Source organism: Actinoplanes sp. CA-051413, from assembly GCF_050955795.1.
Lineage (GTDB): Bacteria > Actinomycetota > Actinomycetes > Mycobacteriales > Micromonosporaceae > Actinoplanes.
Map to the genome: position 1 here is coordinate 7,966,573 of NZ_CP192100.1, position 113,161 is coordinate 8,079,733.

Genomic DNA, 113,161 nt, shown 5'->3' on the forward strand with positions numbered 1-113,161 from the left:
GTCGTCCGGCCTCGCCCCATTCGATCCGAGCCGTTCCGGACAGCTGCAGGGTGGCGCCGGTGGTGAAGTCGGCGAACAGCAGCGCGGTCTCCGGGCTGACGGCCAGGTTGCCGAGGCTGTTGAACATGTTGTTGCCGGGATAGTCCGGCCACCACAGGCCGCGCTCGTCGACGCGGACGAATCCGGGCGGTCCGCCACGGTGGGACGCGTCGGCACCTCGCCGCGGGTGCGCTGTGCCGAGGAAGAAGGTGTCGGCCGAGCGGATCACCTCAACGTCGGCCGGCTCGAACGCGGCACCGCGGCGCACATCTTCCGGCGTCTCCTGGCTGGAGGCGGGCGGGGTGAGCAGCCGCTGCTGGATGTACTGCGGGCAGTTGCCGTACGCCTGCTCGACGTCGACGATCAGCAGGTCGTCGGTGGCGGCCGTGAGGGTGCCGTTGAGCCGTACCCGGCGCCGCAGGGCGAAATCCATGCTGGTCGTGCCGAGGCGCTGCCCGGCGGTGATGCCGTGCAGCGGGTCACCGGCCGGGACCCCGGCGTGGACGGCCAGCTCGGTGTCGGAGCGTACCTCGAGGTACCCGGCCGGGCCGGCCAGCGGGGAGGTCCAGAGCCGGCCGGTCGCGTCCCGGCCGGTGATGACCAGCAGGGTGCGTGCGGCGAGGAAGCCGGCGATGCCGCCGGACAGGTCCGCCGGTTCCAGCATGCGTGAGAGGCGGGCGGCGTCCTGCCGTACGCCGGCCTGACGCTGCACGGCGAGCTCGCCGCCGTGAAAGCCAGTCATCATGAGCCCCTTCCACCAGGTGGCCAGTTGTACTCCGTTGTTCTAACGGATGCAAGCCGTTTCATCCGTGATAGATTCCTGGAGTGCGCACCTGGTTGCTTCCCGACGAGCCGGTTCCGGTCCGCCTGATGGCGACGATCTGGGCCGACACCGACGGCGTGCACGACGACCTCGCCGGGCCACCGGATCTCGATGAGTGGCTGGACGCGATCGGGGTGGCCCGTCATGGCGCGACGGCGACGCGGGACGAGTTCCTGCGCGCGCGGGCGCTGCGCGATTCCGTCCGCCGGCTGGCCGCCTTCGTCACCGGCGACGACCGTCCCGCGGCGGCCTCGGCCGTGCCGGACGTCCGGCAGGCGCTCGAGTCCGTGAACGCCGTCGTCCGGGAGCTTCCGGTCCCCCAGTTGGTGATGCACGAGGCGAGCCTCGAACTGGCCGCCGGATCCGCGGCCTCGCCGGTGACCGCCGCCCTTGCCGAGGTGGCCGCCGAGGCCCAACAGCTGCTGAGCCGCGGTTCGCTGCTGCGGGCCTGCCACGCGCCCGGATGCGTGCTGTACTTCGCCAGGACGCACCCACGCCGCGAGTGGTGCTCGGTCGCCTGCGGCAATCGCGTCCGCGCGGCCCGCCACTACCGGACGGTCAGATCCGCGCGTCCGACCCGAGATCCACTGTGACCGGTCTGGTATATGTCGTTGCATCCGGTGAGGAAGGCGTGGCCATGATCGAAGTGGGCGAGCTCGCGGGCACCGTCGTGCCGCTGCTCTCGGCGGCGGCCGGGGCGTACGGCAGCGCGGTGGTCAGCAAGGCCACCGAGCAGGGCACCGACGCCGCGGCGAACGCGACCGTGGGTGCCGGGCGGCGGCTGCTGGGCCGGCTGCTGAAGTCACCGCGCGCGGCGCAGGTCGGTGCCGCGGTGACCGACCTGGGCGAGAATCCGGCCGACGAGGCGTTCGCCGCGGCGGTGTACGCCCAGGTCAAACGCGCGCTGTCGGAGGATGCCGAGCTGGCTGAGGAGATCGCGGCGATCGTCGCGGCCTCCCCCGTACGCGGGGACACCTTCACCGTCACCGTGACGAACTCGACCGGGGTGCAGGTCGGCGACCACAACGTCCTGTCCGTCCACCAGCCGCCGCCGGCGCGGTGACCGGCCCGGCCGGGCAGCCGCCCGCCGGCGGCGTCACGGTCACCGGCTCGGCCAACGTGCAGGTCGGCACCGGCAACGTGCACAACGTCATCTCGCTGGGCGGTACGGCGGCACCCACGCCGGACACCGTGGACGCTCCACCGGGGCTGGACAATCTGCCGCCGGCGTCGGCGGTGTTCGAGGGGCGTGATGTCGCCGCGCTGGACGACGTGCTGGTCCGCGGTTCGGGTCAGGCCGCGGTGCTCGGCCTGGGTGGCGTCGGGAAGTCCGAGCTGGCAGCGCACTACGCGCGGGCGTTCCGGGCTCGCCACTCACTGGTGTGGTGGATCACCGCGGACACCGCGGCGAACGTGCAGCTCGGTCTGGCCGCGTTGACGAGCCGGCTGCATCCGGTGGCGACGCTGGCGGACGCGCGTTCCTGGGCGCTGGGCTGGCTGCAGACCCATCGCGACTGGTTGCTGGTGCTGGACAACGTGGAGGACGTCGCTGACATCGAGGCGCTGCTGGCCCAGGTGGCCGGGCGGGGCCGGGTGGTGGTGACCACCCGCCGCGATCTCGGTACGGCCCGGTGGGCCCGGCTCGGGTTGACGCCGTTACGGCTGGGCGTGCTGGACCGGTCGGCGAGTGTGCAGCTGTTGCAGCGGCTGACCGGGCTGGACGACCGCGACGGCGCCGGCCGGCTGGCGGCGGCCCTGGGTGATCTGCCGCTGGCGTTGGAGCAGGCCGCGGGGTACGTCAGCCAGCACGAGGGTCTCGGTTTCGACGACTACGTCCGGTTGCTGACCGACCGGTTCGCGCTGGTCGCGGCCGACCCGGGCGAGGGGGACTCGGCGCGGCGGACGGTGGCCACGATCTGGCGGGCCGGCATGGACGCGGTGGCCGGGCGGTCGTCGCTCGCTGTGCGGGTGCTGCGAGTGCTGGCCTGGCTGGGCCCTGACGCCGTACCCGTGGAGGTGATGTCCCCGCCGCATGCTGATCCGGTCGCGACCAGCGACGCGCTCGCGGTGCTGGTGTCCTTCAGTCTGATCAACCGCCGGGCGGGCGAGGTGAGTGTGCACCGGCTGGTGCAGGCCGTCGTCCGGCAGGACCAGGACGCGGCCGCCGCTGTCTCGATCGTGCGGGCCGCGATACCGGAGGCTCCGCTGACGAATGTCGCGGGCTGGCCCCGCTGGAACCAGCTGCTGCCGCACATCGACGCGCTGACCCGGCACGCCGGGCCGGCCCACAGCAACACCCAGCTGATGTACGTCAACGACCAGGCAGCGGTCTACCGGCAGTTCCAGGGCCAGGTCTCCGCCGCGGTCGAGCTGTTCGAGCAGGTCCTCGCCGGCCGGCAACGCGTGCTCGGCGACAACCACCCGGACACTCTGACCAGCCGCCACAACCTCGCGGGCGCCTACCAGGCGGCGGGCCGGGTGGCCGCGGCGATCGAGCTGTTCGAGCAGGCCCGCACCGACCGGCAACGGGTCCTCGGCGACGACCACCCCGACACCCTGGCCAGCCTGAACGACCTTGCCTTCGCGTACCGGGCGGCCGGGCGCCTGGCCGAGGCGATCGTCCTGTTCGAGCAGGCCCGCGCGAGCCGGCGCCGGGTGCTCGGCGACGACCATCCGGACACCATGGTCAGCCGCAACAACCTGGCCAGCGCCTACCAGGCGGCGGGGCGGGTGGCGGAGGCCGTCGACCTGTTCGAGCAGATCGTCACCGACTCGCGGCGCGTGCTCGGCGACGACCACCCCGACACGCTCGCCAACCGCTACGACCTCGCCTACGCGTACCACGTGGCCGGGCGGGTGACCGAGGCGATCGACCTGTTCGAGCAGGTCCTAGCCGACCGGCAGCGGGTGCTCGGCGACGACCATCCGGACACCCTGTCCAGCCGCAGCGACCTCGCGTACGCCTACCGCACGGCCGGCCGCCTGACCGAGGCGACCGAGCTGTGGGAACAGGTCCTCCGCGACCGCCGACGCGTACTGGGCGACGACCATCCGCGGACCACGGAGATCGCGTCACTGCTGCGGGGTCAGGAAGCTTGATCGGTCAGCGGCGGCCCGCGGCCAGGGCGACCAGGAACTGGCCGCCGCCCGGGTCGACGCTGGCGGTCACCGGCAGCCCGGGCACCAGCCGGGAGAACCGGTCGACCAGCCAGTCCGCCGCCTCCTGGGCGTCCTTGCGGCTCGGGCACCGGGCGACCAGCTCCCGGCCGCCCTTGCGCTCGAGGCGGTCCGCGACCGCGACCAGCGGCGCGGGCTCGACCACGTGCAGCCGGTCCGGCCAGGCGATGACCACCTTGACCGCGCCCTTGCGGGTGTTGCAGGCGCGGTGGGCGAGCCGCTCGGTGACCTTGGCCTTGCGATCGGCGGTACGGCTGTCGACGCTCGGACCCCGCGGGTCGTTCACCGACATGCCGGCGTCGACCGGCTCATCGCACACCCAGCACCGCCAGCCGTCACGCTCGCCCACGTCATCAAGGAGACTCATCCCAGCAAACTAGCCCCTTCCCGACGGGGCTGCTCATTCAGCGTCGGTCCGGTATCGTCCCCTCCTCATCGAAGATCGACGGGGGAAAATAGGGATGGCAGTCCGGCATCGCCGTGTACCGATCGCGCTCGCCGCCGTACTGGTGCTCACCGGGGCCGGGGTCGCGATCGCCCGCGAGGTCCCCGCCGATCCCCCGCCGAGCTGGAACGAGGCCGCCGCGCCCCGGCCGTCTGCCACCGAGCTGCCCGCCGCCGATAAGCCGGCGGCGACCGCGAAGCCGAAGACCTCCGCCACCTCGGCGACCGAGCCGGCGGTCACCCGCGCCCGGGCGGTCCGGGACGCGCGTACGGCGATCCGCCGCAACGGCACGGCCATCCGGTCCGCTCCCGGCGAGCAGTACCGGGTGGTGGACACCATGGTGGACGCGGCCGGCACTCGGCACGTCCGGTTCCAGCGCACGCATCAGGGCCTCGCCGTGCTCGGCGGCGATTTCGTCGTCCACTCGGCCGCGACCGGCCGGTTCACGGACGCCACCGTGGCCCAGCGGCAGGCGATCGACGTTCCGGCGACCGCCAAGGTCGACCGCAAGCAGGCCGTCGCGGCTGCCGAACGGTTCGCCGGGCAGCAGGGCGCCGGCAACGCGCGACAGGTGATCGACGCCTTCGCCGGCGAGCCGGTGCGCGCCTGGGAGGTGACCGTCGGCACTCGGCTGGTGATCGTCGACGCGACCACCGGGACGGTCCGCCGCGCGTACGACAAAGTGCTCACCGCCGAGGCGGGCACCGGGCACGGGATGCTGGTGGGTGACGTCCCGCTGAGCACCACCCGGCTGGCCGACGGCGCGTACACGCTGGTGGACCCCGACCGGGGCGGCAACACCGTCCGCGACGGCCTGAACGAGGACTTCGTGTTCGAGCCGAAGAAGTTCGCCGAGTTCACCGACGCGGACAACGTGTGGGGCGACGGCACCCGCGCCGACCGCGCCACCCTCGCTGTCGACGTGCACTACGGCATGGCGAAGACCTGGGACTACCTGCGGGAGTCGTTCGGCCGCTCGGGTCTGCGCAACGACGGCAAGGGCCTGACCGCGTACGTCCACCACGACGTCGACGAGGCCAACGCGGCGTGGAGCAGCTCCTGCCAGTGCGTGTACTTCGGCGACGGCGCGCCCACCGGCAAGCCGTTCACGGCCCTCGACGTGGTCGGGCACGAGGTGGCGCACGGCCTCAGCTACCGTACGGCCGGCCTGGTGAGTTCCGGCGAGTCGGGCGGGCTGAACGAGTCCAGCAGCGACATCTTCGGCACGCTGGTCGAGTTCGCGGCGGACAACCCCGTCGATCCGCCCGACTATCTGATCGGCGAACTGACCGGGACCCGCGCCCCGGCGCTGCGCCAGATGGACGAGCCGAGCCGCGACGGCAAGTCGCTGTCCTGCTGGGTCCCGACGGCCAAGAGTCTCGACCCGCACTACTCGTCGGGCATCGGCAACAAGTTTTTCTACACGCTGGCCGCGGGCAGCGGCGCGACGCGATGGGGAGACAGCCCACCGTGTGGCGGCGCCGCGCCGGTCACCGGCATCGGCAACGACCGCGCCGCGCAGATCTGGTACCGCGCCCTCACCGTCTACATGGTCTCGAACACCAACTTCTCCGGCGCGCGGGATGCGACCATCCGCGCGGCCGCGGACGTGTACGGCCCGGACAGCGTCGAGCGGCGCACCGTTGACGGCGCCTGGCTGGCCGCGGGGGTGGACGGCTCCGACCCGGCGTACGGCGCCCCGCAACTGGCGTACTTCGAGGACAGCACGCCCTCCCCGCACGTCGGGGACTCCGTACGCATCCAGGTCAGCGCCCGCGATCCGCAGGGACAGCCGGTGACCTTCAGCGCCGCCAATCTGCCGCCCGGAGTGTCGATCGACGCCGACGGGCTGATCACGGGCACGCCCACGGTCAAGGGCGACTACCCCGGCGACATCATCGCGACCGACCCCGACGGCAACTCCGGGCGCGAGCTGATGTGGTGGGTGGTCAAGGGCCCGCCGGTCGCCCAGTCGGTGCCGCCGACCCAGACGATGCAGCTGGGTTACGGCGCCTTTGGCAACTTCAGCGTGACCTTCACCGACGCACCGGACCACCTGGTCGATTCCACCGACTCGTTCCAGGTGACCGCCACGGGCCTGCCCGCGGGCCTCACCCTCGGGTTGCGCCGGCCGGCTTCGGGCACGCTGGTCGCCGCCATCGGCGGGATACCCACCACCGCCGGCTCCGGCACCACCGTGCTGACCGCCACCGACGCCGACGGTGATCAGGCGACGGCTTCGGTGCCCTGGCAGGTTCTGCCGGCGCAGCCGCCGGGCGCTCCGGTCAGCGTGTCGGTCGCCGCCGGCAACGGCACCGCGCTGCTGGAGTGGGTCAGGCCCAGTTACGGCACCGGCGTGATGGTCCCCACCGGCTACATCGTGCGGCTCTCCCCCGGCCAGGAGACGACGCTTCCGGCCGCCGCCCGGTCGTTGAACCTGACCGGGCTGGACACCCGCCGCGCGTACACGATCGGGGTGCGGGCCACCAGCACGATCGGCGACGGCGCGGAGAAGACGGTCACGCTGAGCCCGACCGCCCTCCCGCTGACGGTGACGCCCAGCGCGTTCGCCTACGGCAAGTCGGCCACGCTCACCGGCAAGGTCCTCCGCGGCAGCACGGCGATCGCCGGCACGTCGGCGACGCTGGAACAACGGCCGGCCGGCAAGACGGCCTGGGCCCGGATCACCACGGTGAAGACCGACGCGAAGGGCGCCTGGCGGGCGACCATCAAGCCGTCGATCACCACGACCTACCGCATCCGGTACGCGGGATCGCCGGGCGCCTGGCCGGCAACATCGGCAACACCGGCGGCGACGGTCCGCTACACCGCCACGATCAAGGCGAGCACCACCAAACCCAAGGCCAACAAGAACATCAAGCTCACAGGTACGGCAAAACCAGGCCGCGCGGGCGTGAAGGTGACCCTGCAACGCAAGTCGGGCTCCAAGTGGGTGACCGTCACGACGGCAAAGACGACGTCAAGCGGGTCGTACTCATTCACCCGGTCCTTCAAGCGTGGCACCTGGACCCTCCGGGTCTCGGTGGCGGGCGGCGCCTACAACGCGGGCGCAACCAGCAGCGGAGTAACCCTCAAGGTCAAGTAGTCATCCACCTGTTTGCCGCTAACACTTTTTTGGGGTCAGGCGGCGGATTCTGTCCTGTTGGACAGTCATTCTTTGTTCCGGCTTAAGGGCCTGTCAGGTGCGCTTCCCACCGGCCTACCATTCCGGCGGTCGCTCGGTTCGGCCGACTTGTCGTGTTCGCTTGTTGGGAGTGACCTGTGCCGCGTTTCCCTTTCCCCGTGCCTGAGTCCGGTCGCCATGTCCGGCGCGGGCGGGGGCTGGCTGTGGCCGGCGCCGGCGTGACCGTCGCCCTCATCACCGCGGTGGTCGTGTCGGTGAGTCTCACCCAGGCGTCCGCCCGCCAGCAGCCGCAGGCCGTGGATCAGAGCCGCGCGCAGACATCAGCACCTGGCACAACACCGCCGCCGACAACCGCGACGTCGTCCCCGAAGAAGCCGTCGGTCACCGCCACCGCCACCCAGCAAACGCCGAGAGCCGGCTGGCTCCCGGTCGACCGGGCAGCCTGGAACGCGCAGGTCGCCAAGTACAAGGCCACCAAGGCCGACCCGCCGGGCAACGCCGGCAACCTGCCGGAGTTCCGGGCCGACTGCCGCTACAGCCACCGCAAGCCCGACGACCCGATCGTCTTCCCGGGGCTGCCGGGCGCCTCGCACATGCATTCCTTCGTCGGAAACAAGGCCGTGGACGCGAACACCGTGGCCGGCGATCTGATGAAATTCACGGCCACCACGTGCAAGCCGGTCGTGGACCATTCTGCCTACTGGGTGCCGACGCTGTACGAGGCCGCGACCCGCAAGCCGGTCGAGACCACTGGATTCCGGGTCTACTACCGCTCGCTCCGGAAGAACTCGGACGGGATCATGCCGATGCCGAACGGGCTGAGGATGGTCGCCGGGGACGCCAAGAAGAAGCAGCCGACGCCGCGCGGCGCGCAGGGTCAGTTCTACTGCGCCTTCTACGGACCGGGTGACATCAATGGCGTCGCCCGCAGCGACAACGGCAACTGGCCGATCTGCGGTGAGCCGGCGAGCCTGCATTTCATGTTGCAGTTCCCGGACTGCTGGGACGGCAAGAACCTGGACAGCCCGCACCACAAGGAGCATGTGGCGTTCGGGACGGACGCTGGGTGCCCGGCCGGCCATCCGGTCCGGATTCCGGCCTTGACCTTCGATATCGCGTACGGGGCCAAGGGCTCGAAGGCCGGCTACTACCTCTCCTCCGATCCGCAGGGCCGCAGTGCCTCGTCGATGCACGGCGACGCGTTCGTCATGTGGAACGTCAAGGAAATGAACCAGCGGGTCCGGAACTGCATCGCCCAGCGCCGGACCTGCGACAACGATGGCTACGACCCGTTCTCCTACTGACTCAGGGATATTGACCTTCGTCGAAGTCGCGTAAGGTGGTTCCCCGACTACACATTGTGGAGGTTCGGGGATGTCTCTACCTGCGTTGCCGCTGCCGGACGAGGACCAGCTGCCGTTCGACCCGCCGCCCGAGTACGCCCGGCTGCGCGCCGACCCGCAGGTCGTCCGCGTGACCTGCCCGACCGGCCTGGACGCCTGGCTGGTCTCGGACTACGCGGGAGTCCGGGAGGTGCTCGGCGACGGCCACCGCTTCTCGACCCGGCCCGGTCAGGCCGCTCACGTGCTGGACGCGTTCGGCGGGCCGGAGTCGCCGGTCACCGGCTTCAGCCAGCTGGACGGCCCGGAACACATCCGGATCCGGCGCAACTTCGCCCCGCAGGTGTCCCATCCCCGCCGGCTGGCCGAGCTGCGGCCGCTGGTCGAGCAGATCACCGACGAGGCGATCACCGGCATGCTGGCGTCCCCGCAGCCCTATCCGTTGCACAGCCAGTTCTCCACCGCGATCACCACCGCGGTGATCGCCGAGCTGATCGGGGTGCCACCCGAGCAGCGTCACCTGCTGCACGACGCGGCCGCGGCCCTGTTCAGGACGTCCACCACGCCGGACGAGCTGCGGCGGGCGATCGAGCCGCTGTGGGCGTACCTGTATGAGCTGGTCGCCACCCGCCGGGGCCGGCCCGGCGACGACGTGCTCAGCCGGATGATCGAGCACAGCGCCGACAGCGAGCGCCCGCTCACCGACGAGGAACTGACGCAGATGAACGGCGCGCTGCTCGTCGCCGGCTTCGACACGACCGCGTCCATGATCACGTACGGTCTGGTCTGCCTGCTGAACACCCCGGGACAGTGGGCGAAACTCTGCGCCGAGCCCGAGCTGGCCGCCTCGGCGGCCGAGGAGCTCGTGCGCTACCTGGGCGTCAGCATCGGGCTGCTACGGCAGGCCACCGAGGACACCGTGGTGAACGGACAGCCGATCAAGGCGGGCGACTACGTGGTGGTGGCGGTGCAGTCGGGCAACCGGGACACCGCGCTGCACCCGGACGCCGACACGTTCGACGTGGCCCGCAGACCCGGCGCGCACCTCGGCTTCGGGCACGGCGCGCACGCCTGCGTGGGTCAGCAGATCGCCCGGATAGAGCTGACCACGGTGCTCGGGGCGCTGGCCCGCCGGGTGCCGGCGTTGCGGATCGCGGTGCCACCCGAGGAGATCGTGTGGAAGAAGGACTCCGTGGTCCGCGGCCCCGTCGAGCTGCCGGTGACCTGGTCGTGAGAGTCACCGTCGACCGCGATCTGTGCATCGGCGCGGGCATGTGCGTGCTCACCGCGCCGGCCGTCTTCGACCAGGATCCGGAGGAGGCGGTCGTGGTGCTGCTCGACGAGCAGCCGCCGGAGTCGGAACGGCAGGCGGTGGAGCAGGCGGTCGGCCGCTGCCCCGCCGCGGTCATCCGGCTGCTGCCCTGATCCGTTGCCACAGCCGGTCCCGGGATCGCGGACGGGGTGGCGGAGAGTCGCGGCACCGTCGATGATCGTCCGATGACCGATGACGAGGTTGTCGCCGCCATCAGCGCCCGGGTCGACGCCGGCCGGGGCGCCGACCTGCCGGAGCCGTACCCACAGGAGCCGGCCTCGGCGGAAGCCCTGGCCGAGGCCGAGCAGACCATCGGCTTTCCGCTGCCGCCGCTGCTGCGCCGCCTCTACCAGGAGGTGGCCAACGGCGGCTTCGGCCCGTTCGGCGGAGTGGAAGGCGTCGAGGACGGTTACGCCAGCGAGGACGGCATGCTGGCGGACTACGTCCAGTGGCGGGACGACGAGATCCCCGACGACTTCCCGGCCTGGACACCCGGCGTGGTCTCGTTCTGCAACTTCGGGGGCGCGATGTGGGCGCTGCTCGACTGCCGCACCCCCGAGGGGCGGATCCTCTTCCTGGACCAGAGCACCCTGCACCCGCTCGACCTCACCCTGAGCCAGTGGTTCGAGCGGTGGCTCAGCGACGACCTCGACATGCACAAGCTCGTCACTGCGGGTCAGCCGTGAGCAGCGTCGCCGAGCTGCGCGCCCGCTACCAGGCGTATCTCGACTGCCTCAACGCGCGGAGCTGGTCCGAGCTGGGCGATTTCGTCGACGACGAGGTGCGCTACAACGGGCGGCCGGTCGGGCTGGCCACGTACCGCGAGCAGCGGGAAGCGGAGGCCCGGGACATCCCGGACCTGCGCTACGACGTCGAGCTGCTGGTGTGCGAGCCACCGCACATCGCGGCCCGGCTGCGGTTCGACTGCACCCCGAGCGGGGACTTCCTCGGGCTCCCGGTCCGCGGGCGGCGGATCCGGTTCACCGAGAACGTCATCTACCGATGCACCGGCACGAAGATCACCGACGTCTGGTCGGTGATCGACAAGACGGCCGTCGAGGCTCAGCTCAGAGATAGCTGACGCCCGTCAGTTCCTCGGCTGCCGCCCAGAGACGCCCGCCCGCCGCCGGGTCGGTGGCCTCCCGGCTGAATCGGGCCTCGGTGACCCGGCCCCGCGTCTCCCAGAGCCCGGCCGGGCCGAAGAACTGCCCGCCCTGCACCCCCGGGTCGGTGGCGGCGCGCAGCTGCGGCAGCGCCCCCTGCTCCACCGGCTGGGTGGCCACCAGGCCCACGCGCGCGATGACCCGGCCCAGCCGGCCGCGGTGTTCCCAGGCCCGCGGGGTCAGGTTGGTGCGGGTGAGACCCGGATGGGCCAGCACGCTGACGACCGGCGAGCCGGCGGCGCGCAGGCGGCGGTCCAGCTCGACGCCGAAGATCGTGGTGGCGAGCTTGGACCGGCCGTAGACGGCGGAAGCCCGGTAGCCCCGCTCGGCCATCAGGTCGTCGAAGTCGAGGCGCGCGGTCCGGTGCGTGATCGAGCTGAGGCTGACCACCCGCGCCGCCCGGGCCGCGGCCAGGTTGCCGAGCAGGAGGCCGGTCAGCGCGAAATGGCCCAGCATGTTGGTGGCGAGCTGCAGTTCGAAGCCGTCGGCCGAGGTGCGGCGGGGACCGAGCAGCACCACGCCGGCGTTGTTGACCAGCAGATCGATCACCGGGTGGTCGGCGGCCAGCTTCGTGGCGAACCCCCGTACCGAATCCAGCGAGGCCAGGTCCAGCTCGCGCACCTCGACGTCGCCGCCGATCCGGCGGGCGGCCGCCGCGCCGGCGGCGGTGTTGCGGACGGCGAGCACGACGTGCGCGCCGTGGCGGGCCAGCTCGGTGGCGGTGACCAGGCCCAGGCCCGAGTTCGCGCCGGTCACGACCGCGGTCCGGCCGTGCTGGTCGGGGATGCGGTCGGCGGTCCATCCGGTCATCTGCTGCTCCTGACGGTTTCGGTGCGTGGACCGCTGACGCTAGGAGCGATCCCGGCCGGTTCCGTCGTTCCCGCCTGCCTAGGTCTGCCGGACCTACCCACGGTGGTCCGGGCCGCGGCACACTTGCGGCATGAGCAGGCCCCATCCGTACGCTCGTGAGCTCGGCGACTTCCTGCGCGCCCGGCGCAGCAGGTTGCGCCCGCACGACGTCGGCCTGGAGCCGGGTGGCCGGCGCAAGGTCACCGGGCTGCGCCGCGAGGAGTTGGCCCTGCTGGCCGGGCTGAGCACCGACTACTACCAGCGGATGGAACAGGGCCGGGAGGTACGCCCGTCCGACGAGGTCCTGGAGGCCCTGGCCGGCGCACTGGCGCTCGACGACGAGGAACGCCGCCACCTGTTCACCCTGGCCTACGCGGCTCGCCGACCGATGCCGGCACGGCCGGAGCACGGCCCGGAACGGGTGCCGGACAGCACCCGGCGGCTGCTGCGCGTGATGGACACCCCGGCGGTCGTGCTCGGCCACCACCTCGACCTGCTCGCCTGGAACACGATGGCGGAGGCGCTGCTCGGCGACCCGCACGGCTACCCGGCCGACCGGCTCAACATGCTGCTGCAGATGTTCGACGACACCCGGACCGGCGAGCGGAGCTGCCCGGACTGGGAGCGCCAGGCCCTGGACTACATCGGCATGATGCGCGCCGCCGTGGCCACCGACCCCACCCATCCCCGCGCCACCGCGATCGTCGGGGAGCTGAGCATCCGCAGCGCCGAGTTCCGGCGGCTGTGGGCCCGGCACGACGTCCGCGAGTCGGTCAGCGGCACCAAGACCTTCCCGGTCCCCGAGGTCGGCGACATCGTCCTGGACTGGGACACCTATCCGCTGCCCGGCAACCCCGGCCCGGTCATGCTCATCTGGACCGCGGAACCGGGCAGCGCCGACGCGGACCGGCTGCAGCTCCTGGCGTCCTTACACGCGACCCGCTCCGCACACTCCCGGTGAAAAGACCGGCGAGTATGTCGAGAACGGCGTGGCGGCCGCGTCCCCGGTGCGGAGACGGTCATCCTGGCCGTCCGGGACCGAGGAGATCAGCATGACGATCCAGCGGATGGACAACGTCCTCATTGTGGTCGAGGACCTCGACGCGGTCATCGCGTTCTTCGTCGAACTCGGCCTGGAGCTGCAGGGCCGGGGGCCGGTTGAGGGGCCCTGGGTGGAGCAGGTCATCGGGATCGCCGACGTCAAGCAGGACATCGCGATGCTGCGGACCCCGGACGGCCGCTCCGGCGTCGAGCTGGCCAGGTTCCACACCCCGGAGGCGATCAGCGCCGAGCCGCGCATCGCCCCGGTGAACACGCTGGGCATCCGCCGCATCATGTTCGCCGTCGACGACATCGACGAGGTGGTCGCCCGCCTGCTCGCCCACGGCGCCGAGCTCGTCGGCGAGGTGGTGCGGTACGAGGACGCGTACCGGCTCTGCTACGTCCGCGGCCCGGAGGGCATCATCGTCGGGCTGGCCGAAGAGCTCGGCTAGCGTCCGCCGAGGGCCGCGCTCAGCACGTCCCGGGTCTGCTCGCGGAGCCAGGCGTGGCCGGTGTCGGTGTCGTAGCGCTGATGCCAGTTGCCCACGATCGGCACCGGCGGCAGCCGCAGCGGCTCCGGCAGCGGTGCGACGGCCAGCCCGAAGGCCGCGATCAGCGGGCGGCACATCACCTCCGGCACGGTCACGACGGCGTCGCTGTGGCCGGCCACGTGCAGGGCGGTCGCGGTGGTGCCGACCGCGGCCAGCACCCGGCGGTGCAGGCCGTGCGCTTCGAGCAGCTCGTCCACCGGGTCACTCAGCCGGCCGCGGCGGGAGACGAGCAGGTGCGGCTGAGCCGCGTACGCCTCGAGATCCAGACCCCCGGCGTACGGGTGATCACCGCGCAGCACCACGACGAGCCGGTCGTGGCCGACGGTCTCGGTCCGGATCTCCGGCAGGTCCGGGGTCGTCGCGCCGATCTCCAGGTCCACCCGGCCGTGCCGCAGGTCGTCGGTGTCCACGGCCGTCTCGGTCAGGAACCGCACCCGGACGCCCGGCGCCCGCTCGGCGATCACGGCCAGCAGCGGCGCAGCCAGTGCCGTGGTCAGGGCGTCGTGGCACTGCAGCGTGAACGTGCGTTCCAACGTCGCCAGGTCCAGGTCGCGGCTCGGTGCCAGCACCGCGCCGGCCTGCCGGACCAGCCCGCTGACCTGCTCGCGGACCGCCAGGGCGTACGGGGTGGGCGTCATGGTCCGGCCGGTCCGCACCAGGATGTCGTCGCCGGTCAGCTTCCGGATCCGGCCGAGTGAGCGGCTGACCGCGGGCGATGACAGGTGCAGCCGCTCGGCCGCTCCGCGCACGCTGCCCTCGACGAGCAGGGCGTCCAGCGTCGTCAGCAGGTTCAGATCCAGTTGCATGGCGGTAAACGTTATCTTAAAGAGAGTGCACTGTACTTAACTGAGCGCGGGGCCAAGACTCAGGTCATGACCGATGACCTGATCTCCACCACCACCGATCTGGTCCGGGAGGCCGGCGCTCGCCTGCGGAGCTTCTACGCACCCGGCAACCGCGTCGCCACCGAGGACCAGCTGTTCGCGGGCCTGCGGCGGCACGACGACGCCGTGGCCGACCTGCTGCGGCCCGCCCTGCTCGCCGCTCTGCCCGGCTCCGGCTGGGAGGAGGACGAGCACGCCACCGGCCCGATGGCCGGCGGCGACCGGTGGGTCGTCGACCCGGTCGGCGGCAACCTCAACCTGGTCCACGGCATGACCGACTGGAACATCGGCGTCACGCTGGTCCGCAACGGCCGCCCGGACTTCGTGGTGCTCTACGCGCCCTGGTCCGACGAGCTGTTCACCGCGGTCGGCGGCGGCGGGGCGTACCTCAACGGCACCCGGATGACGGTCTCCACGAAGACCGACCTGGCTCTCGCCCTGACCGGCACCGGCCAGGCCCGGCCCAGCCACTCGGCCGCGGTGGCCCGGAGCGTCGGCACCTCGATGACCGCGATGCTGCAGCACGCCCTGTACGTCCGCTCGTCGGTGCCGGTCGGGCGCGAGCTCACCCAGGTGGCGGCCGGACGCCTGGACGTGCACTGGCAGTTCGAGAACGTGCGCTCGCACATCGGCCCGCTGCTGCTGGTCCGGGAGGCCGGCGGCGTCGTCACCGACTTCGACGGCAAGCCGTGGGAGGTCACCAGCACCGGTTACGTGGCCGCCGCGCCCGGTGTGCACGCCGCCGCCCTCGACGTTCTGCAACGCACGCTCTGACCCTCCACAGTGATCGAGGAACTGTCATGCGCATTGCCGTACTCGGCGCCACCGGCGCCACCGGGACTCTGCTGGTCACCGCCGCGCTCGAACAGGGGTTGCCGGTGACGGCCATCGCCCGGCAGCCCGGACGCGTACCAGCGCGACCCGGGCTGACCACGGTCGCCGCCGACGTGCACGACCCCGAGTCCATCGCCCGGGCCGTCGCCGGATCCGACGTACTGCTGTCCGGGCTCGGCGTCGTCAAAGGCAATCCGCCCGGCGTTCTCACCGCCGGGGCCAAGGCCGTCGTCGCCTCCGGCGTCCCCCGGGTCGTCTGGCTCGGGGCGGTGGGCACGGGCCCGTCGGTCGATGTCGCCGGCCCGCTCACCCGTGCCCTGCTCAGCGTCTTCCTGCGGGACGAGGTCGCTGACAAGGTGGCGGCCGACGCCACGATCATCGCCGCGGGCGGGACCGTGTTCCACGCCGGCATGCTGACCGACGGCCCGGTCGCCCCCGGCCGGCGCACCCTGAGCCTGGACCGGACCCCGAGACGGTTCTTCCCCGGCCGGGTGAGCCGGGCGACGGTCGCGGCGGCCATGGTCGAGGAGGCGGTACAGGGACAGTTCCCCGGACAGACCGTCACGATCAGCAGCACCTGAGAGCAGGCTCATAGGTATGCCTAGGCGGCCCGCGTACCCCGTCTGAACCAGGGCGACCGCCAAGATAGGTGATCGCGTCCGATGTGACAGCTCCCCCGTCAGCCGAGGATTGATCCATCACCGGTTGACAAGGAGAGAAGCCATGATGATGCACCCGGACATCCTGTTGGACCTGGCCCACGACCGGCACCGTGAGCTGGTCGCCGAGGCGGAGCAGGGGCGCCTGCTGAGCAGCGCCCGGCGGGCCCGCCGGGCCCGCAAAGCCGCCGTCGCCCGCGGCCGTCCCACCGGTACCCTGGCGTCGTGCGAACCATCCGCGGCGGTGCCAGCCCGGTGATGATCGGGCGGGAGAGCGAGCTGCGCCGCCTGGCGCGGCTCGCTTCGGCGCATGAGCCGGCGGTCGCGCTCATCGCCGGCGAGCCCGGCATCGGCAAGACCCGGCTGGTGCACGAGTTGCTGGCCGGGGTGCCGGCGGAGACCGTGGTGCTGGTCGGCCAGGCGGAGCCCGGCTCGCTGTCCCGGCCGTACGAGGTGCTGCTCGACGCCATCGACGGCCACCCGGACATCGACGAGGAACAACTGGCCACCCTCGCGGACCCGCGGCGCAGCCCGGTCGAGCGCCTGCACATCGGGCTGGCCATCCTGGCCGACCTGATCGGCGACTCCCCCGCCGTCCTCGTCTTCGAGGACCTGCACTGGGCCGACTCGGAGAGCGCGGCGCTGTTCGAGCGGATCGCCGACCAGCGCGGGCCGCGGCTGCTCATCGGGACGTACCGGCCGGACGAGGTGACCCGCCGCCAGCCGGTGGCGGGACTGCTGGCCCGCACCGAACGCCGGCACGCCGTCACCCACGTACGGCTGGATCGCCTCACCCCCGCGCAGACCGCGGCGATGCTGGCCGCGGCCACCGGCTCGCCGGCGCCGCTGCGCGCCGCGACGGCGCTGCACCATCGCACCGGCGGCAATCCCTTCTTCCTGGAGGAGCTGCTGCGCGCGCTGCCCGGGTACGACGTGGAGGCGCTGGTCGAGCAGCCGTTGCCGTGGAGCCTGGCCGACGTGCTCCGCCGCCAGGTCGACGACCTCGACCCGCTCAGCCACCGCATCGTCGAGGCGGCCACCGTGCTGGGCCACCGCATCTCGTTCGATCTGCTGGCCGACGTGACCGGCACCGGCGAGGACGAGCTCATCGCCGCGCTGCGCGACCTGGTCACCAGCGGTGTCCTGGTCGAGTCCGGCGAGGACGAGTTCGCGTTCCGGCACGCGCTGGTGCGCGAGGCGATCGCCGATCAGATGCTCGGCCGGCAGCGCCGCCGGCTGCACGAGGCGGCGCTCGACGTGCTGCTGCGCAAGGGCGACGCCGGCCTGATCGCGAACGACGGCGGAGCCGACCCGGCCATGGTGGCCCACCACGCCCGCGGCGCCGGCCGGTACGACGACATGATCGCCGCGGCCCGCCGCGGTGCCGCCCTCTACCTCTCGATCGGCTCGGCCTACCAGGCCCTGCAGCTGGCCGAGATGGGCCTCGACGAGGTGCCCGACGACACCGAGCTGCTCGCCGCCGCGGCCCGGGCCGCGTGGCTGGCCGGGCTGCTGGACGACGCGCTGCGCTACGGCCGACGCTGGCGGGACCTCGCCGGCACCTCGACCGACCGGGCCGAGTCGCTGTATCTGCTGGTCCGCATCGCCTGGGAGTCGCGCGCGACCGACGAGATGCGCACCCTGACGCAGGACATCGAGACGCTGATCGCGCAGCTGCCGCCCGGCGCCGACCAGGCCCGGGCGATGACCGCGATCGCGCAGTCGGCGTACCTGCGGGACGACGCCGACGCCGCGCTGCACTGGTCGGACAGCGCCCTGGCCCTGGCCGACGAGTTCGACCTGCCGGCCGTGCGCCTGGCCGCGCTGCTGGAGAAGGGCTCGACCCTCACCGAACGCCCGCAGACCGCCGCCGAGGGCCGGGAGATCCTGTCCGGTCTCGTCGACGAGGCCGAGAAGGCGGGCGAGTGGGTGCTGGCCGCGCGCGCCCTCAACAACCTGGTGCACGGCGAGCCGCCCACCTCACCGGCCGAGCACGCCGAGACCCTGGAACGGATGCGGGTCGACGCCGAGCGGGCCGGCTTCGAGTCGCTCGCGGTGGCCACGTACTTCCAGGGCCGGGCCCGGCTGGCGATCCGGGCCGGCGACCTGGGCGCCGCCATCGCGGCGCTGGAGAGCGGACGCGAGCAGGACCGCGGCTACCGGCGCCGGGGCCGCTGGGCCGACTACCACGGAGTCTTCCTGGCCGGGCTCTACCTGGAGGCCGGCGAGCTGGACCGGGTCGAGCAGCTCATCACCGACCTGGCCGCCCTGACCGACAACCCGCCGACGACCATCCCCGGCCTCGCGTTCAACGTCGCCTGCCGCCGCGCCGACCTGCCCCGCGCCGAGGCAGCCCTGGACGAGCTGATCACGGCCCTCGCCGACGAGAACTGGCGCAGCGGCGAGCAGGCCCACGACCTGATCTCCGCCGCCCTGGAGATCGGCCTGCCGCCGCACCAGCTCGACCGGATGGCCGCCGCGCTGCTCGACGAGGACGTGTGGGACGCCTACCGGACCCTCGTCGACGCCCAGCTCGCCGAGGCGCGCGGCCGGCACGCCGAGGCACTCACCGGCTACCTGTCCATCACCGAGGCGCACATCCTGGGCCCGGCCAACCGCGGCACCGTCCGCGTCGGCGCCGCCCGCTGCCTGCTCGCGGAGGACCGGCGCGAGGAGGCCACCGCGCAGGCCGAGGCGGCCGCGTCCCTGCTGGCCGGGTGGCGCGGCTGGCGCGTGGACCAGCTCGCCCGGGTACGCGCCCGGCTCGGCATGGCCCCGGTCGACGCCCCACCGGCAGTGACCGGCCCGGCCGCGCTGACGCCCCGCGAACGGGAGGTGGCCGTGCTGATCAGTGACGGGCTGACCAACCCGGAGCTGGCCCGGCGCCTCTACATCTCACCGAAGACCGCCGCCGTGCACGTGTCGAACATCCTGCGCAAGCTGGGCGTCTCGTCGCGTACGGAGGTGGGCGACCTCGTCGGGCGGCACTGACCTCGGTGGTCAGTGCGGATACACGCGCGGGATGCGGGGCGAGATCTCGGCCCGGAACTTCTCGATCCGGCCGGTCACCTGACGCCGGCCCCAGGTGTTCTCGAGGCGGTCGAGGTACAGGCACCGGGCGGCGAGCTTGTCGAGGTCGACGGTGAAGTACATGGCCATCAGCGGATTGACGAACAGGGTGCTGCCGCTGGTGCGCCGGGTGAACTGGACGTCGCCGAAGTCGCCCCTGGTGGCCGCGGCGATCTGGCCGTGGACGATCGTCGGCCGCTCGGGCGTGGCGGCCTGGGCATGGGCGACGGCGTCGCGGTACAGCTCCGCCTCGCGGCTGGCGCCGGGGATGGACAGGGCCCCGAGATAACCGCCGTCCCGGTCGAGGGCGGCGAGGTTCTCCAGCACCTCGACATGGTTGACGCCGTCATGGGCGTCGATCCCGAAGCCGAGACAGGTCACCAGTTTCACCGCCACGTCCAGCCCGGCCACGGCGGCGAGGCTGGTGATGTCCTCCACCGGTGTGCCGAGGTTGCTCTCGTCGCCCCGCAACAGGATGTCGGTGCCGCCGTCTACCAGCACCACCGCGTCGATCTCCAGCTGGTCGATCAAGTGCCGGTAGCCGGCCCGCAGGCGTTCGACCCCGAGCGGCGGGAAGGCGTACACCGTCGAGGGCAGGTCCTGATCCGCCAGCCACCGGGCCAGTGTCCGCTCGGGGAAGTACCAGTCCGTGCTGGCCGAGTCGGGCGTCACCACCGCGACGTTCTCCGCCGCCCAGCTGTCCCGGTCGAGCAGGACGAGCTCGGAGAAGGACAGGTTGGCCAGGTGCACCTGGACGCCGCTGCGCCACAGGGCCAGGGCCAGGGGCAGGCCGGCGTACACATCGAACCCGCCGCCGGCCCCGGCGATCAGGACATTGCGAGCCGGAGCCAGCGCGGCGAACAACGGCGGGGTGGTCAACGAGAAGGTGCCGGATCCGATCACGGCCCCATGATCCAGCGACTACCGGGGAATCCCAAACCGCTCGCGTGGGCGGGGCAGCCGCAGCCACCCCGCCCACGAGCGGTCACTTCGCCGGCGTCAGCGGCGACTCCGGGATCAGCGTGACGACCGGCGGGCGCTGCTTACCGGTCGGCGAGGACAGCGTGGTGGCCTCCCCCGGCGGCGGCAGCGGCTCGGTGAACGGCTGCACCGAGTCCGTGCAGACCGTGCCCTTGGCGGGCGGCGTTCCGGTCAGCAGATAGTTGTCGATCGCGGTGGTGGCGCACACGCCCGATCCGTACGCGGTGTGCCCCCAGTTGTTGCTCGACAGCAGCCGCGAGTTCGGCAGCAGCCGGCTCGACGAGACGGCTCCCTGGTAGTTCGTCGCCGGGTCCCAGAAGTTGCCGACGACCAGCACCGGGGCGGCGGTCCGCTTGGTGAACGGCCCGCGGTAGGCGTCCTCGTCCTGGACCGTCCACGTCTTGTGGGCGCACTGGCTGTCGATCCAGCCCCATGCCCGGCCGAAGTACGGCGCCTGCTGGTCGCGACGGGCAGTGGCGGCCGGCCAGAGCTCGGCGTTCGCCGGGTGCCGCCCGTCGGTGCAGATGACAGCACTGCTCGCCTCGAAGCCGTTCTGGTACGGGAAGTCGTACCCCCGCTTGGTCGCCTTCGCCGCCCGGGCCCGTTCGGTCAGCGCGGCGGTTGAGCCCGCGTTCAGCGCCGCCCAGACCTCGGCGGCGATCTCCGTGACCACCTGGCCGGCGTCGGTCCCGTAGAGCGAGCCCAGGATGGCGCTGACGAAGACCGCGTACGTGACGGTGATCGTGCCGCCGGCGCCGTCCGGCAGTTCCAGCGGCTTCGCCCGCAGTTGCCGGGTGATGGTCTCGAAGTTCTTGACCGGGTCGCCGTCGGCGAAGACGCAGAACTTCTCACCGGCCCGGTCGCAGCGCTTCAGGATCTCGATCAGCGCCCGGTACGCGCCCTCGGACGAGCGCAGCCGCTCGTCGAGGATCTGCCGGGTGTTACCGACCCAGGCGGTCGGGTCGAGCACGCCGTCCACGGCCAGCGCGCGGAACCGGTCCGGGAACATGTTCGCGTAGTACTGACCGAGCGCGCTGCCGTAGCTGAAGCCCAGGTAGTTGAGCTTGCGGTCACCCACGGCGCGGCGCATGACGTCCATGTCGCGGGCCACCTCGGCGGTGGACATCGCGCCGGACAGCGGTCGGCCGGTGGTGGAGCAGGCCTTACCCAGCCGCTTCGACCCCTGCACGTACCGCTGCTCCTCGGTCTTCGTGACCGGGAACGGCACATTGAGCAGATCGAGGACCGCGGTCTGGTCCTTGACCGACTTGAAGCAGCGGATGTTCGCGCTGGCCCCGATGCCGCGGGGGTCGACGCCCACGATGTCGAAGCGCTGGAGCAGCGAGTCGCTGAGGAAGTACGGCGCGAACTGCACGAAGTCGGTCGCCGATCCGCCCGGACCGCCGGGGTTGAGGAACAGGCTGCCGATCTTGCGCTTCTGGTCCTTGGCCTTGATCCGCAGCACGGCGATCTCGGTGGTGGCGCCCTTCGGCTGGTCGTAGTCGAGCGGCAGCTGAGCGGTCGCACACTCGGCGATGTCGTAACACTTGTACCAGCCGAGCTTGGGCGTGGGCACGGCGTCGACCCGCCGGCTCTCCGCCTTGCTGGTGCGCTCGGCGGCGGCCGGGGCGGCCGACCCCGGCGCGGCGGCGACGCCGGCCAGCACGATGCCGGCCAGCGCTGCGGTCAGTAGTCGGTGCGTCTTCAATGACATACGGACGACCCTTCTGACGGTGGCCCGCGGCGGCGGTGCCGCGCCCCCCGGCATAGTAGAGCGTCGATGCCACGCTGAGTGATCATCCGGCGCTTCACAGCATTCGGGCCGGCGGTGTTCCCCACGCGGGGGCCTGCGCGCGATACCCTGAGCGCATATGGCTACCTTTCGCAGTTCCTCAACGCTTGTCTCGGCCGACGGCACCAGGACGCCCGGCACCGCCGCGCTCTTCGCGGAGCCCAGTCGCCGAGGCGGCATCCCGCCGTGGGCGGGCGACTTCCGGCCCGCGAACGACGCCGGCTACGGCCCCAAGAACGCCATCGGCAAGACCTTCACGCTGGAGCTGCCGGACGGCCGCACCGGCAAGGTCGTGGTGCAGAGTCTCAAGACCGGTAAAGGCGGCGTCACGCTGGCCCTGATGGGCGAGGACGCGCCCCCCTTCTGATCGGCGGGTGGGGAGCCGGGCATGCAATCCACGTTCCGTACGCCCGGCGGCGTCACGCTCGGTATTGAGCATTTCGGTGACGGGGCGGCACCCCTGGTGCTGCTCGCCGGTGGTACGACCATGCTTTCCTGGCCCGACTCGCTGTGCACGGCCCTCGCTCGCGGCGGACGTCACGTGGTGCGCTACGACCTGCGTGACTCCGGTGCGTCGTCGACCGTTGATCCGGACGCGCCGGCGTACACGTTGCGCGATCTTGCCGCCGATGCCGCCGCGCTCGCCCGCGGGCTGGACGACCAGCCGGCGCAGCTGGCCGGCATCGGCGTCGGCGGGATGGTCGCCCAGGTCGCCGCGCTGGACCACCCGGACGCCTTCTCGGCGCTCACCCTGGCCGGCACGCGGCCGGTGGCACCGGGCCCGGTCGACGACGACCTGCCCGACCACGACGCGGCGACCATGAGCCGGGCCTTCGCGCTCCCGCTGCCCGACTGGTCCGACCGCGCCGCGGTGGCGCAGAGCGCCGCCGCCCGCGCGGAGATCCTCGGCGACGACCCGGCCGCGGCCCGAGCGACGGCCGAGCGGATCTTCGACCGTACGCCGGACCCGCGGCCCGCCGTGCAGATGGCCAACCAGCTGGGCCTGGTGTTCGCCAAGCTCGACTGCGGGCCGCGCTGGCGCGAACGTCTGCCCGAGCTGACGATCCCGACGCTCGTGGTGCACGGCCGTCGCGACCCGTTCTTCCCGCTCGGCAACGGCGAGGCCCTCGCCCGCGAGATCCCCGACGCCCGGCTGCTCGTGCTCGACCGGGCCGCGACCAAGATTCCCGACGCCGCCGCCGAGGTCGCCGCGGCGATGCTCGCGCTGTAGGACGGGTTACGCCGGTTCGACCGGGAGCCACAGCTCGCAGGTCGCGGTGCTGAAGTCCTCCGCGCGCTCGAGGACAGCGACGATCGAGGGTCCCGGCCGGAGCCGCCAGGGATTGGACGGGAACCATTCGGTCGCGGTCGCGGCCCAGGTCTCCTGCAGCGCCTGCGGATGCGGTCCGGCGGTGCGGAAGACCGCCCACCGGCCCGCCGGTACGCGAATGGCGTCGAGGTCCTCGGGCACCGCAGTGTCGTCGGAGACAGCGACTCCGTGCAGGTAGGTGAGCTCGCTGCCCTCGGCACTGTCCGGGTCGAGGTCGTCGGTGACCTGCAGCAGGCCTTCCGGCTCGGTGTTGCCGAGAGCCTTGAGCCGGCCGTGCTCCTCCGGCGGCAGCCCGGCGATGTGCTGCTGGATGTGCGGGTTGACGCCCCGGTGCAGCAGCGGGACCCGGGCGGCGTGTCCGGCGAGCCGGAATGCGGGCCGGTCGACGATGCGGGTGTCCATGGAAATGCTCCCTTCGACGGTCAGGCGGAACCTGAGCTGTGGTTGTGTGCGAAGGGGACCGCCGTGACGCCGGACGTCACCCGGGCCGGCGCCGTGGACCGCCCGGAACGCCCGGCCGAACGCCTCGGTGGAGCCGTACCCGTGCCGGACGGCGATGGCCAGCAGATCGTCCTCACCCCTGACGACCTCGGCGGCGGCGACCGTCATGCGACGCCGACGCACGTACTCCGACAGCGGCATGCCGGCCAGCGACGAGAACACCCGGCGCAGGTGGTACTCGGTCGTGCCGAGCTCCCTGGCCGTCGCGGTGACGTCGAGTTCCCCGGTCAGATGCTGCTCGACCAGGTCGACCAGCCGGTTGAGGGCCGCTATCACGAGGCCTCCCTTCGAGATCGATCCTGGCCTGCGGCGGGCCGGCGGCGCCCGATCATCGGCGTCCGATCCGATCATCCGCCGCGCCTCGTAGGCTGACACCCCCAGGTGAGGAGGTGAGGCCGAGGTGGCTGACACGACGGTGGACGAGGTGCTGGCCGAGCTGGCCGCGCTCGAGGACCCGAAGGTCCGCGCGGTCAACGAGAGACACGGCGACGATCACGGGGTGAACCTCACCAAGCTGCGCGCGGTGGCGAAGCGGCTCAAGGTCCAGCAGGACCTCGCGCGGCGGCTCTGGGCGACCGACGACACCGCGGCGAAGCTGCTGGCGCTGCTGATCTGCCGGCCCAAGGAGTTCGGGCGGGACGAGCTGGACGTGATGGTCCGCCGGACGCGTACGCCCAAGGTGCACGACTGGCTCGTCAACTACGTGGTCAAGAAGAGCCCGCACGCCGAGGAGCTGCGGCTGGCCTGGTTCGCCGATCCCGACCCGGTGGTCGCGAGCGCCGGCTGGGCGCTGACCACCGAACGGGTGGCGAAGAGGCCGGCCGGCCTGGATCTCGACGGACTGCTCGACATCATCGAGGCCGGGATGAAGGACGCCCCCGACCGCCTGCAGTGGGCGATGAACCACTGCCTGGCCCAGATCGGGATCGAGCACCCGGAGCACCGCGCCCGCGCGATCGACATCGGCGAGCGGCTCCAGGTGCTCAAGGACTACCCGACGCCGCCGAACTGCACATCGCCGTTCGCACCGATCTGGATCACCGAGATGGTACGCAGGGAAAACTCGGGCACTCCAAAAAACTTCTGAGAATCTTCGGCGGAGTCGTCGATCGGGGCGGGCCCTTTTCGTAGCCCTGGTGAGAGGCCGGCACGGAGCCGGCCGCGCGGACCGCCCGGAGGGCATCATGACCACCACCGCCACCACCCCCGCCACCACGACGACCCGTACCGCCGGCTCCGGCATCGCCGCCCTGCTCGGGTTCGGGGTCGCCGCCACCGCGGCCGCGAGTGCCGCCACCATGATCGTCGCCGCTGCCGGTCACGCGGCCGGGGTCAGCCTCGACGTGGCCGGCGCGCCGATCCCGGTCTCCGGTTTCGGCGTGCTGACGACCGTGTTCTCGCTGGTCGGCGTGATCCTGGCCGCGGTGCTGGCGCGTACGGCCCGGCACCCGCGGCGGGCCTTCGTCCGTACGACCGTCGTGCTGACCGTTCTCTCGCTGGTCCCGGACGTGATCGTGGACGCCGCGCCCGGCACCAAGGCGCTGCTCATGTTCACCCACCTGGTCGCCGCCGCGATCGTCATCCCGGTCATCGCGCGGCGTCTGCCGGCCTGATCCGGCGACACGCACCCCGAACTTCTGTCACCATTCCAGCTGTCTATTCACCGGAGGAAAGAATCATGAAGCAGTACATGCTCGCCGTACACATGGTCGAGGGCGCGCCGACCCCGTCGGCGGAGGAGATGCAGCAGGCCTACTCCCAGGTCGACAAGGTCAACAAGGAGTTGCAGGCCGCCGGGGCGTGGGTCTTCGGCGGGGTCTTCTCCCGGCCGACAGCGCGACCGTCGTGCGGGCCGAGAGCAGCGGCACCACCATGACCGACGGCCCGTTCGCCGAGACGAAGGAGCAGCTCGGCGGGTTCTGGGTGCTGCGCTGCCAGGACCTCGACGAGGCGCTGAGCTGGGCCGCCAAGTGTTCCGCGGCCTGCATGGGCCCGGTCGAGGTGCGGCCGTTCGAAGACGAGCCCGAGAGCTGAACGGGCGGCCCGCCGGCATGGACATCGACGGCGTCTACCGGGCGGAGTACGGCCGCTGCGTGGCGACGCTCGTGCGCCTCCTCGGCGACATCAGCCTCGCCGAGGAGGCCGTCCAGGACGCGTTCGCGGTGGCCCTGGAGAAGTGGGACACCCTGCCGCCGAACCCGGGCGCCTGGATCGTGACCACCGCCCGCAACCGGGCCATCGACCGGCTCCGCCGGGAATCCACCCGCGAGGCGCGGCACGCCCAGGCGCTGCTGCTGCACCAGCCGGACGAACCCCAGGAGGTGGGACCGGTGCAGGACGACCAGCTACGACTCATCTTCACCTGCTGCCACCCGGCGCTCGCCCCCGACGCGCGGACCGCCCTGACCCTGCGCCTGCTCGGCGGACTCGAGGTGCCGGAGATCGCCCGGGCGTACCTGATGCCGGAGGCGACCATCGCCCAGCGCATCGTGCGCGCCAAGAAGAAGATCCGCGACACCGGCATCCCGTACCGGGTGCCGGGCGCCGAGGAGCTCCCGGACCGGCTGCCGCCGGTGCTGACCGTGCTCTACCTGATGTTCAACGAGGGGTATGCGGCCACCAGCGGGTCGCTGATCAGGACCGACCTGTGCGCCGAGGCGATCCGGCTGGCGCGCGAGCTGGCCGCGTTGATGCCGGACGAGCCCGAGGTCGTCGGCCTGCTGGCCCTGCTGCTGCTCACCGAGGCGCGCCGGCCGGCCCGTACCGGTCCCGCGGGTGAGCTGGTACTGCTGCCGGACCAGGACCGGTCACTGTGGAACCGGGCGTTGATCGCCGAGGGACATGACCTGGTCCGCCGGTGCCTGCGGCGCAACCGGCCGGGCCCGTACCAGATCCAGGCGGCGATCAACGCCGTGCACACCGACGGCCCGGCCACCGACTGGCAGCAGGTCCTGGCGCTCTACGACCAGCTGCAGGCGCTGGCGCCGACCCCCGTGGTCGCGCTGAACCGGGCGGTCGCGGTCGCCGAGGTGCACGGGCCGGGGCTGGCGCTGGCCGCGCTGGAGCACCTCCAGCTGCCCGGCTACCACCTGCTGCCCGCGACCCGCGCCGACCTGCTGGTCCGGCTCGGCCGGGTGCGGGAGGCCGCGGCCGCCTACGACGAGGCGATCGCGCTGGCCGGCAACGAGACCGAGCGGGCCTTCCTCCAGGACCGGCGGGCCGGCCTCACCCCTTAGCCGGCACAGGTACGGCGGTAGGCCAGCTCGGGAATGTGCCGGGCCCACTCGCTCCTGCTGAGGCCGCGGCCCGTGATCGCACAGGCATATCCCGCCGGGTCGTTACGCAGGCTGTTCAGCTTCGCGTAGCTCCACAGCGTGACGGTCACGGTGTCGCGGGACTGCCCGGTGACCGCCAGCGTCTGCCCGTCGCGCCGGAACGTCACTTCGCGCGCCTCGCCGGCGAGGCCGGACGGGATCGTGGCGACCCGGATCGACTCGGCCGGCTTCGCGGTGTCCCACAGGATCACCGTGTTGTCCCGGCCGCCGGTCGCCATGGTGCGCCCGTCATGGCTGAAGGCCACCGACTCGACCCCCCGGTCGTGACCGCCCAGAGTGGTGAGCCGGAGCGGACGGGCGCGATCGGTGACGTCCCACAGGATCGTTCTGGAGTCGAAGCCGGCGCTCGCCAGGGTCCGCCCGTCCGGGGTGAACGCCAGCGACTCCACGAAATCGGTGTGGCCGGTGAGCGCGGCCAGCCGGACGGGACGGCTGCGGTCGGCCACGTTCCACAGTGTCAACGTGCGGTCCTCGCCGCCGACGGCCAGCGTCCGCCCGTCCGGGCTGAACGCCGACGCCGTCCCGAAGCTGCCGCCGCCCAGCGTGGCCCGCAGGACCGGACGCTTCCGGTCGGTCAGATCCCACAGCATCATTGCGGTGTCGTCCGCGACGACGGCGAGGGTACGCCCGTCGGGGCTGAACGCCATCGCGTTCGTCCCCAGCACGTACTCCGGCAACACGGTGAGTGTCACCGACCGGGCCGGCCGGGCCACGTCGGAGACCGTCAGCCGGCCGTCCTTCGATCCGACCGCCGCCACCGTGCGGCCGTCCGCGCTGAACGCGACCGACCGGACGGCTCCGCTGTGGACGGTGACGTCGGCACCCGGGACGGGACGGGCCGGGTCGGTCACCTTCCACGTCCTCGCCCGGCCGTCGGAGCCGGCGGCGAGCAGGGTACGGCCGTCCGGGCCGAAGACGGTGGCCCGGTTCGAGCCGCCCGCGACGGCGAGCGCGGCCAGCCGGTCCGGGGCGGACCGGGGCCGCACGTTCCACATGGTCGCGTTCCCCGAGGTGTCGGCGGTGACGAGCGTCCCGGCGCCCGGGCCGAAGGCCAGCGTCCGGATCCCGGCGTTGGCCTGCATGCTGGTAACCACCGTACGGCCGTCCCACACAGTGACCGTCCCGTCCTCGTCACCGGTGGCCAACATCCGCCCGTCCGGGCTGAGGGTGATCGCGCTGATGGTCCCGCCGAGGCTGGGGAACCAGTCGTACGGCCCCCAGTCCGGCTCGTCGGGCGGCATGTCCGGGGGCTGCGGATCGTCGTCCATGGCCCGGATCCCGGTCCGGGCCTCGTCCCTGCGCGCCTCGATGTCGTAGTAGGCGACCGTGCCGTCGTAGCCGCCGACGATCAGCTTCTGCGAGTCCGGGGTGAAGACCATCGGGGACCCGCCGAAGCCGACGACCCCGCGCAGCGCGACCGGATCCAGCGGATCGGTCATGTCGTAGACCGGGACGAACCGGCCCTTGTCCACGATCAGAGTGCGCCCGTCCGGGCTGAACGTGAGGTCCTCCACCGGATACGGCACGAAGCCGTCCAGCTGGGTGATCAGCACCGGCTCGGCCCGGTCGCTGGTGTCCCACAAGGTGGTGATCCCGGACCGGTCCCCCGTCACGAAGGTCCTGCCGTCCGCGCTGTACGCCAGCGAGCGGACGGTGCCGTCGTTCGGCAGCGTGACCAGCCGGACGGGACGCGACCGGACAGCCACGTCCCACAGCACCGCCTTGTCCTGCGCGCCGACCACAGCCAGGGTCCTGCCGTCCGGGCTGAACAGCAGGGACCCGCCCTTCGCGGCCGGCTCACGCAGCGTGGCGATCGCCGACGGGTTCCGCCGGTCCGACACGTCCCACAACGTCACCCGGCCGTCGCTGCCGAGGGCGGCCAGGACGCCGTCCTTCGCGTACGCGGTCCAGGCCGCGTTCTTGATCGAACCGGCGTAGTTCGTCGACGTGATCACGCCGGCGAGCTCCTTGTGACTCTCGGCGTCGGGCAGCAGCTTGTGGGCGGCCGCGCCGAGCATCAGGGCCGTCTTCGGGTCGTCGACGATCGACGCCTTGGCCCGGATCATCAGTCGCCGGCTGACCGCGATCCGCTGCTGCTCGTCCGCCTTGGCCTGCTGCCGGTCGGCCTCCGCGGCCGCTTCCCGGGCGAGCCGCCGCTGCTCTTCCGCGATCTTCGCGAGCCGCTGCGCCTCTTTCTCCAACTGCCGGGCCCGCTCGGCCGCCTCCTTCGCCAGGCGCTGCTGCTCGCGCGTCCGGGTCGCCGCCCGGTCGGCGAGCCGCTGCTGCCGCCGGGCTTCCGCCGCCGCCGCGTCCGCGAGCTTCTGCTGCTCCTGCGCCAGCCGTTCGGCTTCCTCCGCCGCGGCGGTCGCGTCAGTCGCCCGGGTCCGCTGCTGCTGGGCCAGATCCTGCTGCTGCTTGGCCAGCTCCTGCTGCCGCAGCGCCTCCTGCGCGGACCGCTCGGCACTGCCGCGCTGCACTTCGGCCACCTGCTGCTGGCGCAGTGCCTCGGCCGCCGCGGCCCGCGCCCGTTCCGCGTTGCGCACCGCTGACATGCCGGTCACCGTGGCCAGCATCGTCAGCAGCACCAGCGTCGCCACCGCGCCCGAGCGCAGCCGCCGGGCCCGGCGGTGCTGCCGGACGTCCTCGCCTTCCAGCTCGTCCTTGCTGACTCCGTGCATCGGGGCCGCGAGCTGCGCGATCGCGTCGCGGAAGCGGGAATGCTGGAGGCTGAGGTGCTCGCTGCCGCGCGCCCAGCGCAGGTCGAGGAACAACGGCTCCTCGTCGAACACGCCGCGCAGCGCCGCGGGCACCGCCGTGGAGTCCTCGGTGAAGTCGTGCCGCTCGGAGTCCCACTCCCATTCGCCGTCGGTCACCACGGGCAGAATGCGGTCCGCCGTCTTGGTGGCGATCCAGTGCTCGATCTCCCGGTTCACCCACAGCGATCCGGCGGCCTCCGGCGAGGCGAGCAGCACGAAGTACTCCGAGCCGTCCAGCGCGGTCTGGATGGACGACCACAGTGCCGGGGTCACCGACAGGCCGGTCTGGTCCCGGAAGATCCACAGGGCGCGCCGGCGGTGCCAGGGCTTCGCCAACCGGTGCAGACCACGCTGCACGGCGGGCGCGAGACGCCCGTCCGCGGCATGGCTGTACGAAATGAACCCATTGAAGGTCATGACACGATCCCCCGGCAGTCGGCACGTCCAGCGACGACAGATTGTCCATGCCGGCGTCCCCCGGGAAAAGGCGGGAGACCGTATCGTCATGGTGCTTCTACAGGTTGACGAGCCTTCGTACGGGGGTCGGGGTGCGGTTCGGTGTCACCGGTCATCAGATTCTCCCGCCGGAGATCGTCGACTGCGCGAAGGACCACTGGCGCCGGGTCCTCCCGGCCGGCGCCCAGCTGTACGGGTTGTCGAACCTCGCCGACGGCGCCGACCAGCTGTTCGCCGCACACGTGCTGGCGGCCGGCGGCACCCTCGAGGTGATCCTGCCGTGCGAGGGCTACGGCTGCTCGCTGAGCGGGGCCGACAGCCGGGCCCGGTTCACCGAGCTCAGGCGGGCGGCGGCGACGGTCACTACGATGCCCTTTCCGGAGCCCAGCGAGCAGGCGTATCTCGCCGCCGGTCAGGCCCTGGTGGATCGCTGCGACCATCTCTTCGCGGTGTGGGACGGCCGGCCGGCCCGCGGCCTCGGCGGCACAGCGGACATCGTCACGTATGCCCGGACCCGCGGATGCCCGGTCACGGTGCTGTGGGTCGACGGCGTGCTCCGGGTCTGACTACCGGCCGGGAGTCGCCGTCGGCACTTCGAGGCGCGGCGCGGCGGGCACGGCCAGCTCGGCGAAGAGGCCGCGGGCGAGCTCGCGGTGCGGTCCGCCGGTGACGTCGGTGGCGGCGAGGCCGTCGTGCGCGCGGGCCTGCTCGAACCGGTCGCCGATCTCCCGCGCCAGCAGCAGCGCCTGGTCGTGCTGGCTCCGCGCCTCCTGGTCGTCACCGGCGGCGCGCAGCACCTGACCGAGGTCGTTGAGCGCTTCGGCCTCACTGGCCCGGTCCCCGATCCGGCGGTGCAACAGCAGAGCCTGCCGCAGCTGACCGGCCGCCTCGGTGAGCCGCCCGACCCGGGCGTACACGGCGGCGAGGTCGGTGAGGACGTACGCCTCCGCGGTGCGGTCGCCGGCCTGCCGGACCGCGGCGAGGCTCTGTTCCAGGTGGATGCCGGCCCGTTCGAGGTCGGCGGGCTGCTGGGTGAGCCGCGCGAGCAGGGAGAGCACGTACGCCTCGCTGAACCGGTCGCCCAGTCGCGCGAAGAGCTCCAACCCCGACCGGAGGCGTCCGGTCGCCTGGGTCTCGTCGCCGAGCCGGGCGTCGACCAGGCCCAGCCGCACCGAGGCGTCGGCCTGCCCGGCCTCGTCGCCCAGCTCGCGGTAGTGCGACCAGGCCCGCCGGTAGTGCTCCGCGGCCTGCCGGTAGTCGCCCAGTCGCCAGTGGACGCTGCCCAGGTTGCGCAGCGCCACCGCTTCGGCGGCGCGTTCACCCAGGTCGGCGTAGAGCAGCAGGGCCTGCCGGTAGGTCTCGGCCGCCTCGTCGAGCCGGCCCTGCCGCCGGTGCAAGCGGCCCAGATCGGACAGCGCCCGGGCCTGGGCCTCGCGGTCGCCGAGGGACCGGGCCGCGGACACGGCAGCGGCGGTCACGGTGACCGCTTCGGCGACCGGGCCGCCGGCGTCGAGATAGCGGAACATGGTCGCCGCGATGGTGACGGCGTGCCTGTACCAGCCGTGCGCGGCACCGTACGTGCAGGCGGCGGCCAGGTTGGGCCGTTCCGCCTCGATCCAGCTCCGGGCCGCGTCCGGGTCGCCGCCGGTCGCGGGGTCGTCCGGGTGGAGCGCGTTCATCGCCGCGGCGGAACCGGCCAGGTAGTGGTCGAAAACCCGGGTCAGGGCGGCCTTGCGCGCCGGCGCGGGGTCGTGCCCGGTCGCCAGTTCCGCGGCGTACGCCCGCAGCAGGTCGTGCATGCCGTACCGCCCGCCCCGCCCGATGTACACCAGGCTGGCCCGGACCAGCACGCCGAGCAGCCGCCGGGCCTCCCCCAGGTCTGTGCCGGTCAGCGCGGCCACCGCCGCGACGTGCACGGTGTCGCCCGGATGCAGGCCCAGCAGCCGGAACACCCGGGCCGCGTCGGCGGGCAGATTCTGGTACGACCACGAGAACACGGCACGGACCGCGGCGCGCGGATCGCCGCCCGCGTCCAGCAGGTCCAGCCGCAGCTGATGGTCGCCCAGCTCGGCGACCAGCTCGGCCAGCGAGACGTCGCTGCGCGCCGCGGCCAGCTCGGCGGCGATCCGCAGCGCCAGCGGCAACCGGGCGCAGGCCGCGGCCAGGCCGGCGGCGACGCACGGCTCCTGGTCCACCCGGGCACCGATCAGCCGGCGCAGCAGGCCCACCGCGTCGGCCAGGGGAAGCAGATCCAGGTTGACCCGCTCGGCGCCGTGGACCGCCACCATGCCCGGCAGCGAGTCCCGGCTGGTGATCAGCACCAGGCACGAGCCGGTGCCGGGCAGCAGCGGCCGGATCTGCTCCACCGACGAGGCGTTGTCGAGCAGCACCAGCATCCGGCGGCCGGTCAGCTCGGACCGGTAGCGGCCGGCGCGCTCGTCGGTGCCCAATGGCATCTCCGGACCGCGTACGCCCAGCGCGGTCAGGAAACCGGCCAGTGCGTCGGCGACTGCCACGGGCTGCTCGGCGTCGTAACCGCGCAGGTTCACGTACAGCTGGCCGTCGGGGAACGCCTCCCGCACGCGGTGCGCCCACCGTACGGCCAGGGCGGACTTCCCCACCCCGGCCGTGCCGGAGAGCAGCGCGACCGTCAGCGGCGGCTCGTCGCCCTCGGGCGGCGCCAGCAGGCGGTCCAGCGCGGCCAGTTCACCGGTACGGCCGGTGAAAGCGCGCACGTCCGCGGGCAGCTGAGCCGGCACCGTCGCGGGCGCGGCCATCTGAACAGCCGCACCCGGGGTGTCGGCGGCCGGGGCAGCCAGGGTCGGGTCGGCGGCGAGGATGCGCTCGTGCAGCCGGCGCAGCCCGGCGCCGGGATCGCTGCCGAGCTCGTCGGCGAGGCGGCGCCGGATCAGCCGGTACTGCTCGTCGGCGTCCGCCTGGCGGCCACACCTGTACAGAGCCAGCATCGACTGCTCGGTGAGCCGTTCGTCCAGCGGATGCTCGGCGACGGCGGCCGCCAGGGCGGGCAGCAGCTCACCGTGCCGGCCCAGCCGGAGCAGCACGTCGTTGCGGTCGAGCTCGGCGGCGAACCGTTCACCGAGCAGCAGCCGCCGCATCGCGTTCAGCCATGGGGTGTCCAGGCCGGCGAAGGGCTCACCGCGCCACAGGCCGAGGGCCTGCTCGATCAGCTCGGTGGCCGACCGGTCGGATTCGGCCGCCCGGGCCTGCGTGACGAGCCGGCGGAAAAGGTGCAGATCCACCGCCTGCGGATCGACCGTCAGCACGTATCCGCCGGCCCTGCGCTCGATCGCCACTTCTGCGGCGTCGGCGACGACCCGCCGCAACCGGGACAGATAGCTGTAGAGCGCGCCGGTGGCCCGTTGCGGGGCGTCGGCGCCCCACACCCGGTCGATCAGCTGGTCGACCGTGACCGGCCGGCCGGCCTCGACGAGCAGCACGCCCAGCACAGAACGCTGCCGAGCATGCCCGAGCTCGACAGGCCGGCCGCCGACCCGGGCCTCCACGGCGCCGAGCACCCCGAACTCCGCCGCCAACCGACTCAGCACACCCTTCGCCTGAACGCTTCCCACCAGGGGATTCAAGAAATCTACAAGGAACCTGACCAGTCTCCCATGCTTCGCACAAGGTCCGCCGACGACCATTGGATCCGTTGCAGGGAACAGGTCGCCCTCGCCCGGTTACGCAGCGCGTACGGGGGAATCGGGACGTTGAGGTGAGACCAAGAGCGACGGGCGACCTGCCCTGCGACAAAAGCCGAGCTGACCGTGTGTGTACCGGTATAGCCGACGAGTCGCTTGTTGCTCTTGCCGAGCGGCGTCGCGCAGCCGACCCGGCCGAGGTCTTCCCTTCTGAACTCGTCGATGTCTACGTTCCTTCACAGGCCTTGTACAGGTCCACATTCGATCCGGCCCGTCCTGCCTGATCGGCGGGGGCGGCATGACGATCGCGGAGGTTCGTCCGTGCGAAAAGCCTTGGTGGGATTATTGAGCCTGAGCCTGGCGTCCGGAGTGGGCGTTTCGCTCAGTCCGGCGGCGGTGGCGGCTCCGCCAGCCGATACAGCGGCGGCAGCGCCGTCGAAGAACGATCCGGGCGTGGCCAGCGACGAGCTGGTCAGCCCGCTGGAGAAGAAGCGGCGCACGCTGCGGGACAAGGCGGTCAGTGACGTCCTGTCCGGCCGCGCGAAGCTGGAGAAGCGCAACGGCAGCACCGTCGTCAAGGTCGGCCAGGCCGCCGGCGGTGGCGCCTTCGGCGGCGAGGCGCGCAACCGCCGCGGTGCCAAGGACAACCGCGACCAGTACGTCGAGCTGGCCCGCGAGCAGACCGACCGGATCTTCGTCATCCTCGCCGAGTTCGGTGACGAACGTGACCCGCGCTTCCCGGACAAGGACACCGACCCGACCACGCCCGGGCCGCAGCGCTTCGACGGTCCGGTGCACAACCAGATCCCCGAGCCGAACCGGGCTGTCGACAACTCGACCGTCTGGCAGGCCGACTACAACCGCGACCACTACCAGAACCTGTACTTCGGTCAGGGCCGCAACGTCGAGTCGGTCAAGACGTACTACCAGACGCAGTCCTCGGGCCGGTACAGCGTGGAGGGCACGGTCACCGACTGGGTCAAGGTCAAGTACAACGAGGCCCGGTACGGCCGCTCCGGCGACGACCCGACCGACGCCAACGGCGACGACCCGAACGTCTGCTCCAGCAACGTCTGCAACACCTCCTACGACCTGGTCCGGGACGCCGCCAACCAGTGGGTCGCCGACCAGGAGGCCCGCGGGCGCACCAAGGCCCAGATCGCCGCGGAGCTCAAGACCTTCGACCAGTGGGACCGGTACGACTTCGACGCCGACGGCAACTTCAACGAGCCGGACGGCTACCTCGACCACTTCCAGATCGTGCACGCCGGCGGGGACGAGGCCGACGGTGACCCGTACCAGGCCGAGGACGCCATCTGGAGTCACCGTGCTTTCGCGTACGGCGACGACGAAGGTGACCGCGGCCCGGCCGGCAACCTGCTGGGCGGCACCGAGATCGCCGACACCGGCCTGTGGATCGGCGACTACACGATGCAGCCGGAGAACGGCGGCCTCAGCGTCTTCGTCCACGAGTACGGCCACGACCTGGGCCTGCCCGACGACTACAACGTGCTCACCGGCGGCACCAACAACAACGAGTACTGGACGCTGATGGCGCAGAGCCGCCTCAACGCCGAGGGGGAGCCGCTGGGCACCCGCCCGGGCGACCTCGGCGCGTGGAACAAGCTCCAGCTCGGCTGGCTCGACTACGAGACGGTGGTGGCGAAGCAGAAGCGCACCCTGACCCTCGGGCCACAGGAGTACAACAGCAACAAGGCGCAGGCGGCCGTCGTGGTGCTGCCGAAGAAACGGGTGACCACCGAGTTCGGCCCGCCGTTCTCCGGCTCCCGGCAGTACTTCTCCGGCAACGCCGACGACCTGCGCAACTCGATGACCCGGCAGTTCGACCTGACCGGCGCGACCGATCCGGCCTTGTCGTTCAAGGCCCGCTACAACATCGAGGAAGGCTTCGACTACCTGTACGTCCGGGCGTCGCTCGACGGTCAGCGCTGGACGGCCCTCGACGGCACGGCCAACGGGCAGCCGTTCGGACGGGACGGGGCCAACCCGCCACGACCGGCGATCGACGGCAGCACCGACAACCAGTGGGTGGACGTGAACGTGCCGCTGGACGCGTACGCGGGCCAGAACGTCTACCTGCAGCTCTACTACCGCACCGACGGCGGCTTCTCGGCCGGTGGTTTCTTCGCCGACAACATCCAGGTCACCGACGGTGGCACGGTGCTGTTCAGCGACGACGCCGAGGGCACCACGCCGTGGACGCTGAAGGGCTTCAGCACCGTGGGCACCAGCTCCACCGGCGACTACGACAACTTCTACATCGCCGGGCACCGGACGTACGTCTCCTACGACCGCTATCTCAAGACCGGCCCGTACAACTTCGGCTTCCTCAACACGAAGCCGGACTGGGTCGAGCACTACTCGTACCAGCAGGGGGTGCTGATCTCCTACTGGGACCGGTCGCAGGTGGACAACGACACCAACTGGCATCCGGGTCAGGGCCGCAACCTCTACATCGACGCCCACCCACGGCCGCAGTACCGGCTCGACGGCCTGCCGTGGAGCGCGCGCATCCAGGTCTACGACGCGCCGTTCGGGCTCCGCAAGGCCGACTCGTTCACGCTGCACATCAACGGCCAGCCGTCGTACCTGCGGGGGCAGGCGGCGCAGCCGCTGTTCGACGACACCAAGAAGTACTTCTACGAGGAACTGCCCAACCACGGGGTCAAGCTCCCCGCGGTGGGCGTGAAGATCCGCGTCCTGGAGGAGAACGGCACCTCAGCCAAGATCCGCATCTCGTGATCCGCTGAAGCGTCACACGGTGCCCGGGAGCCTCGGCTCCCGGGCACCGTCGCGTCCGGACCAGCGTCGATCCTTGCGGGCCGCACTAGCATTACTCACCGTGCGCATTTTGAAGATCGTTGTTGTCCTTCTGCTGGCGGTGGGCGGGTCCGCCGGGTGCGGCCTGTTCAGCGATGACGCGGGGCCGTCACGGGACGAGCAGCTCCAGAAGATCCTGGACGAGAACGCGTCCTTCTCGGTGATCCTCAAGAACGAGGCGACCCCGGCGCAGCGTGCGGACGTCGAGACGGCGCTGCGGGCCCTCCCCGGCTTCACCGGCCTCACGTTCACCGACAAGCAGGCCGCGTACGAGAAGATGCACAAGATGTTCTCGGCCGATCCGTCCGACGTGGCGGGCATCAGCCCGGAGAACCTGCCGGAGAGCTTCGAGGTGCGGATGACCGACATCGCCGCGGTCCGCAAGCTCCGCGACGACGAGCGCCCGGTGAAGAGCCTGTCCGGCGTCGACCAGCTCGTCTTCACCTGCCTGACCGTGGCCGAGTGCAAGGACAAGTACTCCCCCAAGCCGACCGCGCCGCCGTCCTGACCGCGGCGCCGTCCTAACCGCTTTGCCGGCGGACCAGGACCGCGGCGACGACCAGCAGAGCACCGCACGCGGTCAGGGCCACGAGCATCCCGGTCCGGCCGGCGACGAGGGCGATCGCGAGCCCGCAGATGATCTTTCCCGCGTACTCGGCCTGGGCGAGCAGCGAATGCACCGTGGCCCGGACCGCACCGGCGGTCCGGGCGTTGACCCGGAGGGTGCCGAAGGTCCGGGTCAGCGGCAACGCACCCGCAGCCAGCAGTACGGCGAAACTGCCACTGAACGCGTCCGGGGCGAACGCCAGGCCGACAACGCCGACCGCCGCGACCCCGCAGGCCAGCACATAGGGGTGCGCACCGCCCAGCCCGGCCTGCACGAAGCTCAGGGCGACAACCCCCGCGAGACACATCAGCACGCCCAGCCCGGTGAACCAGAGAACTGGATCAACGGCCGGCGCGAGCGCAACCAGCCGCAACGGATAAAGCCGCCCGAAGGCGTCGGCCACGCCGCTGACCAGAAACGTCGCGGCGAACACAGCGATCAGCACCGGGCTGGTGCGGACCAGCGCTGACCCGCGTACCAGAATCGACCAGGCCGCCGACCACCGCCTCGCCGGCACCGGAACAAAACGCCGCTCGGGAAAAGCGGCAACGTAGAGGCCGAGGAGCGACATGGCTGCGCCGGCGAGCACCATCGCCGTGGTCCGCCCGGCGAGCCAGGCCAGCCCGCCGACGCCCGCCAGCCCGGCGACTGTCCCGGTCAGCTGGGCCTGCTCGGCCCGGATCAGCACCACCGGGACGCGGGCCGGATCATCAAGCTCGTCGCTGATCCACGCCACGTCCGCACCGCTGGCGAAGGTCCACGACAGCCCCCACAGCATCTGCGTCGCCAGCAATGACAGGAAGTCGCCGACCAGCGCGGTGGCGAGCATGGCGGCCCCCATGAGCACGTGCGAGACCACCAGCGACCACTTACGGCTGAGAGTGTCGGCGACGACGCCGGCGGGAACCTCGAACACCAACGCCACCACGGCCTGGGCGACGCCGATGAACACCAGCTGGGACGCGCCGAGCTGCGCGTCGACGACGAGGTAAACGCTGGTCACCAGCCACCAGCCGCGGTGCAACACGGCCCGGCACCACGTCCACCGCACGTACACGGTGCCCAGGTCAGCAGTCACGGATCCCTCTCCACAGCGGATGACAGGCTGGAGGCCGAAGCCGGATTCGAACCGGCGTATCCCGTTTTGCAGACGGGTCCCTGACCACTCGGGCATCCGACCGTGCGCGCCCCCGGCTGGGATCGAACCAGCGGCCCCCGGATTCGGAATCCGGTGCTCTGTCCGCTGAGCTACGAGGGCAGACGAAACGTGAGGGTGACTGGCCGGGTTCGAACCGGCGACCTCCGGGCCCACGACCCGGCGCTCTGGACCAGCTGAGCTACAGCCACAACTGCGGCCTGTTCGGCCAGTGCCCGCACCAGGGATCGAACCTGGGACATCCGCCCTGTAAAGGCGGCGCTCTCCCGCTGAGCTATACGGGCGGGACGGCTCTGACCGAACGAGCAGCCCCCGGATTCGCAAGGCGCTGCTCTGTCCGCCGAGCTACGAGGGCAGACCCATACGAACTTTGATGCTCGCCGCCGACGTCAGTCGTCGTTCACCTCGAAGCGGACGATCACAATCTCGTCGCTCGGTTGCAGCTCGGGGTAGTAGTCGCGCAGGCCGGGCAGGACGTCGGAGGCGCCGGCGAAGCCATCCTTCTGCGCCTCGTCGTCGGTGACGGTGCCGACCGGCTTGGCCACGGTGGACGTGATGTGTCCCGGCAGGGATACCTCGTCGTCGAATTCGAAGACCAACAGCGCTGGCCCGACCTGCACCGGATCATTGAATCGCATCGTCATCCGCTTGCTTCCGTCACGGACGGCGGGAAAATGGCTGGCACGGAACCGCAAGCGTTGGACCATGACGTGATTGTCCGGGGTTAGATGGCTCCGGCGGAAGGACTCGAACCTTCACCTGTACGCATTAACAGTGCGCTGCCCTGCCGATTGGGCGACGCCGGATCGTGCAGCGCGGACGGGATTCGAACCCGCACATGTCCCGGGTGAAAGCCGGGCGACTCTTCCGTTTCGTCCACCGCGCCAAGAGATGCGTGCCCCGGGCCGGGTTCGAACCAGCGACCTCCGCCTTGTCGAGGCGGCGCTCTCCCCGCTGAGCTACCGGGACGGGGACTGCACTCGCGGAGACGGGGCGAGTCGAACGCCCACGGGTTTTACCCCCAACGGTTTTCGGGACCGCGGCCGGCGCCCATCGGCTGGCGTCTCCAGGTTTTGAGCAAATGTGCGCGGAGAGCGAGGGATTCGAACCCTCGGCAGGGGCTGGTGCCCCTGCGGCGGATTAGCACTCCGCTGCCTTCAACCGGACTCGGCCAGCTCTCCCATGACCACCGGCCCGCGGTGGCCTTCTTGCGTGGACCCGGCCGGAGTCGAACCGGCCACCTCCCGCTTGCGACACGGGCGCTCTACCAGATGAGCTACGAGCCCAGGGTTCCGAGCCAGCGGCGGGACTCGAACCCGCTACCTCCCGATTACGAAACGGGTGCACGACCTGTCGTGCTCCACTGGCCTGCCTTGCGTGCCCTCGGCGCGATTCGAACGCGCACTGGCGACGTCCTCAACGTCGGGCCTCTGCCGTTGGGCTACGAGGGCGTGAGCTGCGGGCGGAGGATTCGAACCTCCAACCTCCCGGTTCAGAGCCGGGCGTGCTGCCGGATTGCACCAGCCCGCAGAGGGCCGGCGGGGTCGCGGCCCCGCCGGCCGGTCGCCGCGCCGGAAAGCGCGCGACCCAGGGTGTTCCGGAGCGGCTGCCGGGGCTCGAACCCGGGACCTCGACGTTGGCAACGTCGCGCTCTACCACTGAGCTACAACCGCGTGGGGTGCCGGGAGGGACGGCGGAGATCCGCGTTGGCCGGGTAGCTACTCCCTGCCGGCGAGCCACCGCGGGATGCGACCCGAGGTAGCCGGCGCGCGGGCTTCCGCCGTCCCTTTCCCGGCTCCGAGCGGCCCGCGGGCATCGAACCCGCTGCTCCGGTTTGGAAGACCGGCGCGTCCGCCGAGTTCACCAGGACCGCACAGAGTTGGTGCCGTCGCCCGTCCGGGGGTCGAACCCGGTCCTGGAGGATCGAGAGGGCCTCACGGGCGTTCCTTGTTTCTGTCATCCGCTGTGGAGTTTTCAAGCGCCGTTGCCGCCGGCCGGGCCGGGGCGGGGAAGCACGGGCGGCAGGAGTCGAACCCGCAACGCACGGTTTTGGAGGCCGTTGCTCTACCGATTGAGCTACACCCGTAGGGATACGAAAAAGCCGCCCGACCCGGCAGGGTGGGCGGCGGCTGTGCCGAGGAGCGCTAGTCGCGCCGCCTGCCCGATTCCTGGTTGCCGTGGCTGCTTTCACTGACCGCACTGAGCCGCCCGGTCAGGGCGACGGCAGCCTCGCGGCACGGCGTGAGCCGGTGCGCGGTGTTCGAGGGCTGCCACAACATCTCGGTCTCCTGACCATCTCGGTGCTTTTCGGTGGTGATCCATACGGTAGGCCCGCCCCCGCCGGGCGGACAACCGATTAACCGGCCTCAGGTGTCGATCTTGTCGATGCCCGGGGTGACGGCCGCCGGCCGGTCACTCACCGTGGCCCGCGTGGCCGGGCGGTTGCTCCCCGTGGCCCGCGCGGCCGGCCGCTCGCTCACCGTGGCCAGCGCCGCCAGCGGCATCCGGTCCACATCCCCGGCGTCCCCCTCGTCGGCGATCGTGCGGTAGGTCAGCGACGCCGCCCGCAGTGCCGCGAGCACGGCAGCGAGCGGGTGCAGCACCAGCCGCACCCCCGACCCGGCCAGCTCCGCGCCGGTCAAGCGCCCGCGGCCACTCGCGGTCTCGGATCGGTTCACAGCCAGCGGTACGGCGGGAAGCGCAGCTCGCAATCGACCGAGATCGTCCGCCTCGGAGATGTCCTCCGGCAGTACCGCGTCCGCCCCCGCGCCCGCGTACGCCCGGCACCGTTCGATCGTGTCGGCGAGCCCGCGGCCGCGTACCCGGGCCACCAGCACGATGCCGGGCACCTGCGCGACCAGCGCTGCGATCCGGTCGGCCGACCGGCCGGCGTCCTTGCCGTCGTCGAGGATGAGCCCGCTGATCCCGGCTCGCTGGTAGGAGAGCGCGGTCCACACCGCGTCGTCGCGGCTGTCGTAGCCGATGTCCGCGTCGGCCAGCAGCGGCACGCCTTCGAGGGCCGGGATCAGGGTCGTGGCGCGGTCGGCGATCTGCGTCGCCGGGGTGTAGCCGAGGTCCGGCCGGCCCAGCATGGTGGCCGCGATCGCCTGGCCGGACAGGTGCGCGGCCCGGTGCCCGGCCCGGACGGCGAGGGCGGCGCTGGCCGGATCCCAGACGCCCGGTACGTGCGTGAGGTGGTCGGCGGCGAGCAGCGCGCGCAGGTCGGCGGCGGTCATGGGCGGGGCACCGCGGCGTCGTTCATGTCGCTGATCATGACGGGTTCATCGGCAACTCGCGATCCCCGGAACGGTGTTAGCGTCGATCCGTGACCGAGCTGAGCATGCGTGTGGCCCGACTGCATGGCGCCGGGGACGTCCGGTTGCACTCCGAGGACCGTCCCGCGCCGGGGAGCGCCGACGCGCGGTTCGTCGAGGTGACCTCGGTCGGGGTCTGCGGCTCCGACCTGCACTGGTTCACCGAGGGCGGGATCGGCGACGCGGTGCTGGCCCGGCCGCTGGTGCTCGGCCACGAGATGGCGGGCGTGATCCGTGGCGGACCGGACGACGGCCGGCGGGTCGCGATCGATCCGGCGATCCCGTGCGGCATCTGCGAGCCCTGCCGGGAGGGGTACGGCAATTTGTGCCCCACCGTCGTCTTCGCCGGGCACGGTTCCTGCGACGGCGGCCTGCGGCAGTTCATGACCTGGCCGGCCGACCGCCTGCACCCGCTGCCGGACAGCCTCTCCGACGACGACGGTGCCCTGCTGGAGCCGCTGGGTGTCGCGCTGCACGCCCTCGACCTCGCGCATCTGCGGATGGCGTCGACCGTGGCGGTCGTCGGCTGCGGACCGATCGGCCTGCTGCTGGTGCAGCTGGCTCGCCGGCACGGCGCCACCCGGGTGCTCGCCGCCGAGCCGTTGCCGCACCGGATGGCCGTCGCCACGTCGTTCGGCGCGGAGCCGGCCGAGGGGGCCGGTGTCGCGGACGTGGTCTTCGAGGTCTCCGGGTCCGACGCGGCCGTGGACGCCGCGCTGCGGCTCGCCAGGCCCGGCGCCCGGGTCGTGCTGGTCGGCATTCCCGACGGCGACCGCACCTCGTTCAGCGCGGGGCTGGCCCGCCGCAAGGGGCTGACGCTGGTCATGGCCCGCCGGATGGGCGAGGTCTACCCGCGGGCGATCGACCTGGCCGCGCGGGGCCTCGTCGACCTGGCGCCGATCGTCTCGGACGTGTTCCCGCTGAGCGCGGTCACCACGGCCCTGAGCACCGCTGCCGCCCGTACCGGATTGAAGGTTTTGATCCATCCGAACGCCGCCGGTCAGAATGCCGCCGAGCTGACCGAGGTCACCGGGTCGGCGGCGACCACGTCGTAGCGGTTCTTGGCGGCCGGCCAGCCGTCCGGGGTCAGCGCGCCGCCGGCCTTGACCTTGCGGGGTTTCCTGCCCTCGACGGTGGCGGTCTTGGCGCCGCCGCGCAGGCGGAGCCGGACCGGGGTGCCAGCCTTGGTGCGCACGACCAGCTCGCCGACCGGGCCGCTGACCGAGATGGCTACGGTGCCCTTCGGCTCGGGCAGTTGCAGGACGAGCTGGGTGGTGCCGCCGACGATCTCGATGCCTGCCACGATGCCCGCGCGCAGGTCGATGGTCTGCTCGGCCGAGCCGCCGGCCAGCTTCAGGGTCCACGCCACCTTGGTGTTGAGCTGGAGCTCGGCACCGACCGTCCCGGGCTCGGTGGTCGGGGTCAGTTCGAGTCGCGAGCCCTGCTTGCTCTCGGTCAGGCTCGGCACCGCGCTGCGGTCCGTCGTCGCGATGTCGAACAGGTTCTCGCCGAGGTCCGCGCCGCGGACGCGCAACACGGCCGAGGCCCCGGCCACCTCGAGGCGCCGCGCCCGCACCGAGCCGAGCGGCGTGGTGATCCGATGGGCGGCGTCCGGCCACGGCTGCTCAAGAGTGCTCGGCACCGGCCCGGACGGTGTGGGCACGCCCGGTGGGAGCGCCTCGACCTGGGCGCCGGCCGCGGGCCGGTAGACCGGGTCGAACGCGGCCGTCTGCCCGAGCACGACCCCGATGGTCAGCGCCACGATCGCCACGGTGAAGACCCACAGCCGCCAGGGCCGGCGCGGCCGTTCCTGATAGACGATCACCGCCCGCGCGACCACCATCGGCGGCGGCATCCGGGGCGGCGAGGCGGTGACCAGCGGCAGGACCTGCGTCGGCTCGGTCACGGCGGCACGCGGTTCGAACCAGTCCCGGGCGTCGTCGGGCGCGTCCGGGGTCGGTCCGGACCGCGGCGGCTCCTTGCCATGTCTGCCGTTCACCGTGGCGCCTCCGCTCGCCGGATCCCTGCATCCGGCCCTGACAGTGATACGGATCTCAGGCCGTTTCGGATCGACGACTGTCAGCGCGGCTCAGGAAAGATCAGCGGTCAGGCCGGCTCGGTGGGGGTCAGCAGGCCCTCGTAGTACGGCTTCATGGCCGGGTAGTAGTCGTCGAAGCTCGGGGTGGGCAGGCCGTCCCGGGCCGCCACCAGCAGGTCGAGGTAGTACTCCCAGCCGGGACCCATCTCGCCGGTCTCGGCGACGGTGTCCAGGCGATGCACGAGCCGCAGCTCGGTCCGGCCCTCGCTGTGCGACAGCAGCAGCTCGATCTGCCGGTTGCTGGACTGCTCGGTCATCGACACAGCCAGCCGGCGCGGCGGCTCGCAGGCGTCGATCCGGACGTCGAACCAGGGCGCCCCCTCCTCGAAGGCCATCTGCACCTTGATCGTGTTGCCGGGGGCGGCGTCGCCCGTCCAGGCGCCGAACCAGCGGGCGGTGCGGTCGGACTCGGTCACGCTGGCCCACACGTCCTCGATCGGGGCCCGGAACGTCCGGCTGACCACAAGATCGCCGCCGTCGGCGGTGGGAAAGAGCCGGCCGGTAGGTGAGCTGATCATGCCGTGTTCTCCTGTCGTTGGTCCGTCGGGCCGCCTCGGCGGCGCTCGCGACGGGTGCGGTAGACCTCGGTCTCCAGGGCGTCGAAGCGGCGCTCCCAGCCGGCGGCCGCGGTGAACTGATCGAGCCACTCGATCAGCCCGGCGAGCCGCGACGGGTCGAGCTCGTAGAGCCGCCGGCGGCCGACGAGCGTGTCGCGGACCAGCCCGCTCTCCCGCAGCACCCGTAGGTGCCGGCTCACGGCGGGCCGGCTGATGGCGAACCGGTCGGCGATCTCCCCCGCGGGCAGACTCCGCTCCCGCAACATCACCAGAATGTCGCGGCGCACCGGATCGGCGATCGCCGCCGCCACCTCGTCCACCGCGGAAGCGTAACGAGTGTGTTACGCGTTTGGCAAGGACGAGCTCACGTGAATGTGGGCCCCTGATAGCCCGAACTCGGCATGGTGAGGTTCGCGCTGAACCCTGGCCACCGGCCCTCCGGCGCGCCTCCCGACGACCTCGGCGGCGCGGGCTCCGGCAACGCGGCGAGCTCGTCGAGGCGGCCCTGCTCGTCCAGCAGCTGCCGGAGCTCCACCAGCGCCTCCGGAACGCGGCGCTCGTCCCACACCCGCCGCGCCTCGTCCTCCAGCCGGCTGTCCAGCTCGCGCTCGCGCAGGAACTCCTTGACCTCACGGAAGCTCGGGCGGCTGCCGTCCGGGCCTACCCGCATCAGCTCAACCGCCTCGTCGAGCCGGCCGGTGTCGGCCAGCTGCCGGGCCAGCCGCCCATGGAACCCGGTCACCCGGGCATCGACCAGCCGGCGCCAGACCTCCGGGTCCGGCATCCCGACAGCGTCCAGGAGCAGCGCCAGACTCTGGAGTACCCCGGGGTCGCCGGTCCGCCGAGCATCCTGGGCCTGCCCCAGCAGCCCGGGACCGTCCAGGCCCGGCCACGGCTTGAACAGCGGACTCTCCTCCGGCAGACCCCGGAGAACGCTCTTGCGCAGACCCGACACGTCGGCCGGGATCCCGTGCTCGGGCAGGACCGTGAGCAGCAGCTGGTACGCCTCCGGATCAGCACGCTCGGCCCACGCCCGGAGGATCGAGATCTGCTCCGCGTGGTCGCCGGCCGCCCCGCACTTGGCCGCCAGCTCCAGGTACGTCTCCCGATCGGCGGCGAGGCCGGTGGTTATCGCGTACCGGAGACCCATCCGGGTCCACGGCAGCGGCACCAGCATCGACGGGAACAGGCAGACCACAGTAATCAGCAAGGCGGCCAGGAACGCCCAGGAGAGCCGTTCATGCAGCAGCACCCAGGACGCGACGAAGATCGCAGCCAGCAGCGCCAGCCGCATCGTCCACGCGTACCGCACCGCTTGCTTCATCCGTTGCCGATACAGCGGCGTCATTCGCCCAGTGTGCCTTGGTCTTCACACCTTCACAGCGCCCCGGCGGGTGTGGGGCTGCGCACGGTGGCCGACCGGCACTGCGCCGTCGAGCAGATCCTGCAGGAGGACCTCGTACGCCGGGTCGGACAGGTATCCACTGTGTCCCCGGGCTGCCAGCCGGGGCACGTCCGGTGAGTCCACGATGGTGGCGGGGTCCCGGAGGCGCACGTCCGCGCCGACCGTCCAGTAGCGCGGTTCCGGGCAGCCGGCGGAGGGATCCGGGCATGGCTGCGGGCAGCCGCAGCGTACGACCGGCTGGTGCTCGGCGCAGTCCGGCCCGCAGCCCATCGTGCGCCACTCGGTCAGGTCCGGACCGAACTTCTCCCGCGCCTTCGAGACCTGCCAGGAGAGCACCGGGCCGCCCAGCGGGTCGGTCCACCGGAAGGCGTTGAGCCAGCGCTGCCGCAGCCCTCCGGTGCCGACCTCGTGGAGCTGCGCGAAGCCCAGGTAGGACGGAAAGAACCGGGCATAGAGGAACTGCAACTGCGAGCCGTACGTGATCATGTGCAGCCGCCCGGCAGTGATCCGCGACCGGGCGAAGTTCAGGTCGTCCGCCTCGCCGCCCTGGCTGGACCGGCCGGCCGCCTGGTTCAGGATGACCGCGCAGGCGGCGAACGTGATCACGCTGCCCTGGCTGTGTCCGGAGAGGACAACGTGGTCGGCCCGCTCGCCGCGCGGCACCCCGCGGTCGGCCCACTGCGCGGCGCGTCCGGCCACCGCGAGGACGGCCCGGCCGCCGTACGGCGGCGGGCACAGCGGATGGCCCACCCGCGGCCAGAACGACAGCAGATCCCAGATCACCCCGACCGTGGTACGCAGCCCCGGCCGTCGCCACGTGCCCAGTCCGAGCACCACCAACCCGGTCGCCCCGAACGAGACGACCACGACCCCGAGCTGTCCGAGCGGGCCGGTCGCGTTGCCCATCAGCACCCGCGGCGGCTCGTCGTACGCGGCCAGCAGCCAGGCGCAGGCCCCCGCCGAGACGATGACCGCGAACCCACCCAGCGTGGCGAGCAGGCCGATGACGTGGTGGTAGCGGTAGCGGATCATCGCGATCCGCCAGCGGCCGGCCACCCGCGCCTGGGCTCGGATCAGACTCTCGTTGCTGGTGTAGTCCTGGCAGAGCAGGCGCCGGAAACTGTCGCGGCCGGTGAAGAACACCACGCAGGCGACCGCGAGCACCAGCACGAGACCCGCGATGAGCCACTCCGCCTGCCGGGACAGCACGTCGGCGCCGGGGTGGGCGAGCACTGCCCAGGCCGCCGTACCCAATGCGGCCAGCAACGCCGGCACCAGCAGCCACCAGGTCCGCCGGCGCAGCAGCCAGGCGGCCAGCGGCAGCAACGCCACCGTGAGCGCCACGGCGAGCGCGCCCCAGACCGCCGCCATGATCCAGTAGACAGCCGCGATCTCGATCTGCTGCGGCTGGGTCTTCGCGCCGTCGACCACAGGCTCCCCCAGCGCCCGGGCCGTCCAGAACACCGCGGCCGCGCTCATGCCCATCCCGGCCGTCGCACCGAGCGCCGCGCCGAGCCAGCCGCCCATCCCGAAGTAGAACGGCCGGAACGACACCGGAATCGCCGGCCGCTCGCCCCCGCCGAGCCGCAACTCGCTCCCCCCGGCCCCGTACGCCAGCAGCGCACAGACCCCGAGCAGCACCAGCAGCACGGCACCGAGCAGCGCGAACACGCCGTTGGCGACCGCCGAGAAGGTCGCGCCCACACCCTGCGGCGCCGCCGGCGTCACGTGGTCCAGCCCGATCGCAGCCAGTGCGACAGCGGCGAGCGCGGCTCCCGCCGTGGACCACCGCGTCGCCCGCATCCCCGTGCGCAGGGCCACCGGGTCACGGCCGTCCGGGACAGCCTCCTTCTCGTCCGGCGTCGGATTGCGGATCACCAGCCAGACTCCGCTGACCAGTCCGGCGGCCAGAACCGCGCCCACGATCCCGCAAGCCGCCGTGAAGACCGGGCTCTCGCCGGCCCAGTCGCCCGGGCGGCCGAGCATGGCCAGCGCCAGCAGACCGGCGGTGGCGCAGCCGGTCCACACGTGCGCGGCCCGCTGCCACGAGGTCTGCGCGGAAGCGCCGCGCCAGAAACCCGGATCGCCGAGGTCGCCGTTGCTGCCGGGACGCTGCGAGCGCGCGATGCCCGGCGGGTCGTGCGGGAACGACAACCGGTCGAACTGCCAGAAGACCAGCAGGACCACGCCCGGCAGCACGGCGCCGACCAGCTCGCGGACGCCCGGGGAGCGGCCGGCGTACCAGTCGAGCAGCCAGAAGCCGCCGGAGCAGGCGCCCGGGCCGCACTGCCGGGCCAGCACGTTCCAGCCCAGATAGCACGTGGTCACCACGATGGTCACGGTCAGCACCAGGCCCAGCAGCCGGATCACGCCGTCGGCCGCCCGGTCCCGGGTGCGCCGCCGCTCGGGCATCAACAGCGCGAACCGGGCCACGTTCACCAGCGCGAACGGCACCAGCAGCAGCCACAGCGCCCGCGACGGCGACCCCGCGGTGTACCGGCCCCAGTGATAGCCCTCGATCACCCGGCCGGACGGATGGGTGGCGGTGCGGCGGAAGATGCGCCCGGCGTCGTCACCGGCGACCTGGCGGGGCCACGGGTCGTCGAGGACAGACTCGATCGGCGTACCGCTGACGCCGTGCACCCGGATCTCGACGACCCTGCCGTGCGGTTGCGGGACCATGCCCGTCCTCCTGCCGCGAACCCGAGCCCTTCACTATCCGTCAATCTGCGGGAACGGCAGTCAGGTAACGGACTCAGGCAGATTCGTAACGGTGGCAGGAGACCGCGATCGACCCGGTCGCGGTCTGCGCGGCGTACTCGATCGGCCCGGCGTCGGTCCAGCCCATGCGTTCGTAGAAGGCCCGGGCCCGCGCGTTGCCGGTCGCCACGGCGAGCCAGGCGCGGCCGAAGCCGTTGGCGGAGACCAGTTCCTGACCGCGGCGCAGCAGGGCGTCCGCCACGCCCCGGCCACGGGCCTCGGCCGCCACGTACAGCTGCTCGACCTCGTCGTCGTGAGCCATCACGAAGCCGACCACCCGGTCGTCGATCGTGGCCACCACGGTGCCGGCGAGGCGGTCGGGAACCCGGCGGCGGAAGTCGTCGAGGTGCCGGTGCTGCGCCAGTTCCTCGGGCACATGACCGAGGTGGCCGTCCGGCCAGCCGGCATGCCACACTGCGGCAACGGCGGCGATGTCATCCGGGCCGGCCGCCCGCAGCGTGAACTCTGTCGTGGTCATGTCAACCTCTCCGTCAGGCCGCCAGCCGGCGCAGCGCCTCCTGCGAGGACGAGCCCGGCTCGGTCGTGAAGGTGACGAGCCACTGGTCCGGCTCCCCGGTCGCCTTCATGACGTCGACGGCGATCTCGATGTCACCCACCACCGGATGCCGCAGCCGGCAGGTGACGTCGGCCCAGTCCGCCACCTCGTGCGCGGCCCAGAGCCGGCGGAAGTCAGCGCTCGACGAGTGCAACGACTCGACGACGCCGGCCAGTGCCCGGTCGCGGGGATAACGGCCCAGATTCAAGCGAAGGTACGCGACGTGCCGGCGAGCCAGCAGTTCCCACCCCGGGTCGAGCAGCATGGACCGGAGAGGCCCGTCGAGAAAGACCAGCTGCGGCCAGCTGCCCCGATCGGACGCCGGCTCGCCGAGCAGCCGTGCGGCCGTACCGTTGCGGGCCAGGATGTTTCCGTGCCGGCCGTGCACGAACGCGGGCGTGTGGGTCATCCCGTCGATCAGGCACATCAGGTCGACGCGTACCTCGGGGTCGGCCGGCCCGGGCTCGACCCGCGGCGGGTGCACAAGATTGGTCAGGTGCTCCCGCTCGTCCCGGCTCAACCGCATCGCACCGGCAACCGCATCGAGCACCTCGGCCGACACGCTGCGGCCGTGCCCCTGCTCCAGCCGGGTGTAGTGGGTGACGCTCACCCCGGCCAGCTGGGCCAGCTCCTCGCGACGCAGCCCCGGCACGCGCCGCCGCTCGCCGTAACGCGGCACACCGACGGTCTCCGGCTGCAGCCGGGCGCGGCGCGACATCAGAAAGCCGGTCAACTCCGCACGGGTGTCCACCGCGCCAGGGTAGCCATCCGGTGGGTACCCAACCCAGGACTCTGGCTGCGCCGTGGCCGAGGTCGCAGGCTGACCGGCATGGACAAGAACCTCACCGGCCGGGAGATCCGGCTGGCCGGCCGGCCCGTCGGCACACCCGGCCACCAGCACTTCACCCTCGTCAGCACCGCGGTGCCGCCGCTCGCGGAGGGGCAGATCCTGGTCCGCAACACGTGGATGTCGGTCGACCCGTACATGCGGGGACGGATGGACGACAAACCGTCCTACCTCCCGCCGTTCCAGCTGGACGCCGCCCTCGAAGGCAGCGCGATCGGCGAGGTGATCGCCTCGAAGTCGACCACCATCCCGACCGGCGCAACGGTGTCCCACTTCCTGGGGTGGCGGGACTACGCCGTCCTGGACGCCACGAGCGCGACGCTGGTGGACACGTCGTCCGTGCCACCGCAGGCGTATCTCGGGGTGCTGGGCACCACCGGGCTGACGGCGTGCGCGGCGCTGACCGAGGCGGCGCCGGTCCGGCCGAGCGACACTGTGTTCGTGTCGGGGGCGGCCGGAGCGGTCGGCAGCGTCGCGGGCCAGCTCGCCCGCCTGCTGGGCGCCGGCACGGTCATCGGGTCGGCGGGCGGGCCGGACAAGGCCAAGAAGCTGACTGAAAGCTTCGGCTTCGACGTGGGTCTCGATTATCAGGCGGCACCGATCGCCGAGCAGCTCACCCGGGCGGCTCCGGAAGGCATCGACGTCTACGTCGACACGGTGGGCGGCGACCACCTGACCGCGGCGATCGGCGCTGCCCGGTCAGGCGCGCGAATCGCTCTGGTCGGGGCGGTCAGCTCGTACAACGCGACTGGGCCGGTTCCTGGACCGGAGAATCTGTACGAGGCGTATTGGAAGGAGCTGACGCTGCGCGGGGTGCTCGTGACTTCGTACTTCCACCGCTTCCCGGAATGGATCGAGCGGGCGAGCGGGTGGCTGCGGGACGGGTCATTGCGTACGGAAGAGACCGTGGTGCAGGGGCTGGAGCAGGCCCCGGCAGCGTTCCTCGGCATGCTGAACGGCGCCAACACCGGAAAAATGCTGGTACGCCTCGACGACTGAAGTTGACCCGTGCGCGCGGCGGCCTTTCAGCAGTCGGTGGGGTCTTGAAGATCGCGGGGCATCACCGGACTGATCTCCGCGCTGACAGTCCGCGCGCGCCGGGCCAGCGGAAGCACGTCGGCGTAGTTGTATCGGGAAAGCTGTTCCGAGCACGCGGTGAGAGAGCTGTTCGCTCCCGGCTCCAGCGGGATGCGGGCAAGCAACTCGATCTTGACGTCCGGTGGGCCTTCAGCATCCTGGGGGAAGAACCAGCCGATCGACACATTGGAGGCACCCTCGTCCGAGATGACGTTCGACTCGAACGGCTTGCTGTGTATTGCGGCGGTGATGACCTCGGCATCATCGCCGAGCGGCTCGCCGAAATTGACGGTCATCTCGTTCGGGACCGCGATGGAGAGATCCGTCTCCCCCAGGTTGAACACGCGGATCGAATAGATGGCGCCGTTGCGCTCACATACCGTCACTTGGTCGATCCGAGGCAGGTCCCACGCATGGCACATCGTTGCATCGGAGAACTCCGTGCTTTCACCGGCCGTCGGGTATCCCTCCGTCTCCTTGCCGCCGAATGCCTGCATGGCAAAAGAGATCGGCTGCCCGAAGCAGAGACCGAGGAGCCCGGTGCAGGCCTGCTTCCGAGCGATCCAGGTGCCGTCATACGAGACGTAGGAGTTGGGGTCGGGCGGTCCGACGGGTTGTACCGAAGGTCCGGGAACGAACGGTGCCTGCTCGGCGACCTGGCGAGAGTCCGGTGGCTGGAGCAACGCGAGGGTAAGGATGCCAACGGCGCAGGCAGCGAACACTCCGCCGGCGGTGAACGACTGCCACCGGGAGGATTTCCACCGCCAGTGTGCGACGACGACGCCGGCTCCGCCGACCACCACCAGCGCGAAGATCGCCCAACCACTCACGTCGAGCAATTGCGCCGCCGTTCCCAGGAAGCCCGCGACAGCGAACGGAGCAAAGGCACTCTGCAGAAGCCTGCGGAACGTCGGCTGAGTGTCGGCTTCGGAAGGCACTGACGCAGCCTCGGCGGGCGCCGGCGCAGGCTCGGCAGGCTCAGCTCGGGCCGCTCCGCCAGGGGCCGGCGCAGTGTGTTCCTGCGGTGGCGCAGCCGCAGTAGTCGGCGGGCCGGAGGGGCGATCGTCGCCAGGCATGCCCAATCCGACCGTACGCACCACAAAGAACGCACCGACCGAACAGGTACATCCATCTATCAACTGGACACCCTGTCTTGGCCGTTTCGTCGCCGAGCCCACACGGCTCAAAAACGACTCGGCCGCCTGATCCGGGGGCTCCACCAAGGGCGTTCCCCGATGTGATCGTTGCTGTTGGTGCGTCAGGCTCCGCTTGGGATTCTCACGGGGAGGTCGGGATGACGCGCATGCTCCAGTCGCTGGTCACCGTCACGGCGGCGCTGGCGGTGATCGCCGCGCCGGCCGCTGTCGCGGCCCAGCCGCCCGGCCCTGACCGGCCCGATCTGCAGCTGCGGCTTGATGATGTCGTGGCCGCCGGCGCCGTGGGCGCTTTCGCGGAGGTACGCGATCAGCACCGCACCTGGCGCAGCACCAGCGGCGTAGCCGAAGTGGGCACGACCCAACCCGTCCCGGTCAACGGCCGGTTCCGGGCCGGCAGCATCACCAAGACGTTCCTCGCCACCGTCGTCCTGCAGCTTGTCGATGAGGGCCGGCTGCGGCTGGACGACCCGGTGGAGGCGTGGCTGCCCGGGATCGTCCCCGACGGCGCTCACATCACCGTGCGCCACCTGCTCAATCACACCAGCGGCTTGTTCGACTATCTGCGTACGTTGCGGTTGCCGCCGCAGCCTGAGTTCCTTGATGACCGGTGGCGGACCCGGACCGCCGCCGAGATGGTGCAGCAGGCGGTGGCCCATCCGGTCACGTTCGAGCCGCCGGGTTCTGCTTTCGCGTACTCGAACACCGGTTATCTGCTGCTCGGCCAGATCGTCCAGGAGGTGACCGGGCGGCCGTACGGCCGGGAGATCGAGCGCCGGGTGATCCGGCCGCTGCGGTTGCGTGGCACCTCTGTGCCGGGCATTTCGCCGTGGATTCGTGGTCCGCATCCGCATGGCTATGTGCCGATCGAGCGGGACGGCGTGACGCGGCTTGTCGACTACACCGAGTCCAACCCGTCGGTGCTGAACGCCGGCGGCGAGATCATTTCCACGACTCGGGATCTCAACCGGTTCTTCGCTGCCCTGCTTCGGGGGCGGCTGCTGCCCGATCACCTGCTCGATGCGATGAAGACGCAGGGTGTCGAGGGCGCGCGGACGTACGGGCTCGGTTTGGCCTGGCGGACGACCGCCTGCGGCGTCCAGGTGTACGGCAATGACGGCGATGCCCTCGCGTACCAGGCCTGGTCTTTCTCCACGCCGGACGGTCGCCGTCAGGTGACCGTCGCGGTCACGCCCGGTCTCAACCGCGACCTGGACCGGGTGGTCGAGGCGTTTGTCGACCACGCCATCTGTTCCGGACACGAAAAACAGCCGTAGCGCTTCTATCATCGGCTCATGGCCCGACATCTGCTCGTCCCCGGACGCGGCAGACCGGGCCCGGAGCACTGGATGGTGCGCTGGGCCGGCGCGCACTCCGACTATCAGTGGGCGCCTCACCCGCCGGGGTCACCGTTCGTTCTGGAGGAGCGCGTGGCCGCGCTGCACGCGGCCATCATGGCGGACGACGAGCCGGCAGTGTTGATCGCCCACAGCGCCGGCTGCATTGCCACGGTCACCTGGGCCGGCCGCCATGCCGGTCCGGTGTGGGGCGCCCTGCTGGTCACGCCACCGCCCATCGACGGCGTCGTGCCGCGCGCGAGGTTGCCGTTCCGCAGCACGCTGGTGGCCAGCCGCACCGATCCGTACTCGACCTTCGCGAAGTTCGAGCGTTACGCCGCGGACTGGGGCGCGGAGCTGGTCGATGCCGGTGACGCCGGCCATCTCGACACGGCGAGCGGCTACGGTCCCTGGCCGGACGGTGAACGGCTGGTCGCTGCCCTCGGCTGAGCCGACGAGGTCAGGTCGCGTCCAGGACCTCGCGCAGCTTCGCCGCGAACTCCTCCGGTTTGCCCGCGTAGCCGAACTCGCCGCCCATGAAGCCACCATGATGACTCGGGAAGACCGTGGACTCCTGACCCAGCAGCGCCGCGACGCCCAGCGCCGTACGCCCGGTGTAGATCCCGGCGGATTCCTCGCCCACCGCGACCACGATCCGGGTCGGGGCGGCGGTCAACGCCGCCGCGTCCGGGCGGTAGTCGCTGATCGCCCACGAGCTTTTCGACAGCAGCGGGTCTTCGCGGGTGCCGTCGTCGTCGGTGGACATGCCGAACATCGCCGGGTCGGGTGCGGGCTGGGCGAAGTAGGCGTCGGTGAACTCGCCCTGCCACGACGTCATCGCGATGAACGCGGCCATGCCCGCGCCGTTGCCCTTGGCCTGGTACGCCTCGTGGAAGCCGGCCCGGGCCCGTTCGGCGGCCGCGGCGTCCGGGAGCACCGCGTTGATCGGCGGCTCGTGCGCGACCAGGGTCGCGACGTCGCCGGGGTACGCCGCGACCAGTTCCAGCCCGGTGACCGCGCCGCCGCTGCTGGCGAACACGTCGACCGGGCCGGCGCCGAGGGCCTCGATCAGCAGGTGCAGGTCCGCCGCCTGCTGCTGCGGGGTGTGCTCCGAGCGTCCGTCCGTGCGGGTGCTGCGGCCCAGGCCGCGCGGGTCGTAGGTGACGACCGTACGGTCGGTGAAGTGGCCGGACAGGGCGTTGAAGCCCTCCGCCGTCATCGGCTGGCCGATCATGAGCAGCGCGGGCCGGCCGCCGGCCGGTGGCAGCGGACCGCGGACGTCGTAGACCAGGTCGGCGCCCGGCACGGCGAGAGTGTGCGTCTGTGTCTGCGTCATCCGGCGACAATACGGCCGCGGCACCTCGCACGTCGCGGGCGACGGCCCACCCGGTGACATAGCCTTGCAGGCAGCCCGGCACCAGGCTCTCCGTGCGGTCGAGACCGCCGCCTCGCTCAAGGCCGGCGCCGGCAGGAGGAGCACATGCGCGCCCGACGCATCATGACCAACCTTCACGTGCCCGACCTCGAGGCGGCGAAGGGCTTCTACACCGATTTCCTCGGCCTGAGCACCGAGGAGTTCAATCTGGGCTGGGTGGCCCGCTACACCTCATCCGACGGCGGGGCGAGCGTGCAACTGGTGAGCGGTGACGCCACCGCACCCGAGGACTCGGTGATCTCCGTGCAGACCGACGACGTCGACGGGGCCTACGAGGAGGCGCAGCGGCTCGGCTACGAGATCGTGCACCCGCTGACCACCGAGCCGTGGGGCGTACGCCGCTTCTTCGTCCGGGCGCCGGACGGCAACGTGCTCAACATCGTGGCACATCGCGAGTGACCCGAGGTTGCGTGCCGGCGCGGCCAGTGGGTAGAGATGCACCATGAAGACGGTCGTGCGTGCAGCAGTAGCCGGTGGCCTGGCGCTCGTCCTGGCCGCGTGCTCCTCCGACCAGCCGGCGGCCACGCCCGCCGAGGCCGCGCCCCGCGCGACCGTGCCGGTGTCGTCGGCGCCGGCCTCCGCGCAGGTTCCGGCGCTGGTCAGCACGACCGTACGCCCGCTCGCCGGCACCGGCTCGGCGCCGTTCGACCAGAGCCGGTCGCTGCAGGCCCCACCCGGCTGGACCGTCACCGTCTGGGCCCGGGTGCCCAGCGCCCGGCTGCTGGCCTGGACGCCGGACGGCCGGCTGCTGGTCTCGCGCCCCAAGTCCGGTGACGTCGTCGAGCTGGTCCCGAGCCCGGGCGACGCCGCGCCGGCGCAGCGCACCCTGGTCAGCGGGCTGAACCAGCCGCACGGGCTGGCCTTCACCGGCAACACGCTGTACGTGGCCGAGAGCGACCAGGTGGACGCCTTCACCTACGCCGCCGGAGCGGTGTCGGGCAAACGGGTCGTGATCGACAATTTGCCCGACGCAAAGAGTCCTGACCTGGGCGGCGCCTACGCGCACGCGCTGAAGAGCGTGGCGATCGGCAAGGACGGCACCCTCTACGTCTCGGTCGGCTCCACCGGCAACGTGTCGGCCGAGGACCGGGACGCGACCCCCGAGCGGGCGTCCATCCTGCGGGCCCCGGCGAGCGGCGGAACGCCCACGGTCTTCGCGCGCGGGGTGCGTAACGGCACCGGGCTGGCGGTCGACCCCGACGGCGCGGTGTGGACGGCGGTCAACAACCGGGACAACATCGAATACCCGTACGACCGGGACTACGACGGGGACGGCGACTCGGACGAGGGCCGGGTCATGCAGGACTACGTGAACGACCACCCGTTCGAGCCGCTGGCCCGGCTGACCCAGGGACGCGACCTCGGGTGGCCGTACTGCAACCCGGAGCCCGACCTGGAGCCCGGGGCCAAGGACTCGCCGCTGAGCTACACCCGGCGCCCGTTCGTCCGCGACATCCAGAACAACCCGGGCGGCACGAAGCTCGACTGCGCCGCGCTGCCCCCGGTCGAGCAGGGCATGGGCGCCCACTCGGCGCCGCTGGGACTGAGCTTCGCCACGGCGCCGGGCCTGGCCGGCGAGTACGGACCGGGCGCCCTGGCCGGCATCCACGGCTCGTGGAACCGCAACCCGCCCCGGCCGCCGGAGGTGTCGTTCTTCGCCTGGCGCGACGGCACGCTGGGCCCGCAGCAGACGCTGCTGACCGGTTTCCAGCTGGAGAACGGCTCACGCTGGGGCCGCCCGGTCATGGCGGTGCAGGGCCCGGACCGAGCCCTGTACGTGAGCGACGACCTCGCCGGAGCTGTCTACCGCGTGACCGCAGGCTGAGTTCGGGCGGCCGGTCAGTGGCGGAACTTGTCGGAGACCATTCGTAGCTGTTGCGACAGCTGGGACAGCTCGACCGCCGCCGCTTCCGTCTGGGTTGCTGCCTCGTGGGTCAGGGTGGTCGTGTCGGCCACCCGGCCGATCGAGTCCGATACGCCCGTAGCCGACGTCACCGCCGCCGCGATGCTCGACACGATCTGCTCGGTTGCGGTCGTCTGGGCGTCCACCGCCGTGGAGATCGAGCGTTGCAGCTCGTCGATGCGGTCGATCACCTCGCTGATCCGGGTGATCGCCTCGAACGCTCCCGCCGTGTCCGTCTGCATCGCCGTCACCTTGGCCGCGATGTCGCCCGTCGCCGACGCCGTCTCCCGGGACAGGTCCTTCACCTCGCCGGCCACCACGGCGAAGCCCTTGCCCTGTTCGCCGGCGCGGGCCGCCTCGATCGTCGCGTTCAGGGCCAGCAGGTTGGTCTGCTCCGCGATGGAGGTGATGATGCTGACCACCGCGGACACCTCCTCGCTGGAGCTGCGGAGCCGGTCGATGGTGCGGTTCGTGGTGACGGCCAGCTCGACCGCCTCCTTGGCGACCGTGTCGGCCTCGGTCACGGCCGTGGTGATGTCCTGGATCGAGGTCTCCAGGCCGCGGGCGGCCGCCGTCGTCTCCTCGACGCTCGAGGTCACCAGGCCGATGTCGCGGCTCGCCTCGGCCGCTTCCGACGATGCCGTCCCGGCGCCCTGGGACAGCTGGCGGCTGGTCGCCGTGAGCTCCTCGGAGGCGGCGGCCACCGAGCCGGCGTTGCCGCCGATCTCGATCAGGGCCTGGCGCAGCGAGCCGACGATCGCGTTCAGGCTGCCGCCGAGCTGCGCCAGTTCGTCGCCGCCGGGCAGGGTGGCGTCCACCGTGAGGTCGTAGGCCGCGATCGACCGGGCCGCCGACAGGCAGTGGTCCATCCGGCGGGCGATCCGGCGGGCCAGCAGCAGCGCCGCGCCGCCCAGGACCATCGCCGCCAGCAGGCCGGTGACCAGGGTGAGCAGCTTCGCGCTGGTCGCCACCGAGTTGGCCTCGTCGTACGACTGCTTCACCCGCAGCGTGATCGCCGCCTTCAGCGCGTCCAGGGTCTGCGCGGCCTTGGCATCGACCTCGTCGTACGCGGGCCGGGCGGCCAGCGCCCCGGAGCGGGTCGGGTCCGAGGCGACCCGGCTGGCCAGGGTCACCATCCGCTGCCCGGAGGCGATCAGCTGGTCCAGGACCGGCAGCGCGCCGTCGGCCTGGGCCCGCAGCTGGGGCGCGTAGCGGATCACGTCGTCGATGCCGGCCCGGGCCTGCGCCACGTTCTCGCCCAGGCGGTCCAGCACGGTCTGGCGTTCGGTGGCGTTGTTGGTCACCAGCGCGGCCAGCACGTTGCCCCGGAACAGTGCCCGGGCCAGGTCCGCGGACTGCACGGCCTGCAGGGCGGCGGCCGAGTTCCGCGCGGTGGCCTGCTGGGCGGCGATGGCCGAGGTGCCGCGGTAGCCGATCGCGCCGGCCACGATGACCAGGACGAAGCCGGCCACGGCCAGGGCGGCGATCTGGCGCCGGATGGTGAACGTCACGGGGACCTCCTCAACCGCAGATTATCCGAAATACCCTCATACCGGGCATCTTCCGCTCAGGCCGCCGGGACTCCGGCCGAACAAACTCTTAGGCGCGTCCAGGAGGTCTCATGAGAATCGTTCCCCTGTTGCTGAGCGTCGCGGTGACCCTGGCGGCGGCCGGCTGCGCGGATTCCGCGGCGGAGATCGGCCGGCCGGTGGACCGGCTCGCCGAGGCCCGGGCCGCCCTGCCGGACTCGATCAGGCAGTCGGGCGTGCTCATCGGCGGCACCGATCCCACCTTCGAGCCGATGACCTTCATGCAGGGTCCGACCTTCGCCGGGCTTGATGTCGGGCTCGGCGAGGCCATCGCCCAGCGCCTCGGACTCAAGGTCGAGTGGCGCAAGGTCGGCTTCGGCGACCTGCTCGACCAGGTCGAGACCCACAAGATCGACTTCTCCATGTCGTCGATGTTCGACCGCGCGGAACGGCAGAAGAAGGCCGACTTCGTCAACTACCTCAACGCCGGCACGTCCATCGTGGTCGGAAAGGGCGTCGGCGACATCGGTGGCATGAGCGGGCTGTGCGGACGCAAGGTGGCCGCCCAGCCGGACACCGTCTTCGTCGAGATGGCCGAGGCGCAGAAGAAGGACTGCGGGGCGAAGAAGCTCACCGTCGTCCTGTCCGACACACCGTCGGCGTTCGTGCGCGACGGCAAGGCCCAGGCCGCGCTCAACGACTTCCCGATCGCCGCCCTCGACGTCGAGAAGATGCCGGCCCTCGAGCTCTCCGGACCCCAGATCGAGGCCATCCCGTACGGGATCGGCATCGCCAAGGACCGCAAGGAGCTGGCCACCGCCGTGCAGACCGCCCTGTACGCGCTCATCAACGACGGCTCCTACGACGAGCTGCTGGCCAAGTGGAAGGTCAAGGAGGGCGCCCTGCGTACGGGGGCCATCAACGGCGGCGCGTGACCGATCCAGCGTCATCGGACAAAGTGAATGTTTCTCGCACTCACCTTGACAGACATCGACGTCGAGCACAGTCTTTGCTGACGTTCGCGCTGCTGGAGCGAGTCCAGCGTGAGTCAAGCGGGTGCCCCCATGCCTCTTTTCCCCCTCCGCCGCCGACCCCTCGCGTTCGCCCTCGCCGTTCTCCTACCGGCAGTGGCCCTCGCGGTCTCCCCCACCGCGGCCGCCGCCGCGCCGATCACCGCCGCCGCCGACGCCCTCGACGGCACCTGCGCCGCCCTGCAGGTCTATGACGGCTCCCGCGCCCTCGGCTACGTGGTGCGCAGCTCGGCCGGCTACGGCTTCACGGGCTCCGCCTCGGCCGCCACGCCGTTCCGGCTGGAGGCCACCCAGCTGTCGCGCTACGAGCTCTTCGACGCCTCCGGGGCCCCGGCCTACCAGAGCGTCGCGGGCTTCATCCTGGCCGGTGACGCGTACGGCGACCGCGCCGACTACACGGTCACTGTGAGCGGCGACAAGTACCGCTTCACCAACACCGCCACGGGCCAGATCATGGGCTCGTTCCTGTGGAGCCTCGGCGCGGGCGGCAGCTCCCACACCATCGCCCTCACCTCGGCCTCGGGCTGCTACACCCCGCCCGACGTCGACCCGGGCGTCACCGGCACCGCCGCACCCGCCGTGGACGGCAGCGGCAAGCTCGTCGGCACGATCGACGCGCACGCGCACATCACCGCCGGCGCCGCGTTCGGCGGGCGGCTGCACTGCGGCGAGGCATGGGCCCCCGGCGGCGTACGGGATGCCCTCGCAGGTTGCTCCTCACACGCGAGCCTCAACGTGGGCGCGCTGTTCGAAGGCATCATCGGCGGCACCGACGTGGTGAACTCCGCGGAGGACGGCTGGCCCACCTTCGGCGACTGGCCGCAGCACAACTCGCTGCTGCACGAGCAGTCGTACTACCGCAGCATCGAGCGGGCCTGGCGCTCCGGTGAGCGGGTGCTGAACGCGCTGCTGGTCGCCAACCGGGTGATCTGCGAGCTGTTCCCGTATCGGGACACGTCCTGTGACGAGATGGATCAGCTGCGGGTGCAGGCCACGTACCTGTCCTCGATGCAGGACTACATCGACGCCCAGCACGGCGGCAAGGGCAAGGGCTGGTTCCGGATCGCCAAGACGCCGGCGCAGGTCCGGGCCATCGCGGCCCAGGGCAAGCTGGCCGTGCTCGTCGGCGTGGAGAATTCCGAGGTCTTCGGCTGCCGGGAGATCAAGGACGTCGCCCAGTGCACCCGGGCCGACATCGACGCCGGCCTCGACGAGCTCCAGGCGTTCGGCGTCTCCGGGCTGTACCCGGTGCACAAGTTCGACAACGCGTTCGGCGGCACCCGGTTCGACGCCGGGGTCACCGGGGCGGCGCTGAACGTGGCGAACCTGCTCTCCACCGGCCACTGGTGGACGGCGACCAGCTGCACCGGCCCGTCCGACAACGAGCAGCCGCTGGTCAGCGACGACTTCGCCGAGCTGCTCAAGCTGGGCCCGCTCGGCCTGCCGGCGGGCGCGATCCTGCCGGTCTACCCGAGCGGCAAGATCTGCAACACCCGTGGGCTGACCGCGCTGGGCACGTACCTGATCCAGCAGATGATCAGCCGCGGCATGATCATCCACATCGACCACATGGGGGTGAAGACCGCGCAGGCCGTGCTCGACCTGGTCGACGCGGCCCGCTACCCCGGCGTGACCTCGGTGCACACGTGGGCGGACCGGGCGCTGGTCGACCGGATCGTGGCCCGCGGCGGCTTCGTGGCCTCGTACGCCTTCGCGGCCGACCCGGCCGAGGGTGAGCCCGGCTTCCTCGCCGAGTGGCGCGCCAACAAGGCCCTGCCGCACGGCGCCTCGATCACCGGTTACGGCTTCGGCAGCGACGTCAACGGCCTGGGCCCGCAGGCGCCGCCGCGCGGGACCGACCCGCTGACCTACCCGTTCATCGCGCCCAACGGCACCACGGTGAGCAAGCAGGTCTACGGCTCGCGCACCTTCGACCTCAACACCGACGGCGTGGCCCAGTACGGCCTCTACGCGGACTGGACCACCGACCTCATCCGCCACGCCGGCAGCGACGACGGACCCCTGCTGCGACAGCAGCTGATGAGCGGAGCCGAGGCCTACACCCGGATGTGGGAGCAGGCGATCGCGGCGGGTTAGTCGACCGAGCGGATCCGGGTGACCAGGACTGAACCGAGCACGGTCACCGCGGCGACCACCAGGTAGAGGACCGGGTAGCCGCCGAGGTAGGCCACGATCGGGAAGGCCAGGGCCGGGCCGAGGACCTGCGGCGCCGAGTTGGCGATGTTGATGATGCCGAGGTCCTTGGCCCGGTCCTCGGCCGTCGGGAGCACCTGGGTGATCAGGGCCTGGTCGACGGAGAGGTAGACGCCGAAGCCGAGGCCCAGCACGGCGGCGGCGATCAGGGCGCCGGTCCAGGTCGGCCAGAGGGCGAGCAGTCCGGCCGCGGCCGCCATGACGTAGCCGGACACGATCACCGATGGTTTGCGCCGGCCGGTGCGGTCCGAGACGATGCCGCCGGCCACCACGGTCAGCACTGTCGTGCCGGTGTAGACCAGGATCAGCAGCAGCAGCCCGTCCTCCGGGCTGCTGTGGTGCACCCGGTCGCGCAGGAAGTACAGCAGGTACAGCGTGGCCATGGCGTTGCCGAGCTGCACCAGGAAGCGGGTGGCCCAGGCCCAGGCGAAGTCGGGGTTGGCCCGGGGGCTGAAGCGGAAGACGGCCGTCAGCCCGCGCAGGGTGACGCGCGGGGCGGCACCGGCCGCGACCGCGGGGTCGGGAGTGGCCAGCACGAACGGCAGTGCGGTGAGCACGACCAGGCCGCCGATCAGCAGGTAGCCGCTGATCGTGCCGCTGACGACCAGCGTGACCAGCAGGACGCCGAGGACCACGCCGATCGACTGGGTCAGGCCCACCCAGCCGGAGACCAGGCCGCGCTGCCGCACCGGCGTCCGGTCCGGGACGATCGCGGAGAGCCCGGCCTGCAGCGTGTTCAGGCCGGCCTGCGCGACGCACCAGCACAGGGTCAGCCCGATCAGGGTGCGCTGCCCGGAGAGCAGGGCCAGCCCCACGCAGCCGAGCAGGGCCCCGGAGGCGATCCAGGTGTGCCGCCGCCCGGTCCGGGCCGTGGTCGCGTCCGACAGCGCGCCGGCGATCGGTCCGACCAGGACGGCGACCAGCGCACCGGCGCCGGTGACGATGCCCAGCGCGGTGGTCTTGTCGATCCCGCCCAGGTCCTGTGCCTGGTTGGGCAACAGCACCTGCAGCGGACCGAAGTAGCCCATCCACAGCCCGAGGTTGGCCAGCGACAGCAGGCCGATCCAGCGGGCGCCCACCCGCGCCGGTTCCACCGCCGCGACGGGCGCGGTCATCTCTGGTCCCGCAGGGCGGCCCGCAGCCAGCCGAAAGAGTCCTTCGGGGTACGGCGCTGAGTGTCGTAGTCGACGCGGACCAGCCCGAACCGCTGCTGGTACCCCTCGGCCCACTCGAAGTTGTCCAGCAGTGACCAGACGAAGTAGCCGCGCACGTCGACGCCCTCGCCGATCGCCTGGTGCAGCGCGCGCAGGTGACCGTCGAGGTAGTCGATGCGGGCGGTGTCGTGGATCCGCCCGTCCGGGGCGACCTCGTCCACGGTGGAACAGCCGCTCTCGGTGATGTAGATCGGCGGGAGCGTGCCGGCGTACCGGTCGTGCAGTCCGACCAGCAGGTCGCGCAGCCCACCGGGGACGACGGGCCAGCCGAACGCGGTGGTCGGGACCCCCTCGATCGGCAGCATCTCGAACGGCAGCGGCGATCCGTCCGGCGCGGCGGCGACCCGGGTCGGGTTGTAGTAGTTGATACCAAGGGCGTCGAGCGGGGTCGCGATGATCTCCCGGTCCCCGTCCCGGACGCAGGGCGCGCCGTCCAGCAGCGGATTCTCGCCCAGCAGCACCGGGTCCAGGAACAGCCGGTTGTGGAAGCCGTCGTAGACCGCCGCGGCGGCCAGATCCGCCTCCGAGTCGCTCGCCGGCACCACCGGGGTGCAGTTGTTGGTGATCATCACCTCGGCGGCGCCGCTCGCCCGCAACGCGCGCACGGCCAGCCCGTGCCCGAGCAGCTGGTGGTGGGCCACCGGCAGCGCGTCGAACATCAGCTCCCGGCCGGGGGCGTGGGTGCCGAAGGCGTAGCCCTGGGCCATGTGCACGATCGGCTCGTTGAGCGTGATCCAGCGGCTGACCCGGTCACCGAGCCGGTCCGCGACCACGGCGGCGTACTCGGCGAAGCGGTAGCTGGTCTCGCGGTTCAGCCAGCCGCCGGCGTCCTCCAGGGCCTGGGGCAGATCCCAGTGGAACAGCGTGGGCACCGCGGCAATGCCCCGGGCCACCAGCTCGTCGACCAGCCGGTCATAGAAGTCCAGGCCCTTCGGGTTGACCGCGCCGGAACCGTCCGGCTGGATGCGCGGCCAGGCGATCGAGAACCGGTACGCGTCGACGCCGAGCTCGCTGAGCAGCGCCACGTCCTCGGGCCACCGGTGGTAGTGGTCGCAGGCGACGTCGCCGGTGTCACCGTCACGGACCCGGCCGGGGGTGTGGGCGAAGGTGTCCCAGATCGACGGGCCGCGCCCGTCCTGGCTGACGGCGCCTTCGATCTGATAGGCCGCGGTGGAGACGCCCCACACGAAGCTCGACGGGAAGCTGGGCAGCGCATCCATGGCCACGACTCCTCAGAAGTGAGAGGAGCTCATATTAGTGACCACCGGGGCCGTTGGTAAGTCGTCGCCGCGACCGGATTCAGCAGGAGGTCTTGTCCTGGACAACTGCCGTTCATGTCCAGGTCCCTAGCATCTAGCCATGCGCGCAGGACTGTCGACGCTCCCCGACACCGCCGAGGAGCTCGCGTACGAATTGCTGGCCCCGCTGGGCAACCGCTGGCGGCACACCGCGGGGGTCGCCGCGCGGGCGGCCCAGCTCGCCGAGCCCCTGGAGATCGACCGGGACGTGCTCGTCGCGGCCGCCTGGTTGCACGACATCGGCTACGCCGAGCGCACCGTGGCGACCGGCTTCCATCCCCTCGACGGGGCCCGCCACCTCGAACGGCTGGCTTGGCCGTCAGCGATCGTCGGCCTGGTGGCACAGCACTCCGGGGCCAGGTTCGTCGCCGCTGCCCGAGGGCTCGCGGAGGAGCTCGCTGCCTACCCGGACGACGGTGGGCTGTTCTCGGACGCGTTGACCTACGCCGATCAGACCGTGGGCCCGGACGGCCGGCGGGTGACCACCGGCCGGCGCCACGAGGAGATGCTGCGGCGGCACGGTCCGGCGTCGTGGAACGCCCTGGTGGACCACGTACGGCTGCCGCACCTGCGCGCGGTCGCCGACCGCGTCGAGCAGCGGCTGGCCCTGGCCGGCGTACGGGGCTGATCGACAGGGTCCGCTGTTTACCGTCATGTCATCGGCTATTGGGCCGGGCTCGACGCGGTCAGGGCAGGCTGAGGTGGTGAGTACATCAGTCGGCCTGGTGATCGGGGCCCTGGCCGCCGCCTGGGGTGTCGTGGTGGCATTGCTGGACCAGTCCACCGCGGCGAACAAGCACCTCACCAATCGGCTGTGCACCACGCTGCTGGTTGCGTGTGCCGCCGCGGCAGCCGGTGGCGGGCTGGCCAAGGCCACCGGGCTGTGGTGACGGCGGCCCTCGTCAGCCCTCGATGAACTGGAAGTCGCTGACGATGCGGCCGTCCGCGCCGAGCAGCAGGATCTCCAGCCCGACCGCAGCCACGTCGCCGGGGGCGCCGACCATCTCCCAGCGGAACTTCACGAGGTCCTGGAGCCGGCCCGGCGGACCGGGAGCTACGGCTCATCACGACGCTCACCCACTTCGGCACCGCCACCGACGTCACCGTGGCCGAGCTCCGGCTGGAGGCGTTCCTGCCCGCGGACGCCGCCACCAGCAGCGCGCTGCACGAGCTCGTCACGTGGTGAACGCGCGCAGGGCCAGCTCCAGCTCGAAGCGCAGCCGCGGGTCGCGGATCTGGTCGCCGAACAGCTCGGTCAGGCGGCGCAGCCGGTGCCGCACCGTCTGCGGGTGGACATGCAGGTGGCCGGCCACCTCGTTGGCGTTCTGGTTGAAACTCAGCCAGGCCAGCAAGGTCTCGGCGAGCAGCCGGCGCTTGTCCTCGCGCAACCCGTCGAGCGGGGCCAGGCGACGCCGGGCGAGCGCGGCCAGCAGCGCCTCGTCCTGGAACACGGCCAGGGTGGCCAGGTGATCGGCGCACCAGATGATGCGCCGGCGCGGGATGCGGCCGTTGGCTGACAGCTCCAGGGCCAGCCGGGCCCAGCGCCGGGACCTGCCGGCGTCCATCGGCTCGACCGGCAGTCCCACCGCCGCGTGGTGCCGGGCCAGGCCGTTGACCAGGGCCCGGACCTGGGCCCGGCCTTCCGGGTCCGGCACGATCAGGCACGGTTCGACGTGGTCGAACACGGACAGGATCTCCGGCGCCAGCATCGGTGGCTGGGACAGTGGCCCGGGGGCGGCGACGACCACGACGGCGAGGCGGCGCGGCAGGTGCCAGTGGGCCGCGGCGGCCGCGGCGGCCAGGGCCCGCTGCGAGGGTGGCGGGTCGGCGATGAGCAGCTCGGCCAGGCGGCGCCGGCGGCGGTCGAGCTCACCGACCTCGGCCTCCTGCGCCTGCGCGTAGCCCTCGGCCGAGGCCCGGGCGACCTCGTCGATGTTGTCGAAGATCGCCTCAGCCAGCCACGCCACGACGGCCGGCGGTAACGCGTGGCGCCCGGCGAAGGCCCGCAGCCGCCGGCTCGCCACCCGCGCGCAGATCCGTACGGCCGCGTGCAGCGACTCCAGGCTGCGGCCGGCCCGCATCTCGTTCGCGCCCACCGCCCGGTAGATCTCGCGCCAGTCCCGGCCCGGCCCACCGCGGCCCACGTGCTGGTCGAGCAGCTCGACGTACCGGCGCAGAGCCAGGTCGACGCCGCGGCGCAGGGCCCGGGCCTCGCGCTGGTCGGGTGCCGCGTACTCGGGGACCTGCTCCTGGATCTCGCGGACCATCTCGGCCGCCGACCCCAGCACGTCCGCGTGCAGCAGCGCGACGGTCGCCGCCTCGGTGCTGCCCGCCGGCCCGGTGATGATCGTCGCGTCCCGAATCACCCGCATGAATCGATGTTCGCCTAATTCCCGCGCAGTGGCTACCCCCGGGTAACACCGCTGCCCGGACGCCGCCGGGAGCCCGCGGATGCGCACCGCGCTGATAACTGCCCGCGTCGATACGAGCAGGCCAGTGAGTATCAGCGGGGTCGGGCGCCTCGTTAGCTTCGGGCCTCCACCAGCCCTCACCAGAAGCAGAGGTGATCCACATGCGCCTTTCCCTTCCCGGCGGCCGGGGACGCGTCAGCGTCCTGCTCACCGCCGCGCTGCTCGCCACCGGCGGTGCGGTGATCGCGGCCGGTCCCGCGGCGGCCGCCGCGGCGTGCGCGGACGTCGACGTGGTCGTCGCCCGCGGCACCAGTGAGCCGGGCCGGCTGGGGCTCATCGTCGGCGACCCGGTGTTCGCGGCGATCCAGCGGCGGGCGTCGGGCACGACGCTGACCAGCCACGCGGTCGACTATCCGGCGAGCGTCAGCCCGACGTCGCCCACCGCCGGCAACCGGGCCCTGGTCAGCCACGTGTCCGACCAGGCGCAGGCCTGCCCGGACCAGCGGTTCGTCCTGGTCGGCTACTCGCAGGGCGCGAACGTGGTCGGGAACTCGCTCGGGATCAGCTCCGCGGGGGCGAGCGTCGGCGGGCCGGTCGTGGCCACCATCCCCGCGGCGGTGCAGCCGCGGGTCGCGGCGGTCATGGTCTTCGGCTATCCGCTGCGCAAGCTGGGCCGGGGCATCACCGGCGTCTACGCGGACCGGACGCTGGACATCTGCGCGAACCGTGACGTGGTCTGCGATCCGCTGGGCGCGAGCGTGCTGGCCCACCTGAGCTACACCGACGACGCCGACGAGGCGGCCGACTTCGCCGTCGACCGCCTGTAGCCCCCAGCCGGCGGCGGCGACGGTGATGGGTCCGGCCCGGTGGCCGGGCCCATCGTCGTCAGCCCGCGAGGATCTTCGCCTCGGTGCGACCGCCGGCGGTGCCGTACTTCTGCACCACGACGAGGTCGAGCCGGCCGTCCCTGTTCCAGTCGAGCACCGACAGGCTGTGCCGGTCGTCCGTGGAGACGCGCGCGGTGATCGGCTTGCCGAGGAGGTTGCGGTACTGCGAGGCGCCGTCCAGGACCTGCAGCACCGTCTTGTCGCTCTTGGCCCCGGACTTCTGGGTCACGACCAGGTCGAGGTTGAGGTCGCCGTTGAAGTCCGCGACGGTGAAGGTGTGGCGGGCGTCCGTCGGGCCCAGCGGCGTGGGGCTGTCCTGCAGGTAACGCTGGAGGTTGGCGGCGCCGTCGAGGACCCGGACCTCCGTACGGCCGCTCTTCGTCCCGCACTTCTGGATCACGGCCACGTCCACGCGCCCGTCGGCGTTCCAGTCCGCCACGGCGAACGCGTAGCAGTCGTCACTCGGGCCGAGCACGGTGGCGGTCTCCTGCAGGTAACGCCGCAGGAACGAGGCGCCGTCGAGGACCCGGACCTCCGTACGGCCGCTCGCCGTGCCGGACTTCTGCGTCACCACCAGGTCCGGGCGGCCGTCGAAATTCCAGTCCGTCATGGCGAAGGCGGTCCGGGCGTCGGTCGGGCCCAGCGGGATGGCCGTGTGCAGCAGCAGGTTCTGGAAGTCGCTGGCGCCGCTCACAATGCGCACCTCGGTGGCGCCGCTGGTCGTGCCGGACTGCTGCAGCACGACGAGATCGGAGCGCCCGTCGCCGTTCCAGTCGGCCGTCAGCACCTGGTGCCGGTCGTCGAACGTGCCGGGCAGCCCGGGCACGGTCTGCAGCAGCGCCTTGCTGAACGGCCCGGTCGGCTTCTTGGCCGTGGACTTCTTCGGCGACTTGGTGGTGCCGCTCGTGCCGCCCGTGCCGGTCGAGCTGGTCCACAGCTGGCCGACGATGAGCCGCGCGTCGTTGGCCTCCGGCCCGTACGCCGCGGGGTAGCGGGAGACCTGCACCCGCTGGCTGATCTGGCCGATGTCGCCGGCCTGCCAGCTGCCGGCGGAGTGGGTGCGCAGCATCTTGTCGAGGAACGCGCCGGTGGCGAAGCCCGGGTCGAGCAGCTGCTCGGGGCTGCCCCAGCCCATCGACGGGCGCTGCTGGAACAGGCCGAGGCTGTCGTGGTCGACGGCGAGGGTGTAGTTGTGCAGGGTGCTCTCGGTGATGGCCGTGGTCACCGCGATCACCGCCGCCCGGGCGGGCAGGCCGCGGCCGATCACGTGCCGCACGATGGCTCGGGCGCAGGAGACGTTGTATCCGCTCAGGGCGGGGCCGAGCCGCTGGCCGGTCATCGCCGGCCGCAGGCGCTGCGCGACAGCCCGGTCGGCCGCGGTGACGCCACCGGGGGCGCACGGCGCCGACGGGATGGCGGCCTTGGCGGCAGCGGGAGCCGCGGTGGCAGCGACGGGCAGGGACAGCGACGCGGTGACCAGGGCTGCTGTGCACAGCACGCCCGAAAGAGCTGAAAGCCTCACGACACCTTCCCCCGAAGTGCGGATGGGTCGCGGCCACCCATCGAAGTGACCTTAACCAATGAGCCGCCGGATTGCCATCGTCCGAGTGGGACGCCCTACTGTCGCCGGGCGGCGTCCAGGAACGTGCCGCAAACGATTTCAGCCGCGTCCGGAAACGTCGACGGTCATCTATTGACAACGCTCCGCAAAGGATTTCACACTCTCCGCAGCACTCCAGTCCCCGGACGATGCGGAGGCAACCGATGGCGGTGACGATCAAGGACGTGGCCCGGGCGGCCGGGGTGTCGCCGTCCACCGTCTGCCGCGCTCTCTCGACACCGGAGCTGGTGCGCGCCGAGACCCGGGAACGCGTCCAGCGGTCGGCCGCCGAGCTCGACTACTCCCCCAACCGCGCCGCCCGCGGCCTCATCACCGGCCGCACCGGCAATCTCGGGCTCATCGTGCCGGACCTCGGCAACCCGTTCTTCCCCGGCGTCGTCAAGGGCATCCAGGCCCGGGCCCGCGAGGCCGACTACGCCGTCTTCCTCGCCGACACCGACGAGGACCCGGCCGCGGAGGCCCAGCTGGTCCGTACGCTCGCCAAACAGGTGGACGGGATCGTGCTGTGCTCGCCGCGGATGAGCGAGCAGGAACTGCGGGGCGTGGCCGCGCTGACCCCGGTGGTCCTGCTCAACCGCCGGGTCGGCCGGCTCCCGGCGATCACCTTCGACAACGTCGACGGCATGCGGCAGGCCGTCACCCACCTCACCGCCCTGGGGCACCGGCGGATCGCGTACGTGGCCGGGCCACGCGCGTCCTGGTCCAACCGGGAACGGGTGCGCGGCCTGCGCCTGGCCATCGCCGCGGCCGGGGCCGAGCTGGTCGAGGTCGGTCCGGTCCAGCCCCAGTTCGACGGCGGGGTCGCCGCCGCCGACCAGGTGCTCGCCGCCGGGGTCACGGCCGTCATCGCCTACAACGACGTCATCGCGCTGGGCCTGCTCAGCCGCCTGAACGCGCGCGGGATCGCGGTGCCCGCCACGATCAGCGTGCTGGGCTTCGACGACATCGCCCTGTCCGCGATGGTGCACCCCTCGCTGACCACCGTCGGCCTGCCCATGAAGAGCTGCGGCCGGGCCGGCGTGGACCTGCTGCTGGGCCTGTTGCAGGACCCGGACAAGTACGGCAGCACCCGCCGCGAGCTCGGCACCCAACTGATGGTCCGGGGCTCCACCGGTCCCGCACCGAGCGCCTGAGAATCATCTCCTCGAGGAAGGCTTCCGATGCCACCACTCGCCCGTAGACGCGCTGTCACCGCCGCGACCGCGGCCCTGCTGCTGCTGACCGCGTGCAGCGCCCCCGACTCCGGCGGTTCCGCCCAGGACACCGACGGGGAGGTGCCCGCCAAGCCCGGCAAGGCGGTGACCCTCAACATTCTGGACGTGGCCGGCAACCTGCAGCTCACCCAACCCATGATCGACGACTTCGTCAGCAAGAACTCCGGCGTGGTGAGCAAGGTGACGTACTCCAAGTCGCCGGCGCCCGAGCTGGTCGGCAAGGTCAAGGCCCAGCAGAACGCCAACCGGGTCGACATCGACCTGGTGCTGACCGGCGTGGACGGGCTGTCCGCGGGCATCGAGCAGGGCCTGTGGAACCCGCTGCTCACCAAGTACCGGGACCGGCTGCCCGGCGTACAGCAGTATCTGCCCGGAGCCGCGGCCATGCAGCAGCTGGCCGGGGATTCCGGGGTGACCGTCACCTACTACCCGTCCGGCCCGCTCATCGAGTACCTGCCCGCGAAGGTGCCGAACCCGCCGAAGTCGGCGCCGGAGCTGCTGGCCTACGCCAAGGCCAACCCGGGCGCGGTGCAGTACGCCCGGCCGTCGAACTCCGGCCCCGGCCGTACCTTCCTGATGGGCCTGCCCTACCTGCTCGGCGACTCCGATCCCAAGGACCCGACCGGCGGCTGGGACAAGACCTGGGCCTACCTGGCCGAGCTGAACAAGTACGTGACGCTCTACCCGTCGAGCACGGGCGAGACGATGAAGAACCTGGCCAACGGCTCGGCGAAGATCATCGCGTCGACCACCGGGTGGGACATCAACCCGCGGGTGCTGGGCACCGTGCCCAAGGAAGCGGCGATCGGCACCCTGCAGGGCTTCCACTGGGTGACCGACGCGCACTACGCCGTCGTCCCCAAGGGCGTGTCGACCGACAAGCAGTCGGCCGTCCTGCTGCTGCTCGCCCACATGCTCACCAAGGAGCAGCAGGCCAAGGCGTACGACAAGGGCTACTTCTACCCAGGCCCGGCGGTCAAGGACGTCGACCTGGCGATGGCGCCGGCGGACAGCCGGGCCGCGATCGAGGAGTTCGGCCGCCCGGAGTACGCCGGCCTGATCGCCGGTGCCCCACTCGAGGTGCCGCTGGGTTCCAAGCAACTGGTCGCCGCCTTCGATCGGTGGGACCGCGAGATCGGCGGCGCGAAGGTGGCCAAGTGAGCGGGCAGGCGTCATGACGGCCGCGGCACCGAGCCGGGCGGGGACCAAGGGAACGCGTCCGGGCCACTTCGAGACGCTGCGCCTGGACGGAGTCAGCCGCAGCTTCGGCGGGCAGGCGGCGCTGGCCGATCTCGACCTGACCATCCGGCGGGGTGAGTTCATCGCGCTGCTCGGCCCGTCCGGCTGCGGCAAGTCGACGGCCCTGAACTGCCTCGCCGGGCTGCTGCCACTGACCCGGGGCAGCATCTGGCAGGACGAGACCCGGCTGGACGTGCTGCCGCCCGAGCGGCGCGGATTCGGCATGGTGTTCCAGAACTACGCGCTCTTCCCGCACCTGCCGGTCCGCAAGAACATCGCGTTCGGCCTGCAGATGCGGCGGGTGCCGCGGGCCGAGATCCGCCGCCGGGTGGACGAGGCGCTGCGGCTGGTGCACCTGGAGGAGCACGCCGGCAAGCTGCCCGGGCAGCTCTCCGGCGGGCAGCAGCAGCGGGTGGCGATCGCCCGCGCGGTGGTGCTGGAGCCGTCCCTGGTGCTGATGGACGAGCCGCTGTCCAATCTGGACGCCAAGCTGCGGCTGGAGATGCGGACCGAGATCCGCCGGCTGCACCAGTCGCTCGGGCTGACCACCGTCTACGTCACCCACGACCAGGAGGAGGCGCTGTCGCTGGCCGACCGGCTGGTGGTGCTGCGCGCGGGCCGGGTGCAGCAGATCGGCACGCCGGAGGAACTGCACACCGAGCCGGCCAACTGGCACGTCGCCGACTTCATGGGCTACCGCAATCTGCTGCCGGTGCGGGCGGGTGCGCGGCAGGGCGCGGGCATCACCGTGGAGATCGAGGGGCAGCAGCTGACCGGCACGCCGGTCGGTGAGCCGGCGCCGGGCAGCGAGGTGATCGCCGGGATCCGGCCGGAGGACCTGCGGATCGGCCCGGAGGGCAGCACTGGGGTGCCGGCCGTCGTCGAGGTCGTGGAGTATCAGGGCCGCGAGGTGGCGGTCGAGGCGCGGACCGCCGGCGGCATCCCGCTGAACCTGCGGGCCGTCGACCGGCCCGCGGTCGGCGACCGGATCACCGTCACCGTCGAGCCGCGGCGGCTGCTGGTCTTCCCGGCGGACCCGCGATGACCGCGATCAACGCCGCCTCGGGCGGGGCCCGGCCGGCGCTGCGGCACCGCCTCGCCGAGCGCGGCATCGACCGGCAGTTGCTGCTGCTGATCCCGGCGGCGCTGTTCGTGCTCATCCTCTTCATCTACCCCTTCCTGTACGGCGTGGGCCTGTCCTTCCAGCCGACGGAGGGCGGGACGCTGGGGGCGTACCGGGAGTTCTTCACCGACGCGTACCTGCGGGACACGATCCTCACCACGTTGCAGCTGTCGTTGCCGGCGGCGTTGCTGAACGTGCTGGCGTCGGTGCCCATCGCGTACCGGATGCGGGGCCGGTTCCGCGGCAAGCGGTTGCTGACCACCCTGCTGGTCGTGCCGATCACGCTCGGCACGGTGCTCACCGCCCAGGGCCTGTTGAACTTCCTCGGCCCGACCGGCTGGTTCAACCGGACCCTGCTGAGCTCCGGCCTGGTGGACGCCCCGGTGCGGCTCACCAACAACTACTGGGGCGTCTTCTTCTCGCTGGTGATCACCGGTTTCCCGTTCGCCTTCCTGCTGGTGCTGTCGTACCTGTCGGGCATCGATCCCACCCTGGAACGGGCCGCGGCCACCCTCGGTGCCGGCCACTGGCAGCGCTTCCGGCGGATCACGCTGCCGCTGCTCGCACCCGGGCTGGCCACCACGTTCTGCCTGACGTTCGTGCTGGCGTTCAGCGTCTTCCCGTCGGCGGTGCTGGTCGGTGACCCGTCCGGCACGACCCGGGTGATGTCGATCGCCGCCTACGACGCCGCGTACGTGCGCTACGACTATCCGCTCGCGTCCGCGGTCGCCGTGCTCATGGGGGTGGTCGAGCTGCTGGTCATCGCCGCGGTGCTGGGCTGGCGGGCGTTGCTCTACACCGGATCGACGGCCGGGGGCAAAGGCTGATGGCCGCCCGGCGAAAGATCGTGGCCACCCCGATGGCGTGGCTCGTCTGGGGCGTGGTGCTGGCGTTCTTCGGCTTCCTGGCCGGGGTCATCGGCTCGGTGGTGGTCAGCTCGTTCGGCACCCAGTGGTTCGACACCTGGCTGCCGGTGGGCTGGACCCCGAAGTGGTACGCCCAGTCCTGGGACGAGTTCACGCTGCTGCCGGTGCTGATCGTGACCCTGGAGGTGTCGGCGCTGGTGGTCGGCATCTCGGTGCTGATCGGCGTGCCGGCCGCGTACGTGCTGGCCCGCCGCAGCTTCCCCGGGCGCCGGCTGCTCTATCTGCTGTTCCTGCTGCCGATCCTGATGCCGCCGATCACCTACGGCATCCCGCTGGCCACCGTGCTCTACAAGTACGGCTTCGCCGGCAACCTCTCCGGCGTGGTGCTGGCCAACCTGGTGCCGTCGGTGCCGTTCGTGATCCTGACCATGACGCCGTTCATCGAGCAGATCGACCCGGCGGTGGAACGGGCGGCGCGGATGTGCGGCGCCGGCACCCGGCAGGTCTTCACCCGGATCCTGGCGCCGCTGCTCGTGCCCGGCATCCTGGCCGCCTCGATCCTGGTGCTGGTCCGCACCGTGGGCATGTTCGAGCTGACCTTCCTGACCGCCGGGCCGGACTCGCAGACGCTGGTCGTCGCCCTGTACTACTCGATGTCGGCGGCCGGGATCAGGGCCCAGCAGTCCATCGACGCGATGGCGGTGATCTACACGTCGATGATGCTGGTGCTGCTGGTGCTGGCGCTGCGCTTCGTCAACCCGACCCAGCTGGTCGCCCGGGTCCGCGACGAGGGGGACTGAGATGCGCATCGCCGAGGCCCGGGTGATCGTGACGTCGCCCGGCCGCAACTTCGTGACCCTGAAGCTGGTGACGGACGCCGGCGTGACCGGGGTCGGCGACGCCACGCTGAACGGGCGCGAGCAGGCCGTGGCCGCCTATCTCGCCGAGCACGTCGTGCCGCTGGTGCTCGGGCGGGACCCGGCGCGGATCGAGGACACCTGGCAGTTGCTGTACAAGGGCGCGTACTGGCGGCGCGGGCCGGTGACGATGAGCGCGATCGCCGCCGTGGACACCGCGCTGTGGGACATCAAGGGCAAGGTCGCCGGGCTGCCGGTCTACCAGTTGCTCGGCGGGCGCAGCCGCGACGGCGTCACCGTCTACGGCCACGCCGCGGCCGAGACCGTCGACGACGTGCTCACCGACGTGGGCCGGCTCGTCGGCGCGGGCTACCGGGCGGTCCGGGTGCAGACCGGGGTGCCCGGCCTCACCGGCACGTACGGCGTCACCGCGGACCCGCGCAACTACGAGCCGGCCGGATCCGCCCTGCCCACGGAGGCGGTGTGGTCGACCCGGCGTTACCTGGCCCACGTGCCGGGCGTCTTCGAGCGGGTCCGCGCCGAGTTCGGCCCCGACCTGCGCCTGCTGCACGACGCCCACCACCGGCTGACGCCGATCGAGGCCGCCGGGCTGGGCCGGGCGCTGGAGCCGTACGGGCTGACCTGGCTGGAGGACCCGGTCCCGGCCGAGCTCCAGGAGGGATACCGGCTGATCCGGCAGCACACCACCACCCCGCTGGCCGTCGGTGAGGTCTTCAACAGCGTCTGGGACTGCCGGCAGCTGATCACCGAGCAGCTCATCGACTACATCCGGACCAGCGTCGTGCACGCCGGCGGGATCACCCACCTGCGCCGCATCTTCGACCTGGCCGACCTGTACCACGTGCGCAGCGGCTCGCACGGCGCCACCGACCTGTCGCCGGTCTGCCTGGCCGCCGCGCTGCACCTCGACCTCAGCATCCCCAACTTCGGGCTGCAGGAGTACATGCCGCACAGCGCCGAGACCGACGCGGTGTTCCCGCACAGCTACCGCTACGCCGACGGTTACCTGCACCCGTCCGAGGAGCCGGGGCTGGGCGTGGACATCGACGAGGAGCTCGCCGCGCGGTACCCGTACCGGCCGGCCTCCCTGCCGGTGAACCGCCTGGAGGACGGCACCCTGCACAGCTGGTGAGTCCCTGATCGCAACCGGACCACTCCCCGGCCTGCCTGGTCCAGCGCTTTGCCCGCGTGGCTCGCGGCCGATCAGTGTTCTGTGAAGCGTCTGCCCGCCGGTGCCGTACCCGTGCTCGCCGTGCTCTTCGGGCTGCCCACCGTGCTGCTGCCGGGGTCGGTGACGGCGCAGGTCACGTACCCGATCGGCTTCGGCCTGCTGGTGGTCCTGGCCTGGCTCGGGGTGCGCGGCCGGACCGGCCGCGCCCGGACCGCCCACGCCCTGATGGCCGGCGCGCTGACCGTCTGGCTCGGCGGTGACCTGCTGTACGCGCTGCTGGTCTGGCACTTCGGTGAGCTCGGCGACGTGTCGGCGGCGGACGTGCTGTGGGTGCTCGGCTATCCGCTGCTGGCGGCCGGCATGGTGCTGCTGGTCCGGCTCCGGGCTCCCGGCCGCCTGCGTGAGGCCGCCCTCGACGTGCTCGCCATGGCCACCGTGGTGGCCGCGCTGTTCTGGCAGTTCATGGTCGCGCCCGAGGTCACCGGGAACACGATGTCGGTCGCCGTGCTCTTCACCACCTTCTACCCGTTCGGCGACGTGCTGCTGTTCGCGGCGGGCGCGCTGGTGGTGCTCTCTCCCGGCGAGCGCACCGGCTCCATCCGGTACCTGATCGCCGCCCTGGCCCTCACCTTCGCCGGCGACGTGACGATCTCGGTGGCCACGCTGGTGTTCCCGGAGTTCGACACCTCGCAGCTGGACAGTCTGCTGCTGCTCGGGAACGGCTTGATCGCCGCGGCCCTCTGGCATCGCGACGCGGACGAGCACGCCGGTGCGCCCAAGGCCGACACCCAGCGCCTGCACCCGGCCCGGGTGGTGTTCCTGGGCGTCTCGCTGCTGGCCCTCCCGGCGATCAACGACGTGCGGATCAGCGACCAGGTGATCCAGCGGCTCACCATGCTCAGCGCCATGGTCATGCTCACCGTCATCGTGCTCATCCGGTTCACCCTGGTGGTCCGCGAGCAGGAACAGGTGCGCGCGGCGCTGGCCCACCGGGCCACCCACGACCAGCTCACCGGGCTGGTCAACCGGCAGGAGCTACACGTCCGGCTGACCGCCGCGCTGCGGCAGCGGGCCGGCGCCGGCCCGGTGGTGCACTTCCTCGACCTCAACGGCTTCAAACCCGTCAACGACCGGTACGGGCACGCGGCCGGCGACTTCGTGCTCATCGAGGTGGCCCGGCGGCTGCGCGCGACGGTACGGGACACCGACACCGTGGCCCGGCTGGGCGGCGACGAGTTCGTGGTGGTCTCCGCCGCGGTCGACGACGTCGCCGCCGTCACCGAACGTCTCCGCAACGCCGTCGCGGCCCCGTTGCACCACGACGGCCACGACCTGCGGATCGGGGTCAGCGTCGGGCACGCCTCGGCGGCGGACCTCGAGCACCCCACGTCGGACACCCTGCTGGCCGCGGCCGACGCGACCATGTACCGGGAGAAGGGCGCCACGTATGCGCCTGATGCGACTATCGGCATGTCTCGTACATATTGATGGTTCTTTTTGACCTACGACGCGAGAAGCATGGGAGGTCCGGCCCACAGGCGAGGGCGAGCAGGAACGGAGCACAACATGACGGGCAACAGAGCGGTTGTCTATCAGGGTCCCGGGCAGGTCGAGGTCCGTGACAGCGACTACCCGACGTACGAGATGAAGGACGGTCCGGGCGTCAACAAGGCCAACGTCGGCCGCCGCACGCCGCACGGCGCGATCCTCAAGACCGTCGCCACCAACATCTGCGGCAGCGACCAGCACATGGTCCGGGGGCGCACCACCGCACCGGAAGGCCTGGTGCTCGGGCACGAGATCACCGGCGAGGTGATCGACACCGGTTCGGACGTGGAGTACATCAAGGTGGGCGACATCTGCTCGGTGCCGTTCAACATCTCCTGCGGCCGGTGCCGCAACTGCAAGGAACGCAAGACCGGTGTCTGCCTCAACGTCAACCCGGACCGGCCCGGCTCGGCGTACGGCTACGTCGACATGGGCGGCTGGGTCGGCGGGCAGGCCGAGTACGTGATGGTGCCGTACGCCGACTGGAACCTGCTGAGGTTCCCCGACCGGGACCAGGCGATGGAGAAGATCCTCGATCTGGCCATGCTGAGCGACATCTTCCCCACCGGCTACCACGGGTGCGTGAGCGCCGGCGTGACCACCGGATCAACCGTGTACATCGCCGGCGCGGGCCCGGTCGGGCTGGCTGCCGCCACCTCGGCGTTCCTGCTGGGCGCGGCGGTGGTCATCGTCGGCGACCTCAACGCGGAGCGCCTGGCCCAGGCCCGCAGCTTCGGCTGCGAGACGGTCGACGTGTCCCAGGGCGACCCGGTGGAACAGGTGCAGCAGATCCTCGGCCGCGACGCGCCGGCGATCGGCCAGCCGCTGGTCGACTCGGCCGTGGACGCGGTGGGCTTCGAGGCGCGGGGGCACGGCGAGAACGCGCAGACCGAGATGCCGGCCACCGTGCTCAACTCGCTGATGGACCTCACCCGCGCGGGCGGGGCGATCGGCGTCCCGGGCCTCTACGTCACCGGCGACCCGGGCGGCGTCGACGACGCGGCGAAGCACGGCTCGCTGTCGATCCGGCTCGGGCTGGGCTGGGCCAAGTCGCACTCGTTCGTCACCGGCCAGTGCCCGGTGATGAAGTACAACCACGAACTGATGATGGCGATCCTGCACGACCGGGTGCAGATCGCGAAGAACGTGAACGCCACCCCGATCCCCCTGGACCAGGCCCCGCGCGGCTACCAGGAGTTCGACCAGGGCGCGGCCCGTAAGTACGTCCTCGACCCGCACGGCACGATCAGCAGCCGGGCCAACTGACCGCCGGACACCGGGAGCGAGCGGGCCGACCGGCCCGCCCGCTCCCGACTTGTGGCAGGCGGTCGTAGCCGGAAGTCGGCAGCCGGGATCCCGCCGTCGATGGTCCGCTGGTAGCCGTGAACGCCCGCAAACCCGCTCTCGCGCTGCTGCTGACAGCTCCGTTTCTCGGCGAGACGCTGTCGACGGCGACGCCGCCGCTCGACCTGATCCAGCCGTGGCGACTACCGGTGATGATCGCGCTGTACGGCTGCGGCGCGCTCATCTGCCGCGAGCTCACCTACCGCTACCGGCTGGGCCTGCCCGGTCTGTGCCTGCTGGCCGCCGCGTACGCCGTCTACGAGGAGGCGCTGGTCGACCGCTTCTGGTTCGATCCGCGGTACTGGGACAGCGTGGGTGTCGGCTCCTTCAGCGAGGTCTGGCACACCAACCTGCTGATCGCCGCGCATCTGACCGCCTTCCACATCGCGGTCAGCATCTGCTCGTCGGTCCTGCTCGTCGAACGGGTCTTCCCCGCTTCCCGGCAACGCCCGTGGGCCGGTCGCCGCGGCCTGGCCGTCGCCGGGTCGGCCCTCCTGGCCGTGCCGGTGCTGACCTACGCCGACTTCGCCCGCGCGCCGGCCGGTCAGCTGCTCGCCGCCGGCGGCCTGTGCGTCCTTTTCATCGGGTGCGCGTTCCTGACACCACGCCTTCCCCGGCGGCCGACTCCGGTCTCCCGCACGCCCAGACCTCGTCTCCTCGGCCTCATCGCGTTCACCGCAACGGCGACTCACTTCGTCCTCGTCTACACCGTCCCGTCGACCGGCGTCAGCTGGCCGATCGGCACGGCCACCGCCCTGCTCCCGATAGCGCTGGCCGTCCTGCTGATCCGCCGCCTGATGACGGGCGACGGACTGTGGGCCGTCACCGGGATCCTCGCGTTCTTCCTCATGCTTGACGCCGTGGTCGGGTTCGGCGGCCGCTACGACCTCACCATCGGCGCTCTCGCGGCCGCGCTGGCCCTGTGGTGGATCCACAAGCGGAGCGCGCGGGCTCAGGTGCGGTGATGTTTCTTCACGAAGGTGTAGCCGGGGGCGAGCGGGCTGGCCGGCACCTGCTCGCTCTCGACCGCCTTCTCGTGCAGCGTCACCTGTTTCTCCGAGGGCTGCGCGCCCGGCGGGAGTTTGCGGACGAAGCCGTTGACCCAGTGGTCGCGGCGGTCGGCTCCCTCGCCCTCGGCGAAGTCCGGATCACCCGGGTACGGCGCCGGCTCGACCAGGGGCGCGTAGAACAGCATTTCGGCCGGCTTCTGGCCCTCGACGGCGGGATAGGACGGGTAGCCGGCCTTGTCGACGCTGCCCGGCACCCGGGTCAGGTAGCCCTCGCGGATCAGCTGGTCGACGGCGTTGCGGAGCAGGAACGTGCCGCGAGCGCCCCGGCCCAGCCCGCAGTGCGCGGCCAGTCCTGACTCGGCGAGGACCGCGCTGCCGTCGGAGAAGACGCGGCCGAGTTTGCGTACGGCGTGCAGCACCTGACCACGGTTGGATTTGCCGGCGTCGAACTCGCGGGTGACGACCCTGGGGTCGTACTCGTGGTAGTAGTTCACGCCGTCGACCCGCATCGGCTCTTCCAGCGGAGCCGTCCGCACGACGATCTCGTCCTTGGCGGACTGCCACGACACGGTGACGAGCACGCCGGGGCGCAGGTCGGCCGGCCAGACGATGTCGCCGAACTGCCATTCGACGTCCTGGCGCAGGGCGGTCTCGAAGACCTGCCGGGCGGGCGTCACGCCGTGCTCGCGGTGCTCGAGCACGAGCGGGATGGCCGCGCGGTCCTGCAAGGTCTCGACGCATTCCTCGGGGGCGGCGCAGACGCCGCCGTCGAGATCTGCCTGCCAGAGGGCGAGTCGACGGGTCACCCGCACCATGATCCACCTCCCTGTGCCCCCGGGCCCGCACCGACCCTACCCCGCCGTTCACCGGCCCGGACCGCCCCGGATGGGCGTGCCGGACGGCCCCCGGCGAGGCGGATAGGCCAAGATCGTGAGGTGCTACTGGCTGAGGATCTCGACACGTCCACGCTCACTGATCGGCAGCAGGCGATCCTGTCCGTCATCCGGGACTGGGCGACCCGGTACGGCTACTCGCCGTCCACCCGCGAGATCGCCGACGCGGTGGGGCTGGCCTCGACGTCGTCGGTCAGCCGCCATCTGCGCATCCTGGAGGAACGTGACTTCCTGCGCCGGGGTGGCGCCACCACCCGCCCGATCGACGTCCGCATGTTCCTGGAACCGCCGGCCCGGGCCGAGGGCGACGCGACGACGGTGACCCTCCCGCTGGTCGGGTCCATCGCCGCCGGCAGCCCGATCCTCGCCGAGGAGACCCTCGACGAGACCCTGACGCTGCCGCGCGAGCTGGTCGGCCGGGGCGAGCTCTACTGCCTCCGGGTACGGGGCGACTCGATGATCGACGCGGCGATCTGCGACGGGGACATCGTGGTGGTGCGGCGCCAGAGCGAGGCCTACAACGGGGACATCGTCGCCGCGATGATCGACGAGGAGGCCACCGTCAAGGTCTTCCGCCGCCGGGGCGGTCACGTGCTCCTGGAGCCCCGCAACCCCGCGTACGAGGCCATCGACGGCGATCATGCGGTGGTGCTGGGCAAAGTGGTCTCGGTGTTGCGCCGGGTCTGACCGGTCTCAGGAGGCCCGGCCGGCGAGGGGGAAGCCGGTCTCCAGGTAGCCGACCGCGCGCGTGACAGCCGTGCTGCCGGTCGCTCCGGACCGGATCGCGGCGAGGATCGCCCCGGTCAGCGCGCCGGTGAAGACCCGCGCCTCGAAGTCGTCCGGCCCGGGTCGCAGCCGGGCGACGAGCGCTTCCGCCAGCACCGTGACGACGCGGGCCAGCTCGTCGAGCTGCGCCTGCCGCAGCTCGGGTACGGTGTCGACGAGCCGGCGGCGTTGCTCTTCCTCCTCGTTGCCGACGCGGGCCAGGCCGGCGTCGACGGCCCGGCGGAACGCGGTGAGCGGGGGCAGGTGGTCGGGCTGCTCGGCGAGGGCGGCCAGCATGATCGCTTCGAGGTCGTCGGCCAGGACCACGCGTTCCTTGCCGGCGAAGTAGCGGAAGAAGGTGCTCGGCGAGACGTCGGCGGCCGCGGCTATCTGGTCGGTGGTCGTCGCCGCGTACCCCTGCTCCGCGAAGAGCCGCAGCCCCTCGGCGCGGATCCGGTCCCGGATCTGCGCCTTCTTGCGCTCCCGCAGGCCCGGACGGCCGGGGTCAGCCGGCATCGGGGCTGCCCACCAGCTCGGCGGTGTGCTTCCCCAGCTCGCGCTCGGCGGTGGCGTCACCGGCCGGCGCGACGGCTGTGAGGGCCTTTCCCGTCTTGGCGGAGTAATAGCCGCCGGTCCGGCCGGCGAGGGCCGGATCCGTGGCCAGGCGGACGATGCCGGCCGTGCCGCGCCGGGGGTCACCCACCCGCAGGGCCTTCAGGACCCGCTCGATCGCGCCCGCGAAGCGCACCTCGCGGCCGAGGCCGGTCACGTTGAAGCCGGGGTCCAGCGCGTTGGCCGTCACGCCGGTCCCGGCCAGGCGGCGGGCCAGCTCGTTGCTGAACATGATGTCGAGCAGCTTGGTGCGGCCGTACCTGAGGGAGGACTCCCGGGCGGTGAACGAGGAGGTGTCGGTCAGGTCGGCGGGCAGGTCGAGGGTGCCGTGCCGGCGGGACGCCTCGGAGGCGACCGTGACGATCCGGGCCGGTGCGGCAGCGATCAGCGTCGCGCGCAGCGCCTCGGTCAGGACCCAGGGGGCCAGATAGTTGACGGTCACCATCTCGGGGAGACCGGCCGGAGTGGTCCGCGCCGAGAAGGCGTGCAGCCCGGCGTTGTTGATCAGCACGTCGATGCGCGGATGCCGGGCGGCGATGTCGGCGCCGGCCCGCCGGACCTGATCGAGGTCGGCGAGATCGGCCGCGACGAGGTCGACGACGGTGCCGGGGGCGGCGCTGTCGATCCGGGCGCGGGTGGCTTCGGCGCGGGCGCTGCTGCGGGCGATCAGGACCAGCGCGAATCCGCGCCGGGCCAGCTCGATCGCCGCCAGCTCACCGAGCCCGCTGGTGGCGCCGGTGAGCACCGCGATGGGGGTCGTCATATTTTGACAGTACTGTCATTTGATAGGGCTGTCATTGTGTTGCGCGTCATCGGTGTGCGCGATGCGGCTGGTCTCCCGCCAGAGGAGCAGCACGAAGACCGCCGAGCCGGCGAAGGCGAACCAGAACGGCGCCGTCACTCCGTAGTGGGTGGCCAGGGTGCCGCCGATGGCCGAACCGACCACCAGCCCGCCGTACAGGCCGATGGTGTTGACGCTGGTGACGCGGCCCTGCAGGTGTGCCGGGACGGCCCGCTGGCGGATGGTGATCGAGGTCGTGTGCCAGACGAACGCGTGCGCCCCGAAGACGAAGAAGATCACCAACGCGACGGGTGCCGAGGTGATCAGGGCGAGGGCCAGGTGGGTGAGCGTCTCGAAGATGAGTCCCGCGCGCATGACGTTGCCCAGGCTCACGCGGCGGGTGAGCGAGCCGTAGATACCCGTACCGACCAGGCCGCCCAGGGCCATCACCGTGGTGAGCGCGCCGAAGCCGATCGCGCCGAGGTCCAGCCGCTGGGTCGCGTACAGGACCAGCACCGACCAGGCGGCACCGAAGGTGACGTTGAAGATCATGATGGTCAGCACCAGCGTGCGCACCGCCGGGTTGTGCAGCACCCACCGGAAGCCCTCGGCGATGTCGCGGCGCACGTCGCCGCGAATCCGGTCCGCGGTACGGCCATGGGGCGGCAGCACGACTTTCGAGATCAGGAGCACGCCCGCGGTGACCAGGACGAGCTCGGCCGCGAACGGCCAGCCCACCCCGGCGGCGAACAGCACCGCCCCGATCGACGGGCCGATCAGCTGGTCCAGGGTGAGCAGCCCGGTCTGCAGCCGGGAGTTGGCCAGGGCGAGATCGTCGCGGTGCACCAGCATCGGCGTCAGCGTGGTCACGGTGTTGTCGGCGAACACCTCCGCGGTGGCGAGCAGGCCCAGCGCCACCAGCGCCCCGGCGACCGAGATGGTCCCGGTGGCCAGCGTGACGGTCAGCACGCCGAGCACCGCGACCCGGGCGAGGTTCGCCGCCATCACCACCCGGCGGCGGTCGTGGCGGTCGGCCAGCACACCCGCGTAGAGGCCGAACACCAGCGGAGGCGCCCAGCGCAGCATGGCGGCCAGCGAGATCAGGAACGGGTCGTGGGTCAGCGAGGCGAGCAGCAACGGGCCGGCCGCGGTGGCGATGCCGTCGCCGAGATTCGTCGACCAGGACGACGCGATCAGCCAGCGGAAGCCCGTACCGAGGCGCGCCGGCACCAGGATCTCCGCTGCTCTGCCCACAAGGCGGGAACCCTACGTCCGGCGCCGCCGAGCCGCACCCGGATATCACTCCCGCGGGGCGGGGAGGTCGCGGCCGAGGCGGGCGATCGGCGACAACGCCATCAACAGCGGGGACAGCAGCAGGCCGGCGGCTGTCACCAGCAGGCTGGTGCGCAGACCCCACTCCTGGGCGAGGAAGCCGCCGGCCAGCGAGCCGAACGGCAACAGACCCATCCCGGCGAAGTTGATCGTCGCGGCCGCGCGGCCCTGCATCCCGTACGGCGTGACGGCCTGCCGCACCACCATGACGGTCACGTTGATCAGCTGACCGAAGGCGCCGAACACGAAGTTGATCGCCACCAGCAAAGGGACCGTCACCGTGGGCGGGCCGTGCAGGGCCGGTACGCACAGCAGCACCCCGTCGCCGATCACCGCCGCGGTCACGAGCACGACGCCGTACCCGAATCGGCTCGGCAGCCGCGCGGCCAGCAGCGAGCCGACCAGCGCGCCCGGCCCCGTAGCCGCCAGGGCCAGCCCGATGGCGGTGCCGGACAGGTGCAGCTCCCGCGGCAGGAAGACGAGGTACGCGGTCATCGTGGCCGCGAAGAAGAACTGGTACGCCGCCGAGGCGAGCCCCACGGTCCGCAGGAACGCGTCGCCGGCGACGAAGCGCAGGCCCTCATGGATCTGCCGCCAGATCCGCGGGACGCGTCCGGTGCGCGCGGGAACCGACTCTTCGCGGCGGATCCGCACGATGGACCCGAACGACAGGACGAAGAACAGCGCGCTGGACGCCACAGCGATCGGCGCCGACAGCAGCGACACCAGCGTCCCGCCGAGGGCCGGGCCGCCCATCTGGGCCGCGGACCGGCTGCCCTCGATCAGGCTGTTGCCCTGTCCGAGCTGGTCGGGTCGCAGCAGCCGCACCAGGGAGGCCTGGTAGGCCAGGTCGAAGAAGACCGACAGCGCCCCGACGGTGAAGGCGACCACGAGCAGCATCGGCAGGCCGATCCCGCCCAGCAGCACGGCCAGGACCGCGCCGGCCAGCGCCACCGCCCGGCCGAGGTCCGCCAGCACCATCACGGTACGGGTACGCCACCGGTCCACCCACGCACCGACCAGCAGCGACAGCAGGAAGACCGGTGCCTGCCCGACCGCACGCAGGACGCCCAGCTGACCGGCGTCGGCGTGCAGCGTCAGGACGGCGAACAGCGGCAGGATCACCAGGCTGGCGTGCTCGCCCAGCTGGGAGGCGGTCTGGCCGGCCCAGAGCCGGCGGAAGTCGGAGTCGCGCCACAGCGGACGGGAGACAGCGGAAGAAGGCACAGTGATCCCTTGGGAGGAGGCAGAGAGGATTCGCTGTGCCGCGCGATCAGGGGCAGCACGCGATGACCGGCCGCATGCGGCCTACGACGTCAACGCGCGCTCGGACGACCGGGCATCTCTCAGCTCCTCGTGGGGGTCACTCGCCGCCCGACCCTAACCGCCGGCGGCCGGGCGGGACAGCGAATTCAGTCGAAGGCGGGCAGGCCGTCGATGCTCGCCTTGTTCTTGCGCCGGCGGTACTCGGCCAGCTCCTCGTCGCTGCGCCGGGAGCTCCAGCGGGTCAGCAGGTCACGGTCGCCCTCGTACGTCATCAGGGGCACCGCGTAACCGCAGGAGTCGCTGACCCGGTGCACGTCGATGTCGATGATGGACCGCAGACCGTGCAGATCCGGCGGCGCGGCGAACGAGGTCAGCAGTTCCGCGTACCCCGGGTCGGTGGCCGTCACGACGCGACCGGTGCCGTACAGGCGCACGATGTTGGGCTTGCCGTCGAACGCGCAGAACATCAGCGTGATCCGGCCGTTCTCCCGCAGGTGCGCGGTGGTCTCGGCCCCGCTGCCGTGGAAGTCGATGTACGCCACCCGCAGCTCGCCGAGCACCGCGAAGGTGCCGGCCATCCCCTTCGGCGAGACGTTGACGTGGCCGTCGGCACCGGTCGGCGCGGTGGCCACGAAGAACATGGGCTGGCTGACGATGAACTCCCGCAGCCGGCTGTCGATGTTGTCATGCACCTTCATGCCGCCATGCTCCCCCACGCGGCGAGCAGGGCGCGTTCCCGGTCCGGGCTGAGGCCGGCCCGGCGCGGCCGGTCCAGCCCTTCGGCGCGCTCGTAGGCGAGGACGTCAGTGACCAGCTCGGCCCGGTCGCGGTGGCGCAGGCCGGCGGCGACGGCCGCGGCCCCGGTACGGGTGGACCAGCCCTCCCAGCCCGGCTCGACGAGCCACATCGCCAGCGAGTCGACGCCCATGTACTGCTCGACCCCGCGTTCGGCGAGCCACTGCCCCGGCACGCGTACCACCGGGCCGGTGTGCCCGCCGATCCGGCGGCTCAGCTCGACCCACTCGCCGAACGGCACCGTGGGCCCGACGACGTCGTAGGCGCCCGCGGTGCCGCGCTCGGCGCAGTCGAGGATCCAGGCGGCCTGGTCCCGGACGTCGACGACCTGGGTCGGCGCAGCGGGGGTGTCCGGGACGAGCATGGGCTCCTCGGGGGCGCGGGCGGCGCGGGCCACCCAGGCGCCGGAGCGGCCGCTGGCGTCGCCGGGGCCGCCGATCAGGCCGGACCGGGCGACGAGCAGCCGGTCGCCGAGCGCGGCGGCACTCGCCCGCTCGCAGGCCACCTTCGCCTCGCCGTAGAGCTCCCGGCCGACCTCGTCCTGGTCGGTGGGTTCCCGCAGCGGCGACGACTCGTCCGCGCCGGGGGTGTCGAAGGCGGCGTAGGCGTTGCCGGACGACACGTACGTCCAGTGCCCGGCCCGGGCGGCCAGTGCGTCGAGGGCGGCCCGGACGAAGCCGGGCTGCCAGGAGACCTCGACGACCGCGTCCCAGGACCGCTGCCGCACCTCGTCGTAGGCGGCCGGGTCCCGCCGGTCGGCCGTGACCAGCCGGGCGCCGGGCGCCGGGTCGCCGCTGTGGCCCCGGGCCAGGCAGCTGACGGTGTGGCCGCGGCCGACGGCCTGCCGGGCGACCTCCCGGCCGAGGAACTGGGTGCCGCCGAGGATGAGGATGTCCATCGACCGATCTGATCAGCGCGGGTCACCCGGCGACAAGCCGGTTCGCACGCGGCGTAACCCCGGGCCGGCATTGTCAGCTGCCTCTCAGCCGCCGGTTCGTGCAACGGGCGTTCTTCCGGGTATGAGACGGACCGTGACGACACCAACTGCGGCCGTGGTCGGTCAGCTCGCCCGGGATCTTGTGCTGTCCGTCGATGATCTTCCCGGGCCCGGCTCCTCCGCCGACGCCACCGACCGGCGCGAGCAGCTGGGCGGCAAGGGCGCCAACCAGGCGGTCGGGCTGGCCCAGCTCGGGGTGCGGCCGACGCTGGTCGCCGTGGCCGGCGACGACGCCATCGGCGACGTCCTGCTCGACCAGGCGAAGCGCGACGGCATCGATGTCTCCGCCGTCGTGCGGCGCAGCGGGGTGCTGACCGGGCTGATCGTCGAGGTTCTCTCCGGTACGGAGTACCGCTACATCGAGCACCTGCCGCTGCTCACCGTGGCCGACGTCGAGGAGCGCGCCGACACGATCCGGCAGCAGGACGCGGTGGTCGTCCAGCTTCAGCAGCCCGCCGACGTGTGCGCGGCCGCCGCCCGGATCGGGCACGAGGCCGGCCGGCTGGTGGTGCTCGACGGAGCCACCTCGGACGACGCGCTGCTGGCCCGGGCCGACGTGGTGCGCGCCGATGACAAGGAGGCGGAGCTGCTGCTCGGCGTACCGCCGGAGGACATGCGGGACGCGGCGCGCAAGCTGCTGGAGAAGGGGCCGCGGCTGATCGCCGTCGCGGTCGACGACGGCAACCTCTTCGTCTGGGCCGACGGGGACGTGCACGTCCCGCTCACCGACGACAAGGTGGTCGACACCACCGGCGGCGGGGACGCGTTCGTCGCCGCGCTGACCGCGTCGCTGCTGCGCGGTGATCCGTACCCGGAAGCCGCCCGCCGGGCGACCGCGGCCTCGGGCGCCACCGTCGGGCACGCCGGCGGCCGCCCGGACCTTTCCGGTACGGCCGCCCGTGGCTGACATCGCAGCGGCCGAGCCCTGGTGCGTCCGCGAGACCGGGCTGTCCGAGGACTCGCTCAGCACCGCCGGACTGCGCCACGCCGAATCTCTCTTCGCACTGGCCAACGGGCACATCGGTCTGCGCGGAAACCTGGACGAGAACGAGCCCCAGGGCATGCCGGGCACCTACCTCAACTCGTTCTTCGAGCTCCGCGACCTCCAGCACGCCGAGGCCGGGTACGGCTACCCGGAGCTGTCCGAGACCATCGTGGACGCGCCGAACGGCAAACTGATCGGGCTGTCCGTCGACGACGAGCCGTTCGATGTGCGTACCGGTGAGCTCGTCACCCACGAACGCGTGCTGGACCTGCGGACCGGCACCCTGCGCCGCGAGGTCGCCTGGGTGTCGCCGGCCGGCGCGGCCGTGCGGATCGTCAGCACCCGCCTGGTCTCCTTCCCGCACCCGTCGGTGGCCGCGATCCGCTACGAGGTGACCGCCGGACCGGGCGTGCGGCTGCGCGTCGAGTCCGACCTGCTGGCCAACGAGGAGCAGCCGGAGCAGCGCGACGACCCGCGGGCCGCGACCACTCTGCACAACGCGTTGCGGCCGGTCCGGCACAGCGACGACGTCCTGGAGCACCGCACCCGGCGCAGTGATCTCGCGGTCGCCGCGGCCGTCAGCCACCACACCACCGGCACGCAGACGGTCACCAGCGAGCCGGACCGGATCCGCTGCACGATCACCGGCGAACGCACGCTGCGGGTGGACAAGTTCCTCGCGTACGCGTGGGGCGCCGAGGCGTCGGCGGACCGGGCCCGCCAGGACCGCGATGCGGCGGTGTCGCTCGGTTTCGACGCACTGGTGGCCGACCAGCGGGCGTATCTGGACGAGTTCTGGGCGGCCGCGGACGTCGAGCTCGACGGCGACCCCGAGGTGCAGCAGGCCGTCCGGTTCGGCCTGTTCCACGTGCTGCAGGCCGGCGCCCAGGCGGGTCCGCACCCGATCGCGGCGAAGGGCCTGACCGGCAACGGGTACGACGGCCACACGCTGTGGGACACCGAGTCGTTCGTGCTGCCCGTGCTGACGTACACCCACCCGGCCTGTGTCGGGCTGGCCCTGCAATGGCGGCACGGCACCCTCGAGGCGGCCCGGGACCGGGCCCGGGAGCTGCGCCTGGCCGGCGCGGCGTACCCGTGGCGGACGATCAGCGGCGCGGAGTGCTCCGGCTACTGGCCGGCCGGTACGGCGGCCCTGCACGTCAACGCCGACATCGCCGACGCCGTGCTGCGCTACGCCGCGGCCAGCGGGGACGACGACTTCCTGGCCGGGGCCGGGCTGGAGATCCTGGTCGAGACCGCCCGGCTGTGGTGCCGGGTCGCGCACGTGGCCGACGACGGCGAGTGGCACATCGCCGGGGTCACCGGCCCGGACGAGTACACGGCGCTGATGGACGACAACGTCTTCACCAACCTGATGGCCCGGCACAACCTGCGCGGCGCGGCCGAGGCCTGTGCCCGCTTCCCGGCGCAGGCCCACGACCTGGACGTCGGCGCCGACGAGCTGGCCGCCTGGCGCGAGGTCGCGGACAACCTGCACCTGCCGTACTCCGAGGTGCGGCAGGTGCACGAGCAGGCGGCGGGCTTCACCGGGCTCCAGGAGTGGGACTTCGCCCAGACCAAGGACGACGACTACCCGCTGATGATGCACTTCCCGTACCTGGACCTGTACCGCAAGCAGGTGATCAAGCAGGCCGACTTGGTGCTCGCCATGGCGTTGCGCTCGGACGCGTTCACCGCCGAGGAGAAGGCCCGCAACTTCGCCTACTACGAGGCCCGTACGGTCCGCGACTCGTCGCTGTCGGCGCCCGCGCAGGCGGTGCTGGCCGCCGAGACCGGGCACCTGGAGCTGGCCCACGACTACCTGGCCGAGGCAGCACTGCTCGACCTGCGGGCCGGCGGCGAGGCCAGCGGGGACGGCCTGCACATCGCGGCGTGCGCGGGCTCGTGGATCGCGCTGGTGATGGGCTTCGGCGGCCTGCGCGACCACGGCGGCCGGCTGAGCTTCGCGCCCCGGCTGCCCGAGCACCTGCCCCGGATGTGCTTCCGGTTGCGCTGGCGCGAGAGCAGCCTGCGGGTCACGGTCACCCCGGCCGAGGCGACGTACGAGGTGAGCGGGCCCCCGGTGGAGATCACCCACCACGGCGAGACGCTGACCGTGGACGGCGACCCGGTCACCCGGCCGATCCCGCGCGGCGAGGACCGGGCCGCGCCGCCGTCACCGCGCCCGCCGCAGCGCCGCCGCGACGCCCTGGAGGCCTGAGCCGGCTATCCGGGCCGGTGCGGATCCGGCGGTGGTGCCGTGGCCAGCAGCTGGAAGCACGGCCGGAGCAGGTCGATGATCTGCTCCGGGGAGGCGTCGGCGAGCCGGCCGAGGCGCAGCAGGTACCGCTCGATGATCACGCCGTGCACGATCGCGCTGAGCAGGCCGGCCCGCAGGTCGGCATCGGCGGCCGGGATCGCGGCGCTGATCTTGCTGAGCTGCGGCTCCCCCGCGGCCCGGTAGCGCTCGGCGGCGTCGGCGTTGGTCAGCATGGAGCGCAGGACGGCCAGGGAGCCGACCGGCTCACTGTCCAGGCGCCCGGCCAGCGAGGCGAGCAACGCCTCGGCCAGCTGCTCGGCGCTGCCGGCGGGCAGTTCGTCGGTGGGGAGGCTCGCGGCCCGCGCGAAGAGTTCGTCCTTCGAGCCGAAGTAGTGCATGACCAGACCAGGATCGACACCGGCGGTCTTGGCCACCGCCCGGATCGTGGTGCGGTCGTAGCCGAGGTCGGCGAACATCCGGCGGGCCGCGGCCAGAATGCTCTCCTCGCTGCGGCGGCGCTGCTGGGCCCGGGTCGGCTTGGGGCTCGGGTCGGTCACCCGTTCATTCTACGGACGTTGACTGAAGGCATCCTTCGTTCTACGGTCGTTGAATCAACGCCTGTTCGATGAGGGGGAAGCGATGACCGGCACGGCACGGGAGATCGTCGGCCGGGTGTTGCGGGCCGGGCGCGAGCTGGACGTCGAGACCTTCGTGGGGCTGATGGCCCCCGACGGCTACATCGAGTGGCCGTACCGGCCGCCCGGCCTGCCCGCGCAGGTGCGGGGCCGCGCGGCGATCAAGCAGCACCTGACCGCGGCCGCCGAAGCCTTCATCCGCCTCGACGACTACCGCGACCTCGTGCTGCACGAGACCACCGACCCGGAGGTGATCATCGTGGAGTACGAGGCGCACGGCACCGTCGTCACGACCGGCGCGCCGTTCCGGCAGACGGTCATCGCCGTGTTCCGGGTTCGTGACGGTCAGATCGTGTCGTACCGCGACTATCTCGATCCGCTGCCGTTGATCGAGGCGATGTCCGGGCGGTAGTCCGAAACAGGGCTGTTCCTGGCTTTTGCCCGAATAGAATGAGGCATGGCATTGGTGATGCTGGCCGAGGACAACGTTGATCATCAGCGGATCGTCGCGGAGGTGGTGCGGCGGCTCGGGCATGACGTCACCGTGGTCGGCGACGGGCGCGCCGGCCTGGCCGCGGTGGCCCGGCACCGGCCCGATCTGGTCGTGACCGACATCGACATGCCGCACCTGGACGGCCTGCAGTTGTGCCGCACGCTGCGCGCCGATCCCGCGCTCGCCGACATCCCGATCATGCTGCTCACCGGCTACCTGCCGCCCAGCGACCCGCAGCTGGCCTCGGTGGGCGCCACCACGGTGATGACCAAGCCGTTCAGCGTCCAGGAGCTGACCTCCGCTTTGCGCCGGCAACTGGGCGAGGACGCCCCGTCCGGCGCCGGCCGCGCCAAAGTGCAGCCGGACCCGCCCGACGCGGCGTTCGTGGAGGCCCTGCTGGAGGGTCTCGACGTCAGGGTGGTCACCTGTGACGTCGACGGCCGGCTGACGGTACGCAGCCCGGGGATGAGCGAGCTGTTCAGCGGCGACGGCATCCCGGCCGGGCCGGTGCCGCTGGAGGAGTGGACGCGGCGTTCCCGGATGCGCCACCACGACGGCACGCTCCTGCGTACCGAAGAAATGCCGTTGCTGCGCGCCCTCGCCGGGGAAGACGTCCGCGGGGCGCTCGTGCTCGCCGGCGACGCCGGCGGGCAGGAGCACTGGCTCTCGATCAACGCGCGGCCGATCCGCGACGCGACCGGCGCCATCACGGGAGCCGTCGCCGCGGTGCACGACGTCACCGCCGAGCACCGTGCGCGGCGCTTCCAGGACTGCACGACCGAGGTGCTCGAGGTGCTGTCGCGGAGCCCGGACGCGGTCACCCTCGGCGACGAGATCCTGCGGGCCGTCGCCACCGGCGTCGGCTGGCCCTACCTGCGGTTGTGGCTGGTCGACCCGGCCGGTGACGTGCTGCGCCCCGCCGCCGCGTTCCTGGCCGACAACGCGACGCCGATGCCGATGCCGGACTCCATCGCCCGCGGCGAGGGCCTGGCCGGGCTGTGCTGGCAGCGTGGCGACCTGCTGTGGGTGCCGGACGTGCACGCCCCCGGTTCCCCGCTGCTGCCGCAGGTCGTCGCCGCCGCCAAGTACCGGGCCGCCGGGGCCGTGCCGCTGCGCAGCGGTGATCAGGTCAACGGCGTCCTGACGTTCTTCTCCTGGAGCGCGCAGGAGCCCGAGCCGGCGCTCGCGGTGCTGCTGCGCGGCATTGCCGGCACCATCGGCGCGTACCTCGAACGGCGCCGCGCCGAGGAGCTGGCCGCGCACCTGGCCGCGGCCACCGACGAATACATCGCGCTGGTCGGTCACGAGCTGCGCACGCCGCTGACGTCCATCAGCGCCTACACCGACCTGATCGCCGAGTCACCCGACGAGACCACGATCGGCGAGGTCCGCAACCTCATCGAGGTCATCGAACGCAACAACAACCGGCTGCACACCCTGATCGAACGGCTGCTGGACCTGGCCGCCCTCGAATCCGGCCACGCCCAGCTGACGAGCGTCGACGTCGACCTGGCCGAGATCACCACGGCCGGCGTGGAGACGATCACCCCGGTGGCGCGGGAGCACCGGATCACCGTCGACGTCCACGTGCCGGCCGGGCTGACCGTGCCCGGCGATCCGCGCCGGCTGCGCCAGGTCGTCGACAGCCTGCTGAGCAACGCCGTCAAGTTCAGCCCCGACGACTCGACGGTGACCGTCACGCTGGCGGCCGACGGTGACCTCGCCGTGCTGACCATCACCGACCGGGGCACCGGCATCCCGGTCGCCGAGCAGGCAAGAATGTTCCGCAGCCTGTACCGGGGCCGCAACGCCCATCAGGCCGGCATCCCCGGAGCCGGGCTGGGCCTGACACTGAGCCGGGTCCTGGTCGAACGCCACCACGGAACCATCACTCTGGCCCCGAACCAGCCCACCGGCACCACTGTCACCGTCCGATTTCCCCGAGGGCGGTCCTAGTAGGGCTTTGTCACCCTTCGGGTGGGTGACGGTGACAGGTACGCGGTGATGTTGGTGTCGTTGAGTGGTGGATACCGTTGCGGTGCGGCAGCTGAGCGATGATTTGAGCGAGTACGTCGAAGACGTGTTCGCCTCGCTGAGGTATTCGGGTTGGCAGGACCGGGCCGGGCAATATCTGCGTGGTCTGATGCTCGACGGGCGGCGTAAGTCGATCCAGCCGATGGCCGCGAGGTTGCATGGACCCCATGAGCAGGCGTTGAACCACTTCGTCACGAACAGCCCGTGGGATGTGACACCGGTGCGTCGGCGGCTCGCCGAACGCATGAGCGAGGCGTTGCACGGCCCGGCGTGGGCGATCGATGACACCGGCCTGCTCAAATACGGCACAGCATCGCCGTGCGTGGCCCGCCAGTACACCGGCACCGCCGGGAAGATTACGAACTGTCAGGTCGCGGTGTCGGTGAGCCTGGTGACCGACACCGCGTCCTGCCCGGTCGACTGGCGGCTGTTCCTGCCCGAGGCCTGGGATCCGGCATCATCGAAGGCCACCGCGGACGTGGTGACGCGGCGACGGCGGGCGCAGATTCCCGATCAGGTCGGACACACCCCGAAGTGGCGGCTCGCCCTGGCGATGATCGACGAACTGCTCGGCTGGGGCCTGCGTCCCCGTGTCCTGGTCGCCGACGCCGGTTACGGCGACGCCGGCAAATTCCGCCAAGCCCTCGCCGAGCGAGACATCGACTATGCGGTGCAGGTCGCGCACACAGTCACGGCCTACCCGCTGAGCATCGGTCGCACGAGGGTGCCCTACTGCGGCGACGGCCCCTACCCGAAGAAGATCTACCGGCAACCCGCCCGCCCGGTCCGCGACTTGCTCTTAGCGGCAGGACCAGGCGCGGCCAGGCGGGTGACCTGGCGCAACAGCTCCCGCCGACGGACCGGCCAGCCGGTGGCGATGAGCTCAAAGTTCGTGTTCCAGCGCGTCCGACCGGCCGGCCCAGCCATCCGATCGGCGCACCTTGGCCAAGACCTGCCCGAGGCCTGGCTGATCGCTGAATGGCCGACCGGTGAGCCCGAACCGGTCAAGTACTGGCTGTCGAACCTGCCCGCGACCACACCGAAACGCACCCTGATCCGGCTGGCAAAACTACGCTGGCGCATCGAGCATGACTACCGGGAGGTCAAGACCGGGCTCGGCCTGGACCACTACGAAGGCCGCACCTGGCAAGGCTGGCACCACCACACCACCCTGGTCTCCGCCGCCCACGCGTTCCTGACCCTGCAACGCCTGGACCCAAAAACCCGTGCGCCGGAATGACTCTCTACGCCGTACTCCGACGCCTCCAAGCATTACTCGCCCGCCTCATCGGCACCTGCCCGACCTGCCGAACCCAGTTCCCGCAACGCCTACGACGCGCGGGACCCGGACCATGACAAAGCCCTACTAGGTCGTGCGGCAGGCGTACCTTGTGGACACGCGGCACGTCCGCCGCCGGTGATGCACGATTCCAGGACGTGACAGTCATGCGCCGACATCTGCTCCTCGCCATCTCTCTCACCACGGCCCTGCTCGTGCCGGCCGGCCCCGCCGGCGCCGCGCCCGCGGCGGACACCACGCCGCCGGAGCTCAAATCGATTGAGCTGTCCCGTTCGGCGGTCACCGTCTCCGGCCTGCAGACCGTGATGATCGACGTCCGGGTACGGCTCACCGACGAGACCGGTGTGGAACCCACCAGTGACGGCGTCGGGGGCAGCTTCCCGTACGTCGCTCTCGACGCGACACCCAACAATTTCGCCGAGCTGGAACTCACCGAGGGCACGCCGCAGGACGGCACCTGGACGGGGCAGGTGGCCGTCACCAGCGCTTGGCAGGGGACGGTGCGCGTAAAGCACGTCGCCGCCTACGACAAGGCGTGGAACCTGTTGGACGTCGACCCCGACACGGTCATCGACCCGGTAGCCGTGCAGGTGACGAGCTCGCACCGGCCGGGCATCGACATGACGTTCCCCGAGCCCGCCACCCGCGGCAAGCCGATCGTGATGACCGTCCGGGTCTGGGACACCGACACCGGACGACCGTGGGCCAACGCACCCCTGGTGATCGGCAACGACAACGGCTGCGTCGAGTCGGGCTTCCGGGTGAACGGCCGCACGGGCTCGACCGGCACGTTCCGCCGCACGGTGCCCGCGAACCAGGCCGGGGCGCTGCACTGCGCCTGGGTGCCCGGCACGTCCCGGACGTCGGGCGGCGGCCTGGACAACCGGACGATCATCGCCATCGACGCCGCCCACCTGCGCTACACCCGGTACAAGGTCAGCGCCAAGCCGGCCAGGACCGCTGCGCCGGCCGGATCGAGCGTCGACGTCACCGGCTCGGTGTCCCCGCTCAACAAGGGCAAGGTCATCCGGCTCCAGCGCTACTCGGGCGGGGCGTGGAAGAACGTCAACACGGGGCGGGTCCGGGCCAGCGGCCGGTACACCGTGGTGGCCACGCCGGCGGGCAAGGCGAGCTACTCGTACCGGGTCTACGCACCGGGTGACGGTTACGCCGTGGGCGGCAGCTCGAAGGCGTTCACCGTCCGCGGCACGTGACAGCGGGCAGGCCGGTGAGTCAGCTCCACTAGCATTGCCGCGTTCGTCAGGTGACTGCGGAGACGAGGCGACATGCGGTGGTTCCAGCTGGGCAAGCGGCGGGCCGAGCAGGATCCTGCCCGGCAGCAGGCGCTGCTGCGCGACGTCCGGCAGCGGTTCGGTGCCCATGTGCCCGCGCCCTTCGGTGCGCAGGCCGAGGCGGTTGCCGGGCTGCTGGCCGACGATGACGGGCTGATCGTGGCGGCCCGGATCCTGGGTGAGTTCGCCGACGCCGCCTACGGGGAGCTGTTCGCCCAGGCCGGGGAGCTCTACCGGCGTACCGGTCGCGGGTTCGCGGTGGACCGCCGCAACTACCGGCCGTTGTGGCAGGCGGCCGGGCCGGAGCTGCGGTGGTCGCTGTTCGAGCTGCCGGGCGGGCTGCACCCGTACGTCCAGGTCGCTGCGGCCGTCACGGTGCTCGGGGCGCAGGCCAAGCGGACCGTACGGGTGACCGACCCCGACCCCCTGCTGGCGTACGTGTTCGAGGTGCTCGACCTCACCGTGGCCGGCTGGGAGTACGGCCGGGTGCGGGTCGACGTGGACGGGGCCGCCCTCGCCGACCGGCTGATCTCGACCGCCCGGGACCTGCGCGCCGCCATGCCGGACGAGCCGCCGCCGCTGCCGCCGCCGGTCCGGGAGCTGATGCGGCGCAACAACACCGTCGACGTGTACGCCCCCACCGAGCACCGCATCGCCGGCGCCTTCAATCCGGGCCGGACGATGCGGGAGTCGCTGCTCGCCTGATCAGGTCTTGTTGCGGGCCCGGTTGAAGACGGTCAGCACGTCGCTGTCGAAGTACGGCCCGTAGTTGCGGCTCTTCCACACGTAGGCGACCACCGTGTTGGTGAAGCCGAAGCCGATGGTGGGGTCGAAGTTCTGGAACATCGGGCCACCACTGGCTCCCGGGGTGAGCCCGCAGAAGACCTTGACCTGCGCGGCGGCCGCCCACTGCAGGCTGGTCACGCAGGAGACCTGCTTCTGCCCGTCGTACGGCGCCTTCGACGGATAGGCCAGCACGGTCACCGGGATGGACTTGCTCTGGTTGAAGCTGATGCCGTTGCCGCCGGTCTTGTCGACCAGGCGCACACCGGCGAGCGGCCACACGTTGACGAACGCGAAGTCCCACCAGTGGTAGCTGTGCTGGGTCCAGCCCTTGGTGGCGTGGAACCACTTCGCCGCGAACTTGCCGTACGGGGTCTTGCCCGCGGCGTAGAGCGGCGCGTACATCCAGTTCTCGTGGTTGACGCCGCCCTTGCCGCCGTGGATGCAATGCGCGGCGGTGGAGACCAGGTTGCGCGTCTCGTTGTTCAGCGTGCTGCCGGAGCAGACGTAGTTCTTGCCGTCGGACTTGGTGAAGAAGACCTTGCCCACGCCGGCCGAGGGGTTGACCGCCCGGCCCGTACTCCTGGTGCCGCCGGCGGCCGACGGCCCGGCCGGCCGCACCGCCGTCTGGGGACGCCCGACGTTGCCTGGCCGGTCCCGCTGCTCCAGCGCCGGGTCCTCGATGACGCGCGGGTCGGGGACCGCGATGGCCGTCCGCATCCGTTCCGGCGTCCAGTAGGCGTCGATGAGCCGCTGCGCGGTCGCGGCGTCGCGGACCACCCGTCCGTTGATCAGCGCGGCCGACTCGACGGGTTCGCTGGACGGGCTCACCGCCGCGGCGCCGGCCGGTCCGGCACCCACCCCCAGAACCAACAGCACAGCGAGCGGTACGGCCAGACGGGTCATGCGTCACTCCCTCGGATCGCCGGCGCACCTCGCGCGCCCCGGCAATCGGCCACCCTACGGCCGCGAATACCCACAAAGCGGTCTAAAGAGGAAGGATCAGTCCTTCGTGGTGGATCGCGCGTCCGGCAGGGTCGGGGCGTCGGTGGGATAGAGACCGGCGACGAAGCCGTACGCCTGGTCGCCCGAGCGCGGGATCTGGGCAAAGCGGCGGGCCACCTCCTGGACCTCGGCCCAGAAGTTGCGGACCTCCTCGATCGGGATGCGGGCGTGCACGAGCAGGCACCGCAGCTCGTCGGCCTCGTGGGCGGGGGCGGCCTCGGCCGCTGCCTCGGCGAGCCCGTTGATCGCGGCGACGACCTTCTTGTCCTCGGGACGGTTCAGCGCCCCGATGTAGTAGGTCCGCGCGACCCGGCCGTAGTAGCGCTCCTCGATGGCCCGCACCCGCCGCGTCCGGACCACCCGGAGCAGCCCGGCGTCGACCAGCAGGTTCACGTGGTATGCGACCGTGCCCTTGGGGCGGCTGACCGCCTGGGCCAGCTCGGTGACCGTCGCGGCCCGCTCCAGCACCAGCTCCAGCAGGGTGCTGCGCAGCGGGTCGGCCAGTGCCCGGAGCTGGGCGGGGGCGGTGACCACGACCATCTCGTCGAGGTCGTAGTCGGGGATCTGCTCATTGACCGACAAAGTTCGACCGTTCTACTATCGTGGATCATTCGACCACTGTCGTCCGATGAGGGGAAGTGTAGAGATGGCCGGCGTCGTGCTGTTCCACCACGTGCAAGGTCTGACCGACGGGGTGCTCGCGTTCGCCGAGCAACTGCGGGCCGGCGGGCACACCGTGCACACCCCCGAGCTGTTCGACGGCGAGCGACCGGCGAGCGTCGAGGAGGGCATCGCCTTCGTCAGGAGCGTCGGTGACCAGCTCCTGGATGAGCGCGCCGACCGGGCGGTGGCCGAGTTGCCCGGGCCTCTGGCGTACGCGGGCTTCTCCTGGGGTGCGGCCCAGGCCCAGCGGTACGCCCAGACGCGACCCGGCGCCCGCGGCGCTCTGCTGTACGAGAGTTGCGTGCCGATCAGCGGCGAATGGGCCTTCGGGCCGTGGCCGGCCGGCGTGCCGGTGCAGATCCACGGCATGGACCAGGACCCGATCTTCGCGCTGGAGGGCGACCTCGACGCTGCGCGTGAATTGGTCGCGGCGGCCGGGCCCGACCTGGCCGAGTTGTTCGTCTACCCCGGCGACCGGCACCTGTTCACCGACAGCTCGCTGCCGTCCTACGACGCCGACGCGACGGCACTGGTCGTACGCCGCTCGGTGGAGTTTCTCAACCGGCTCGGCTGACAAATTGTTGAACACATCGGACAGTTCCCACTGTGATATACATCACCTGCACCATCCCGTCTCTTTTTCGTCTCTTCGCCGTCCCTGAATGGCACTGAGGAAGTCTTTGCAGGTCAGCTATCCATCGGAGGTTCCACCGCCGTACCGCGCCGCGAAAGGTGCCTTTATCGCCGACCGATCGGATTAACCCGTACGGGTCCGGTGAACGTCGGCGAAAATGCATTCAGGCTCTGTTTCCGGGTGATCGACTGACTACCGCCGGCTCAGCTGCGGTCGTCGGTCGTTCGATGGCTCTATCCCCGAGTCGGCTCCGTCATCACATACGGAAGGCCTTTACCGGTGGTAGTCGCACAGACTCGGCAACAGAGAGGCTCGCGGGCCGGCACCTCTCCCCAGGCAGTGGAGTACGTGCCACTGCCGCCCTCCGATCACGAGAAATATCTCTACTACGGACGCCAGGGCCGCTGGATCTTCTGCGTGTTCCTGCTGGCCTTCGCCGGCGTCATGTTCGGCTTGGCCCGGCTGGCGGCCAACTCGATGTGGACCAGCCTGCTCTACGAGCTGATCGCCCTGCAGGTCGTGGCCGTGCTCATCAGCCTGCTGTCGAGCACCCGGAAGCGCCGCAGCTCCCGCGCCGAGCACGACGCCCTGGTGGCGGAGTACCGGCCGGCGGCGTACCCCTCGGTCGACGTCTTCCTGCCGTCCGCCGGTGAATCGCCGGCCATTCTGGACAACACCTACCGCCACGTCGCCGCCCTGGACTGGCCGGGCCTGCTCACCGTCCACGTGCTCGACGACTCGGGCCGCGACACGGTTGCCGAGCTCGCCGCGCAGTACGGCTTCCGCTACCTTTCCCGGCCCAACCGCGGTGAGTTGAAGAAGGCCGGAAACCTGCGCCACGGATACGAGAACTCGACCGGCGATCTCATTCAGGTCTTCGACGCCGATTTCGCCCCGCGCGCCGACATGATCCGCGAACTGGCACCGTACTTCGACGATCCGGCCGTCGGGATCGTCCAGTCGCCGCAATTCTTCGATGTCCAGCAGGAGCACTTCAATTGGTTACAGCGCTCGGCCGGCGCGACCCAGGAGATGTTCTACCGCTGGATTCAGCCGGCCCGCGACGCGGTCGACGCGGCCATCTGTGTCGGCACGAATGCCGTCTACCGCCGCAGTGCGCTGCGGGCGTCGGGCGGTTTCGCGCTGATCGGGCACAGCGAGGACGTCCACACCGGAGTCAACATGGCGAAGGCCGGTTTCCGGACGCGTTATGTGCCGGTGAATCTGGCCAAAGGCGTCTGCCCGGACAACTTCGACGGCTTCGCCAATCAGCAGTACCGCTGGTGCACCGGCAGCATGAGCCTGCTGGCCGATCCAGACTTCCACCGCTCGGCGCTCACCGTCAAGCAGAAGCTCTGCTTCTGGACCGGGTTCCTCTACTACATCACCACCGCCGTCGCGGCCTTCACGAGTCAGCTGCCGGGCTTCCTGATGTTGTGGTTCTTCCCCGACCAGATCCGGCCGCTCAACTATCTGCCGCTGATCGGCACCATCTTCGTGTGGTCGACCCTGATGCCGCGGGTCACCGACTACCGCTGGTCCCCGGCCGTCGTACGGGTCCAGATGCTCATCGGCTTCTGCCACGCCCTGGCCCTGTTCGACTTCCTGCGTGGCCGTACCGCCGCCTGGGTGCCGACCGGCGCCGCCAAGCGCACGTCGACCGCCAAGCGGGTGCTGCGCCTGCTGCGGGTCTGGCTCATCGCCGCCCAGCTGCTCACCTGGTCGGGCATCGTGCTGGGAGTCATGCACTACGGCCTGGACCAGCTCTGGGCGACGGTGCTGTTCGCCGGCCCGATGCTGTACTTCGTCTGGCCGCTGCTGCTCGGCGGACGGTCCACCCCGCAACGGCACCCGAGCGCGCCGGGCAGTCCGGACGCCGATCCGCTGATTCCGGGTGCTCGCCAGATGCCCACCTACGCCCCGGTGGTGGCGTCATGACCGGCACCGCGGGACTTCTCGAAAGGGCCCGTCCGGCGGCTCAGCCGGTGCCGGCATCCGATCCGCCGGTCTTCCGGCGTGACGTGCAGGGCCTGCGTGGCCTCGCTGTCCTGCTGCTGGTCGGCTGTCATGTCGGCGTGGCCGGCCTGAGCGGCGGCGGGGTCGGCATCGACCTCTTCTTCGTGATCTCCGGCTTTGTGCTGACCGCTACGGCGTTCCGGGAGCTGCGGCAGGACGGCCGGCTGTCGCTGCGCCGGTTCTACGCCCGGCGCACGACCAGGATGGTGCCGGCCGCGACCGTGGTGGTGCTCGGCTCACTCGGTGCGGCCTGGCACTGGATGCCGCCCGCGGACCGCACGACGGTCTCCTGGGACGCCGTGGCCGCCGCGACCGCCACCATGAACGTGCGGCTGGCGACCCAGGACACCGTGCCGGTCGACGTGTCGCCGTTGCAGCACTTCTGGCCGCTGTCCCTGCTGACCCAGTTCGCTCTGGTGTGGCCGCTGCTGCTCATCGTGGGCGCGCTGGCCTGGGCCCGCCGCGGCCGCCCAAGCGTGCTGTCGGCCGCACTCCTGCTGACGGTGCTGAGCGCCGCCTCGCTGGCCCTCTGGCTGGAGCCGGCGGCGAACCCGTGGACCGGCTACGGCCTGCCGGCCCGGCTCTGGGAGTTCGGCGTCGGTGGGTTGATCGCCCTCGGCGCGCGGCGGCTCTCGGCTCTCTCGGCCACGCCCGCCGCCGTGCTCACCTGGCTGGGGCTGGGAACCGTGGCCGCCGCGGTCGCGGTCGGGGACGTCGTACCGGCCGTGCTGGGGGCCGGACTGGTGATCGCCGGCGGCTGCGCCCGTCCGTCCTGGGGTGCCCGCCGGCTGCTGCGGCTCAAGCCGGTGCAGGAGCTCGGCCGGGTCTCGTTCAGCTGGTACCTGTGGCACTGGCCGTTGCTGGTCCTCGCCCCGTACGTGCTGGGCCACCCGCTGACGACCGCGGCCGAGGTGGCCGTGGTGGTCGCGGCGCTGGTGCCGGCGGCCATGTCGGTGGCCGCCGTGGAGAACCGCATCCACCTGCATCGCGGCCTGCGCCTGCGCCCCGGCCGGGCGCTCGCCCTGGGCGGGGCGCTGACCGCGGCGACCGTGGCCCTCGCGCTGGCTGCGCCGCACCTGCCGAGCACGCAGACCACGGGTACGGCGGCTGCCCGCAAGCCCGCCGACGTGCTGGCCTCGGGCACGGCCACCGTCCCGCAGCTGCAGAAGATCATCCGGGACAGCATCATCCCGACGGTCCTCCCCCGCGAGCTGACACCCGCCCTCGCGCGGGCGGCGGCGAGCTCACCCCGGGACGGCGGATGCCTGGTGCCCCCCGCGAGCCGGTTCGTCTCCGACAACATCGGCCGGGGCTGCGAGCGGCACGGCGTCGTGACCGGCAGCCGGGTCATGGTGCTCTTCGGTGACTCGCACGCCCAGCAGTGGTTCGACGCCGTCGACACGATCGCCCGCAAGCGGGGCTGGCGGCTCGTCGTCTTCACGAAGACCGACTGCGGACCGGCCCTCGGCAAGGTCAACAAACTCGGCACCACCGTTCCGTACGCGGAGTGCGACCAGTGGCGGCTGCGGGCCCTGGACCGGATCCAGCAGTTGCGACCGGCCATGGTGGTCATGTCCGCCCGCAACCGCGAGGGCGGTCCGCTGGACGTCGAGGCGAGCGCCGGTCCCGACCAGGACTGGGCCTCGGCCTGGGCCGCCACGGTCACCCGGATCAAGCGGGCCGGGGCGCTGCCGGTCGTCATCCCGGACACCCCGGTCACGCACTACGACGTGCCGCGGTGCCTGGCGACCCACCCGGACGCCGTCAACGATTGCCATCTCGACGTGTTCCGGTCCCTGTTCCTGCCCCGGCAGCGGATCGTCCGGGCGCTGGTGCAGGCCCACGGCGGACGGGTCGTCGACTCCACCGCGTGGTTCTGCACGCCCAGGATCTGCCCCGCCGTCATCGGCGGCACCGTCGTCTACCGCGACGACAACCACCTGACGTCCGTCTACGCGAAGCAGCTCGCGGGCGTCCTGGACGAGGCACTGGCCGAATGAGGAAGCGATGACCGACGCGCAACTGTTGTCCCCCGCCGTCCCCCGGATCATCGGGCAGCGCCGCCCGGACGGGCACGTACCGGCGTCCCTGGTCCGGAGCTGGTCCGTCCTGAGCACGGTGGCCCTGGCGCTGCCGCCGGCCCTGCTCGCGCTCACCCTGTCGGTGGTCGGCATCGGCTCCCGGAGCATGTGGAACGACGAGTACGCCAGCTGGTACGCCTCCACCCTCAGCTTCCGGGACCTGGCGAAGCTGCTGGCCAACGTGGACGCGGTCGTGGCGCCGTACTATCTGGTCCTGCATTTCTGGATCGACGTCTTCGGCGATTCGGAGACCAGCCTGCGGATGCCGTCCGCGCTCGCCATGGCCGCCACCGCGGCGCTGGTCGCGGTGCTGGGCCGCCGGCTGTTCGACACGGGGGCCGGCCTGACCGCCGGGCTGATCGTGGCCGGGCTGCCCGCGGCGACGCGCTACGGCCAGGAGGCCCGCCCGTACGCGTTCGCGATCGGCTTCGCCACCCTGGCGACGCTGCTGCTGCTGCGGGCGATGGAGCGGCCGATCTGGCGGCGGTGGATCTGGTACGGCGTCGGCCTCGTCCTGGCCGGGCTCGTGCACATCGTGACCCTGACCGTGCTGCTGGCCCACGCGGTGTTCATGTGGCGGGCCTTCCGGGTCAGCGGTGAGCTGCGGTTGCTGCGCTGGTTCGCCGGGGCGTTCATCGCGGTGACCGCCGCGCTGCCGCTGGCGGCCAAGGGCTCGCAACAGTCGAGCGTCATCGCCTGGATCAAGGTCGACGCCGCGGCGCTGACCAGCCTGCCCGAGCGGATCTTCGGCTCCTGGCAGGTCGCGCTCGTGGTCTGCGTGGCGGCGCTGTCGGCGACGGTGCTGCTCTGGTCGCGCCACCGGGGACCGGTGGTCCTGCTGCTGAGCTGGGCGCTGTTCCCCCCGCTCTTCTGCTACGTCACCTTCCCGGTGCTGCATCTCTTCCTGCACCGCTACCTGCTCTTCACCGTCCCGGCGTGGGCGCTGCTGGCCGGTGCCCTGGGCTTCTCCCTGGCCCGGTTCACCCGCCGGGCCGGGTCCACCTGGCTGCTGTCGCTGAGCGGCCTGCTGGTGGTGGCCGCGGTGCTGCTCGTCAGCGGGCCGGGACAGCAGGCGGCCCGGCACAGCCCGGTCTACGGCGAGCCCGACTTCCGCAGCGCGGCCGCTGCCCTGGCCACGGTGGCCCGGCCCGGTGACGGCATCGCCTACGCCGGTACGACCCGTAACGGCCGCCGGGCCTTCGACTACGAGGTGCGGCGCCTCGGCCTGCTGCGGGACGTGCTGGTCGATCGCACGTCGCAGGAGAACGGCACCTTCGGCGCGCACGAATGCGCCGATCCCGGGCCGTGCGTCGGTGACACCCGGCGGATCTGGCTGGTGTCGACGACGGCGGCGAACCTCGACCCGATGGACGGCATGCCCGGTCCGACCCAGGGTTTCCTGCTCACGGCGTACACCCTGAGCGAGTACCGCAGCTTCGAGCAGATCCGGATCTTCGTGCTGGACCGCAAGGACCCGCGATGACGCCGTACCCGAGGAAGGAAGAACTTATGGAGCGACCGCGGCTGACCTTCGTCGGCACCGGTTATCTCGGTGCCACCTACGCCGTCTGCTTCGCCGAGCTGGGCTACGAGGTGCTCGGTTTCGACGTCGACGTGGCCCGGATCGCCGCTCTGTCGGCCGGTGCGGTGCCGTTCCACGAGCCGGGCCTCGACGAGCTGCTGCGGCGCAACCTCGCCGCCGGGCGCCTGCGCTTCACCACGTCGTACCAGGAGACCGCCGACTTCGGCGACGTGCATTTCATCTGCGTGGGCACGCCGCAGCGAGTGGGCGGCACGGGCGCCGATCTCTCGTACGTCGAGGCGGCGGTCACCGGACTGGCCCGGCACCTCACCCGCCGGGTGCTGATCGTCGGCAAGTCCACGGTCCCGGTCGGCACCGCGGAGTGGGTGGAGCGGCTGGTGGCCAAGCACACCGATCCCGGGCTGGGCATCGAGGTGGCCTGGTCGCCGGAGTTCCTCCAGGAGGGCTTCGCGGTCCAGGACGTGCTGCGGCCCAACCGGATCGTCGCCGGCCTGCGGTCGGAGTGGGCCGACGGCATGCTGCACGCCGCACACAAGGGCATCCTCGAGCTGGCCGCCGCGGAGGACCGTGAGGTGCCGGTGGTGGTCACCGACTTCGCCACCGCCGAGCTCGTCAAGGTCGCCGCGAACGCGTTCCTGGCCACCAAGATCAGCTTCATCAACGCGATGGCCGAGGTCTGCGAGGTCGCCGGCGGAGACGTCACCCAGCTCGCCCGGGCCATCGGCTACGACCCCCGCATCGGCAACCGCTTCCTCCAGGCGGGCGTCGGCTTCGGCGGCGGCTGCCTGCCCAAGGACATCCGCGCGTTCCAGGCCCGCGCAAGTGAGCTCGGCGCCGGCGAGGCCCTGCGCTTCCTGCACGAGGTCGACCTGATCAACCAGCGCCGCCGCGGCCAGGTGCTGCGGCTGGCGGCGGACCTGCTCGGCTGCCCGCCGGGCCCGGCCGGGCCGCACTTCGGCCACGCCCGCATCGCGGTGCTCGGGGCGACGTTCAAACCCCATTCCGATGACGTACGGGACTCGCCCGCGCTCGCGATCGCGGCGGCCCTGGCCCGGGCGGGCGCCGAGGTCCACGTCCACGACCCGGCGGGTATGGCCAACGCCGCCCTCGTCCAGCCGGAGCTGATCTTCGAGGACAGCCTGGACGACGCCGTCCGGGACGCGGAGCTGGTCTGCGTCCTCACCGAGTGGCCGCAGTTCCGCACGGCCGACCCGGTCCGGCTGGGCCGGCTCGCCGCGACCCGGCTGGTGATCGACGGCCGGAACTGCCTCGACGCGGCGGCCTGGACCGCGGCCGGCTGGCAGTACCACGGAATGGGTGGTCGCGCCGCCACTCCGGCCCCGGAGACCAGGACAGCCACGAACTGGGCCGCGCTGGACCGCGACAGCCCGGCCGGCCGGTGGGCGATCCCCCGCCCGGCGACCAGGTCCGTTGCAGCTCGGTAGCCATCGGCCAGGTTGGCGAAGGGACCGAGATGTCTGACCGAACCGAAGTGCGTGACGGCATCCCGGGCAAAGACATTGATCAGCCGCCGCCGCGTCGTGACCGGCGCCGCGGCCGGTGCCGCCGCCGTCGGCCTCACCGCAGCCGTACCGGCAGCGGCTGAGGCCGCCGCGGCCACCCGCACCACCACCTCCTACGTCGCGGCGGACGCCGAGCTGCACCTGCTGCGCCGCGCCACCTACGGACCCACCGCGGCCTCGGTCGCCGAGATCCGCCGGCTCGGCGCGGCGGCCTGGCTCGACCGCCAGCTCGACCCGGCGGGCATCGCCGACCCGGCGTGCGACGCGCTGCTGACCCGCTTCCCGCTCATCCAGCTCTCGATCGACGAGCTGCGCGCCCGGGTCGGCACGGGCGCCATGCGGTACGGCTGGGACACGATGCTCCAGCTCGGTTTCGCGGCCACCAGCCGGGCCATCTGGAGCGAGCGGCAGCTCTTCGAGATGATGGTCGACTTCTGGTCCAACCACCTCAACGTCACCAACCCGTCCGCCGACGTCTGGGACAACCGGCACGACTACGACCGGACCGTGATCCGGCCGTACGCGCTGGGCCGCTTCGCCGACCTGCTCAAGGCCTCGGCCCGGCACCCGGCGATGCTCACCTACCTCGACAACCGCTTCTCCACCAGGACCGCGCCGAACGAGAACTACGGCCGCGAGCTGCTGGAACTGCACACGGTCGGGCTGGGCTACACGGAATCCGACGTCAAGAACGCCGCCCGGCTGCTGACCGGGCTGACCGTCGACTGGGACACCGGCAACTACAAGTACAGCGCCAACGCGCACGCCACCGGCCCGGTCAAGGTGATCGACTTCCGGCACGCCAACACCACCGCGGCCGGGGGCGAGGCGGCAGCCCTGGCCCTGCTCAACTACCTGGCCCTGCACCCGGCCACCGCCGAGCAGATCGCCACCAAGCTCTGCGTACGCTTCGTCGCCGACAACCCGCCCGCCAAGCTGGTGGACAAGCTCGTGCAGGTCTACCTCGACCACAAGTCCGCGATCGTCCCGGTGCTGCGGGCCCTGTTCAGCTCCGCGGAGTTCAAGGCGTCCGTGGGAGCCAAGGTGCGCACGCCGTACGAGGACATCGTCGCGACGGTGCGCGCGGTCGGCTACGGCCCGGACGCCACCGGCACCGCGGGCATCGAATCGCTCTACTGGCTGATCGGCTCGCTGGGCCAGGCGCCGATGTCCTGGGCACCCCCGAACGGCTACCCCGACGTGGCCTCGGCGTGGACCTCCCCCGGCGGCATGCTGGCCCGGTGGAACGCGCACCTGCACATCGTCGCGGGCTACCGGCCCAAGGAGTTCCAGCGGCCGGCCGACCTGGCCAAGGACCTCGTCGGTGCGCTGCCCGCGACCTACGGCGAGCTGATCGACGCGCTGGCCCGGCGGCTGTTCGGCCGCACTCTGCCGGCCGCCGACACGACGGCTCTGGCGGGTTACTTCGCCAAGACCCCGGCCGCCGCGCTGAAACCGGCCGACTCCGCCGTCGGCTGGCGTTTCCCGCAGCTGGTGGCCCTGATGCTGAACTCTCCCTACTTCGCGGTGAGGTGACGAAGATGACCGGACCGAACTGTGGCTGCGCGGACGACCAGCGCACCACCATGACCCGCCGCGGTGTGCTCGGCAAGGCGCTGGCCGCCGGGGCCGCCGGGGCGTTCGCCGGACTGGCCGGCGACCAGATCTCCACCCAGCTGGCCTTCGCCGCCGGCAAGTACGCCGGGGACACCCTGGTGCTGCTGTCGCTGCGGGGCGGCTTCGACGGCCTGTCGGCGATCGTGCCGGCCGGCGACCCGGCGTACTACGCGGCCCGGCCGGACATCGCCGTGCCGAAGGCCAAGCTGATCGGCGGCGACACCCGGTTCGGCCTGCACCCGGCGCTCAAGCCGCTGCTGCCGTTCTGGAAGGCCGGCACGTTCGGTGCGGTCCACGCCGTCGGCCAGCCCGAACCGAACCGCTCGCACTTCTCCGCGATGGAGGAACTGGAACGGGCCGCGCCGGGCACCTCGGTGCGCACCGGCTGGCTCGACCGGATGCTGGGCGGCCTGGGCGCGACCAGCCCGTTCCACGGCGTCTCGGTGGGCAGCATGATGCCGTCCCGGGCGCTGGCCGGGCCGGTCCCCGCCCTGGGCATGAAGTCCATCAACGACTTCTCGATGTACGGCGACCAGGAGGGCCAGCCGATGGCGGCCACCCTGAAGACCCTCTACGCCGGGGCCCCGGCCCTGCTGGGTCAGCCGGCCGGACAGGTGATGAGCTCGCTGGCCACCACGAAGGCGCTGGCAGCCAAGGCGTACCAGCCGGCCAACGGCGCGGTCTATCCCGACGACACGCTGGGCCGGGCGCTGAAGGACGTGGCCCGGCTGATCAAGGGCAAGGCGGGTCTGATGGCGGCCTGCGTCGACTCCGGTGACTGGGACCTCCACGAGAACCTCGGTGCGGCCGTACCCGGCAAGCGGATGCACGACAAGCTGGCCCAGCTCGCGGCGGCCCTCGCCGCCTTCGCCACCGACCTCGGCACGACCGGCATGAAGCGGGTCACCGTGGTCACGGTCAGCGAGTTCGGCCGGCGGGTCCGCCAGAACGGCTCCAACGGGGTCGACCACGGCTACGGCAACGCGATGATGCTGCTCGGCGGCGGCGTCGTGGGTGGCAAGGTGCACGGGCGGTGGCCCGGCCTCGCGGACCGCTACCTGGTCGACGGCGACCTCGCCGTCACCACCGACTACCGCGCGGTCATCGGCGAGGTGCTGCACAAGCGCTGCGGCCTGGCGAACACCCGCTCGGTCTTCCCGAACGTCCGCACCACGACGTCGGGGGTCTTCCGGACCCGGTGAGCCTGCTCAGAGGGCGGCGGCGATGGCCAGCAGCAGCGCCGAGACGCCGGCCGCCAGCACGGCGATCCGGAGCACCGCCGGGTCACTGAGAATCATGATCGCCACCCGCGCGCCGGTCTCCCGCCGCGCGTAACTGTTGTCCACCATCGCCTGCTCCTCGCCTCGGCGACGCCGCGCGCCGCGATGAGACGACTATCCCGGCCGGGCGGCCCCCGCCACATCGCCACTGAGCGGGGTTCGCCCGGCCGGCCTCTGCGACGAAAGTCGTAGTGCCCGGGCCCGCCGACCTGCACCTGCGACAGAGCGCGGTCAGCCGGCGTTGAAGTTGTCGCTGACGTCGCGCTGGAGGTGGACCATCGTCTCGGCGAGCAGCTCGCGGACCTGCTGGTCGTCGGCGAGCCCGGCCGGGACGACCACTTCGGCGCGCACCACACTTCCGCCGGCCGGTGCGTCGTCGACCTGGGCGGTGCCGTGCAGGCCGGTGCTGTCCAGCGAGTGCCACTGCAGCTCAAGGTGGTCGGTGACCACTTTCACACCGTACGGGTGGACCTGCGCGCCCACCCGGACCCGCACCTCGTCCCGGCTCGCCGTTTCGGTGTTCATGCCGCGCGGCAGCCAGCGGGAGATGCGGTCGGGATCGGTCAGCACCCCGAAGACCACCTCCGCCGGCGCGGTGAAGTCGTAGGAGCCGCCGACCCGCACGGCCCCGTCTGCGTCGCCCTGTTCAGCCATCACCCCGTTAGCCCTTCCCCGTCCGCGCGCCTTCATGCCATTAGCCTTCTCGGGAGTCGACAGGAAGGGCGGTGCCATGCGGTACGTCGCGATCGGGGACAGCTTCAGCGAGGGCATGGGCGACGAACTGCCGGACGGCACGGTGCGGGGCTGGACGGATCTGGTCGCCGCCGGGCTGAGCGCGGGGCTGGCCGCCCGGGGCGAGACCCTGGAGTACGCCAACCTGGCCATCCGCGGCCGGCTGCTGCGACCCATCGTCACCACCCAGCTCGACGCCGCGCTGGCCCTGCAACCGCCCGCCGACCTGCTGACCTTCAACGGCGGCGGCAACGACATGATGCGCGCGGGCGTCGACCTGGCCGAGCTGGTGGCCATGATCGAGCAGGCGGTCCGGCGGTGCGTCGACGCTGGGGTACGCCCGGTGGTGCTCAGCGGCGCGGACCCGACCGCGCAGCTGCCGTTCGGCCGGACCATCCGCCGGCGCGGCGAATATCTGACCGCGGCCACCCGGGAGCTCTGCGCCCGGCACGACGTCACCTTCGTCGACGCCTTCGGTGACGAGGAGATCCGCGACCACCGGTACTGGTCGGCCGACCGGCTGCACCTCAACAGCGCCGGCCACCGCCGGGTCGCCGGCCTGGTCCTGCACGCGCTCGGGTACGCCGAACCGCCCGAGCCGGCGGGCAGCGCGGCCGGGACGCGGCGCCGGATGGTGGAGAACGCGCGGTACTACCGAGAGCACGTGCTGCCCTGGATCCAGCGCCGGCTGCGCGGGCAGTCGTCGGGCGACAACCGCGACCCCAAGTACCCCCGGTGGGAGCTCATCGAGCCGGCCGCTCAGAGCCCCCTGCCCTGAGCCCGCTCGCCGGGCCGGTCACGGGAGTGCGCGGGCCTCGGTCTCCTTGGCCGCGGCGGCGTGCCGGCGGGCCTCGGTCACGGCCGCCATCAGGCGGTCCCACTGCGGGTCCGGGCGGAACTGCCCGATCGGCAGATCCCGGCCGACCCGGGCCCACATGTACTCCCACCAGGCCGCCACCCGCACCGGCCACAGCCCCACCCGGACCGCCCCGGCCAGGAAGCACCGGTGCACCAGCAGCGTGGCCCCCAGGACCTCCGGATCCAGCTCCAGGCCGGGATCGTCGATGGCCCTGCCGAGCGCGCGCACGTCCCGGTGCATCTCCGAGTACGCCACCAGGTCCGGCATCGCCGGCACCGCCGTCAGCGGGTCCTCGATCATGTCGGCCGCGTACGCCGGCGTGAACACGATGTCGTCCACGGTGAGGATCAGCGGCAGCTCCTCGTGCCCACGGCGGATCCCCAGGACGACGACGGGCTGGCCGGTGGGCCCGGTGGTCACGTCATGGCTGAGCACGTCCCCCGCCGCGACACGGGCCTCGTCCCCGATCTCGGGAACCCGCACGACCAGCACATCGGCCTCGACCGAGACCCGGGTGCCGGGCACCTCACCCACCAGCCGCGCGAGTTCCTCAACGTCCATGGCCCCGGTTATACCCAACGGCCGCGAACCGATCGCCACCGGCGGGCCGCGGATCGGCCGCTACGAAGGCGCCCGGTAGTGATGCCCGCCCGGATTGTTCCGGGCCGCCGCACCGAGCAGGACCGTCACCCGGCACTCCGGGTCACCGACGGCGATGCGCTCGTCCAGCAGCACCACCGCGTCGTCATGGTTGCGGGCGGCGATCCCGCCGAACACGCTGGAGGTCATCCGGCACAGGGCGGGCGCCTGCCGCACGGTGTCGCCGAACGGGCAGCGCCGGTTGCCCAGCACGATCTTGTCCAGGCCGGTGGAGATGACGTAGAAGTCGCCGTCGATGGCCCCTTTGAGCCGCAGGTAGCAGTCGGCGACCTGCTCGGGCGTGAGCCGGCCGGTCACCGTACGGGCCTGGCGGTACTCCTCCTCCATCTGCCCGCCGACCGTGGCACCGACCTGCGCGACAAGCTGCTCGACCACGGCCGGCCCCTGATCCGCCTCGGCGGTCCGGGCCAGCTCGACGACCAGCGCCCGCAGGAACGCCTCCTTGCCGAATCCGGCCGGTCCCGCCTCGTCCGCGGCGGGCAGCGGATTGAGCCGGCGGCGCAACGGATCGAACGACACCTCGGTACGCCGGGTCAGCCCCAGCACCGCCTGGACCCGTTTGCCCTGCCCGCGCTTGGCCACCACGTCGAGGTCCTTGGCCAGCTGGGAGACGAGCCACAGGCCCCGGCCGCGCTCACTGGCGGTCTCCGGCAGCGACAGCTCACCCAGCTCGAACGCCGGACCGAGATCGTGCACGGTCAGCAACGGCCGCGCCTGGGACCAGTCCAGGCTGACCCACACCGGGCCGCCGGCATGATGCACGGCGTTGCCGACCAGCTCGGAGACCACGAGCCGGGCGTCGTCGACATCGGCCGGGTCCTCCGCGTGCCGGCGCAGAAAAGCGGTCAGCTCGGCGCGCAACGCGGCAGCCGACGCCGCGCCCACCGGCGTGAGCAACCAGTCCAACCCGCACTCTTGTCCTGACGGAGCCCCCGCGGATCGAAGCACGATAACCCGTACGGTGCGGCTCGACGCCGGGCCGGAGCCGATTCCACCCGTCGGTCCGACCCCGATCGTGGCGGGCTGGGTATCTTGCCCGGTATGAACGGTGTGGTGTCAGCGGCGGTACCGGTCTGCTACGTGCGCAATGTCGAGCAGGCCCAGGCTTTCTATGCGATGTTCGGCTACACCGAGACCCAGAGCGGCGAGGAGAACGGCGGGCTGTGGTCGTACCTGCAGAGCGGCAGCCAGACACTGCTGCTGGCCTGCGTACAGCCGCCGGTGATCCAGGCCGAGCTGCCGCTGCTCATCTACCTGTACGTGGATGACCTGGCCGCCGTACAGGAAAGATTCGAGGCCGCCGGGCACCCGGTGGAGCTGATCGGCCACCCCAGCCACGCACCCGGCGGCGAAGCCCGCACCAAGGACCCGGACGGCAACGTGGTGGTCTTCGCCCAGCGCACCGGGACGCCGGCGGACCGGGCCCGCAACACCGACGAAGCCGCCCGCAGCACCCTGATCCGGCAGGCCGCCGAGGCGATCGGCCGGCGTGGTGGTGCGCCAGCGGCCTGCCAGATCGGGCTGGCGGACGGCAGCCCG

101 protein-coding genes, 15 tRNA genes and 1 pseudogene (2 of these 117 running past the window's edge) are annotated in these 113,161 nt (G+C 71.8%); 62 read left to right on the forward strand and 55 right to left on the reverse strand.

Annotation, left to right across the window (positions count from 1 at the left end; all coding sequences use genetic code 11):
- Nucleotides 1–781: the 5' portion of a pyridoxamine 5'-phosphate oxidase family protein gene (locus ACQP2Y_RS37465; protein WP_433720971.1), read on the reverse strand. Its footprint begins 146 nt before the window's first position; the window shows 781 of its 927 coding nt (coding positions 1–781); the start codon lies at nt 779–781; its stop codon lies off the left edge, out of view.
- An 83-nt stretch (nt 782–864) separates the two neighbouring features.
- On the opposite strand from ACQP2Y_RS37465, the gene ACQP2Y_RS37470 reads away from it, so the two are divergent.
- From ACQP2Y_RS37470 to ACQP2Y_RS37480, 3 genes are read left to right on the forward strand one after another with little or no spacing between them, the layout of a single operon-like run.
- Nucleotides 865–1,455 (forward strand): CGNR zinc finger domain-containing protein, encoded by a 591-nt coding sequence (locus ACQP2Y_RS37470; protein ID WP_433720973.1) that lies wholly within the window; start codon nt 865–867, stop codon nt 1,453–1,455.
- Nucleotides 1,456–1,499: 44 nt separating this feature from the next.
- A complete protein-coding gene (locus ACQP2Y_RS37475; RefSeq protein WP_433720974.1) occupies nt 1,500–1,925 on the forward strand; it encodes an RIP homotypic interaction motif-containing protein in 426 nt (141 codons plus the stop codon).
- Nucleotides 1,922–3,961 carry a tetratricopeptide repeat protein gene (locus tag ACQP2Y_RS37480; RefSeq protein WP_433720976.1) on the forward strand — a complete coding sequence of 680 codons (2,040 nt, stop codon included), beginning with the start codon at nt 1,922–1,924 and terminating at the stop codon, nt 3,959–3,961. The genes ACQP2Y_RS37475 and ACQP2Y_RS37480 overlap by 4 nt, the downstream gene beginning before the upstream one ends.
- Nucleotides 3,962–3,965: 4 nt before the next feature.
- On the opposite strand, the gene ACQP2Y_RS37485 is transcribed toward ACQP2Y_RS37480, so the two are convergent.
- Nucleotides 3,966–4,406: a hypothetical protein gene (locus tag ACQP2Y_RS37485; protein ID WP_433720977.1), complete on the reverse strand. Its 441-nt coding sequence runs from the start codon at nt 4,404–4,406 to the stop codon at nt 3,966–3,968.
- A 94-nt stretch (nt 4,407–4,500) separates the two neighbouring features.
- Here ACQP2Y_RS37485 and ACQP2Y_RS37490 point away from each other — a divergent pair, with 94 nt between their 5' ends.
- From ACQP2Y_RS37490 to ACQP2Y_RS37515, 6 genes are all read left to right on the forward strand, one after another.
- On the forward strand, nt 4,501–7,590 hold the full coding sequence (locus ACQP2Y_RS37490) for a M4 family metallopeptidase (RefSeq protein WP_433720979.1): 3,090 nt from the start codon (nt 4,501–4,503) through the stop codon (nt 7,588–7,590).
- A 197-nt stretch (nt 7,591–7,787) separates the two neighbouring features.
- Nucleotides 7,788–8,933, forward strand: coding sequence for a DUF1996 domain-containing protein (locus ACQP2Y_RS37495; RefSeq protein ID WP_433720980.1), 1,146 nt, complete (start codon nt 7,788–7,790; stop codon nt 8,931–8,933).
- Nucleotides 8,934–9,003: 70 nt separating this feature from the next.
- Nucleotides 9,004–10,203: a cytochrome P450 gene (locus ACQP2Y_RS37500; RefSeq protein ID WP_433720982.1), complete on the forward strand. Its 1,200-nt coding sequence runs from the start codon at nt 9,004–9,006 to the stop codon at nt 10,201–10,203.
- Entirely contained in the window at nt 10,200–10,394 is a 195-nt protein-coding gene (locus tag ACQP2Y_RS37505; protein ID WP_433720984.1) for a ferredoxin, read from the forward strand. The genes ACQP2Y_RS37500 and ACQP2Y_RS37505 overlap by 4 nt, the downstream gene beginning before the upstream one ends.
- 72 nt (nt 10,395–10,466) lie before the next feature.
- Nucleotides 10,467–10,967, forward strand: coding sequence for an SMI1/KNR4 family protein (locus ACQP2Y_RS37510; protein WP_433720985.1), 501 nt, complete (start codon nt 10,467–10,469; stop codon nt 10,965–10,967).
- On the forward strand, nt 10,964–11,362 hold the full coding sequence (locus ACQP2Y_RS37515; protein WP_433720987.1) for an ester cyclase: 399 nt from the start codon (nt 10,964–10,966) through the stop codon (nt 11,360–11,362). The genes ACQP2Y_RS37510 and ACQP2Y_RS37515 overlap by 4 nt, the downstream gene beginning before the upstream one ends.
- Here the strand turns inward: ACQP2Y_RS37515 and ACQP2Y_RS37520 are convergent.
- On the reverse strand, nt 11,349–12,254 hold the full coding sequence (locus ACQP2Y_RS37520) for an oxidoreductase (RefSeq protein ID WP_433720989.1): 906 nt from the start codon (nt 12,252–12,254) through the stop codon (nt 11,349–11,351). The genes ACQP2Y_RS37515 and ACQP2Y_RS37520 overlap by 14 nt on opposite strands.
- Before the next feature lie 130 nt (nt 12,255–12,384).
- On the opposite strand from ACQP2Y_RS37520, the gene ACQP2Y_RS37525 reads away from it, so the two are divergent.
- Together ACQP2Y_RS37525 and ACQP2Y_RS37530 are read left to right on the forward strand one after the other, a co-directional pair.
- Nucleotides 12,385–13,254: a helix-turn-helix transcriptional regulator gene (locus tag ACQP2Y_RS37525; protein WP_433720991.1), complete on the forward strand. Its 870-nt coding sequence runs from the start codon at nt 12,385–12,387 to the stop codon at nt 13,252–13,254.
- Nucleotides 13,255–13,345: 91 nt separating this feature from the next.
- Entirely contained in the window at nt 13,346–13,786 is a 441-nt protein-coding gene (locus tag ACQP2Y_RS37530; RefSeq protein WP_433720992.1) for a VOC family protein, read from the forward strand.
- Here the strand turns inward: ACQP2Y_RS37530 and ACQP2Y_RS37535 are convergent.
- Nucleotides 13,783–14,691, reverse strand: a complete 909-nt coding sequence (locus ACQP2Y_RS37535) for a LysR family transcriptional regulator (RefSeq protein ID WP_433720994.1) — start codon at nt 14,689–14,691, stop codon at nt 13,783–13,785. The genes ACQP2Y_RS37530 and ACQP2Y_RS37535 overlap by 4 nt on opposite strands.
- A gap of 66 nt (nt 14,692–14,757) precedes the next feature.
- On the opposite strand from ACQP2Y_RS37535, the gene ACQP2Y_RS37540 reads away from it, so the two are divergent.
- The 4 genes from ACQP2Y_RS37540 (at nt 14,758) to ACQP2Y_RS37555 (ending at nt 19,253) form a co-directional block, all read left to right on the forward strand.
- The gene (locus tag ACQP2Y_RS37540; protein ID WP_433720995.1) at nt 14,758–15,543 is read left to right on the forward strand and encodes an inositol monophosphatase family protein; all 786 of its coding nucleotides are present in this window, start codon (nt 14,758–14,760) and stop codon (nt 15,541–15,543) included.
- A gap of 26 nt (nt 15,544–15,569) precedes the next feature.
- Nucleotides 15,570–16,184, forward strand: a complete 615-nt coding sequence (locus tag ACQP2Y_RS37545; RefSeq protein ID WP_433720996.1) for an NAD(P)-dependent oxidoreductase — start codon at nt 15,570–15,572, stop codon at nt 16,182–16,184.
- 142 nt (nt 16,185–16,326) lie between these two features.
- Nucleotides 16,327–16,521 carry a hypothetical protein gene (locus ACQP2Y_RS37550; protein WP_433720997.1) on the forward strand — a complete coding sequence of 65 codons (195 nt, stop codon included), beginning with the start codon at nt 16,327–16,329 and terminating at the stop codon, nt 16,519–16,521.
- Nucleotides 16,488–19,253, forward strand: coding sequence for an ATP-binding protein (locus tag ACQP2Y_RS37555; RefSeq protein ID WP_433720998.1), 2,766 nt, complete (start codon nt 16,488–16,490; stop codon nt 19,251–19,253). Before ACQP2Y_RS37550 ends, ACQP2Y_RS37555 begins: the two co-directional genes overlap by 34 nt.
- Nucleotides 19,254–19,262: 9 nt before the next feature.
- On the opposite strand, the gene ACQP2Y_RS37560 is transcribed toward ACQP2Y_RS37555, so the two are convergent.
- Together ACQP2Y_RS37560 and ACQP2Y_RS37565 are read right to left on the reverse strand one after the other, a co-directional pair.
- Entirely contained in the window at nt 19,263–20,234 is a 972-nt protein-coding gene (locus ACQP2Y_RS37560) for a DUF1152 domain-containing protein (RefSeq protein WP_433721000.1), read from the reverse strand.
- Between the two features lie 82 nt (nt 20,235–20,316).
- Nucleotides 20,317–22,026, reverse strand: a complete 1,710-nt coding sequence (locus tag ACQP2Y_RS37565) for an alpha/beta hydrolase (RefSeq protein WP_433721001.1) — start codon at nt 22,024–22,026, stop codon at nt 20,317–20,319.
- Nucleotides 22,027–22,183: 157 nt separating this feature from the next.
- Between ACQP2Y_RS37565 and ACQP2Y_RS37570 the strand changes: the two genes are divergently transcribed.
- Nucleotides 22,184–22,471, forward strand: a complete 288-nt coding sequence (locus ACQP2Y_RS37570) for a hypothetical protein (protein ID WP_433721002.1) — start codon at nt 22,184–22,186, stop codon at nt 22,469–22,471.
- Between the two features lie 21 nt (nt 22,472–22,492).
- Complete coding sequence (locus ACQP2Y_RS37575) at nt 22,493–23,335, forward strand: alpha/beta fold hydrolase (RefSeq protein ID WP_433721003.1); 843 nt, start codon at nt 22,493–22,495, stop codon at nt 23,333–23,335.
- A 6-nt stretch (nt 23,336–23,341) separates the two neighbouring features.
- Here the strand turns inward: ACQP2Y_RS37575 and ACQP2Y_RS37580 are convergent, their stop codons facing one another.
- The gene (locus ACQP2Y_RS37580) at nt 23,342–24,211 is read right to left on the reverse strand and encodes an AraC family transcriptional regulator (protein ID WP_433721004.1); all 870 of its coding nucleotides are present in this window, start codon (nt 24,209–24,211) and stop codon (nt 23,342–23,344) included.
- 124 nt (nt 24,212–24,335) lie between these two features.
- Here ACQP2Y_RS37580 and ACQP2Y_RS37585 point away from each other — a divergent pair, with 124 nt between their 5' ends.
- From ACQP2Y_RS37585 to ACQP2Y_RS37605, 5 genes are all read left to right on the forward strand, one after another.
- A complete protein-coding gene (locus ACQP2Y_RS37585) occupies nt 24,336–25,022 on the forward strand; it encodes a DNA alkylation repair protein (protein ID WP_433721006.1) in 687 nt (228 codons plus the stop codon).
- A gap of 97 nt (nt 25,023–25,119) precedes the next feature.
- The gene (locus ACQP2Y_RS37590) at nt 25,120–25,548 is read left to right on the forward strand and encodes a DUF6069 family protein (protein ID WP_433721008.1); all 429 of its coding nucleotides are present in this window, start codon (nt 25,120–25,122) and stop codon (nt 25,546–25,548) included.
- 65 nt (nt 25,549–25,613) lie between these two features.
- The gene (locus ACQP2Y_RS37595) at nt 25,614–25,811 is read left to right on the forward strand and encodes a hypothetical protein (RefSeq protein WP_433721010.1); all 198 of its coding nucleotides are present in this window, start codon (nt 25,614–25,616) and stop codon (nt 25,809–25,811) included.
- A complete protein-coding gene (locus ACQP2Y_RS37600) occupies nt 25,808–25,969 on the forward strand; it encodes a YciI family protein (RefSeq protein WP_433721012.1) in 162 nt (53 codons plus the stop codon). The genes ACQP2Y_RS37595 and ACQP2Y_RS37600 overlap by 4 nt, the downstream gene beginning before the upstream one ends.
- Nucleotides 25,970–25,986: 17 nt before the next feature.
- Nucleotides 25,987–27,171: an RNA polymerase sigma factor gene (locus ACQP2Y_RS37605; RefSeq protein WP_433721013.1), complete on the forward strand. Its 1,185-nt coding sequence runs from the start codon at nt 25,987–25,989 to the stop codon at nt 27,169–27,171.
- Here the strand turns inward: ACQP2Y_RS37605 and ACQP2Y_RS37610 are convergent.
- A complete protein-coding gene (locus ACQP2Y_RS37610; RefSeq protein WP_433721015.1) occupies nt 27,168–30,443 on the reverse strand; it encodes a TIR domain-containing protein in 3,276 nt (1,091 codons plus the stop codon). The genes ACQP2Y_RS37605 and ACQP2Y_RS37610 overlap by 4 nt on opposite strands.
- Nucleotides 30,444–30,547: 104 nt before the next feature.
- On the opposite strand from ACQP2Y_RS37610, the gene ACQP2Y_RS37615 reads away from it, so the two are divergent.
- The gene (locus ACQP2Y_RS37615) at nt 30,548–31,048 is read left to right on the forward strand and encodes a hypothetical protein (protein WP_433721017.1); all 501 of its coding nucleotides are present in this window, start codon (nt 30,548–30,550) and stop codon (nt 31,046–31,048) included.
- Here ACQP2Y_RS37615 and ACQP2Y_RS37620 read toward each other — a convergent pair whose 3' ends face one another.
- Nucleotides 31,049–34,072, reverse strand: coding sequence for a BTAD domain-containing putative transcriptional regulator (locus ACQP2Y_RS37620; protein WP_433721019.1), 3,024 nt, complete (start codon nt 34,070–34,072; stop codon nt 31,049–31,051).
- Nucleotides 34,073–34,477: 405 nt separating this feature from the next.
- On the opposite strand from ACQP2Y_RS37620, the gene ACQP2Y_RS37625 reads away from it, so the two are divergent.
- Both ACQP2Y_RS37625 and ACQP2Y_RS37630 read left to right on the forward strand, forming a co-directional pair.
- Nucleotides 34,478–36,904, forward strand: coding sequence for an immune inhibitor A domain-containing protein (locus ACQP2Y_RS37625; protein WP_433721021.1), 2,427 nt, complete (start codon nt 34,478–34,480; stop codon nt 36,902–36,904).
- A 100-nt stretch (nt 36,905–37,004) separates the two neighbouring features.
- Nucleotides 37,005–37,490 carry a permease-like cell division protein FtsX gene (locus ACQP2Y_RS37630; RefSeq protein WP_433721023.1) on the forward strand — a complete coding sequence of 162 codons (486 nt, stop codon included), beginning with the start codon at nt 37,005–37,007 and terminating at the stop codon, nt 37,488–37,490.
- A gap of 13 nt (nt 37,491–37,503) precedes the next feature.
- On the opposite strand, the gene ACQP2Y_RS37635 is transcribed toward ACQP2Y_RS37630, so the two are convergent.
- From ACQP2Y_RS37635 to ACQP2Y_RS37720, 18 genes are all read right to left on the reverse strand, one after another.
- Nucleotides 37,504–38,667, reverse strand: coding sequence for an MFS transporter (locus ACQP2Y_RS37635; RefSeq protein ID WP_433721025.1), 1,164 nt, complete (start codon nt 38,665–38,667; stop codon nt 37,504–37,506).
- A gap of 28 nt (nt 38,668–38,695) precedes the next feature.
- Nucleotides 38,696–38,769, reverse strand: a tRNA-Cys gene (locus ACQP2Y_RS37640).
- A 5-nt stretch (nt 38,770–38,774) separates the two neighbouring features.
- Nucleotides 38,775–38,847 (reverse strand) — tRNA-Arg (locus ACQP2Y_RS37645).
- Between the two features lie 14 nt (nt 38,848–38,861).
- Nucleotides 38,862–38,936, reverse strand: a tRNA-His gene (locus tag ACQP2Y_RS37650).
- A gap of 21 nt (nt 38,937–38,957) precedes the next feature.
- Nucleotides 38,958–39,029 (reverse strand) — tRNA-Val (locus ACQP2Y_RS37655).
- Nucleotides 39,030–39,134: 105 nt separating this feature from the next.
- Nucleotides 39,135–39,452 carry an ASCH domain-containing protein gene (locus tag ACQP2Y_RS37660; RefSeq protein WP_433721027.1) on the reverse strand — a complete coding sequence of 106 codons (318 nt, stop codon included), beginning with the start codon at nt 39,450–39,452 and terminating at the stop codon, nt 39,135–39,137.
- Nucleotides 39,453–39,474: 22 nt separating this feature from the next.
- A tRNA-Asn gene (locus ACQP2Y_RS37665) sits at nt 39,475–39,551 on the reverse strand.
- Between the two features lie 5 nt (nt 39,552–39,556).
- Nucleotides 39,557–39,631: transfer RNA gene (locus ACQP2Y_RS37670), tRNA-Glu, on the reverse strand.
- A gap of 10 nt (nt 39,632–39,641) precedes the next feature.
- Nucleotides 39,642–39,714, reverse strand: a tRNA-Val gene (locus ACQP2Y_RS37675).
- A 119-nt stretch (nt 39,715–39,833) separates the two neighbouring features.
- Nucleotides 39,834–39,926: transfer RNA gene (locus ACQP2Y_RS37680), tRNA-Ser, on the reverse strand.
- Nucleotides 39,927–39,958: 32 nt separating this feature from the next.
- Nucleotides 39,959–40,031, reverse strand: a tRNA-Ala gene (locus ACQP2Y_RS37685).
- 9 nt (nt 40,032–40,040) lie between these two features.
- Nucleotides 40,041–40,113 (reverse strand) — tRNA-Thr (locus ACQP2Y_RS37690).
- Nucleotides 40,114–40,123: 10 nt separating this feature from the next.
- Nucleotides 40,124–40,196 (reverse strand) — tRNA-Leu (locus ACQP2Y_RS37695).
- A gap of 5 nt (nt 40,197–40,201) precedes the next feature.
- Nucleotides 40,202–40,275, reverse strand: a tRNA-Gln gene (locus ACQP2Y_RS37700).
- Between the two features lie 71 nt (nt 40,276–40,346).
- Nucleotides 40,347–40,418, reverse strand: a tRNA-Gly gene (locus ACQP2Y_RS37705).
- Nucleotides 40,419–40,545: 127 nt separating this feature from the next.
- Nucleotides 40,546–40,618 (reverse strand) — tRNA-Gly (locus ACQP2Y_RS37710).
- A gap of 140 nt (nt 40,619–40,758) precedes the next feature.
- A tRNA-Trp gene (locus ACQP2Y_RS37715) sits at nt 40,759–40,831 on the reverse strand.
- 280 nt (nt 40,832–41,111) lie between these two features.
- Complete coding sequence (locus tag ACQP2Y_RS37720) at nt 41,112–41,981, reverse strand: isocitrate lyase/phosphoenolpyruvate mutase family protein (protein WP_433721029.1); 870 nt, start codon at nt 41,979–41,981, stop codon at nt 41,112–41,114.
- 89 nt (nt 41,982–42,070) lie between these two features.
- Here ACQP2Y_RS37720 and ACQP2Y_RS37725 point away from each other — a divergent pair, with 89 nt between their 5' ends.
- On the forward strand, nt 42,071–43,114 hold the full coding sequence (locus tag ACQP2Y_RS37725) for a zinc-dependent alcohol dehydrogenase (RefSeq protein WP_433721030.1): 1,044 nt from the start codon (nt 42,071–42,073) through the stop codon (nt 43,112–43,114).
- On the opposite strand, the gene ACQP2Y_RS37730 is transcribed toward ACQP2Y_RS37725, so the two are convergent.
- The 7 genes from ACQP2Y_RS37730 to ACQP2Y_RS37760 all read right to left on the reverse strand — a co-directional run bounded on the left by ACQP2Y_RS37730 (nt 43,060) and on the right by ACQP2Y_RS37760 (nt 50,186).
- Complete coding sequence (locus tag ACQP2Y_RS37730; RefSeq protein WP_433721031.1) at nt 43,060–44,058, reverse strand: hypothetical protein; 999 nt, start codon at nt 44,056–44,058, stop codon at nt 43,060–43,062. The genes ACQP2Y_RS37725 and ACQP2Y_RS37730 overlap by 55 nt on opposite strands.
- A 107-nt stretch (nt 44,059–44,165) precedes the next feature.
- A complete protein-coding gene (locus ACQP2Y_RS37735; protein ID WP_433721032.1) occupies nt 44,166–44,675 on the reverse strand; it encodes an SRPBCC family protein in 510 nt (169 codons plus the stop codon).
- Nucleotides 44,672–45,034, reverse strand: a complete 363-nt coding sequence (locus ACQP2Y_RS37740; protein WP_433721033.1) for a metalloregulator ArsR/SmtB family transcription factor — start codon at nt 45,032–45,034, stop codon at nt 44,672–44,674. The genes ACQP2Y_RS37735 and ACQP2Y_RS37740 overlap by 4 nt, the downstream gene beginning before the upstream one ends.
- Nucleotides 45,035–45,078: 44 nt before the next feature.
- Nucleotides 45,079–46,062 carry a hypothetical protein gene (locus ACQP2Y_RS37745; RefSeq protein ID WP_433721035.1) on the reverse strand — a complete coding sequence of 328 codons (984 nt, stop codon included), beginning with the start codon at nt 46,060–46,062 and terminating at the stop codon, nt 45,079–45,081.
- A 21-nt stretch (nt 46,063–46,083) separates the two neighbouring features.
- Nucleotides 46,084–48,801 (reverse strand): hypothetical protein, encoded by a 2,718-nt coding sequence (locus ACQP2Y_RS37750; RefSeq protein ID WP_433721037.1) that lies wholly within the window; start codon nt 48,799–48,801, stop codon nt 46,084–46,086.
- A 73-nt stretch (nt 48,802–48,874) separates the two neighbouring features.
- Nucleotides 48,875–49,357, reverse strand: a complete 483-nt coding sequence (locus ACQP2Y_RS37755) for an N-acetyltransferase family protein (protein ID WP_433721038.1) — start codon at nt 49,355–49,357, stop codon at nt 48,875–48,877.
- A gap of 13 nt (nt 49,358–49,370) precedes the next feature.
- Complete coding sequence (locus ACQP2Y_RS37760; RefSeq protein ID WP_433721040.1) at nt 49,371–50,186, reverse strand: helix-turn-helix domain-containing protein; 816 nt, start codon at nt 50,184–50,186, stop codon at nt 49,371–49,373.
- Nucleotides 50,187–50,264: 78 nt separating this feature from the next.
- Here ACQP2Y_RS37760 and ACQP2Y_RS37765 point away from each other — a divergent pair, with 78 nt between their 5' ends.
- Nucleotides 50,265–51,281, forward strand: coding sequence for an NADP-dependent oxidoreductase (locus ACQP2Y_RS37765; RefSeq protein WP_433721042.1), 1,017 nt, complete (start codon nt 50,265–50,267; stop codon nt 51,279–51,281).
- Between the two features lie 26 nt (nt 51,282–51,307).
- Here the strand turns inward: ACQP2Y_RS37765 and ACQP2Y_RS37770 are convergent, their stop codons facing one another.
- Entirely contained in the window at nt 51,308–52,297 is a 990-nt protein-coding gene (locus ACQP2Y_RS37770) for a hypothetical protein (RefSeq protein WP_433721044.1), read from the reverse strand.
- Between the two features lie 356 nt (nt 52,298–52,653).
- Between ACQP2Y_RS37770 and ACQP2Y_RS37775 the strand changes: the two genes are divergently transcribed.
- Both ACQP2Y_RS37775 and ACQP2Y_RS37780 read left to right on the forward strand, forming a co-directional pair.
- Nucleotides 52,654–53,790, forward strand: a complete 1,137-nt coding sequence (locus tag ACQP2Y_RS37775) for a serine hydrolase domain-containing protein (protein ID WP_433721045.1) — start codon at nt 52,654–52,656, stop codon at nt 53,788–53,790.
- 18 nt (nt 53,791–53,808) lie between these two features.
- The gene (locus ACQP2Y_RS37780) at nt 53,809–54,300 is read left to right on the forward strand and encodes an RBBP9/YdeN family alpha/beta hydrolase (RefSeq protein WP_433721046.1); all 492 of its coding nucleotides are present in this window, start codon (nt 53,809–53,811) and stop codon (nt 54,298–54,300) included.
- A gap of 10 nt (nt 54,301–54,310) precedes the next feature.
- Here ACQP2Y_RS37780 and ACQP2Y_RS37785 read toward each other — a convergent pair whose 3' ends face one another.
- The gene (locus ACQP2Y_RS37785) at nt 54,311–55,186 is read right to left on the reverse strand and encodes an alpha/beta fold hydrolase (RefSeq protein WP_433721048.1); all 876 of its coding nucleotides are present in this window, start codon (nt 55,184–55,186) and stop codon (nt 54,311–54,313) included.
- A 144-nt stretch (nt 55,187–55,330) separates the two neighbouring features.
- On the opposite strand from ACQP2Y_RS37785, the gene ACQP2Y_RS37790 reads away from it, so the two are divergent.
- On the forward strand, nt 55,331–55,684 hold the full coding sequence (locus ACQP2Y_RS37790; RefSeq protein ID WP_433721050.1) for a VOC family protein: 354 nt from the start codon (nt 55,331–55,333) through the stop codon (nt 55,682–55,684).
- 55 nt (nt 55,685–55,739) lie between these two features.
- The gene (locus ACQP2Y_RS37795) at nt 55,740–57,110 is read left to right on the forward strand and encodes a PQQ-dependent sugar dehydrogenase (protein WP_433721051.1); all 1,371 of its coding nucleotides are present in this window, start codon (nt 55,740–55,742) and stop codon (nt 57,108–57,110) included.
- A 14-nt stretch (nt 57,111–57,124) separates the two neighbouring features.
- On the opposite strand, the gene ACQP2Y_RS37800 is transcribed toward ACQP2Y_RS37795, so the two are convergent.
- Nucleotides 57,125–58,699: a methyl-accepting chemotaxis protein gene (locus ACQP2Y_RS37800; RefSeq protein ID WP_433721053.1), complete on the reverse strand. Its 1,575-nt coding sequence runs from the start codon at nt 58,697–58,699 to the stop codon at nt 57,125–57,127.
- A gap of 110 nt (nt 58,700–58,809) precedes the next feature.
- Between ACQP2Y_RS37800 and ACQP2Y_RS37805 the strand changes: the two genes are divergently transcribed.
- Together ACQP2Y_RS37805 and ACQP2Y_RS37810 are read left to right on the forward strand one after the other, a co-directional pair.
- Nucleotides 58,810–59,652 (forward strand): transporter substrate-binding domain-containing protein, encoded by an 843-nt coding sequence (locus tag ACQP2Y_RS37805; protein WP_433721055.1) that lies wholly within the window; start codon nt 58,810–58,812, stop codon nt 59,650–59,652.
- A gap of 129 nt (nt 59,653–59,781) precedes the next feature.
- On the forward strand, nt 59,782–61,845 hold the full coding sequence (locus ACQP2Y_RS37810; RefSeq protein WP_433721057.1) for a hypothetical protein: 2,064 nt from the start codon (nt 59,782–59,784) through the stop codon (nt 61,843–61,845).
- Here ACQP2Y_RS37810 and ACQP2Y_RS37815 read toward each other — a convergent pair.
- Both ACQP2Y_RS37815 and ACQP2Y_RS37820 read right to left on the reverse strand, forming a co-directional pair.
- Complete coding sequence (locus ACQP2Y_RS37815) at nt 61,842–63,077, reverse strand: MFS transporter (protein ID WP_433721059.1); 1,236 nt, start codon at nt 63,075–63,077, stop codon at nt 61,842–61,844. The two genes, ACQP2Y_RS37810 and ACQP2Y_RS37815, sit on opposite strands and share 4 nt — an antisense overlap.
- Nucleotides 63,074–64,396, reverse strand: a complete 1,323-nt coding sequence (locus tag ACQP2Y_RS37820; RefSeq protein ID WP_433721061.1) for a GH1 family beta-glucosidase — start codon at nt 64,394–64,396, stop codon at nt 63,074–63,076. The genes ACQP2Y_RS37815 and ACQP2Y_RS37820 overlap by 4 nt, the downstream gene beginning before the upstream one ends.
- Nucleotides 64,397–64,535: 139 nt before the next feature.
- Here ACQP2Y_RS37820 and ACQP2Y_RS37825 point away from each other — a divergent pair, with 139 nt between their 5' ends.
- Together ACQP2Y_RS37825 and ACQP2Y_RS37830 are read left to right on the forward strand one after the other, a co-directional pair.
- Complete coding sequence (locus ACQP2Y_RS37825; protein WP_433721063.1) at nt 64,536–65,102, forward strand: HDIG domain-containing metalloprotein; 567 nt, start codon at nt 64,536–64,538, stop codon at nt 65,100–65,102.
- A gap of 76 nt (nt 65,103–65,178) precedes the next feature.
- A complete protein-coding gene (locus ACQP2Y_RS37830; RefSeq protein ID WP_433721064.1) occupies nt 65,179–65,364 on the forward strand; it encodes a hypothetical protein in 186 nt (61 codons plus the stop codon).
- Between the two features lie 285 nt (nt 65,365–65,649).
- Here the strand turns inward: ACQP2Y_RS37830 and ACQP2Y_RS37835 are convergent, their stop codons facing one another.
- On the reverse strand, nt 65,650–66,846 hold the full coding sequence (locus ACQP2Y_RS37835; protein ID WP_433721066.1) for a PucR family transcriptional regulator: 1,197 nt from the start codon (nt 66,844–66,846) through the stop codon (nt 65,650–65,652).
- A 200-nt stretch (nt 66,847–67,046) separates the two neighbouring features.
- On the opposite strand from ACQP2Y_RS37835, the gene ACQP2Y_RS37840 reads away from it, so the two are divergent.
- Nucleotides 67,047–67,712 (forward strand): cutinase family protein, encoded by a 666-nt coding sequence (locus tag ACQP2Y_RS37840; RefSeq protein WP_433721067.1) that lies wholly within the window; start codon nt 67,047–67,049, stop codon nt 67,710–67,712.
- Between the two features lie 58 nt (nt 67,713–67,770).
- Here the strand turns inward: ACQP2Y_RS37840 and ACQP2Y_RS37845 are convergent, their stop codons facing one another.
- Complete coding sequence (locus tag ACQP2Y_RS37845; protein WP_433721068.1) at nt 67,771–69,294, reverse strand: FG-GAP repeat domain-containing protein; 1,524 nt, start codon at nt 69,292–69,294, stop codon at nt 67,771–67,773.
- A gap of 242 nt (nt 69,295–69,536) precedes the next feature.
- On the opposite strand from ACQP2Y_RS37845, the gene ACQP2Y_RS37850 reads away from it, so the two are divergent.
- From ACQP2Y_RS37850 to ACQP2Y_RS37890, 9 genes are all read left to right on the forward strand, one after another.
- A complete protein-coding gene (locus tag ACQP2Y_RS37850) occupies nt 69,537–70,526 on the forward strand; it encodes a LacI family DNA-binding transcriptional regulator (protein ID WP_433721070.1) in 990 nt (329 codons plus the stop codon).
- A 27-nt stretch (nt 70,527–70,553) separates the two neighbouring features.
- Nucleotides 70,554–71,768: an extracellular solute-binding protein gene (locus ACQP2Y_RS37855; RefSeq protein WP_433721071.1), complete on the forward strand. Its 1,215-nt coding sequence runs from the start codon at nt 70,554–70,556 to the stop codon at nt 71,766–71,768.
- 13 nt (nt 71,769–71,781) lie between these two features.
- Entirely contained in the window at nt 71,782–72,891 is a 1,110-nt protein-coding gene (locus ACQP2Y_RS37860) for an ABC transporter ATP-binding protein (protein ID WP_433721073.1), read from the forward strand.
- Nucleotides 72,888–73,796: an ABC transporter permease gene (locus ACQP2Y_RS37865; protein WP_433721075.1), complete on the forward strand. Its 909-nt coding sequence runs from the start codon at nt 72,888–72,890 to the stop codon at nt 73,794–73,796. The genes ACQP2Y_RS37860 and ACQP2Y_RS37865 overlap by 4 nt, the downstream gene beginning before the upstream one ends.
- Nucleotides 73,796–74,635 (forward strand): ABC transporter permease, encoded by an 840-nt coding sequence (locus ACQP2Y_RS37870; protein ID WP_433721076.1) that lies wholly within the window; start codon nt 73,796–73,798, stop codon nt 74,633–74,635. The genes ACQP2Y_RS37865 and ACQP2Y_RS37870 overlap by 1 nt, the downstream gene beginning before the upstream one ends.
- A 1-nt stretch (nt 74,636) precedes the next feature.
- Complete coding sequence (gene manD, locus ACQP2Y_RS37875; RefSeq protein WP_433721078.1) at nt 74,637–75,845, forward strand: D-mannonate dehydratase ManD; 1,209 nt, start codon at nt 74,637–74,639, stop codon at nt 75,843–75,845.
- Between the two features lie 81 nt (nt 75,846–75,926).
- Nucleotides 75,927–77,372, forward strand: a complete 1,446-nt coding sequence (locus tag ACQP2Y_RS37880; protein ID WP_433721079.1) for a diguanylate cyclase domain-containing protein — start codon at nt 75,927–75,929, stop codon at nt 77,370–77,372.
- A gap of 78 nt (nt 77,373–77,450) precedes the next feature.
- A complete protein-coding gene (fdhA, locus tag ACQP2Y_RS37885) occupies nt 77,451–78,698 on the forward strand; it encodes a formaldehyde dehydrogenase, glutathione-independent (RefSeq protein ID WP_433721081.1) in 1,248 nt (415 codons plus the stop codon).
- 116 nt (nt 78,699–78,814) lie between these two features.
- Complete coding sequence (locus tag ACQP2Y_RS37890) at nt 78,815–79,741, forward strand: hypothetical protein (RefSeq protein ID WP_433721083.1); 927 nt, start codon at nt 78,815–78,817, stop codon at nt 79,739–79,741.
- Here the strand turns inward: ACQP2Y_RS37890 and ACQP2Y_RS37895 are convergent.
- Entirely contained in the window at nt 79,729–80,601 is an 873-nt protein-coding gene (locus ACQP2Y_RS37895; RefSeq protein ID WP_433721084.1) for a hypothetical protein, read from the reverse strand. The genes ACQP2Y_RS37890 and ACQP2Y_RS37895 overlap by 13 nt on opposite strands.
- Here ACQP2Y_RS37895 and lexA point away from each other — a divergent pair.
- Nucleotides 80,566–81,366: a transcriptional repressor LexA gene (lexA, locus tag ACQP2Y_RS37900; RefSeq protein ID WP_433732209.1), complete on the forward strand. Its 801-nt coding sequence runs from the start codon at nt 80,566–80,568 to the stop codon at nt 81,364–81,366. The two genes, ACQP2Y_RS37895 and lexA, sit on opposite strands and share 36 nt — an antisense overlap.
- Nucleotides 81,367–81,372: 6 nt before the next feature.
- On the opposite strand, the gene ACQP2Y_RS37905 is transcribed toward lexA, so the two are convergent.
- The 6 genes from ACQP2Y_RS37905 to ACQP2Y_RS37930 all read right to left on the reverse strand — a co-directional run bounded on the left by ACQP2Y_RS37905 (nt 81,373) and on the right by ACQP2Y_RS37930 (nt 87,128).
- Entirely contained in the window at nt 81,373–81,960 is a 588-nt protein-coding gene (locus ACQP2Y_RS37905) for a TetR family transcriptional regulator (protein WP_433721085.1), read from the reverse strand.
- Nucleotides 81,950–82,819: an SDR family NAD(P)-dependent oxidoreductase gene (locus tag ACQP2Y_RS37910; protein WP_433721086.1), complete on the reverse strand. Its 870-nt coding sequence runs from the start codon at nt 82,817–82,819 to the stop codon at nt 81,950–81,952. Before ACQP2Y_RS37910 ends, ACQP2Y_RS37905 begins: the two co-directional genes overlap by 11 nt.
- Before the next feature lie 15 nt (nt 82,820–82,834).
- Complete coding sequence (locus tag ACQP2Y_RS37915; protein WP_433721088.1) at nt 82,835–84,091, reverse strand: MFS transporter; 1,257 nt, start codon at nt 84,089–84,091, stop codon at nt 82,835–82,837.
- Between the two features lie 45 nt (nt 84,092–84,136).
- On the reverse strand, nt 84,137–85,396 hold the full coding sequence (locus ACQP2Y_RS37920) for an MFS transporter (RefSeq protein ID WP_433721090.1): 1,260 nt from the start codon (nt 85,394–85,396) through the stop codon (nt 84,137–84,139).
- A gap of 185 nt (nt 85,397–85,581) precedes the next feature.
- Nucleotides 85,582–86,133: a pyridoxamine 5'-phosphate oxidase family protein gene (locus tag ACQP2Y_RS37925; RefSeq protein WP_433721091.1), complete on the reverse strand. Its 552-nt coding sequence runs from the start codon at nt 86,131–86,133 to the stop codon at nt 85,582–85,584.
- On the reverse strand, nt 86,130–87,128 hold the full coding sequence (locus ACQP2Y_RS37930) for an NAD-dependent epimerase/dehydratase family protein (RefSeq protein ID WP_433721093.1): 999 nt from the start codon (nt 87,126–87,128) through the stop codon (nt 86,130–86,132). Before ACQP2Y_RS37930 ends, ACQP2Y_RS37925 begins: the two co-directional genes overlap by 4 nt.
- A gap of 133 nt (nt 87,129–87,261) precedes the next feature.
- On the opposite strand from ACQP2Y_RS37930, the gene ACQP2Y_RS37935 reads away from it, so the two are divergent.
- Entirely contained in the window at nt 87,262–88,134 is an 873-nt protein-coding gene (locus tag ACQP2Y_RS37935; protein WP_433721095.1) for a PfkB family carbohydrate kinase, read from the forward strand.
- Entirely contained in the window at nt 88,127–90,433 is a 2,307-nt protein-coding gene (locus ACQP2Y_RS37940) for a glycoside hydrolase family 65 protein (protein ID WP_433721097.1), read from the forward strand. The genes ACQP2Y_RS37935 and ACQP2Y_RS37940 overlap by 8 nt, the downstream gene beginning before the upstream one ends.
- A 5-nt stretch (nt 90,434–90,438) precedes the next feature.
- Here the strand turns inward: ACQP2Y_RS37940 and ACQP2Y_RS37945 are convergent, their stop codons facing one another.
- Nucleotides 90,439–91,029, reverse strand: coding sequence for a TetR/AcrR family transcriptional regulator (locus ACQP2Y_RS37945; protein WP_433721099.1), 591 nt, complete (start codon nt 91,027–91,029; stop codon nt 90,439–90,441).
- Between the two features lie 82 nt (nt 91,030–91,111).
- On the opposite strand from ACQP2Y_RS37945, the gene ACQP2Y_RS37950 reads away from it, so the two are divergent.
- The 5 genes from ACQP2Y_RS37950 to ACQP2Y_RS37970 all read left to right on the forward strand — a co-directional run bounded on the left by ACQP2Y_RS37950 (nt 91,112) and on the right by ACQP2Y_RS37970 (nt 96,931).
- A complete protein-coding gene (locus ACQP2Y_RS37950; RefSeq protein WP_433721101.1) occupies nt 91,112–91,519 on the forward strand; it encodes a nuclear transport factor 2 family protein in 408 nt (135 codons plus the stop codon).
- Nucleotides 91,520–91,564: 45 nt separating this feature from the next.
- Entirely contained in the window at nt 91,565–93,556 is a 1,992-nt protein-coding gene (locus ACQP2Y_RS37955) for an ATP-binding protein (protein WP_433721103.1), read from the forward strand.
- Nucleotides 93,557–93,623: 67 nt separating this feature from the next.
- Nucleotides 93,624–94,874, forward strand: a complete 1,251-nt coding sequence (locus tag ACQP2Y_RS37960; protein WP_433721105.1) for an IS701 family transposase — start codon at nt 93,624–93,626, stop codon at nt 94,872–94,874.
- Nucleotides 94,875–95,080: 206 nt separating this feature from the next.
- A complete protein-coding gene (locus ACQP2Y_RS37965) occupies nt 95,081–96,148 on the forward strand; it encodes a hypothetical protein (RefSeq protein WP_433721107.1) in 1,068 nt (355 codons plus the stop codon).
- A 72-nt stretch (nt 96,149–96,220) separates the two neighbouring features.
- Entirely contained in the window at nt 96,221–96,931 is a 711-nt protein-coding gene (locus ACQP2Y_RS37970; RefSeq protein WP_433721109.1) for a hypothetical protein, read from the forward strand.
- Here ACQP2Y_RS37970 and ACQP2Y_RS37975 read toward each other — a convergent pair whose 3' ends face one another.
- Together ACQP2Y_RS37975 and ACQP2Y_RS37980 are read right to left on the reverse strand one after the other, a co-directional pair.
- The gene (locus tag ACQP2Y_RS37975; protein WP_433721111.1) at nt 96,932–97,915 is read right to left on the reverse strand and encodes a trypsin-like serine peptidase; all 984 of its coding nucleotides are present in this window, start codon (nt 97,913–97,915) and stop codon (nt 96,932–96,934) included.
- A gap of 96 nt (nt 97,916–98,011) precedes the next feature.
- Nucleotides 98,012–98,596, reverse strand: a complete 585-nt coding sequence (locus ACQP2Y_RS37980; protein ID WP_433721113.1) for an ArsR/SmtB family transcription factor — start codon at nt 98,594–98,596, stop codon at nt 98,012–98,014.
- Between the two features lie 46 nt (nt 98,597–98,642).
- Between ACQP2Y_RS37980 and ACQP2Y_RS37985 the strand changes: the two genes are divergently transcribed.
- The 7 genes and pseudogenes from ACQP2Y_RS37985 (at nt 98,643) to ACQP2Y_RS38015 (ending at nt 109,293) form a co-directional block, all read left to right on the forward strand.
- Nucleotides 98,643–99,251: a dienelactone hydrolase family protein gene (locus ACQP2Y_RS37985; protein ID WP_433721115.1), complete on the forward strand. Its 609-nt coding sequence runs from the start codon at nt 98,643–98,645 to the stop codon at nt 99,249–99,251.
- A gap of 408 nt (nt 99,252–99,659) precedes the next feature.
- Nucleotides 99,660–101,249 carry a glycosyltransferase family 2 protein gene (locus ACQP2Y_RS37990; protein WP_433721117.1) on the forward strand — a complete coding sequence of 530 codons (1,590 nt, stop codon included), beginning with the start codon at nt 99,660–99,662 and terminating at the stop codon, nt 101,247–101,249.
- Nucleotides 101,246–103,327 carry an acyltransferase family protein gene (locus ACQP2Y_RS37995; protein ID WP_433721119.1) on the forward strand — a complete coding sequence of 694 codons (2,082 nt, stop codon included), beginning with the start codon at nt 101,246–101,248 and terminating at the stop codon, nt 103,325–103,327. Before ACQP2Y_RS37990 ends, ACQP2Y_RS37995 begins: the two co-directional genes overlap by 4 nt.
- A gap of 7 nt (nt 103,328–103,334) precedes the next feature.
- A complete protein-coding gene (locus tag ACQP2Y_RS38000; RefSeq protein ID WP_433721121.1) occupies nt 103,335–104,891 on the forward strand; it encodes a glycosyltransferase family 39 protein in 1,557 nt (518 codons plus the stop codon).
- Nucleotides 104,892–104,917: 26 nt separating this feature from the next.
- Nucleotides 104,918–106,270 (forward strand): annotated as a pseudogene (locus tag ACQP2Y_RS38005) (UDP-glucose dehydrogenase family protein); the annotation flags it as partial.
- Between the two features lie 177 nt (nt 106,271–106,447).
- Nucleotides 106,448–108,010, forward strand: a complete 1,563-nt coding sequence (locus ACQP2Y_RS38010) for a DUF1800 domain-containing protein (protein WP_433721123.1) — start codon at nt 106,448–106,450, stop codon at nt 108,008–108,010.
- A 5-nt stretch (nt 108,011–108,015) separates the two neighbouring features.
- On the forward strand, nt 108,016–109,293 hold the full coding sequence (locus tag ACQP2Y_RS38015) for a DUF1501 domain-containing protein (protein WP_433721125.1): 1,278 nt from the start codon (nt 108,016–108,018) through the stop codon (nt 109,291–109,293).
- A 6-nt stretch (nt 109,294–109,299) separates the two neighbouring features.
- Here ACQP2Y_RS38015 and ACQP2Y_RS38020 read toward each other — a convergent pair whose 3' ends face one another.
- Together ACQP2Y_RS38020 and ACQP2Y_RS38025 are read right to left on the reverse strand one after the other, a co-directional pair.
- Entirely contained in the window at nt 109,300–109,440 is a 141-nt protein-coding gene (locus tag ACQP2Y_RS38020; RefSeq protein ID WP_360832424.1) for a hypothetical protein, read from the reverse strand.
- Between the two features lie 162 nt (nt 109,441–109,602).
- Entirely contained in the window at nt 109,603–110,025 is a 423-nt protein-coding gene (locus ACQP2Y_RS38025) for an SRPBCC family protein (protein ID WP_433721127.1), read from the reverse strand.
- A 76-nt stretch (nt 110,026–110,101) separates the two neighbouring features.
- On the opposite strand from ACQP2Y_RS38025, the gene ACQP2Y_RS38030 reads away from it, so the two are divergent.
- Complete coding sequence (locus tag ACQP2Y_RS38030; RefSeq protein WP_433721129.1) at nt 110,102–110,881, forward strand: SGNH/GDSL hydrolase family protein; 780 nt, start codon at nt 110,102–110,104, stop codon at nt 110,879–110,881.
- A gap of 18 nt (nt 110,882–110,899) precedes the next feature.
- Here ACQP2Y_RS38030 and ACQP2Y_RS38035 read toward each other — a convergent pair whose 3' ends face one another.
- The gene (locus tag ACQP2Y_RS38035) at nt 110,900–111,523 is read right to left on the reverse strand and encodes a hypothetical protein (protein ID WP_433721131.1); all 624 of its coding nucleotides are present in this window, start codon (nt 111,521–111,523) and stop codon (nt 110,900–110,902) included.
- 60 nt (nt 111,524–111,583) lie between these two features.
- The gene (locus ACQP2Y_RS38040; RefSeq protein WP_433721133.1) at nt 111,584–112,528 is read right to left on the reverse strand and encodes an ATP-binding protein; all 945 of its coding nucleotides are present in this window, start codon (nt 112,526–112,528) and stop codon (nt 111,584–111,586) included.
- Between the two features lie 135 nt (nt 112,529–112,663).
- On the opposite strand from ACQP2Y_RS38040, the gene ACQP2Y_RS38045 reads away from it, so the two are divergent.
- On the forward strand, nt 112,664–113,161 hold the 5' portion of the coding sequence (locus ACQP2Y_RS38045) for a VOC family protein (protein ID WP_433721135.1). Its footprint extends 195 nt past the window's final position; only the first 498 of its 693 coding nucleotides appear in the window; it begins with the start codon at nt 112,664–112,666; its stop codon lies off the right edge, out of view.

Coding starts and splice junctions, on each gene's coding strand:
- ACQP2Y_RS37765 (WP_433721042.1), top strand. CDS start 50,265: ATGGACAAGAACCTCACCGGCCGGGAGATCCGGCTGGCCGGCCGGCCC.
- ACQP2Y_RS37805 (WP_433721055.1), top strand. CDS start 58,810: ATGAGAATCGTTCCCCTGTTGCTGAGCGTCGCGGTGACCCTGGCGGCG.
- ACQP2Y_RS37735 (WP_433721032.1), bottom strand. CDS start 44,675: ATGATCAGCTCACCTACCGGCCGGCTCTTTCCCACCGCCGACGGCGGC.
- manD (WP_433721078.1), top strand. CDS start 74,637: ATGCGCATCGCCGAGGCCCGGGTGATCGTGACGTCGCCCGGCCGCAAC.
- ACQP2Y_RS37965 (WP_433721107.1), top strand. CDS start 95,081: ATGCGCCGACATCTGCTCCTCGCCATCTCTCTCACCACGGCCCTGCTC.
- ACQP2Y_RS37820 (WP_433721061.1), bottom strand. CDS start 64,396: ATGGATGCGCTGCCCAGCTTCCCGTCGAGCTTCGTGTGGGGCGTCTCC.
- ACQP2Y_RS38015 (WP_433721125.1), top strand. CDS start 108,016: ATGACCGGACCGAACTGTGGCTGCGCGGACGACCAGCGCACCACCATG.
- ACQP2Y_RS37850 (WP_433721070.1), top strand. CDS start 69,537: ATGGCGGTGACGATCAAGGACGTGGCCCGGGCGGCCGGGGTGTCGCCG.
- ACQP2Y_RS37930 (WP_433721093.1), bottom strand. CDS start 87,128: ATGGACATCCTCATCCTCGGCGGCACCCAGTTCCTCGGCCGGGAGGTC.
- ACQP2Y_RS37815 (WP_433721059.1), bottom strand. CDS start 63,077: ATGACCGCGCCCGTCGCGGCGGTGGAACCGGCGCGGGTGGGCGCCCGC.
- ACQP2Y_RS37510 (WP_433720985.1), top strand. CDS start 10,467: ATGACCGATGACGAGGTTGTCGCCGCCATCAGCGCCCGGGTCGACGCC.
- ACQP2Y_RS37535 (WP_433720994.1), bottom strand. CDS start 14,691: ATGCAACTGGATCTGAACCTGCTGACGACGCTGGACGCCCTGCTCGTC.
- fdhA (WP_433721081.1), top strand. CDS start 77,451: ATGACGGGCAACAGAGCGGTTGTCTATCAGGGTCCCGGGCAGGTCGAG.
- ACQP2Y_RS37550 (WP_433720997.1), top strand. CDS start 16,327: ATGATGATGCACCCGGACATCCTGTTGGACCTGGCCCACGACCGGCAC.
- ACQP2Y_RS37745 (WP_433721035.1), bottom strand. CDS start 46,062: ATGACGCCGCTGTATCGGCAACGGATGAAGCAAGCGGTGCGGTACGCG.
- ACQP2Y_RS37775 (WP_433721045.1), top strand. CDS start 52,654: ATGACGCGCATGCTCCAGTCGCTGGTCACCGTCACGGCGGCGCTGGCG.
- ACQP2Y_RS37485 (WP_433720977.1), bottom strand. CDS start 4,406: ATGAGTCTCCTTGATGACGTGGGCGAGCGTGACGGCTGGCGGTGCTGG.
- ACQP2Y_RS37590 (WP_433721008.1), top strand. CDS start 25,120: ATGACCACCACCGCCACCACCCCCGCCACCACGACGACCCGTACCGCC.
- ACQP2Y_RS37860 (WP_433721073.1), top strand. CDS start 71,782: ATGACGGCCGCGGCACCGAGCCGGGCGGGGACCAAGGGAACGCGTCCG.
- ACQP2Y_RS37825 (WP_433721063.1), top strand. CDS start 64,536: ATGCGCGCAGGACTGTCGACGCTCCCCGACACCGCCGAGGAGCTCGCG.
- ACQP2Y_RS37910 (WP_433721086.1), bottom strand. CDS start 82,819: ATGACGACCCCCATCGCGGTGCTCACCGGCGCCACCAGCGGGCTCGGT.
- ACQP2Y_RS37660 (WP_433721027.1), bottom strand. CDS start 39,452: ATGGTCCAACGCTTGCGGTTCCGTGCCAGCCATTTTCCCGCCGTCCGT.
- ACQP2Y_RS37595 (WP_433721010.1), top strand. CDS start 25,614: ATGAAGCAGTACATGCTCGCCGTACACATGGTCGAGGGCGCGCCGACC.
- ACQP2Y_RS37970 (WP_433721109.1), top strand. CDS start 96,221: ATGCGGTGGTTCCAGCTGGGCAAGCGGCGGGCCGAGCAGGATCCTGCC.
- ACQP2Y_RS37855 (WP_433721071.1), top strand. CDS start 70,554: ATGCCACCACTCGCCCGTAGACGCGCTGTCACCGCCGCGACCGCGGCC.
- ACQP2Y_RS37540 (WP_433720995.1), top strand. CDS start 14,758: ATGACCGATGACCTGATCTCCACCACCACCGATCTGGTCCGGGAGGCC.
- ACQP2Y_RS37950 (WP_433721101.1), top strand. CDS start 91,112: ATGACCGGCACGGCACGGGAGATCGTCGGCCGGGTGTTGCGGGCCGGG.
- ACQP2Y_RS37790 (WP_433721050.1), top strand. CDS start 55,331: ATGCGCGCCCGACGCATCATGACCAACCTTCACGTGCCCGACCTCGAG.
- ACQP2Y_RS37750 (WP_433721037.1), bottom strand. CDS start 48,801: ATGGTCCCGCAACCGCACGGCAGGGTCGTCGAGATCCGGGTGCACGGC.
- ACQP2Y_RS38025 (WP_433721127.1), bottom strand. CDS start 110,025: ATGGCTGAACAGGGCGACGCAGACGGGGCCGTGCGGGTCGGCGGCTCC.
- ACQP2Y_RS37785 (WP_433721048.1), bottom strand. CDS start 55,186: ATGACGCAGACACAGACGCACACTCTCGCCGTGCCGGGCGCCGACCTG.
- ACQP2Y_RS37780 (WP_433721046.1), top strand. CDS start 53,809: ATGGCCCGACATCTGCTCGTCCCCGGACGCGGCAGACCGGGCCCGGAG.
- ACQP2Y_RS38000 (WP_433721121.1), top strand. CDS start 103,335: ATGACCGACGCGCAACTGTTGTCCCCCGCCGTCCCCCGGATCATCGGG.
- ACQP2Y_RS37520 (WP_433720989.1), bottom strand. CDS start 12,254: ATGACCGGATGGACCGCCGACCGCATCCCCGACCAGCACGGCCGGACC.
- ACQP2Y_RS37545 (WP_433720996.1), top strand. CDS start 15,570: ATGCGCATTGCCGTACTCGGCGCCACCGGCGCCACCGGGACTCTGCTG.
- ACQP2Y_RS37490 (WP_433720979.1), top strand. CDS start 4,501: ATGGCAGTCCGGCATCGCCGTGTACCGATCGCGCTCGCCGCCGTACTG.
- ACQP2Y_RS37840 (WP_433721067.1), top strand. CDS start 67,047: ATGCGCCTTTCCCTTCCCGGCGGCCGGGGACGCGTCAGCGTCCTGCTC.
- ACQP2Y_RS37870 (WP_433721076.1), top strand. CDS start 73,796: ATGGCCGCCCGGCGAAAGATCGTGGCCACCCCGATGGCGTGGCTCGTC.
- ACQP2Y_RS37605 (WP_433721013.1), top strand. CDS start 25,987: ATGGACATCGACGGCGTCTACCGGGCGGAGTACGGCCGCTGCGTGGCG.
- ACQP2Y_RS37865 (WP_433721075.1), top strand. CDS start 72,888: ATGACCGCGATCAACGCCGCCTCGGGCGGGGCCCGGCCGGCGCTGCGG.
- ACQP2Y_RS37955 (WP_433721103.1), top strand. CDS start 91,565: ATGGCATTGGTGATGCTGGCCGAGGACAACGTTGATCATCAGCGGATC.
- ACQP2Y_RS37565 (WP_433721001.1), bottom strand. CDS start 22,026: ATGTCATTGAAGACGCACCGACTACTGACCGCAGCGCTGGCCGGCATC.
- ACQP2Y_RS37475 (WP_433720974.1), top strand. CDS start 1,500: ATGATCGAAGTGGGCGAGCTCGCGGGCACCGTCGTGCCGCTGCTCTCG.
- ACQP2Y_RS38020 (WP_360832424.1), bottom strand. CDS start 109,440: ATGGTGGACAACAGTTACGCGCGGCGGGAGACCGGCGCGCGGGTGGCG.
- ACQP2Y_RS37575 (WP_433721003.1), top strand. CDS start 22,493: ATGCAATCCACGTTCCGTACGCCCGGCGGCGTCACGCTCGGTATTGAG.
- ACQP2Y_RS38035 (WP_433721131.1), bottom strand. CDS start 111,523: ATGGACGTTGAGGAACTCGCGCGGCTGGTGGGTGAGGTGCCCGGCACC.
- ACQP2Y_RS37995 (WP_433721119.1), top strand. CDS start 101,246: ATGACCGGCACCGCGGGACTTCTCGAAAGGGCCCGTCCGGCGGCTCAG.
- ACQP2Y_RS37755 (WP_433721038.1), bottom strand. CDS start 49,357: ATGACCACGACAGAGTTCACGCTGCGGGCGGCCGGCCCGGATGACATC.
- ACQP2Y_RS37985 (WP_433721115.1), top strand. CDS start 98,643: ATGAGGGGAAGTGTAGAGATGGCCGGCGTCGTGCTGTTCCACCACGTG.
- ACQP2Y_RS37925 (WP_433721091.1), bottom strand. CDS start 86,133: ATGAAGGTGCATGACAACATCGACAGCCGGCTGCGGGAGTTCATCGTC.
- ACQP2Y_RS37530 (WP_433720992.1), top strand. CDS start 13,346: ATGACGATCCAGCGGATGGACAACGTCCTCATTGTGGTCGAGGACCTC.
- ACQP2Y_RS37905 (WP_433721085.1), bottom strand. CDS start 81,960: ATGCCGGCTGACCCCGGCCGTCCGGGCCTGCGGGAGCGCAAGAAGGCG.
- ACQP2Y_RS37810 (WP_433721057.1), top strand. CDS start 59,782: ATGCCTCTTTTCCCCCTCCGCCGCCGACCCCTCGCGTTCGCCCTCGCC.
- ACQP2Y_RS37975 (WP_433721111.1), bottom strand. CDS start 97,915: ATGACCCGTCTGGCCGTACCGCTCGCTGTGCTGTTGGTTCTGGGGGTG.
- ACQP2Y_RS37895 (WP_433721084.1), bottom strand. CDS start 80,601: ATGGTGCGGGTGACCCGTCGACTCGCCCTCTGGCAGGCAGATCTCGAC.
- ACQP2Y_RS37610 (WP_433721015.1), bottom strand. CDS start 30,443: ATGACCTTCAATGGGTTCATTTCGTACAGCCATGCCGCGGACGGGCGT.
- ACQP2Y_RS37720 (WP_433721029.1), bottom strand. CDS start 41,981: ATGACCGCCGCCGACCTGCGCGCGCTGCTCGCCGCCGACCACCTCACG.
- ACQP2Y_RS37570 (WP_433721002.1), top strand. CDS start 22,184: ATGGCTACCTTTCGCAGTTCCTCAACGCTTGTCTCGGCCGACGGCACC.
- ACQP2Y_RS37835 (WP_433721066.1), bottom strand. CDS start 66,846: ATGCGGGTGATTCGGGACGCGACGATCATCACCGGGCCGGCGGGCAGC.
- ACQP2Y_RS37525 (WP_433720991.1), top strand. CDS start 12,385: ATGAGCAGGCCCCATCCGTACGCTCGTGAGCTCGGCGACTTCCTGCGC.
- ACQP2Y_RS37500 (WP_433720982.1), top strand. CDS start 9,004: ATGTCTCTACCTGCGTTGCCGCTGCCGGACGAGGACCAGCTGCCGTTC.
- ACQP2Y_RS37600 (WP_433721012.1), top strand. CDS start 25,808: ATGACCGACGGCCCGTTCGCCGAGACGAAGGAGCAGCTCGGCGGGTTC.
- ACQP2Y_RS38030 (WP_433721129.1), top strand. CDS start 110,102: ATGCGGTACGTCGCGATCGGGGACAGCTTCAGCGAGGGCATGGGCGAC.